We start from the raw sequence: 112,453 nt of genomic DNA on the forward strand, positions 1-112,453 counted from the left end.
TTAGAATACCGGCCTGTCACGCCGGGGGTCGCGGGTTCGAGTCCCGTCCGCTCCGCCACTAATTTGAAGGCCTTCCCGATTGGGAAGGCCTTTTTGCTATGGGTGGTTTTGTCCATAAGACCCACAGGTTTGCACACCAGAACGAACAGCAAAGCCCGGCTTCACGACCGGGCTTTTGTATTTTTAGCGCGTTAAACCACCAATATCTGGCTTTTCCCTGCCAAGTAAGAGTGCCAGATAGCCGATTATTTCCACCATTTTCGGGCTATATCAGAGTCTTATCAGTCTCATTTACAGCTATCTGAATGACTCTGAAGGTGGTCAAATCAGGCTTCTGCCGCCTGCTGGTTGCAGGGAAGTTCCATATTGACCACCCCTCTTCCATTTGCACGTCGATCTTGAAGCCCAGCAGCTTGGCTAGGTTGGGAATACCGAGATTAATCAGGTACCGTTCAAGCAAAGAGGCCTTCCCGACGGGAAGGCCTCTTTGCTTTATCTATCAACTGATTACCATCACTCGGTCTATTTATCAGTGCTTCTCTTTGTTGCCAATGCTCAGGCCGAGCTTGATGGAGAGGGCTGCCAGTAACAGCAGCATCATGATCAGGGAGAAGAAGTTGCTGCCAAGCTCCGGGTATTGCACCTTGAGCAGCGCGGAGTGACCGAAGACACCGATAAAGAAGCAGAGCAGGGTGCAGATGGGAGTGTTGCCCACCATGGGTTCATGGCGATAGTGCTGGAACAGCTGATAGGCCGCCAGCCAGAGGGCAATCAGCGGAAAGAAGGAGAAAGGTACGACCGAGTTGGTCAGCACGGCCAGAGAGGCATCGCCACAGATACCAATCAGCATGGCCATGGCGAGCGGTTTTTTCGGGATCATAAGCTGTTCAGTCATATCGTTCTCCATCCTGTGGTCATGGGTGAGGTTCACGGCGCTTCTGGTTTTGTACCTCGGCGCCCATGGCGATCATCCGCAGTTGGCGAATTGTTCGGTCGGAGAGTGCACGGCACTCTTCGCTGGTCATGTCGAGTGCATCGGCACCGGCACTGAAGACGATGGTGACCATGGCTTCTGCCTGGATGTAGGCATCTTCCCGTGGTGCTTCGGTGGTGGCTTCCAGATAATCGGTCAGCTCTGCGATAAAGTGCTGGATTTCGCGAGCCACCGCCTGACGAAAGGCTGCCGAGGTGCCGGAGCGTTCCCGCAGCAGCAGCCGGAAGATGTTGGGGTTGTTCTCGACAAACTCCATAAAGGTCTGCACCGAGGTGCTGATGACACTGCCACCACCGGCAATGCGCTGGCGTGCCTGGCGCATCAGTTGGCGCAGGGTAAGGCCTCCTTCGTCAACCAGGGTCAGGCCCAGTTCCTCCATATCGCGAAAGTGGCGATAGAAAGAGGTGGGCGCGATACCCGCTTCGCGAGCGACTTCCCGCAGGCTGAGATTGGAGAAACTCCGATTGGCGCACAGTTGGCTGAATGCAGCATCGATCAATGTACGCCGGGTTTTTTCTTTTTGTTGAGCGCGAATACCCACGAAATCAGTCACCTTCAGCTTAACGAGGACAAATGATAACCCGAAGGCGCCTCAGGATCAGGTTTGTATCCTATTTTTTTACCATTGACCGTGAGGAAATCACCATAGAAAATGGCTAACAGCTGTTCGCTGAAGGGATGCAATGAGATGGCCAGACCCCCCATTATTTTCACCAATACCCTGCTGTTCTCCCTCTCCGGGATAGTGGCGTTGATTGTCGTGCCCTGGTACGGCGTGAGCCACGGTTACGATCTCTGGCAGTGGGCCAGTTTCCTGTTGTTGTTCTGCCTTAGTGGTCTCTCCATCACCGCAGGCTATCACCGGCTCTGGTCGCACAAGGCCTACAAGGCGCACCCCGCTTTGCAGTGGTTGTTTGCCATCGGCGGTGCGTTGGCGCTGCAGAATTCGGCCCTGCACTGGTCGGCCGATCACCGCCGTCACCATCGTCATGTGGATGACAACGATAAAGACCCCTACAGCGCGGGGCGCGGCTTCTGGTATTCCCACATCGGCTGGATGCTGCGGGAGCATCAGGGAGATCGCTATGGCGATTACAATAATGTGCGTGACCTGCAGAACAACCCGGTGGTCGCGTTTCAGCACCGTCACTATCTGACGCTGGCGCTGGCGGCCAATCTGGGGCTGCCGCTGCTGCTCGGCCTATGGCACGGGGATATGCTCGGCATGTTGCTGTTGGCAGGCGTGCTGAGAATGGTGATGACTCACCACACCACCTTCTTCATCAATTCGCTGGCCCACATCTGGGGCAGTCAGCCCTATACCGACCGCAATACCGCTCGCGATAACGGCATCCTGGCTTTTTTCACCTTTGGCGAGGGGTACCACAACTTTCACCACCTGTTCGAGAATGACTACCGCAATGGCATTCACTGGTGGCAGTTCGATCCGACCAAGTGGTTGATCCGGCTCGCCTCCTGGTGCGGTCTGGCGGGAGATCTCAGATCTTCGCCGGAGGAGCGTATCGAACAAGCCCGGCTGCAGATGCAGCTGAAACGGGCACAAGCCAAGTTGCGCAAGCAGGAAGATCGCGAACTGTGGCAGGCGCTGCTGCAGGAGGAGTACGACAAGCTGAGCCAGCAGTTGCAACACTATTACGCTAGTCGCAAGCGGCTGCTGGAGCTGCGCAAGCGCAAGGCGCTGGCGCGCTATGACCGCCTCAAGCTGCAACTGGAGTACCGGGCCCTGCGTGACGGCTTTATCGCTGGTAAACGCAACTGGAGTCGCCTGCTGGCAGGCATTGCATGATGCCTTGCCGGGGTATCACACATACTAAAAGAGAAGACCGCCTGCTGGCGGTCTTCTCTTTGGTATGCATGTTTGAACGGGCTAGTTGGTTTGGCTCTGCTGTTGCTGCAACTGATCCAGTGCCTGCTGCTCCTGCTGGCTGAGACCCAGCTGTTCACAGGCCTGCTCAAAGCTGATCCCCAGATAGCGCATCATGATATCCAATAACGGGAGGGCTTAGTTGGCTTGGCTCTGCTGTTGCTGCAACTGATCCAGCGCCTGTTGCTCCTGCTGGCTAAGACCCAGCTGTTCGCAGGCCTGCTCAAAGCTGATTCCCGGATGGCGCATCATGATATCCAATAACGGGAGGGCTTAGTTGGCTTGGCTCTGCTGTTGCTGCAATTGATCCAGTGCCCGTTGCTCCTGCTGGCTGAGACCCAGTTGTTCGCAGGCCTGCTCAAAGCTGATCCCCAGATGGCACATCATGATATCGATGGCGGGCAGATAATTCTTCATAGCTTCTTCCATGGTGATCCTCCAGACCCGTCACTTATGCCCTGAACCACTCGGGGCGGCAATTAGACTTTAGGCTTAGTCTGTCCATTTGATCAGCACCCCTGCCACTGGGGTAGGGAATTTGTTACCCTGCACCATGATAAAAACGGTTGCCGTATGACTGCGAGCAACAGGTGAGGAGCAGGGCATGTTATTGAGTTTCTTGATCATCGCTTCAGGTTGGTGGCACATCCGTGCTGCCTACGGTTCAGACAGCCGCCAGTTCTATATCAGCAAGCCGCTGACCATGCTGCTTATCATTGCGTTGGCGTTCGGCTACCAGAGTTATGACCACGACGGTTCCCATGCCTGGATCCTGCTCGGCCTCTGCCTCTCGCTGGCGGGCGATGTGCTGCTGATGTTGCCAAGGGATCGCTTCATTCAGGGGTTGGCGGCATTTCTTGTCGCGCATCTCTGCTATATCGTCGGCTTTGCCCAGGGACCGCTGCTGCTCAATCTGGTGGATGGCTTGCTGCTGTTGCTGATTGCCGGCATGGTATTTGGCCTGCTGTGGGGCAAGCTGGGAGAGATGCGGATCCCGGTCTTTTGCTACATGCTGGTGATCATCGGCATGGCTTGGGTGGCCGCCGGTGCCTGGCACGCCTCTCTCACTGCCGGTTCGGCCGCCGCTTTGGTGGGGGCACTGATGTTCCTCTTCTCCGACAGCATGCTGGCGCTCGATCGCTTCCGCCGCCCCTTTCCCCACGCCCGCGCCTGGGTGATGAGTAGCTACTTTGCGGCGCAATTCCTGATTGCGGGGTCGCTGGCGGGATAACGCCATGCGGTTGAGTGCAGGCAACAGATAACGAAAAACGGGCGCTTGCCCGTTTTTCGTTTTATTCCCGGCGGTTTTTCACGCCTCTAGCGGTTCGGCATTCGCTGCCCGTGGGGCGGGGGATTTGAGTAACAACATCAGGCCGCTGGCGATCAGCAGGAAGATCCCCATGATGTAGAACACCTGGTTGTAGGCCATGATGGCCGCCTCCCGGTTGATGGTATTGGCCAGCATGGCGTGGGCTTGCTGCTGGGCAATCTCGGGGCCTGACCCCTGCGCCATCATGCTCTGGGCCAGCTGCAGCAGATAGGTTTGTCCCTCGATGCTGCTGGCGGCCAGAGTGCTGCCAATTTGCAGCACATGGGTGCGGGTATCGTTGTCGAGCAGGGTCGCGATGATGGCGATACCGAACGCGCCACCGAGGTTGCGCAGTACGTTGAGCAGGGTCGAGGAGGAGGGGATCTCGTCGTGGCTCAGGCTGGCGGTGGCGACCAGGGAGAGCGGCACCATGATGAAGGGCTGCCCCAGCGCCCGCACGATAAGCGACTGGATCAGCTGCGGCCCGGCGTAGTCGGCACTCATGTTGACGTTCATAAAGCAGCTGACGGCGAAGATAAGGAAGCCGAAGCTCACCAGATAGCGCGGGTCTATCTTGTGGGTCAGTTTGGGCACCAGCGGTAGCACCAGCAGTTGCGGCAGCCCCATCCACATCAGGACTTCGCCGATCTCCAGCGCGTTGTAGTTGTGGATCTGGGTCATGTAGAGCGGCAGCACATAGATGGAGCCCATCAACGCCATGCCGAGGATCAGATAGGCGAAGCAGGCCAGCGCGAAGCGCGGGTTGTGCAGCAACCGCAGATTGACCAGCGGGTGACGGCGGATCAGCTGGCTGATGACGAAGAACACCAGCGCCACTGCCGAGATGACCGCCAGTCGCACGATGAAACTTGAGCCGAACCAGTCTTCCCGATTGCCCTCTTCCAGTACCACCTCCAGCAGGCCGAGGCCAAGTGCCATGGTGACAATCCCGATGAGGTCTACCCGCTTGATCACGGCCCAGTCCACCGGTTTTTTATCCAGCCCGTGGGCCAGCATGGCCATCACCAGCAGTCCCGGCGGCACGTTGAGATAGAAGATGTAGTGCCACGACATCTGCTCGGTGAGCCAGCCGCCGAGGGTCGGACCGATGGCGGGGGCGAAGGTGGCACAGAGGCCAAACAGCGCCATGCCGGTGGCCCGCTTTTGTAGCGGCAACAGGGTGACGATGAGGGAGAAGGCCATCGGGATCAGCGCCCCGCCGGTGAAGCCCTGCAGCGCCCGGAAGACGATCATGCTGGTGAGGTTCCAGCTGAACGAGCAGAGCACGGAGGCGGCGATAAACGCACTGGTGGTCCAGAGTAGGTAGCGGCGCACGCTCAGCCCCCGGCTCAGCCAGCCGCTCAGGGGGATGGCGATCATCTCCGCCACCAGATAGGAGGTGGAGATCCAGGAGCTTTCGCTCAGGGTGGCCGACAGGGCCCCCTGAATATCCTTCAGGGAGGCATTGGTGATCTGGATATCGAGGATGGCCATGAAGGCGCCGATAAGCCCCCCCATGACCGCGATCCAGTTGCGACGTGGAATGGGTTCCATCAGTTGGCAGCCACCACGGGCTCAGGAGTGCGGGTATCCACGATCACTTCGGTGGAGAGACCCGGCAGCAGCTTGCCTGCTAGCGGGCCTGGCTCGGGGATGCGGATCTTCACCGGTACCCGCTGCACGATTTTGGTGAAGTTGCCGGTAGCATTCTCCGGTGGCAGCAGGGCGAACTTGGCACCGGTGGCCGGGGCCAGGCTGTCGATGATCCCCTCGACCGGTTGATCCGGGTAGGCATCGAGCACCACTTCGACCTTCTGGCCCGGCTGCATATGGGCGAGCTGGGTCTCCTTGAAGTTGGCCTCGACCCACACCTGCTGTAGCGGCACCAGGCTGGCGACCTGCATACCGGACTGGACGTAGAGCCCTTCCCGCAGGCTGCGCTTGCCGATGATGCCGTCGGCCGGTGCCCGCAGTTCGGTGTAGCCGAGCTCCAGCTTGGCCTGCTCCAGTTGTGCTTCGCTCAATGCCAGCTTGGCCAGATTCTGTTTGCGCTCGGCATCCAGTACCAGCAGTCGTTCACGTGCCGCCTGCAGGGCGGCTTGGGCCTCCCGGGCTTGCGCCTGATTGACCTGCAGGCCGGCACGCACCTCGTCCAGACTGTCTTGCGAGCTGTAGTGGCGCTGGTTGAGCTGACTGATCCGGTTGACCTGCTGGCTGGCGCGCAGCTGTTCGGCGTTGGCGGAGGCGAGCTTGGCCTCGGCCTGCTGGATCAGGCTCAGTTGTTGGGTGCGGGTGGCGGCCAGATTTTCGGCCGTCGCCTGATTGAGGCGCAGGTCGGCTTCGGCCTCCGCGACCCTGGTTTTGTATTCGCGATCATCGAGACGGGCTATTAGTTGGCCCGCTTTGACCGGCTGGTTGTCGGTGACCAGCACTTCGCGGATATAACCGGGCAGTTTGGAGCTGATCCCGGTCACTTCACTTTGCAGATAGGCGTTGTCGGTGCTTTCAAAATAGCGGCCGTGAAGATACCAGTAACCGGCGAACAGCAGACCGAGCAGCGCCAATATCATGGCTGCCAGCAGGGGAATTTTTTTGTGTTGACTCATTTTTGTGATTCCTGAACTTAAGGGGCGCAGGCTAACACTGGTCAACTGTTTCGATTAGTATTGGTTCACGAGATATACAGTTTCACTGGTGCAACAATGGACCTCAATGCCGCGTTAATTTTGGTTCGTATCGTCGACAAGGGCTCGTTTACGGGGGCCGCCCGCGAGTTGGGGATGACCAAGGCGATGGTCAGCCGCCGCATCGCCGAGCTGGAACAGCGGCTCGGTGTGCGTCTGCTCTATCGCTCCACTCGTCAGCTCACGTTGACCGAGGAGGGGGAGAAGTACTACCTGCACTGCAGCAAGGCGGTCGATGCCCTGACCGAAGCCGAGCTGATGCTGAGCGCCAGCCAGCAGGAGGTGACCGGTACCCTCAAACTGGCGGTGCCTATCGAGACGGGGCAACTGGTGGTCGGGCGCCTGGTCGCCAAGTTTTTGCAGGCCTATCCCGCCTTGCAGGTGGAGCTGGAGCTGACCAATCGAGTGGTGGACCCTATCAGCGAAGGGCTGGATGCGGTGGTGCGGATTGGCGACATGAGCGACTCCAATCTGGCTGCGCGCCGACTCTGGAGCACCGGAAGGTTGCTCTGTGCCAGCCCGGACTATCTGGCCCGCAGCCCGGTCATCGAGCGGCCGGAGGATCTGGCCAACCACGAGCGGGTGACGGTGAGCAGCGGGTTTCTCGCCTCTCACTGGTGCTTCGAGCTGGATGGTAGAGAGGTGCTGGTTGACCCCCCATCCCGTTTTCGGGTCAATAATATTACCTGTGCCCGGGAGGCTGCGAAGGCGGGGCTGGGGTTGGCCTCGTTACCCGCTATGCTCTGTCAGGATGAGCTGGCCAGCGGCGAGCTGGTGATCCTGCTGCCAGAGTGGCAGCAACCCAGGGTGCCCATATATCTGCTGTTTCCAGAGCGGCAACTGATGCCGCGCAAGTTGCGGGCATTCATCGATTTCATGATTGATAACGGCGCCGAGTTTGGCATCGACAAGTTGTTGTAAGGGGGAGCTATGGATAACTGGATCAATCTCTATCGCGCCTCACACACCCTGGAAGCGCACGCGTTGAAAGGGGCGCTGGAGGCAGAAGGGGTGCTGGTGCGCCTCAATGGCGAGGGGCTGTCGGGCGCCCTTGGCGAACTGCCGGTCGACATGTTGCAGGTGACCCTGATGGTGCGGGCCGAGGATCGCAGCAAGGCAGGACGGGTCATCGAGCGTTACCAGCAGCGTCAGGGTAACGGCTGGCTGTGCGGCCAGTGCGGGGAGGAGAACGGCGCCAACTTCGACGTTTGCTGGCGCTGTCATCACGATCCCCACGACAGCTGATCTTTCTTCCGCTAGCGCGGCGGGAACTCGATATCTTCTCCTGCGCTAGCATCGTGATAGGTCGCCAGATCCAGCTCGTTTTCGCTGCGGGCGATCAGCACCGACACCAGAATATCCCCCGATACGTTGACCGTGGTGCGCGCCATGTCGAGGATCCGGTCAATGCCTGCAATCAGTGCCACCCCTTCCAGCGGCAAGCCCACCGCCGTCAGGGTCAGGGTCAGCAGCATCAACCCGGTGCCCGGGGTGCCAGCGGTACCGATACTGGCCAGGGTAGCGATGCTGATGATGGTCAGGTAATCGACCATGTGCAGATCCACACCGAATGCCTGAGCCACGAACAGCGCAGTCACTCCCTGATAGAGGGCGGTGCCATCCATGTTGATGGTGGCGCCGATGGGCAGCACCTTGGCAGTGATGGCGGGGGAGACTCCCAGCCGCTTCTCGGCGCAGGCCAGACTGATGGGCAGGGTACTGCTGCTCGAGCTGCTGGTAAACGCAACCGCCTGGGCATCAACGATGCTCTTGAAGTAGTGCAAAGGATTGAGCCGTGCCAGCAGGAGCAGCAGGCCGCTGTAGACCCCGAGCACGTGCAGCAGACAGCCGAGGTAGACGGCGCCGATCACCTTGAGCAGCGGCAGCAGCAGGTCGAGGCCGTATTTGCCGGTCATCCAGGCCATCAGGGCGCAGACACCGTAAGGGGCGAGCGCCATCACCATCTGGGTCAGCTTGAACATCCCCTCGGCCAACGAGGTGAAGAAGAGGATGGCGGGGCGGCCACGGCGACCGCTGGCGTTGAGGGCGACCGCCAACGCCACTGCAAAGACGATCACTTGCAGGATCTTGCCATCCACCATCGCCTGTACCGGGTTGCTCGGCACCAGATGGCTCAGCACGCTGGCCAGGGTGGGTTGGGTTGCCACACCGAGTCGCTGATGGGGCCCCATGTCGGCACCCATGCCGGGCTCCAGCAGCCAGCCCATCATCAGGCCGATGCAGATGGCGATGGCGGTCGAGAAGAAGTAGAGACAAATCGCCTTGCTGCCGATGCGGTCGAGGGCCTTGCCCTTGAGCAGCGAGGTGAGGCCGGCGATGACCGAACAGAAAATGAGAGGCACCATCAGCATCTGGATGGTGTTGACGAACAAGACGCCAAGGGGCTTGAGCAGCAGGGCTTGCTCTTCAAAGCCGACGCCCAGAACCACCCCCGTCAGCATGCCGATCAGGGTCTTGAGCCAGAGTGGTCGGCGGGTCCAGATCTGCCAGGGCTTGAGAGCCTCTCCATGGAACAGCATGACGCCAATATCCTTATACATTGTCTGCGATGGCCAAAAAGGGGCGCCAGTGTAGCGATCCCTGACGCGGGTTGCCACATTATCGACAAAGCGGTGGCGGTGACCACTCCCCTGACCAGGTAATGCGCAATTTATTGGCCTATATCAAGATCCCTCCGGGCGGGGAGATATTTAATTGGCATTAAATATGTTCATTATTGAGGTGAGAGATGTCGCAATCGGTTCATGGTCACGAAGTGATGGAGATGATGCTGGCACAAGGGGGGCAATTTACCCGTGCCAGCCTGAAACAGGCGATGGCCGAGCGGTTCGGTGCCGAGGCCCGTTTTCATACCTGCAGCGCCAGCGAGATGGATGCGGAAGCGCTGATCGACTTTCTGGCCGCTCGCGGCAAATTCATCGACTCGGCTGAGGGTTTCCAGACCCGCGCCGACAAGATCTGCAACCACGGTTAATCCCGCTGCGAGCGCATCATGGCGCTCGCTCAATTCTTCGCCCTTTGCTATATTTCGCCCCCTCTCTTTTCCCTATTCAGGGCGTAGCCCGGGCGTTGTATGGATACTTTCTCTGCCGCAGTCATGCTGTTTCTGATCATGGACCCGCTGGGCAACCTGCCGGTCTTCCTCTCTATCCTGCGTCATATCGATCCCAAGCGGCGCCGCAAGGTGATGGTGCGCGAGCTGCTCTTCTCGCTGGCCATCATGATGCTGTTCCTGTTCGTCGGTCAGCAGATCCTCGGTTTCCTCAACCTGCGGCAGGAGGCGGTCAGCATTGCGGGGGGCATCATCCTGTTCCTGATCGCCATCAAGATGATCTTCCCGAGTGAGGGGGGCGTGACCGGGCTGGCGGCGGGCGAGGAGCCCTTCCTGGTGCCGATGGCGATCCCGATGATCGCCGGTCCTTCTATCCTGGCTTCTTTGATGCTGCTGGCCAATCAGGAGCCGACCCGGATGGTGGACTGGTCGCTGGCACTCTTTATGGCCTGGGCTGCCAGCGCGGTGATCCTGATGTTCTACGAGGTATTCAACAAGCTGCTGGGTGAGCGGGGACTCACTGCGGTGGAGCGGTTGATGGGTATGCTGTTGGTGATGATCTCGGTCCAGATGCTGCTGGACGGGGTACATCACTATCTGGCAGTGACCGGCCAAGGCTGAGCGGTTTACATCTTGAAGTGAATGAAACGGGGCTACGCAGAGCCCCGTTCTTTTCTTCCTGCCGAGAGGGCGTGTCGTCACTCGTGAGTGGTCGCTGCGGGTTCCAGTTTGCTCATTATGAGGGAGAGCAGCAATTCCCGCAGCCAGCGGTGGCCCGGATCCTCGCTGTGACGCTGATGCCAGATGAGCAGATGGGAGATGCTGTCCAACCCGATGGGCAGCGGCAGCTGCAACAGCGGATAGACCTGGGTAGCGTGGCGAGCGTAGAGCCTGGAGAGGGTCACTATCATGTCGGAGTGCATCCCCATCCGCAGCGCCGCCTCGAAGGAGGGCACGGTTGCCTCGATACGCCGGTAGAGATCCTGCTCTGCCAGCTTGTGATCCAGCATCCAGCGGTCCCGTCCCTCGCAGTAAGTCTGCACATGGGGATAACTGAGGTAGTGCTCCAGATTCCAGTTGGGCTCTCGCAGCGCGGGGTGGTGCTGCTGCACCAGACAGGTGAGGTCATCGACCGCCAGCACTCGCTGACAGATGCTGTCGGGCAGGGTATCGAGCCGATAATCGGAGCTGATGCAGTTCTCCCGCACCGCGAAGGCGATGTCCACCTGTCCCTGACTCATCTCGGTCAGACTGTTCTCGGTCCACTCCTCGTAACGCAAGCGGATCCTTGGTGCCTGCCGCTTCAGCTCGCTCAGGTAGAGCGGGGCAAACAGGGTAAAGGCGCTGTCCATGCTGGCGATGACGAACTCTCGCTCCGAGCTGGCGGGGTCGAACTCGGGCGGCTGGATCAGGTTATCCAGCGACAGCAGGATGGGTTGCAACTGCTGCTGCAGTGCAAGGGCACGGCCGGTGGGTTCCAGCCCGTAGGCAGATCGGATGAAGAGGGGATCATTGAAGGTATCGCGCAGACGGCCGAGGGCTTTACTGACCGCGGACTGGCTCAGATGAAGGCGGCGTGCCGCCTTGCTGCCGTTGCGCTCTTCCAGCAATACCTGCAGGATAATCAGCAAATTGAGGTCGATGCGACCCAGTTGTTCCAGCAGCATGATATGAATCCTCTTCAATTCTAAGATGAATTTATACCATTTGTTTTCATATCTTGGCGATCTTATCCTCGAATGGTCTCAGGTTCGCATGAACCACTGGTACAGGATGTAGCGGTTGAGGGGACATGTAGCACAATCAATATGGCGACCTCAGGGTCGCCCTATTTTTTGGCTATGATTTATTTGCTCACTTGCACCTGCCTTGATTTTGCCCAACAATCCCTGCGCTCTATTTTGATACAAGTAACAGATATCTCTTTGTGAGGGAGTATCCCTATGGGACTCGGTGGAATTCATATCTGGCATATGCTGATCCTCTTGCTGGTCGTTGTGCTGGTCTTCGGCAGCAAGCGTCTTGCCAGTGCAGGTGAGGATCTGGGGACCGCCATCAAAGATTTTCGCAAGGCGATGCGTGACGACGCAAATCATCCGAAATAAGCAGTAGGAGTAGAAAATGTCTGTAGACGAGAAAGTTGAACTGAACGAAACCTGTGACAGCTGCGGCTGTTTTGCCGAGATCGGCACCATCATCGGCGAAGGCGACGATGTGATGGAGCTGGTTATTGAAGCCGCGGCCGAGGCGGATGCCCGCGCCAAGCTGGCTGCCTATGAAGCACTGGCCAAACAGGTCACCGCCGAAGCTCAAGTGAGCAGCGAACTGACCCAGGGCGCCAACGGCGTGATCCTGAAAGCCCGCCTGCAATTCACCTGCACCGCCGAAAAACTGATTTTCGAAATGCGGGCCCGCTCTATCTGAGTTGTCTGATAACGCGGCAGGTTTGCCTGCCGTGTTGACCCTTCTGCTGTGGGTCGGCGTTCTATAGTTACTCTATCCCACAGACGTTTGCCCGGCGCGAGTCGGCCAACAGAAGGCGTAAATATCATGACGCAGCGATGGATCTCTGCCCCCAATCCCACCCTCTATCGTGATCCGTGCTGCCAACAGGCAGCAGGCGTGACCTCAGCACAGGGGCAGCCATCGTGATGCGACGCTGGATTTGGGCTCTGCTGGCCCTCTGCTGTTTTTCCCTGCTGGCGGCTGAGCTCAAGCCGGTGCGTTTGCCCCAACCCGGGGACCTCGAAAGCATTCTGCAAAAGCGCGAACTCAGGGCTCTGGTGGTCTATGAGCGCGGTTTCTATTTTCTCGATCGCGGCACCCAGTACGGCATTCTGGTCAATCAGCTGCAAGGATTCGAGCGCTGGCTGAACAACACCTATCTCGCTAAAGAGAAGGTCAAACTCAAGGTGGTCTACATCCCGGTGCGGCAGGACAAGCTGCTGGACTATCTGACCGAGGGGCGTGGGGATCTGGTGGCGGCGACCATGACGGTGACCCCGACCCGGCGTGAACAGGTGGCCTTCTCCCGGCCTCTCATCTCTTCCATCGAGGAGTGGGTGGTTAGCCAGAACAGCCTGCCCGCCTTCAGCCGCATTACCCAGCTCTCCGGCAGGCGGGTCTGGGTGCGGGCCAGCTCCAGCTACTACGAGAGCTTGCGCCAGCTCAACTGGTTGTTTCGCGAGTTGGGGCTGCCCCCCGTCTATATCGAGACGGTGCCCGAATATCTACAGGATGGCGATCTGCTGGAGATGGTGGCCGCCGGCATTATTCCCCTGACGGTGACCGACAGCTACAAGGGGCGGATCTGGCTGAGTGGCATGATCTCCGGTCTCAAGGCTCACAAGTTGATCCCCCTGCGCAGCAACGGCACCAGTGGCTGGGCGCTGCGCAAGAACAGCCCCGAGCTGCTGAAAGCGGTCAATGGCTATCTGGCGAGCGTCAGCCGCAACAGCCTCTACAGCGACATGACCCTGCGCCGCTTGCTGGTTCGCAGCGATCAGATGAGCAATATCCTGGCGCCGGATCCTATGGGGCGCCTCGCGACCATTCGCAAGGTGCTGGAGAAGTACGCCAATCAATACGATCTCGACTGGCTGATGCTGGCGGCGCTTGGCTACAAGGAGTCCGGCCTCAATCCCAAGGCGCGCTCGCCCAAGGGGGCCGTGGGCCTCATGCAGTTGCTGCCCAGTACGGGGCGGGAAGTCGGCATCAACGGCGCCAGACTCACCACGCTGGAGGGAAATGTGGAGGCCGCCTGCCGCTACATGCGGTTGATCCTCGATACCTACTTCAATGATCCCGAGCTGGATCGGCTCAACCGCCACCTGTTTGCCCTCGCCGCCTACAACGCTGGGCCGAACCGGGTGCAGGCGCTGCGAGGCAAGGCGGAGAAACTGGGACTCGATCCCAACGTCTGGTTCGGTAACGTGGATCAGCTGGTGGCCAACGAAGTCGGACAGGGGCCGATCAACTATGTCGGCACCATCTACAAGTACTACGTGGCCTATCGTTTCAGCCTGCCCCAGATCGAGGGCAAGGCTGCCGCTATCGAAGCGGCTCAGCCCTGAGCCGGTTGACCGGCAGGGTCGCCTGCACGGTCGGCAATTGCCAGCCACCGTCCCTGTGTTGCAAAAACCAGTGAGCAGGGCCGGTGGCCGGGATGAGATCTGGCTGGCTGAGCTGGCCCAGATAGCGCAACATCGGGGTATCATGCAGTTCCATCAGCAACTCCTTTTGAATATGTGAAGAGGCTCGCCAGCGTTATGACACCCGGCCATGACAGCAGGATGACACCATGATCCCCGGATCCTTTGCCCTGATCGACGATCCCCAGCTGGCGCTCAAGGTGCGTTGTCACTGGATCCGCCATGCCCGCGAGCGGATCCAGGCGCAGTACTACAGCTGGGAGGAGGACAGCAGCGGCAAGCTGCTGCTGAGCGAGCTGCTTCACGCCGCCCGGCGTGGCGTCAAGGTACAGCTGCTGGTGGATGATCTCTATGCCGGTGACAACCGCTTTCTGGAGATGGTGGCTCACTACCCGGGGATCGAGGTACGGCTGTTCAACCCCTTCTGGCTGCGGGGCTGGCGCCCGCTGGCACTGCTGCTGGAGGGACTGCTCAGCTTTCGCCGCATCAACCACCGGATGCATAACAAACTGCTGCTGGTGGATGGCAAGCTGGCGCTGATCGGCGGGCGCAACATAGGCGATCGCTACTTCGGTCTGGATCCGCAAGCCCCCTTCGTGGATCTCGATCTCGCCTGTCAGGGGGGACTGTGCCAGCAGATGGTGCAGGGGTTCGAGCAGTTCTGGCACAGCCGCTGGAGTCACTCCATCCGCCATCTGTTGCGCCGCGAGCTGCTGCCCGCCGAAATAGAGGTGGTCAACGACTTCCTGTTCACCATGACGGATCCGGCGGTAGCGACGGTCTACGATCTGCCCGCGGCGCTGTTTGACGAGCGCGATGTGCCGCTGCAATGGCATGAGGGGCGGGCCGAGGTGTGGTTCGACCGTCCCGGCAAGGGGCTTATCTCCCGTCCCACCACTGCCCGTCAGCTCTGGCGCCAGCTGGCCGACAATCCCGGCTCGCTGGGGTTGGTGACCCCTTACCTCATCCTGACCCGCGGGTTCCGGCACCGTCTGGCGCGGCTGCGCCAGCAGGGGATCGCCATCGACATTCTCACCAACTCGCTGGCCAGCACCGATGTGCCACTGGTCTATGGTGCCTATCAGCGTTATCTCGGCTGGTTGCTGCGCCAAGGGATCCGGGTCGCCGAGTTTGACCATGGCCACGGCAGCCTGCACGCCAAGTTGATCCTGCTGGGGGAGGAGCGGGCGCTGTTCGGCAGCCTCAACCTCGATCCTCGCTCACTCTTTCTCAATACCGAACTGATGCTGCATCTGCACTGCCCGCCGATCTGCGAGGCGCTGCGAACGTGGCTGGCTCGCTGGCAGGAGCAGGCCGGTGGATTGCCGCGCAAACCCGAGGGGTGGCCAAGGCGACTGATAGCCCGTCTGAGTGACTGGTTGCCCCTGCGCCGTTGGCTGTAAGGCAGCCATTTTTTGTGCGAGATCTCGCAAAGCCTTGTAAGCCATTGCTGATGCCCTTTGCGGGTGAATAACCATGCATGAATCTATCTTGCTGTTTTATAACAATTTAGTGGTGATGATAAGGCTGTTTTTTGTACTCTGATGTGAATGGAATTAGCATAAAAACGTTTTTTATTTTGTTTTTATGCGTAATATTTCAGTTGCAAGGACAAACACGGCGGCTTGTCTGCCGTGTGGACGAAGGTTGTAACGGGTAGCTGGCCGGTTGCATTGCTGCAATTGGCGCGCACTTAAGATGGGTCGCGAACTATCGGAAAGTGAAACAGAGACCTGGCGTGGCCGGACTCCAATATGGAACATGCTATTTGCGAGGGGGTGACATGGACATGTCACCCCACTTTTTTGGTTCTTTGGCGAGTCTCGAGCCAATGAACGTTGGCCGCCAGGGGGCTGGTAAATAGCCTGACACGATATGGACCACTCTCGACCGCATTGAATCTCGGCAGCCCAGGTGAATGTAAAAAGGCCCCCTTGCATTAGCGAGGGGGCCTTTTTATCGGCCAGCGATCAGGGAGATATCAGCCCTTGATGCGCTCGATGCGGCCACCCAGACCCTGCAGCTTCTGCTCGATGTTCTCGTAGCCACGGTCGATGTGGTAGATGCGGTCGACGATGGTGGAGCCTTCGGCCACGAAGCCGGCCAGCACCAGGCTGGCAGAGGCGCGCAGATCGGTCGCCATCACCTGAGCCCCCTTGAGCTGAGCAGTGTCGCGGCAGATGGCCACATTACCCTGCAACTCGATGTCTGCGCCCATCCGTACCAGCTCGGGAACGTGCATGAAGCGGTTCTCGAAGATGGTTTCGGTGATCATGCCGGTACCTTGTGCCACCGCGTTCAGTACGGTGAACTGTGCCTGCATGTCGGTCGGGAAGGCCGGGTAGGGGGCGGTCTTGATGGTGACCGGCTTGAGGGTGCGGCCAGTCATGTCGAGGGTGATCCAGTCTTCACCCTTCTCAATCAGTGCGCCAGCCTCTTCCAGCTTGACCAGTACCGCTTCCAGCAGGGTCGGGTCGGTCTTGCGGCAGGTGATCTTGCCGCCGGTGACCGCCGCGCCCACCAGGAAGGTTCCGGTTTCGATGCGGTCAGGCTGCACGCTGTAGTTGCCGCCGTGCAGGCGCTCGACACCATCGATGGTCAGGGTGTCGGTACCCGCCCCCTGGATCTTGGCACCCAGGGTATTGAGGAAGTTGGCCAGATCGACCACTTCCGGCTCGCGCGCGGCGTTTTCGATCACGGTGCGGCCATCAGCCAGGGTCGCAGCCATCATCAGGTTTTCGGTACCGGTCACGGAGACCATATCCATCAGGATGTGAGCGCCTTTCAGGCGGCCATCGACACGGGCCTTGATGTAACCATCTTCGATGGTGATCTTGGCACCCATCAGCTGCAGGCCGTGGACGTGCAGGTTGACCGGACGGGCACCGATGGCGCAACCGCCGGGCAGGGAGACATCAGCGGCGCCGAAACGGGAAGCCAGCGGGCCCAGCGCCAGAATGGAGGCGCGCATGGTCTTCACCAGCTCGTAGGGGGCGACGTGGTTGTTGACCGCACCGGTCAGCACGGTGACGTTGCCGTTGACTTTGGTGGTGGCGCCCAGCATCTCCAGCAGCTTGATGGTGGTGCCCACATCTTTCAGGCGCGGCACGTTGGAGAGGTGTACCTCTTCATCACAGAGCAGGGTTGCGAACAGGATCGGCAGCGCGGCGTTTTTGGCGCCGGAGATGGTCACTTCGCCGTTGAGAGTACAACGACCATCGATTTTGAATTTGTCCATTTTTTACTTCGTTACCAAATCAGGAGGGCAATAGGAATTTACGTTCGCGTTTCCACTCGGCGTCGGTGAACGCCTTGATGGAGAGGGCGTGAATGGCGTTGCTGGCGATCTTATCCATCAGCGGGGCATAGATGGCCTGCTGCTTCTTGACCCGGCTCATGCCGTCAAACATGTCACCGACGGCGATCACTTGGTAGTGACTACCGTCCCCTTTGACATGGACTTCGGACAATGGCAGAGCCTCAAGGAGTATCGCTTCAATTTCAGAGACTTGCATTATGCGTCCTCAGTTGTGAGCGGGGTTGACTGAAACAGCCCGGCCACCCCGTAGAGGTTGGCCAGGGTATAGAAATCACTGGAGGCGCCCACCAATTGCGGTGTGGCGCCTCGCGCTAATACGGCTTTGGCCCATTTGACCAGCAGGGCCAGCCCGGCGGAATCCAGCGTGGTCACGTCGCCGAGCTCGATCTGGTCTTCCTGCCACCAGTCAGCCCGCCGTTGCCACAGCTCAATCACCTGAGCCGCCTGCAGCTCGCCGCTCAGTCTCATGACTTGAGCACCAACGGCTTGGCATTGTGGGCGCGCAACTGGGCGATCACAGCATCGATGCCGTTCTGGCGGATCAAACCGCCCAGCTCGCTCTGTTTGGCGGAGAGCAGGCTGATCCCCTCTGCCACCATGTCGAAGGCTTTCCACTCGCCGGTCTTGTTGTTCTTGCGCAGCTTGAACTCGAGGAAGATGTCCGGCTTGCCGGCCTCTTTCACGCTGACGTTGACGGCGGTGATATTGCCGCTGGGGGCTTTGCCCGGCTCGACCTTGACGGTCTGCTTGTCAAAATGGGCCAGCGCATCGGCGTAGGAGCTCACCATGTACTCGGTGAACACCTCGACGAAGGCATTGCGCTGCGCTTCGGTGGTCTCTTTAATCTGGTTGCCAAGCACCTTGTAGGCGGCGAAGCGGTTGTCCACATAGGGCAGCAGCTCTTCGCGGATGATCACCCGCAGGTGATCCGGATTGCTTTTCACCTGGGCCTGATCGGCCTTCAGGCGGGCAAAGGTCTGCTTGGCCGCCTGATCCACCAGCGCGTTGGGGTCGGTGGCATCGACTGCGGCCTGGGCAGACAGGGAAAAGAGCATGCTGGTCATCAGACCCAGCAGCAGGGCGATTTTCTTGAACATGATTACTCCTTCTTGCTGTCTGATTTGCTGTCGGAGGATTGGCTGTAGAGGAACTTGCCAATCAGATCTTCCAGCACGATGGCGGATTTGGTGTCTTCAATCAGGTCGCCATCCTTGAGCATCTCGGTGCCCATCTCCTCATCGCTGAAGCCGGGGGCCAGACCGATGTACTGCTCGCCGAGCAGACCGGAGGTGAGGATGGAGAGGGAACTGGTATCGGCGAACTCGCCAGCGCTCTTTTGCATCATCAGGGTCACTTCGGGCACCTGGGTTTTCGGGTCCAGTACGATGTCGCTGACCCGGCCTACCACCACGCCGCCGACCTTGACCGGCGAACGGACTTTCAGGCCGCCGATATTATCGAAATGCGCGCGCAGGGTATAGGTTTCTCCTTCCGGTTTGAAGCTCAAACCGGCCACTTGCAGGGCCAGTGCCAGAATGGCACCGATGCCAGCCAGCATGAAGGTGCCGACCAGGAATTCTACTTTGCTGAACTTCATCTTTACCTTATCCAAACATGACTGCAGTGAGTATAAAATCCAGGCCGAGCACGGCGAGGGATGAGTGGACCACAGTTCGGGTCGTGGCCTGACTGATCCCGGCCGAGGTCGGCTTGGCATCATAGCCGTTAAAGAGCGCAATCCAGGTGACCACTAGGGCGAAAATCAGGCTCTTGATGGCGCCCTGCATGATGTCTTCATGCCAGTCGACGGAGGCCTGCATGGCAGACCAGAAGCCCCCTTCGTCCACGCCGAGCCAGTCCACACCGACCAGCTTGCCGCCGAAGATACCGATCAGGCTGAACATAAAGGCCAGCAGCGGCATGCTGATGACGCCAGCCCAGAAGCGGGGGGCAACCACCCGGCGCAGTGGGTCGACCGCCATCATCTCGAGGCTTGAAAGTTGCTCGGTGGCCTTCATCAGGCCGATTTCAGCGGTCAGGGCCGAACCGGCACGGCCGGCAAACAGCAGCGCAGTGACCACAGGACCCAGCTCCCGCAGCAGGGAGAGGGAGACCAGCGGCCCCAGGCTCTGCTCGGCGCCGAAATCCTTCAATACGTTGTAACCCTGCAGCGAGAGCACCATGCCGATGAACAGGCCGGAGACCAGAATGATGGCCACCGACTGTACGCCCACCACATACAACTGCTGGACAAGCAGCGGGAAGTGCTTGCGCGGCTCGGGTTTGCCCGCCAGCGCATGGAACAACATGATGGTGGCGCGACCGACGGAGCTGATAAACCGCACTCCGACCCGCCCCAGCTTGCTTATTTGACTTATCAACATCAGAGATCCTGTAGCAGATCGCCTGCCGGAAAATGAAACGGAACAGGACCATCGGGCAATCCTTTGAGGAACTGCTCGACTTCGGGATTGTGCTCCTCGCGCAGCTGATCCGGCGTACCGTGCGCCACCACCTTGCGATTGGCAATGATGTAGGCGTAATCGGCGATGCTCAGCACCTCTTTTACATCGTGGGTGACGATGACGGAGGTGATACCGAGGGCATCGTTCAGCTCCTTGATCAGCTTGACAAGCACCGCCATGGTGATGGGGTCCTGCCCGACGAACGGCTCGTCATACATGATGAGGTCGGGATCGAGCGCAATTGCCCGTGCCAGCGCCGCCCGGCGCGCCATGCCGCCGGAGAGCTCGGAGGGCATCAGTTTTGCTGCGCCGCGCAAGCCCACCGCCTGCAGCTTCATCATGACGATGGTGTGGATCAGCACCTCCGGCAGGCCGGAGTGTTCCCGCAGCGGGAAGGCCACGTTGTCGTAGACCGTCATGCCGGTAAACAGGGCGCCACTCTGGAACAGCATGCTCATCCGCTTGCGCACTTCATAGAGGCGCGAACGGGAGAGGGTGGGGATGTCTTCCCCGTCAAATAGAATGTGACCGGACTCCGGCTTGAGCTGGCCACCGATCAGCCGCAGCAGGGTGGTTTTACCGATGCCGCTCGGGCCCATGACGGCGGTTACCTTGCCACGAGGAATGGTCAGGTTGATCCCGTCATACAACAGCCGATCTCCGTGACTGAAGGTCAGATCGGAGATGGTGATCAGGTCATTGTTCAAACAATTGTCCATCCGGTGTAAATGAGGTGCGAATTTTATGGGGTAGTCTAGGTCTAAGCAACAGCAAGGAACAACTATTGAACAGGCTGCAAGCCCATTTGCACGACAGTTTTCTGTAACAAAGTGCGTCATTGAGAGCGGGACTTGCCATCCGATTCGCTTATCCGAGCAGACTTTTTTATAATCCCGCAGCTAATTTCGGCCCGGAGCTGTGTCTTTATGTCTGTAAAGCCTGAGAAAGTGTCTGAACTGTTCGATTTTCGTCGCAGTGCCCGCGCGGTGCTGGACACAGAAAAGCAAGCCATTGATGGACTCTATCAGTATCTGAACGACGCCTTCGACAAGGCGTGCGAAATGGTGCTGCGCTGCGGTGGCAAGATAGTGGTCACCGGCATGGGCAAATCGGGCCATATCGGCAGCAAGATCGCCGCCACCCTCGCCAGCACCGGCACACCGGCCTTCTTCCTTCATCCGGGGGAAGCGAGTCACGGTGATCTGGGGATGATCTCCAGCGGCGACCTTATCATCGCTATCTCCAACTCCGGCGAGAGCGACGAAATCCTGGCTCTGCTGCCGGTACTCAAGCGCCGCGGCATTCCGCTCATCTGTATGACCGGCAATCCCGCCTCCACCATGGCCAAAGAGGCCAACGTGCATCTGTGCATCAAGGTGGAGAAAGAGGCTTGCCCGCTGGGTCTGGCACCCACTTCCAGCACCACGGCAACCCTGGTGATGGGTGATGCCCTGGCGGTCGCCCTGCTGGAAGCGCGCGGTTTTACCGCCGATGACTTCGCCCTCTCTCACCCGGGCGGTTCCCTTGGCAAGCGTCTGTTGCTGCGGGTCGGCGACCTGATGCACAGTGGCGAGCTGTTGCCCCGGGTAGGGATAGATGCCACCATCAGCCAGGCGCTGCTGGAAGTGAGCCGCAAGGGGCTCGGTATGACGGCGGTGGTCGATGGCAATGGCCTGCTGGCCGGGCTCTTTACCGATGGCGATCTGCGCCGCATTCTTGACCAGCAGATCGATATCCATCACACCCCCATCAGCCGTGTGATGACGGCCAACTGTGTTACCGTAGGTCCAGAGATGATGGCTGCAGAAGCCGTCAAGCTGATGGAAACGAGAAAAATCAACGGATTACTGGTGGTGGATGGTGACAAGCGCCCGCTCGGCGCCTTCAACATGCACGACCTGCTGAAAGCCGGAGTAATTTGATGCAAAACGTACCGACCCTCTATGGTCCGGTGACGCGCAGCCAGTTTGAGAAGGCGGCGCAAATCCGCCTGCTGGTGTGCGATGTGGACGGGGTGCTCTCCAACGGCCTCATCTACATGGGAAACAACGGCGAAGAGCTGAAAACCTTCTGCACCCGCGATGGTGCGGGCATGCGAGCACTGCTCAATGCCGGGATCGAAATCGCCATCATCACCGGGCGCAACTCCCGTATCGTCAGCGATCGGATGAAAAGCCTGGGGGTGGCTCATGTGGTGCAGGGGGCTGATAAAAAGCTGCCTCACTTCGAAGCGCTGCTGGCCAAGCTGGGGCTGACTGCTGAACAGGCCGCCTATATGGGCGATGACACCATCGATCTGCCGGTGATGGCCGCTTGCGGCCTGGGTATCGCGGTGGCCGATGCCCATCCGCTGGTGCTGAGTCGTGCCGATATGGTGACCCGGCTTGGCGGTGGCATGGGTGCGGTGCGCGAGGTGTGTGACCTCATTTTGCAGGCGCAGGGCCACGACGATTATCAGCCCGAGGCTTCGGTATGAGCAGACAGACCCTGTTGTTTGCCCTGCTGTTTCTGGTTGCACTGGTTGCCTGGCAGCTGGGCAAGGTTGAGCTGGTGCCTGAGAGCGCCGTCAAAATCGAAAACTATCAGCCGGATTTTGTCGCCAAAGATCTGGTGACCACCCGTTTTGATATCAACGGCAAGCGCACCGAGCGGCTGGAGTCGACCTACGCCGAGTATTATCAAATCCTCGAGCAGGCCACCTTCGACAAGCCGGTGGTCTACATGTATGACGATCAGGGTGCCGCCGAGTGGAAGGTGACCGCCGAAACCGGCGTGCTCAACACCGGCGACAACGTCATCCTGCGGGACAAGGTGCATCTGGATGGTCTGCTGCCCACCTCTTTCATTTCCACACTGGATACCCCCTATCTGGAGCTGGATCTGGTGACACAGGATGTGCGCAGCAACCGGGAAGTGAACATTCTGGGTCGGGATTTCCAGACCCAAGGGGTTGGCCTCAAGGGCCATCTGGACCGCAAATATTTTGAGTTACTGGATCAAGGCCATGCCATCTATTTCAATGAAAAACGCTAATCTGGCCCTCGCAGCCCTGTTGTTGTGTGGTGCGGTGACCGCCAAAGAGTCCGACTTTGCCGAGAAGGTTTACGTCGATGCCGTCAAACAGGTGGCCGAGATGCAGGACAACCGCATCACCTTCGAAGAGGACGTGACCATCAATCAGGGCACCATCCGGATCAAGGCTGACAAGGTGGTAGTGACCCGTTCCGGCGAGAAAGGGGCCGAGGTGATGACTGCCTACGGCAAGCCCGCCACCTTCTTCCAGATCCTGGATAACGGCAAGCCGGTCAATGCCCACGGCAACACTATCCGCTACGAGCTGAAGAACCGTCTGGTGACCATCACCGGCAACGGTCAGCTCAAGCAGGAAGATAGCCAGGTCAATGGCGATCTGATCCGCTACGACATCGTCAAACAGAAGATGATCGCCGAGAGCAAGAGCCCGAGCCAGCGGGTCAAAACCGTATTCCTGCCGGATCAGGTAGAGAATTTCGACAAGCCCGCCGACCAGAAGAAGCAGGGAAAATAAGCCATGGCAGTGTTAAAAGCAGTGGGCCTGCAGAAGAGCTACAAGCGCCGCATGGTGGTGAGTGACGTCAGCCTTGAAGTGGGCACCGGCCAGATTGTCGGCCTGCTCGGCCCCAACGGGGCGGGCAAGACCACCTCCTTCTACATGATCGTGGGGCTGGTGCAGCGCGATGCCGGTCTCATCACCATCGACGATCAGGACATCAGCCTGCAGCCCATGCATGTGCGGGCGCGCAATGGCATCGGTTACCTGCCGCAGGAGGCCTCCATCTTCCGTCGCCTGTCAGTGTTCGACAACCTGATGGGCGTGATGCAGACCCGCAAGGGGTTGAGTCGCGAGGAGCGTGAGGACAAGGTTCAGCAACTGCTGGAAGAGTTCAATATCACCCACATTCGCGACAACCTGGGTCAGAGCCTCTCCGGCGGTGAGCGCCGTCGGGTAGAGATCGCCCGTGCGCTGGCGGCCGAGCCGCGTTTTATTCTGCTGGATGAACCCTTTGCAGGGGTTGACCCGATTTCTGTGATAGACATCAAGAAGATCATTCAGCATCTGAAAGATAGAGGCCTTGGCGTCTTGATTACCGACCACAACGTCAGAGAGACTCTGGACGTATGTGAGAAGGCCTATATCGTCAGCCACGGCAAGATGATTGCCGAAGGTGCACCGGCTGACATCCTTGCCGATGAGCAGGTCAAGCGCGTCTATTTGGGCGATCAATTCAGTCTATAGTAAGGGGGCATGCCTTCATTTCCTTTGACGAGTGCCTCGCTGAACATAAGGATATCCCGACGTAGATGAAGCCGACATTACAGTTGCGTCTCGGTCAGTCCCTGACCATGACGCCGCAATTACAACAAGCGATTCGTCTGCTCCAGCTCTCCACTCTGGAACTTCAGCAGGAAATTCAGCAAGCGCTCGAAAACAACCCTCTGCTGGAGCAGGAAGAGAGCGAGGCGCAAGAGACCAGTCCGGAAGCGCCGGTCGATGCCAGCCAGCTGGATTCCAGCGATGCCATGGCTCAGGAGCAGATGCCGGACGAGTTGCCGGTGGATACCACCTGGGACGAGGTTTACTCTGCCGGCACCGCCCAGAGCGCGGGCCCCATCCACGATGGGGAAGATAGCGTCTATCAGGGTGAAACCACCGAAAACCTGCAGGATTATCTGCTGTGGCAGATGCGGCTCACACCGTTCAGCGATGTGGATGCCGCCATCGCGCTCGCCATCATCGATGCCATCGACGAATCCGGTTATCTGACCGTTGCGATGGAGGATATCCAGGCTGCCGTCACCAGCGATGACGTAGAGGTGGAACTCGATGAGGTCGAGGCGGTACTCAAGCGGGTGCAGCACTTCGATCCGGTCGGCATTGCTGCCCGTTCTGTGCAGGAGTGTTTGCTCATCCAGCTGGATCAGTATGACCCGCAGACCCCCTGGCTCAACGAGGCCAAAGAGGTGATCCTCGAGCACATGGAGCTGCTCGGCAACCGGGATTACCGCACCCTCGCCCGCAAGACAAAACTCAAAGAGAGCGACCTCAAGGAGGTGCTGGATCTGATCCAGCTGCTGGAGCCACGTCCCGGCAACGGCATCATCCAGAGTGACTCTCAGTACGTGATCCCCGACGTCTCCGTGGTCAAGAAGGGCAGCAAGTGGGTGGTCGAGCTCAATCCCGACTCCGCCCCCCGCATCCGGGTCAACGAGACCTATGCCGCCATGGCCCGCAACGCCCGCAGCAGCACCGACACCCAGTTTATCCGCTCCCATTTGCAGGAAGCCAAGTGGTTCATCAAGAGCCTGGAAAGTCGCAATGACACCCTGCTGAAAGTGGCCAGTTGCATTGTCGAGCAGCAACAGGGCTTTTTCGAGTATGGTGAAGAGGCGATGAAGCCGATGGTGCTCAATGACATCGCCGAAGCGGTAGAGATGCATGAGTCGACCATCTCCCGGGTGACGACCCAGAAGTACATGCATACCCCCCGTGGTATCTTCGAATTGAAGTTTTTTTTCTCCAGCCATGTGAACACCGAAGGAGGAGGAGAGTGCTCATCGACCGCAATTCGCGCGCTCATCAAGAAGCTGGTCACGGCAGAGAATCCTGCCAAGCCGTTAAGTGATAGCAAGATCGCGGATTTGCTGGCCGAACAGGGTATTATGGTGGCGAGACGCACGATCGCTAAGTATCGCGAATCCTTGTTTATCCCACCTTCCAATCAGCGCAAACGCCTGGTTTAGGCAAACAAAAGGATGATGTTATGCAAATTAACCTGACCGGACACCATGTCGAGATCACCGAAGCTCTGCGTGATTATGTGAATAACAAATTTGCCAAACTCGAGCGTCACTTCGACCACATCAACAATGTTCATGTGGTGCTTAGCGTGGAAAAACTGAACCAGATAGCGGAAGCCAAATTGCACGTCAGCGGTGGCGAAGTGTTTGCCAACTCTGAACATGCCGATATGTATGCTGCGATAGACACCTTGCTCGACAAGCTGGACAGGCAGATCATCAAGCACAAAGATAAGTTAAATAAAAAATAACCATGCAACTTGAACACATACTGAGTCGGGACTGCACCAAGAGTGCAGTCCCTTGTACCAGCAAGAAACGCGCCCTCGAAATCATCAGCGAGCTGGCCGCCGAACGCCTTGGCACCTCCCGTCAGGCGCTGTTTGAATGCTTGCTGGCCCGCGAAAAAATGGGTAGTACCGGGATCGGTGCCGGTATTGCGATCCCCCACGGTCGCATTGACGATGAGTTCCCGCCAACCGCGATCCTGATGACTTTTGCCGACCCTATTCCTTTCGACTCCATCGACAATCAACCGGTTGACCTGCTGTTTGCCTTGCTGGTGCCGGAAAGCGAGTGCAAGCAGCATCTCAAGACCCTTTCTCTGATGGCTTCCAAGCTGGGTGACAAGGCGGTTTGCCGCCAGTTGCGTCAGGCAACCAGCGACGAAGAGCTCTATCAGATCATGACCTCGGCCTGACAGCAGGCCAAGGATGAGACACCCGTTTTGGCGTGAGGGAACAAGATGCAGTTAATCGTGGTAAGTGGGCGTTCGGGCTCCGGTAAAACGGTAGCCCTGCGAGTGCTGGAAGATCTGGGTTACTACTGTGTGGACAACCTGCCGGTCAATCTGCTGCCCCAGCTGATTGTGTCGGTGGAGAGCCAGTACGACAAGCTGGCGGTCAGTATCGATGTGCGCAACCTGCCGAGCGATCCGGAGAAACTGGAAAATCTGCTGGCTCAGGTGCGCAATGAGGGGCGGGTTGAGTTCTCCAGCTTCTTCTTCGACGCCGACAACGGCACCCTGCTCAAGCGCTATGGTGAGAGCCGCCGCTTGCACCCCCTCTCACGCAACAAGCTGTCGCTGGATGAGGCGATTCGGGAGGAGACCCACCTGCTGGCGCCCATCTCCTCGACCGCTGACCTGCGTATCGACACCACCACCCTCAGCATTCACGACCTGAGCGAGCTCATCAAGACCCGGGTGCTTGGGAAGAAAGAGAACGAGCTGGTGCTGGTGTTCGAGTCGTTCGGCTTCAAGTACGGCATTCCCAAGGATGCCGACTTCGTGTTCGATGCCCGCTTCCTGCCCAATCCGCACTGGATCCCCGAGCTCAAGCCGTTTACCGGCAAGGATGAGCCGGTCGCCAACTACCTCTCGGCACAAGCTGACGTGATGCTGTTTACCCAGCAGATCGAAAACATGCTGGTGACCTGGTTGCCCCATCTGGAGCGCAACAATCGCAGCTACCTCACGGTCGGCATCGGTTGCACCGGCGGTCAGCACCGCTCGGTCTTTATTGCAGAACGGCTGGCCAGTGCATTCCGTTTGCTTGGCAAGAACGTGCAGATCCGCCACCGCACTCTCGACAAGAGTGCCCCCCAATCTTGACGGACCAATAGGACGACCCGATGACTGTTTCCGCCTCGGTTGAAGTGAAAAACAAGCTGGGTATTCATGCCAGACCTGCCATGATGCTGTTCGAGTTGGTGCAGGGTTTCGATGCTCACGTGCTGCTGCGCAATGAAGATGGTGTGGAGGCCGATGCTGACAGCATCATCGGCCTGCTGATGCTGGATTCCGCGCAAGGGCGGCAGGTGGAAGTACAGGTTGAGGGCCCCGAAGAGGTCGAGGCCCTGGCCGCCGTGGTGGAGCTGTTCACCTCTGGCTTTAATGAGGAGTAGTCACTCCTCGTTCTTCTTCTATTCCTTTCACTTGTATTCGGTCGCGCTATTGCGGCATGACATGGCTGACTATGTAGTTCCATGGAGAAATGAGAGTTAGGCGCAGCCTAACAGGCTGCAGGCTGATGCAATAGACCTTTGCCGCGTTAGCTGGCCGATGAGACATTGCTGACTCCAGCCCGGTTCTGATAGCGCACATCCTCTTCAATGGTGACCACCACTTCCAGCGGCTTGCCGGAGCGTAACACCGATATGGTCAGCTTGGTGCCGGGGCGGCTCTCGGCGATCTTGTCCAAGGCGGCTCTGGGACCGCTGATGGCTTCGCCGTTGATCTTGAGCAGCACATCCCCTCGTTGCAGACCGCCTTTGGCTGCTGGACCGTAGGGATCCAGACTCTTCACTACCAGACCACGCAGATCGCCGAGATTCATCATCCGCGCGATTATCGGGTTGATCTCGACGCTGGATATCCCAAGGTAGCCGCGAATGACCCTGCCATTGGTGATCAGCTCATCCATGATCCGCTTCGCCAGCCGGTAGGGGATGGCAAAGCTGATGCCGTAGCTCTCCTGATTGCCGTTGAGGTGATAAGTGGCGGTGTTGATGCCCACCAGATCGCCACGGCCGTTGACCAGCGCGCCACCCGAGTTGCCCTCGTTGATGGCGGCATCGGTCTGCAGCAGATCCTGCCGGCCATTGCTGTCCGGCCCCATGCTGGAGAGACCGGTGCGGCCAGTCGCGCTGATGATGCCCTGGGTGATGGTCTGGCCGACGTTGTAGGGATTGCCGATGGCGAGTACTACATCGCCCACTTCTGGCAACCGCTCCGGATCTTGCGGGATTACCGGCAGGTTATCTGACTCGATATAGAGCACGGCAAGGTCGGTAAGCGGGTCTGTGCCGACCAGCTCGGCACTGAAAACCCGGCCATCCTGCAGGGCTACGATGATCTGGTCGGCGTCAGCGATGACGTGGTAGTTGGTCAGCACGTAGCCGCGCTGGGTCATGATGACGCCGGAGCCCAGTCCTTGTGGACGCAGTTCTCCCTGATTGCCCTGGTTAGGAGCAAAGCTGCGGGTGTAGATGTTGACGACGGCGGGGCCGGCCCGATGAGCGGCATAGGAAAAACTCAGTTCTCGGGCATTGGTGATGAGCCCCGGGAGTTGGGCGCCACCGCGAAAATTGGGAAACAGCAGCAACAGCAGCGCCGCGACGGTCAAACCGAAACCGACAGACTTGCCCAAGTAACTGACTAAAGGGGAAATTTTCATGTCATTCTCATCCGTACAGGCTGCGCGCAGAGAATAACACTATCGATGGATAAAAATCACCCGCGGCGAAGGCCGCGGGTGATAGAGAGGTTGTTGAACCATCAGGGGGTTAGCGGATCACCAGATAGAGCGAGGAGTCGCCGCGCTGGATATTGAGCGCCAGTACGTCAGGCTTGTTCTTGAGCGCCTTGCTCAGCTCGCCCAAGGTGTTGATGCGCAGACGGTTGACCCCGATGATGATGTCCCCCTTCTGCAGGCCGGAAGCGGCTGCCGGAGAACGGGGATCAATGTCGGCCACGGCGACGCCGGAGACCGGATCGGTAGTGGTGCTCAGCTTGGCCCCTTCCAGTGCCGGATGCAGCGCGCTGGCGCGCACTTCGCTGTCATCGGCCTGCTTCAGGGTCACTTTGGCCGTTTGTGACTTGCCATCGCGGATCAGTCCCAGCTCGACCTGCTTGCCAGCGCCCATGGTGGCGATCTTGGCACGTAGCTCGCCGAAGGAGCGAACCGGCTTGCCATCGATGCTGACGATGATATCGCCCGCCTTGATGCCCGCCTTGTCTGCGGCGGAGTCAGGCATGACCTGGTTGACGAAGGCGCCATCCTTCTTGTTGTAGCCGAAGGTCTTGGCGATGTCTGAGGTGAGTTCGGTACCGGTAATGCCCAGCTGACCGCGACGCACTTCACCGTACTTGACGATCTGCTCGGTCAGATCCCGCACCATGTTGGAGGGGATGGCAAAGCCGATGCCGATGTTGCCGCCGTTCGGGCCCAGAATCGCGGTGTTGATACCGATCAGCTCGCCACGCAGATTGAGCAGGGCACCGCCCGAGTTACCTGAGTTGATGGCCGCATCGGTCTGGATGAAGTTTTCCAGATTCTCGATGTTGAGGCCGCTGCGACCGAGCGCGCTGACGATACCTGAGGTAACGGTCTGACCCAGACCAAACGGGTTGCCGATTGCCAACGCATAGTCACCCACCCGCAGCTCGTCGGAGTCGGCGAACTTGATCTGCACAAGATCCTCGGCCTTGATTTGCAGCAGGGCGATGTCGGACTGCTTATCTTCACCGATCTTCTTGGCCGCATATTCACGACCATCCTTCAGAGTGACCTTGATCTCGTCCGCCTCGTGAACCACGTGGGCGTTGGTGATCACGTAACCCTTCTTGGCATCGACGATGACACCGGAGCCGAGTGCCTGGAACGGCTGCTCGCTCACCTGTTCATCGGGCATATTGGGACCGAAGAAGAAACGGAATTGTTCCGGCAGACGCTGGCGGGTGATCTTCTTGCCGGAGACAGAGATATTAACTACGGCAGGAGTGACCTGTTCGAGAACGGGGGCCAGACTTGGCATCTCCTGATTAGAGCCTAACAGGGAAGGCAGTGCGGCCTGAGCAGGGGCCGCAGACATGGCGATACCGACGCTGAGGGCTAGCACACTGAGCATGGAAAGAGGTTTACGCATATGAAAAACAGCTCCCAGAAAAAGTTGCATTGCAATCGTCAAGGTCAGACCACAGGGCTGGCCAATTAGTTCCGCGAGGAACTAATTTGGTTGTTTGAGCAGTCCGGAAGAGGCGCCGGCATAGTCGCGAGGCGGTACGCCCGGCTCATCTGCTTCTTTGCTTGGGGCTTCTTCTACCAATGATTCACGGAACAGCGGTTCCTGTGCCTTGGCCAGGAATTTGCTCTGCTCGGCCATGTGGCGATAGAGGGTCTGATACTGCTCGGCCAGTTGCTCCATCAGGGCGGCGCTGTCGGCGAAGTGGGTATTGATTTGGCCCTGATAGCTTTCAAGCTCCTTGTGGGCCTTTTTCAGTTCCTGTTCCAGACGGCCGGCATCGCGGCTGCGTACCGAAAAACGGCCGAGAACGATACCGATAATCAAGGCCGCGACAGCCAGCAGGATCCCAGTTAACAGACTCATAGATGCTCCTTGTTACAGCTAAAACAGAGTGGGTTTATGCGGTCGTCATAACCGCCATGCCTTGATGGCACTATACCGTGCGTCCTGAGGCCGTGATACCATTTTGTCCTCGATTCAGGGACTTGGAGAGGCGCTCAAGGATGACACCGCAGCAAAAATACCAGCAGGATCTGCTGCGCCCCGGCTTTGTGGCCGACCCCGCGCAGGGGATGGCCATTAGCAGGCTGGAGCGACTGTATCAGGATTTGCTACGGCACCCGACTCCGACCAGATCTCGAGGGTTGCTGGGTTGGCTGCAAAAGCCCAAGCAGCCGGAGCCCGTCCTCGGTATCTATATGTGGGGCGGAGTGGGCCGAGGCAAGACCTGGCTGATGGATACCTTTTTCGACAGCCTGCCGGGGACGCGCAAGATGCGCAGCCATTTCCACCGTTTCATGCACCGCATTCACGATGAATTGCAGGGGTTGAGCGGGCAGTCCGATCCCCTCAAACTGGTGGCCAGCAAGCTTGCCAGCGAGACAGACATCATCTGTTTCGACGAATTTTTTGTCTCCGACATCACCGATGCCATGTTGCTGGGCACGCTGTTTCAGGAGCTGTTTGGTCACGGTGTTGTGCTGGTCGCCACTTCAAATATTCCGCCGCAGGATCTTTATCGCAACGGGCTGCAGCGAGCCCGTTTTCTGCCAGCTATCGAGCTGATCGAGCGTCATTGCGAGGTACTTAACGTAGATGGCGGTATCGACTATCGCCTGCGTACGCTGGAACAAGCGGAGATTTATCACTGCCCGCTGGACTTGCAGGCAAAAGCCAATCTTGACCGCTATTTTCAGCAATTAACCGGTGGGCACACGGCTTGCGAGGGGACGTTCGAGGTCAATCATCGTCAGCTGACGTCGCTCGGAATGGGGGAAGGGGTGCTCTATATGGAATTTGAGCAACTTTGCTGTACTCCCCGCTCCCAGAACGACTATATCGAGCTGGCCAGACTGTTCCATACTGTTCTGCTGGCCAATGTGCAGCCAATGGGCACAGGCACGGATGACGCGGCTCGCCGCTTCATTGCCATGGTCGATGAGTTTTATGAACGGCACGTCAAGCTCATCATGTCGGCGGCGGTTCCCATGGCAGAACTCTACGGTGAAGGGCTGCTGAATTTCGAATTCCAACGCTGTCTTTCACGGCTTCAGGAAATGCAATCGCACGAATACCTTGCCAGAGTGCACCTTCCTTAGTCACAATACCGCGCCTGCCAGTCGGATGGGCATCTGCGGCAGGTAGGGCCGGGCGACATTTGCTGGTTTCATGGCAGTGAAATTAGCAGGTGATATTTAAGGCAACTTCACTTATAATCGCCCGGCCCACGTTACAGCTGTCGATAAGACAGCAACACTTTAAGCTTTACTTGTATTCGAAGGGGTACAGGTAGGCCATCGTTTGTTGTTTGTGGGAGAGCCCCCATAAACAATTGGGTCTGTAACAGGTAATTGGGTTTAACTTAATGAAAACTTTCGTTGCCAAGCCAGAAACCGTAAAACGTGACTGGTACATTGTGGACGCAGAAGGTAAAACTCTGGGTCGTATCGCAACCGAGATCGCTGCTCGTCTGCGTGGTAAGCACAAAGCTGAATACACTCCGCACGTTGACACCGGTGATTACATCATCGTTGTAAACGCTGAGAAGGTACGTGTTACCGGTAAGAAAACTACCGACAAAATGTACCACGCTCACTCCGGTTTCCCGGGTGGTATCAAGTCAATCAGCTTCGACAAGCTGATTCAGCGTAAACCGGAAATGGTAATCGAAGCTGCTGTTAAAGGCATGCTGCCGAAAGGTCCTCTGGGCCGTGCCATGTTCCGTAAACTGAAAGTTTACGCAGGCGCCGAGCACGCTCACGCTGCTCAGCAACCTCAAGTACTGGATATCTAATCGGGAACTGGCAACATGGCAGAAAATCAATACTACGGTACCGGCCGTCGCAAAAGCTCCACTGCTCGCGTATTTATCAAAGCGGGTAGCGGTAAGATCGTAATCAACCAGCGCTCCTTGGAGCAGTACTTCGGTCGTCCGACTGCCCGCATGGTAGTTCGTCAGCCGCTGGAACTGGTTGAGATGACCGAGAAACTGGATCTGTACATCACCGTTAACGGTGGTGGCATCTCCGGTCAAGCTGGTGCGATCCGCCACGGTATCACTCGTGCTCTGATGCAGTACGATGAAACCCTGCGTTCCGAACTGCGTAAAGCAGGCTTTGTTACTCGCGATGCCCGTAAGGTTGAGCGTAAGAAAGTCGGTCTGCACAAAGCTCGTAAGCGTCCGCAGTACTCCAAGCGTTAATTCGCTTTCGGTGCTCACTCTTTCGAGTGTCAAAAAAGCCTGGCAACCGCCAGGCTTTTTTTATTAGTAATATTACCGACATCAATGCTAACCACGCGTCACAAAAGACAAAAAATTGTTTCTTTATTGTTTTTATTGCTCACCGCTCTTTCTTGTCAAGTTGTTATCTTTTCTTTAAAATTTCCCCTGTTTTCTGTGGCAATTGTAAATCCAGCTTCCGCCGCTGTTGTCACGGGAAAAATGGGGAACAGGGACACTATAAGAATGTGCGGAGTCCACATGGGAGAGTTTTTGGATGAGCAATGCGCCAGTTGATACCGGTCGCCGCAGATTTCTTACCTGGTCAACGGTTGCCGTTGGTGGGGTAGGAGCTGCGTTTACCGCAGTGCCGTTTATAAAGTCATGGAATCCGAGTGCCAAGGCCAAAGCAGCCGGTGCACCGGTTGAAGTCGATATCAGCAAGTTGGAACCGGGTCAGCTCATCCGTGTCGAGTGGCGTGGCAAACCCGTCTGGGTGGTGAAACGCACCAAGCAGACGCTGGATGCCCTGGCAGCACATGATGACAAGTTGCGGGATCCCTCATCAGAAGAGCCGCAGCAGCCTGACTATGCCCATAACGGGTACAGATCGATCAAGCCCGAAATTTTTGTCGCGGTCGGTATCTGCACCCATCTCGGGTGTTCACCTTCTTATCTGCCTGACAGTTTTGGTGAGCAGGTGCAGGGGGTTGCGTCCGGCTTCTTCTGCCCGTGTCATGGCTCCAAGTTCGATATGGCTGGCCGTGTGTTCCAGGGGGTGCCTGCACCACTGAACCTGGTTATTCCGCCGTATCAATTCATTAACGACACCACCATTCTGGTCGGTGCCGATGGCAAGGAGGCCTGATCATGTTGAGCAAACTGATGGGCTGGATTGACGATCGCTTTCCGCTTACGGCCATGTACAACGACCACATGGCCAAGTATCCGGCTCCGAAGAACCTGAACTTCTGGTATTTCTTCGGTTCGCTGGCCATGTTGGTGCTGGTTAACCAGATCATCACCGGCATCTGGCTGACCATGAACTACAACCCCTCTGCGGAAGGTGCGTTTGCCTCCGTCGAGTACATCATGCGGGATGTGGAGTATGGCTGGCTGCTACGTTACATGCACTCTACCGGTGCCTCTGCCTTCTTCGTGGTGGTCTACCTGCACATGTTCCGAGGTATGATTTACGGCTCTTACCAGAAGCCGCGCGAGCTGCTGTGGATTTTCGGCATGCTGATCTTCCTGGTGCTGATGGCGGAAGCCTTTATGGGCTACTTGCTGCCCTGGGGACAGATGTCATTCTGGGGGGCCCAGGTCATCATTTCGCTGTTTGGTGCCATTCCGGTCATCGGTGACGATCTTACCCTGTGGATCCGTGGTGACTACGTTATCTCTGGTGCGACCCTGAACCGCTTCTTCGCGCTGCACGTCATCGCGTTGCCGCTGGTTTTGGTGATGCTGGTTGCGATGCATATCCTGGCGCTGCACGAAGTGGGCTCCAACAACCCGGATGGCATCGATATCAAGAAGCACAAGGACGAGAACGGCTGGCCGCTGGATGCGGTGGCATTCCATCCTTACTTCACCGTCAAGGATATGATCGGTGTCGCTGGCTTCCTGTTCTTCTTCTGCGCCATCATTTTCTTCAAGCCGGATATGTGGGGTTACTTCCTCGAGAAGCCGAACTTTGAAGTGGCCAACGGCCTGAAGACTCCGGCTCACATCGCGCCTGTGTGGTACTTCACCCCCTTCTACGCGATTCTGCGTGCGGTACCTGACAAGCTGCTTGGCGTCATCATGATGGGCCTCTCTATTGTGGTGTTGTTCCTGCTGCCCTGGCTGGATCGCTGCAAGGTGCGTTCAGTACGCTATCGCAGCAAGCTGCACAAGCTGAACATCGCCCAGTTTGTGGTCTGCTTCATCATTCTGGGGGTGCTGGGTGTACTGCCGTCGACGCCGACTCTGACGCTGGTTGCCCAGATCTGTACCTTGGGTTATTTCGGTTTCTTCGTGCTGTTGTTCTTCTACAGCAAAAACGAACGCACCAAGCCGCTGCCGGAGAGGGTGACATTTAAATGAAAAAAATAATATTTGCAGTGCTGACCCTGCTGCCCTCTCTGGTGTTTGCCGCTGGAGGTGCGGTTGCACTGGACAAGGCCAATTACGATCTGAGTGACAAGGCATCCCTGCAACGCGGAGCTGCCACCTTCATGAATTATTGTGCCGGCTGCCACTCTACCCAGTACCAACGCTACAACCGGGTTGCTGCCGATCTGGAGATCCCTGAGGATCTGATGAAGGAGAACCTCATTTTCACCGACGCCAAAGTGGGTGATCTGATGAAGAGTGCCATGTCCGAGAAGGATGCCGCCAAGTGGTTTGGTGCGCCGCCTCCCGACCTGACTCTGGTTGCCCGAGTACGTGGTGCGGACTGGATTTACACTTATCTGCGTTCTTTTTACGTGGATCCGACCCGTCCGTTTGGTGTGAATAACGTGGTGTTCCCGTCAGTGGGCATGCCCCATGTGCTGGAGCCGCTGCAGGGGACTCCCCGTGCCGAGTTCGCGACTCACATGGTCGATGGCGTCGAGACCCAGCAGGTTGTCAGCATCAAATCTGACGGCAACGGTGAAATGGATGACGAAGAGTATGATAAGACGGTACTGGATCTGGTAAACTTCTTGGTCTACTCGGCTGAACCGGTACAACAGGAGCGTGAACGCATGGGCTTCTGGGTGCTTGGCTTCATCGTGATCTTCTTCATCTTCACTGTGCTGTTGAAGAAGGAATTCTGGCGCGACGTTCACTAAGCGACCAGATCCGGGTAATATAATGCACGGCAATGAAGACCAAGATGCTTCATTGCCGTTTCTGCTTTTTTATGACGGGAGGGTTCAATGGCTGTAGCTGCCAATAAGCGTTCGGTAATGACGCTGTTTTCCGGTGCCAACGATATGTTCAGCCATCAGGTGCGTATTGTCCTGGCGGAGAAGGGTGTTAGTGTGGATATCTGTCAGGTTGACCCAGCCAATCTGCCGGATGAGCTGGCCGAGCTGAACCCGTACAACTCTGTACCGACCCTGGTTGATCGTGAGCTGGCGCTCTACACCTCGCGCATCATCATGGAGTATCTGGATGAGCGCTTCCCGCATCCGCCCCTGATGCCTGTTTACCCGGTTGCCCGCGGTAACAGCCGTCTGATGATGCACCGCATCGAGCTGGACTGGTACTCCCTGGCCGACAAGATCATGGCCGGTACCGATGCTGAAGCGGCACGCAACGAACTGCGTGACAACCTGCTGGCCATCGCGCCGATCTTCGGTGAAATGCCCTATTTCATGAGCGAAGAGTTCGGTCTGGTGGATTGCTACATGGCACCGCTGCTGTGGCGTCTGCCGAGCCTTGGCATCGACCTGACCGGTCGTGGCGCCAAAGAGCTGAAGGCCTACATGGTTCGTCTGTTCGAGCGTGAGTCCTTCCAGGCTTCCCTGACCGAAGCCGAACGCGAGATCCGTGCTGGCGTATGAGCATGGAACCGACAATGACACCGAGCCGCCCGTACTTGTTACGGGCGTTCTTTGACTGGTTGCTGGACAACGATCTGACCCCTCATCTGGTGGTCAACGTCAACATTCCCCATGTGATGGTGCCGATGCAGTTTGCTCAGGACGGGCAAATTGTACTGAATATCGCGCCCCGAGCCGTGATGCAATTTCACATGGATAACGAGGCTATCAGCTTCAGTGCCCGTTTTGGCGGGGTATCCCAGCAGGTCTATATCCCGATGGCGGCCGTGCTGGCTATCCATGCCCGGGAGAACGGCGTGGGCACCATGTTCCCGCCTGAGCCGGGTTACGATATCTGGCTGGAGCAGGCTGAAGCGCCGGTGGAGCCTGAGCCGGAACCACCGCGTCCAAGCGGTCGTCCGACCCTGAAGGTGATCAAATAAAAAACGCAGCCGATTGGCTGCGTTTTTTTATGTGCGGTCGGGCTTAGTTCTGGGCGAATTCGAAGGCCTTGATCACGCGCTTCACGCCGGTGACATGGCGGGCGATGTTGACTGCCTGCTCTCCCTCCTGGCGAGTCACCAGACCAATCAGGAACACCTCGCCGTTCTCGGTGACCACCTTGACCTTGGTGCTGTCGAAGTTCTTGGTGCCGAACATGTCGGCTTTCACCTTGGAGGTGATCCAGGAGTCATTGCTGCGGGTGGTGAAACTGGCAGGTTGGCCGATGCGCAATTCGTTGTAGACGTGGCGGACCCCTTCGATGCGACTGACAATTTTGCCCGCCTCAATCTTGTAAACGTCAGAAGGTGTCTGGCCGACCAGCAGGACGCGGCCATTGTTGCTGTAGACGCTGATCTTGCTGGCTGCGCTGAGGGGTTTGTTGTCGGCCAGCAGATTGGCCGCTTTCAGCTCGATGGTCTGGTCATCCCACTGCGCGCCCAGGGTTCGGCGATCGCCAGAGGCCTTGGCAGTCCCTGCGGCGCCGCCAACAACCAGGGCTGCGCAGCCTTGCAGCAGCAGGGTGCTAACCAGCAGACCGAGCAGGATAGTGTGCTTTTTCATGGTTTCAATCTTCCTGTTGCGGGAAAAGTGTCTGGTCGATGAGATCACACAGGCAGTGCAGGGTCAACAGGTTCACTTCCAGAATGCGAGGGCGACGGGCGGAGGGAACACGGATCTCCACATCGTTTGGGCCGAGCAGACCTGCCATTTCGCCACCGTCACCCCCGCTCAGCACCACTATGGTCATGTCGCGGGAGAGGGCAGCCTCGGCGGCCTTGATCAGGCTGCGGCTGTGGCCGGAGGTGGTGATGACCACCAGAATGTCGCCAGGCTGGCCCAGCGCGCGGATCTGCTTGGAGTAGACCTCTTCAAAACCGTGGTCGGTGGCGATGGCGCTGATGGTTGCCATGTCCGGGGTCAGGGCCATGCCGGGCAGGGAGGGGCGCTGGGTCTCGTAGCAGTTGACCAGCTCGGAGATAAACAGTTGCGCCAGTGCGGCAGAAGGACCGTTACCGCATGCCAGCACCTTGTGGCCATTGAGCAGGCAGATGGTGATCATCTGGGCTGCAGTATGGATGGCATCCGGCAACGCCTCGGCGGCGGCTATCTTGGTCTGGATGCTTTCGGTGTAGTTCTCTTTGATGCGGTCAGTCATAGGGTCCTCTTAAAATGCGTTCTGGATCCAGGCTGGCTGGTCGCCCTCGAACGCAATCACATCGAATCGGCAGGCCTGATTGGCCTCGTTGATGGCATGTTGCTTCAAATAGTGGCGCGCTGCCAGCATGATCTTGTGCTGTTTGCTGCGGGTGACCGAGCTGGCGGCCCCGCCATGGCTGCCGGTGGCCCGGTAGCGCACCTCAACAAACACCAGGGTCTGGCCCTGGTGCATGATGAGATCTATTTCACCGCCACGACAGCGGTAGTTGCGAGCTACCGGTTGCAGGCCCCGGGCCTGCAACCAGCGTTCAGCGACTTGTTCAAAGTGCTGTCCCTTGCTCGTTGGTGAGGGGAACAGGCTCGGCAACTGCTGGCGCATCCGTTTCCATAGTTCCTTCATTGGAGGGCTCCTCCAGTTGCTGAACGGCGTTCTCGTCGACCAGTTTGCCGTTCTGGTAAGTACCCCAGCTCAGCATCCGCACGATATTGCCCTGGGCATCCACGCTCAGCTGACCACTCATGCCGGCCTGCTGCATGCCGCCTACCTTGCGCATCTGCTGGAGGTTCTCAGCCAGGCTGACGGCATCGTAGCCCATGGCAAACAGACGCAGCAGGTCACCCTGGGTCTGCGGCCAGAGCAGGGCGATCTGCTCGCGCTGTTTCTCGTAGCCGCCCAGCAGCAGCGGCATATCGGCGATATGCATGCCGTTGAGCTCGGAGGCGACCTCGGTGGCGGCGCTGTCGTAGCCACGGGAGCTGGTGTAGATGGGCAGGCTGCCCATCGGATTGACCGAGACATCCACATAGGGCTTGATCATCCGGGTTTCCAGACTGTTGGCGACCACGTAAACGGCATCGATGCTGCGCGGTGTGGCATCAGAGAGTTGCACCACTTCACCTGCACGGGCGGTAGAGCGGCCGCTCAGGGCATTCTTGACCATCCCCTGCACTTCGTTGCGCGCACCGAAGGTGGCAACGACCGGCTTATCCTGGCTCAGGGTGGCCCAGCTCTGCTCGAACGCCTTGATACTGCTGTAACCGATCCGCCCCTGGGCGGCGATCAGCAGCGGTTTACGGTAGCCCTGGGTGTAAAGGTACTGGGCTGCCTGCGCGGCATCTGCGGCAGCAGAAAGGGAGAAGTAGTAGGTGGTGTCGTTGACGACCGGCTTGTCCAGCTCGTTGAGCGCCAGTACCGGCACGGTCGGATTGGCCTTGAGCAGCTCCTCGACCCGATCTTTCAGCAGCGGGCCGATGATCATGTCTGCCCCTTCCTGAATCGCCTGCTTATAAAGGTCGCCGGTCGACTTGCTCTGGGTGTCGTAGAAGTTCAGGGTGAATTGCCCCTGATTTTCCTTATAAGACATCAGCATACCATTACGGATGGCTGCGCCCTGCGGCTCCAGATTGCCGGAGAGGGGCAGCAGCACAGCGATCTGTTGCACCGAGGTGCTGGCAGTGGCCGCCAGATCGCCCAATCCTGCCGGCATATCTTTCTGGGCCGGATGGTTGGGGAAGTCACGCTTCCAGCCTGCCAGTTGGCGGGCCAGCAAGTTCGGCTGGGCGCCAAACTCGTTGACCAGTGCCGCCAGTCGTAGCCAGCCGGTGGTCACATCAGGGGCCGGAGCCTCTTCCAGCGCTTGCAGGGTGGAAGGGGTCATGCTTTTGAGCAACGACCAGATTTGCTGATGGTTGGTCGCCTGCTCGCTCTGATTGAGGTAGGGCTCCAGTGCAATCAATGACTTGGCTGCGCCAAACTTGTTATTGATGTCGAGCTGCAGCACTACGCGCTGGCGATACCAATCCTTCTGGGTATCGGCATCCAGCAGCACCTCAGGTTTGCCTTCCAGCAGGATCAGCGCCTGATTGGCGTGGCCTTGCGCCAGCAACAGATGGGCTTGCAGTAGTTGCAACTGCGCCTTCTGAACGGGATCCTTGGCCTGCTTCTGCAATTGCTGGAACAGCGCCGAGGCCGGTTTGGCCTGGCCCAGCGCCAGATAGCTGCGTGCCGCCAGCATCTGCCAGGTAAAGGCCTCGGCCGGCTTGGCGGGATCCACCTGCTCAAGATACCACTGGGCATTCTTGGTCAGATTGGAGAACGCAGAGGGCATGCCTGACTGCCCTGACGGTTGAGTGGGCTCCGACGCACAGGCGGCGAGCAGTACTGCCGCGAGTATGATGCCGAAGAGTCGTGATACACTTAGCTGCTTTGTAACCCGGTTCAAGTTCATTCCCCGACCAGTGTTGAAGTTCCCCATAGTGTAAACGGGCCAATATGGCGACACAATTGTCGGGGCACTCGGAGATCCCATGAGTGACATCCCAACCCTGTATATAGTCCCCACTCCGATCGGCAATCTGGCGGACATCACCCAGCGTGCATTGGACATTTTACGCAGTGTCGATCTGGTGGCCGCCGAAGATACCCGTCATACCGGTATCCTGCTCAGCCACTACCAAATCTCGGTGCCGACCTTCGCCCTGCACGATCACAACGAGCAGCAGAAAGCCGATGTGCTGATCGGCCGGATCAAAGAGGGCAAGAGTGTTGCGCTGGTCTCCGATGCCGGCACCCCGCTCATCAGCGACCCCGGTTATCACTTGGTCACCCGCTGTCGTGAAGCCGGGGTAAAGGTGGTGCCGCTGCCCGGTCCCTGTGCTGCCATCACCGCGCTAAGTGCGGCCGGTCTGCCCACCGATCGCTTTGCCTTTGAAGGCTTCCTGCCCGCCAAGAGCAAGGGGCGTGACGATCGCCTGCAAGCCGTTATTGAAGACACCCGCTCGCTGGTGTTTTACGAATCGCCGCGCCGTGTGCAGGATACAGTAGAAGCGATTGCTCGCATTCTCGGCGAGCGTCAGGTGGTGGTGTGCCGCGAGCTGACCAAGACCTTCGAGTCAATTCATGGTCTGCCTGCCTCTGAAATGCTGGCCTGGCTTGGTGAGGATGACAACCGTTGCCGCGGCGAGATCGTGCTGGTCGTGAGTGGTGCCTCCAAAGATGAAGAGGATCTGCCAGCCGAGGCGATCCGTACTCTGGGTCTGCTGGTGACTGAGCTGCCACTGAAAAAAGCGGCTGCCCTGACCGCCGAGGTCCACGGCGTGAAAAAGAATGCCCTCTACAAATATGGTCTCGAGCACTATTGAGCGGATGAAATAGGCTGGCAGACTGCTTTTTGACCTGTGCAATCCCCCGAACCGTCGAGCATTCAGCATGTAAACGGGGGGCAAAGCGCGATAAATGGCTGTAAACGGGAATTGCCGGTTTACCCCGTGCGTATCGCAAGGCTATAATCCGCGCCTCGGAGTTGGCTAGGCAATCGCTGCTTCGTCGTTGTGTCCCTCGGGACAGACGGGCGGAGGGGAGGAAAGTCCGGGCTTCACAGGGCAGGGTGCCAGGTAACGCCTGGGGGGCGTGAGCCTACGACCAGTGCAACAGAGAGCAGACCGCCGATGGCCCGCAAGGGATCAGGTAAGGGTGAAAGGGTGCGGTAAGAGCGCACCGCGCGACTGGCAACAGTTCGTGGCACGGTAAACTCCACCCGAAGCAAGACCAAATAGGCCCCTATTGGCGCGGCCCGCGTTGGGGGCGGGTAGGTTGCTTGAGCCAGCGAGCGATTGCTGGCCTAGAGGAATGATTGCTACCCGGGGCAACCCGGTACAGAACCCGGCTTACAGGCCGACTCCGACCTCATTCCGAAGAGCCCCGCGATTTATCGCGGGGCTCTTTTTTATGCATGAGAAAATATGGCTTCGTTGGCAAGATATTTTCGACCTTGTCATTTTGCATGAAAATATATGTTTTAAATCAATCGAATAGTTTTGTATTTGGCACGATGGCAGCGATAGATGGTGATAGAACCCAGGATGGTTGTTCGCACCCACATATTGTGTGTGTTCTCAGTTCATTCACTTATTTCAATTAATCACCAGAGTTTAACGCCAAATAACTTGTGGAAAATCAACCCACTCAATCCGCAGCATGCAATTGCTGCGTCAATATGTTCCCTCTGCCTCATCTCCTTGCTTGAAAAGCCCCCTGCACGTCCTTAAACTTCAAGGTGGGGAAAAGTGGATCAAAGTGGTTTTTAGAGGGGCAATCTGCCTGCTCACTCACCTTCAGGGACTGCAATTTGTTGCGTGGCGCTCATGCCATCAGCCTGGACAGTAAAGGGCGGCTGGCAATTCCGACCAAATTTCGTGATTGGCTGCGCGATGAAAGCGACGGCCAGCTGGTCTGCACCATCGATATTGCCCATCCCTGTCTGCTGCTTTATCCCCTGAATGAATGGGAAGAGGTCGAGCGCAAGCTCAAGACTCTCTCCAGCATGAATCCGCAAGAGCGCCGTTTGCAGCGCCTGCTGCTGGGACATGCAACTGAATGCGAGCTGGATGGCAATGGCCGTCTGCTGCTCAGTCAGCCACTGCGCAACCATGCGGGGCTGGACAAGAAAATTATGCTGGTGGGCCAGCTCAACAAGTTTGAGTTGTGGGATGAAGCCCGCTGGCAACAACAGGTCAATGACGACATCTTGGGTCTGCCCGGGGACGATTGGGCAAGCTCACCACGACTACAGGATTTCTCTTTATAAATGACCCAAGCCGCTGAACACATCACAGTGCTGCTGCACGAAGCCGTTGAAGGTCTGGCCATCAAGCCGGACGGTGTCTACGTCGACGGTACTTTTGGCCGTGGTGGTCATTCTCGTCTGATCCTGCAGCACCTTGGCCCGAATGGCCGCCTGATCGCCATCGACCGCGACCCGCAGGCGATCGCCGAAGCGGCCAAGATCCAGGATCCCCGCTTCGAAATCGTGCACGGCCCCTTCTCCGGCATCGCCTCCTATCTGGATGAGCGCGGTTTGCTGGGCAAGGTGGATGGCTTCCTGCTGGATCTGGGGGTCTCTTCACCCCAACTGGATGATGCCGAGCGCGGCTTCAGCTTTATGAAAGATGGTCCGCTCGATATGCGGATGGACCCCACTTCCGGCCAGAGCGCCGCCGAGTGGCTTGCCAAGGCCGATGTGGATGATATCGCCTGGGTGCTGAAGACCTTCGGTGAGGAGCGCTTTGCCAAGAAGATCGCCCGCGCCATCGTCCACGACCGGGTGACCGAGCCTTACGTGCGTACCCGTCAGCTGGCTGAGATGATTGCCCGGGTCAATCCGAGCAAGGAGAAGGGCAAGCATGCGGCAACCCGCAGTTTCCAGGCCATCCGCATCTATATCAACAGCGAGCTGGACGAGATCGAAACCGCGCTCAACGGTGCATTGGACGTGCTGGCACCACATGGCCGTCTGTCTGTGATCAGCTTCCACTCGCTGGAAGACCGGCTGGTGAAACACTTCATTCGCAAGCACGAGAAGGGGCCTGAAGTGCCCTACGGCATTCCCTTGACCGAGGCCCAGCTGGCTGGCGGTCGCAAATTGAAGTCGGTCGGCAAGGCGCTCAAGCCTTCTGATCATGAGGTCTCTGAAAACACCCGTTCGCGCAGCTCGGTGCTGCGGGTCGCCGAGCGGCTGGCGGAGTAAGCGATGAGCGAAGTACGTGTCCACCTAGCCAAGGAGATCGTTGCCGATCTCTGGCGGCACAAGCTGCAGATTTTTCTGTCGGTTGCCGTACTGGTGACCGCGTTTGCCGTGATCCTGGTGACCAACATGACCCGTGGCCTCACCGCCAAACAGAATGACCTAATGGCGGAAGAGGATCGCCTCAATATCGAATGGCGCCACCTCTTGCTGGAGCAGGGCACTCTGGCGGAACACTCCCGGGTCGCCACGCTGGCCATGGACAAGTTGCAAATGGGTCGCCCTCTGGTGACCACCGAGAAGGTAATTACTCTGCCATGAAACGGAAGGCTACAGCCAAAACCGCTAAAGCGAACGTTAAAGCGCCATCTATCTATCCGTGGCGCTTCCGCACGCTGGTCGTATTCATCGGCATCGCCTTTGTCGGGCTGATCCTCCGTCTGGCCTGGATCCAGGTGATCAATCCGGATCGTCTGCGTCAGGAGGGGGACATGCGCTCTCTGCGAACCACCTCCACCCAGGCGGTGCGCGGCATGATCACCGATCGCAATGGTGAACAGCTGGCTGTTTCCGTTCCGGTCGAGGCGGTCTGGGCCGATCCCAAGACTGTGCACGAGTCCGGCGCTATCCACAATGAGCGGGCTTGGATGGCGCTCTCAGCAGTCCTCAAAATCGATATCAATACTCTCAAGCAACGTATAGCCAACCCCAGCAAGCGCTTCGTCTATCTGCAGCGTCAGGTAACGCCCGCTGTCTCTGAATACATCAAGGGGCTCAAGCTGGGTGGTGTCTATCTGCGTCCCGAGTCGCGCCGCTTCTATCCGACTGGCGAAATCAGTGCCCACCTGGTGGGGGTAACCAACATCGATGGCAACGGGATCGAGGGGATCGAGCGCAGCTACAACGAGTGGCTGACGGCGACACCGGGCGAGATGCGGGTGCGCAAGGACCGGCAGGGCAGGGTCATCGAGCGTCTTGGTATCGTCAAAGAGGGCAAGAACGCCAACGATCTGCAGCTCAGCATCGATCAGCGGGTGCAAGCATTGGCCTACCGTGCCCTCAAGCGGGCAACCGACGAGAACAAGGCAACGTCCGGCTCCATGGTGATGCTGGATATCAAGACCGGCGAAGTGCTCGCCATGGTCAATACCCCCTCCTATAACCCGAACAACCGCGGCCAGTATCAGAGTTTCCGGGTACGCAACCGGGTGGTGACCGATACCTACGAGCCGGGCTCCACAGTCAAGCCGCTGATTTTGCTAAGTGCCTTGCAGGCGGGTGTCACCAGCTGGAAGGATTTCATTCCCGGTGGCCCGCTCTTTATTGGTGCCAAGCAGATCAAGGACGTCAGTATTCACAAGGCGACCAACCTTTACGATATCCTGCGCTACTCCTCCAACATCGGCATGTCGCGCATCGCGCTACGGATGCCGGCCCAAGAGATGATCAACACCCTCAGTATGTTCGGTTTCGGCATGGATACCGGCAGCGGACTGATGGGCGAGAGCGGTGGTATGTTGCCTCAGCGTCGGCGCTGGTCCGATATCGAGCGGGCGACCCTTTCATTTGGTTATGGTCTGCGGGTTACCCCGCTGCAACTGGCTTCCGCCTACGCCACCTTGGCCAACAAAGGCAAGCGAGTGCCCATCTCCATCGTCAAGGTGACCACGCCGCCCAAGGGTGAGCAGGTGATCGACCACAACAACGCCTCCGCCATGCTGCAGGCGCTGGAGTACGTGGTCGACAACGCTATTCCCAAAGCCAAGATCCCGGGTTATCGGGTCGGTGGCAAGAGTGGTACCGCCAAGGTCGCCGTTGCCGGAGGCTACGGCAAGGATTACATGGCCTGGTTTGCCGGTTTTGCCCCTGCCAGTAATCCCCGTTTCGTCATGGTGGTGGTGATTAACGAGCCAAAAGGCAGTGCTTACTATGGCGGTGCCGTGGCGACCCCGCCGTTTGCAGAGGCCATGGGCGGGGTACTGCAACTCTTCAACATTCGTCCTGACGCGGTGCCCACAGCGGTGCCCGCCAAACTTGCCCGTACGGAGGCTCCTCTTGTCCCGCGCACTTGATGCATTACTGCGCCCCTTCGGTATCCAGGCGCCGGCGCTCACTCTGACCGATATCCAGCTGGATAGTCGGCGGGTTGGCCCCGGCTCGCTCTTCGTGGCTATTTGCGGTCATCAGGTGGATGGCAGACGTTTCATCGAACAGGCGGTTGCTCAGGGAGCGACCGCTGTTGTGTTTGAGGAGGATGGTGAATTTATCCCACCATCGACTCCGGTTCCCTGTATCGGGATGCGGGATCTGCCCGCTCACCTCTCTGCTCTTGCGGGCTATTTCTACGATCAGCCAGCCCAAAAATTGGATCTGGTCGGGATCACCGGCACCAACGGCAAGAGCACTACCGCTTTGCTGGTCGCCAACTGGCGCACCCTGCTGGGTGGTAAGGCCGGGGTGATGGGCACCATCGGCAACGGCCTGTTTGGCCATCTGATCGAAGCGGAAAATACCACTGGCAGCGCCGTGCAGGTACAAGCCAATCTGGCTGCGCTGCAAGAGCAGGGGGCGGATCTGGTGGCGATGGAGGTCTCCAGCCATGGTCTGGTGCAGCACCGTGTCGCCGCGCTGCCCTTTTCCGCCGCTGTCTTTACCAACCTGAGCCGGGATCACCTCGACTACCACGGCACCATGGAAGCCTATGGCGCGGCCAAGGAGCAGCTGCTGCAGCTGGTCGACGAGTCGAATGCGGTGATTAACCGAGATGACGAATTGGGTGCCAAGTGGCTCGAAAAATACCCGGCAGCGGTGGCTTTCAGTGTGAATGGCCCGATTGAACACCATTTTGGCCGTCAATTAACGGCGCAGCAGCTCGATTTTCACCAGCAAGGTTTTCGCGCGCAGATTAACTCCAGCTGGGGGAATGGTGTATTATCCGCCCCCTTGCTCGGGCGCTTCAACGTCAGCAATGTGCTGGCGGCGATGGGCGTAATGCTGGTGCTCGGTTACGACTTCCATGAGCTACTGGCAACTGCCCCGAAATTGCAGCCAGTGACCGGTCGTATGGAGTGTTTCGGCGGTGGTGATACGCCGCTGGCGGTGGTCGATTACGCCCACACCCCTGATGCGCTGGAAAAGGCATTGCAGGCCCTGCGGGTGCACTGCACCGGCCAGCTTTGGTGTCTGATTGGCTGTGGTGGCGACCGCGATCGCGGCAAGCGTCCCATGATGGCCGCCATGGCCGAGCAGTATGCGGATCGCGTGATCCTGACCGACGACAATCCCCGTACCGAGGAGCCGGCCCGGATCATGGCCGACATGGTGGCGGGTCTTCGCGATCCTGCTGCGGTGCAGGTGGAGCACGACCGGGTCAAGGCGATTGCGCTGGCCATCGGTCAGGCGAGCAAGCAGGACATCATCCTGGTGGCCGGTAAGGGCCATGAGGATTATCAGATCATTGGAACCGACAAGCGGCACTACAGCGACCGGGAAACCGTCGCGGCCGCCTTGCACACATTATTGGAGTCATTCAAATGATGACCCTCAGGCTTGCCGAGCTGGCGCAGGTACTCGATGCCCGTCTGATTGGTGACGATGGCGAGATCACCGTTGTCAGTACCGACACCCGCACTTTGGGCGCGGGTGCCCTGTTCGTTGCCCTGCGCGGCGAGCGTTTCGATGCCCACGATTTTTGCGAGCAGGCTGTTCAGGCAGGGGCCTCTGCTCTGCTGGTCGAGCGTGAGCTGCCGCTGGCCATTCCCCAGCTGGTGGTGGCGGACAGCCTCAAGGGGCTGGGCCGACTCGGCAAGCTGGTGCGCGAGCGCATCAATCCGAAAGTGCTGGCCATTACCGGCAGCTGCGGCAAGACCACGGTGAAGGAGATGGCAACTGCCATCCTGCGCAACGAAGGGGAAGTGCTGGCCACCGCTGGCAACTTCAACAATGAGGTGGGCGTGCCGCTCACCCTGCTGCGCCTCGAGCCGCAACACCAGTTTGCGGTGATGGAGCTGGGAGCAAACCACAAGGGCGAAATCGCTTGGACTACCTCGCTGGCCAAGCCCGATGCCGCCATCATCAACAACGTCGCAGCTGCCCATCTTGAGGGCTTCGGCTCTCTTGAGGGGATCTACCACGCCAAGAGCGAAATTTTTGAGGGCTTGAGCGAAGGCGGCACCGCCATCGTCAACGCCGACAACGAATTCTGGCCGAAGTGGCGCGAGCGTGGCATTCGCTGCGCCTTCTCCATCGAGGATCAGAGCCAGCCGTTCCATGCTCGCGATGTGGTTCTCAACGCTCAGGGTTGTGCCGAGTTCGTCATGGTAACCCCGCAGGGTGAGGTGAGCCTGACTCTGGCGATCCCCGGCCGCCATAACGTGGCCAATGCGCTGGCTGCCGCCGCGGGCTGTCTGGCCCTCGGCGCATCCCTCGACTCCGTCAAGGTGGGGCTGGAGCAGATGGCACCGGTCAAGGGACGCTTCTGCGTCCAGCGCTGGGGCGGTCTGACTCTGGTGGATGATACCTACAATGCCAGCGTGGAGTCCGTGCTGGCGGGCATCGATGCCTTGACCGCCATGAGCGGCTTTAAGGTGCTGGTGTTTGGCGACATGCGGGAACTGGGTGAGGAGTCTGCCGAGCAACATGCCCGGGTTGGCCGTCATGCCCGCGAGTGCGGTCTGGATGCCGTGCTGACAGTAGGGGAACATAGTCGCTATACCGCAGATGCCGCGGCTGGCCGACATTTCGATAACAAGGCGTCGTTGTTTGAAGTGCTTGCGCAAATGATAAATACACATCAGGAAATTTCGATTCTGGTCAAGGGTGCCCGTGGCTCCCGCATGGAAGATATCGTCGAGATGGTCAAAGGCCATCAGGAGTCAGCCACATGCTAGTCTGGCTGGCCGAACTGCTCACCCCGCACTTCACCTTCTTCAACGTCTTCTCCTACCTGACGTTTCGCGCCATCCTGTCGATCATTACCGGTCTGGGAGTTGCGCTCTGGATGGGGCCGCGCCTCATTCGTCGCCTGCAGATCCTGAAGTTCGGTCAGGTGATCCGCAACGATGGTCCCGAGTCCCACCTCAGCAAGCGGGGCACTCCGACCATGGGTGGTCTGATGATCATTGCTGCGATTTTCACGTCTGTGCTGCTCTGGTGCCGCCTCGACAACCCCTATGTCTGGCTGGTGCTGTTTGTGCTGGGTGCCTATGGCGCCATCGGCTTTGCCGACGACTACCTTAAGGTGGTGCGCAAGAATACCGACGGCCTGATCGCCCGCTGGAAGTACTTCTGGCAATCCGCCGTTGCGCTGGGAGTGGCTGTATTCCTCTACGTCACGGCCACCCATGATGGTCAGACCCAGCTGGTGGTGCCCTTCCTCAAGGATGTGATGCCGCAACTTGGCCTGATGTTTATCCTGCTCACCTATTTCGTCATTGTTGGTACCTCCAACGCGGTCAACCTGACCGATGGTCTGGATGGCTTGGCCATCATGCCGACCGTGATGGTGGCGGGCGGCTTTGCGTTTATCGCCTGGGCAACCGGCAACGTCAACTTCGCCAGTTACCTGCATATTCCCTATGTTCCCTATACCTCCGAGCTGGTGATCGTCTGTACTGCCATCGTCGGGGCAGGTCTGGGCTTTCTCTGGTTCAACACCTATCCGGCACAGGTCTTCATGGGGGACGTCGGTTCCCTGGCATTGGGCGGCGCGCTCGGCACCATCGCCGTGCTGGTACGCCAGGAGTTCCTGCTGGTGATCATGGGCGGTGTCTTCGTGATGGAGACTGTCTCGGTGATCCTGCAGGTGGGGTCTTACAAGCTGCGCGGCGTGCGGATCTTCCGCATGGCGCCGATCCATCACCACTACGAGAAGAAGGGCTGGCCGGAGCCGCGCGTTATCGTGCGTTTCTGGATCATCACCCTCGTGCTGGTGCTGCTGGGTCTTGCCACCCTGAAGGTGAGGTAAGGCCATGGTCATCGTTATCGGACTCGGCAAAACCGGACTCTCCTGCGTCGACTACTTCCTCGGCCGTGGTGTCACCCCACTGGTGATGGACACTCGCGCCAACCCGCCCGGCAAGGATCAACTACCTGCCGAGGTGGAACTCATTTACGGGCTGGATGGTGAGCGACTCAAACAGGCGCATATGATCGTCGCGAGCCCGGGCATTGCCCTGGCTACCCCTGAATTGAAAGCGGCTGCCGAATGTGGTGTGCAGATCGTCGGCGATATCGAGTTGTTCGTTCGCGAGACCGAGACACCGGTCATCGCCATCACAGGTTCCAATGGCAAGAGCACTGTCACGACCCTGGTGGGTGAGATGATTGCCGAAGCCGGGCTCAAGGTGGGCGTGGGCGGCAATATCGGTACGCCTGCGCTGGAGCTGCTCAAGCAGCCGATGGATCTCTGCGTACTGGAGCTATCCAGCTTCCAGTTGGAGACCACTCACAGCCTGCGTGCTGCCGCCTCTGTGGTGCTGAACCTCTCTGAAGATCACATGGATCGCTATCAGGGTATGGCCGACTACCGTGCCGCCAAGATGGAGATCCATCAGCACTCCAAACACATTCTGGTCAATCGCGACGATCCCCAGACTTTGCCCGATGTGGGTCAGGTGTGGCAGAGCTTCGGTCTTGACTGCAATGGCTATGGCCGCTGCCTGCTGGATGGCCGCTACTGGTTGACCCTGCACGGCGAGCCGCTGCTGGCGGTGGACGAGATGAAGATCGTCGGTGCCCACAATCAGGCCAACGCGCTGGCCGCCATGGCGCTGTGCGATGCGGTCGGCATTCCCCGCGCTGCCCAGCTCACCGTGCTGCGCCGCTTTGAAGGCTTGCCCCACCGTGCCCGTTTCGTGCGCGAAGTGAACGGGGTGCGCTGGATCAACGACTCCAAAGCCACCAACGTGGGAGCTACGCTAGCTGCCGTTGCCGGTGTGCGCGAGTCGGTCAAGGGGCGCCTGTTGCTGCTGGCCGGTGGTCAGGGCAAGGGGCAGGATTTTGGCCCGATCCAGGTGCTGCTGGGCAACCAGATCGATCACATGTACTGCTTCGGTCAGGATGCCGAGGTGCTGCTGGCGCTGGGTGAGCAGACCGAACGGGTGGCCGACCTGGCCGCTGCGGTTGCCAAGGCGGCTGCCGATGCCAAGCCCGGTGACTGGGTGCTGCTGGCGCCAGCCTGTGCCAGCCTCGATCAGTTCAAGTCGTTCGAGGTGCGTGGCGATCGCTTTACCGAGATGGTGATGGCGCTATGAATGCCCTTCGCGCAGCCGCAGGTCTGTTCCAGCGCTGGCTATTGCCGGCGCGCCCTGCCGGCCTCTATGACCGGCAGTTGGTGTTGCTGGCGCTCTCCCTGATGGCGGTCGGGGTGGTGATCGTGGCATCAGCCTCGATCCCGGAGGGGATCTCCCTGGGGGATGATCCCTTCATGTTTGTGAAGCGTCACGCCATGTTTCTGGTGATGGCGCTCGGTATCTCCTGGTTTGTGTTGCAGGTGCCGATGGCGCGCTGGCAGGAGTACAACGGACCCATGCTGTTGCTGGCCATTCTGCTGCTGGTACTGGTGCTGGTGGTCGGGCGCAATGTCAACGGTGCGGTGCGCTGGCTGCCACTGGGCCCCTTCAACCTGCAGCCGGCCGAGTTTGGCAAGCTGGCCCTATTCGTCTATCTGGCCGGTTATCTGGTGCGGCGTCAGAACGAGGTGCGTGAAGCCTGGCTTGGCTTCCTGAAGCCCTTGGCAGTATTCGGGGTGTTGGCGATCCTGTTGCTGCTGCAACCGGATCTGGGGTCGACCGTGGTGATGTTCGTCACCTCGTTCGGCATGCTGTTTCTGGCTGGCGCCAAACTGTGGCAGTTCATGATCCTTATCGGTGGCGGTCTTGGTGGGGTGATCATGCTGATCATCGTCGAGCCATACCGGATGCGTCGGGTGACCTCTTTTATGGATCCCTGGGCCGATCCGTTTGGCAGTGGCTACCAGTTGACCCAGTCGCTGATGGCGTTTGGCCGTGGCAGCTGGTTTGGCGAAGGGCTCGGCAACTCCATCCAGAAGATGGAGTACCTGCCGGAAGCGCATACCGACTTCGTGTTTGCGATCCTCGGCGAAGAGCTGGGTTACGTTGGGGTACTGGGCGCCCTGTGTCTCATCTTTGCGTTGGCGATCAAGGCGTTGAAGCTGGGGCATCGCGCCCTGCAAGCCGACCGCCTCTATGATGGCTATCTGGCTATCGGTATCGGCATCTGGTTCAGTTTCCAGACTTTCGTCAACGTTGGCGCAGCCAGCGGCATGATGCCGACCAAGGGGTTGACCCTGCCGCTGGTCAGTTACGGCGGCTCGAGTCTCATCATCATGACAGTGGCGGTGAGCATGTTGATTCGAATCGATTTTGAGTTGCGTCAGGCGACTGCCCAGGCGCGGGTGCGGGAGGTTTAGTGAGCAAGACGCTGTTGGTGATGGCAGGTGGTACCGGGGGGCATGTCTTTCCCGGTCTGGCCGTGGCCGATCGACTGAGGGAGCAGGGCTGGACTGTCCACTGGCTGGGGACGGCGGACCGGATGGAGGCGGAGCTGGTGCCCGCCCATGGTTATCCCATCTCCTTCATCGATATTCAGGGGGTGCGTGGCAACGGCATCAAGCGACTGCTGATGGCGCCCTATCGCATCGTCAAATCAATCTTGCAGGCGCGTCAGGTGCTCAAGACTGTTCGCCCGGATGTGGTGCTCGGTATGGGGGGCTTTGCCTCCGGTCCGGGGGGAGTGGCTGCCTGGTTCTCCGGCATCCCGTTGCTGCTCCATGAGCAGAATGCTGCTGCAGGCATGACCAACAAGCTGCTGGCGCGTATTGCCAAGCGGGTGCTGATGGCATTTCCGGGCGCCTTCGCGCCGAGCCGCCGTACCGCCGTGGTAGGCAATCCGGTGCGTCCCGAAGTGGTCGCCCTGCCGGATCCGCAGCTTCGCAGCGAAGCCGAGCCGCTGCATCTGCTGATCGTCGGTGGCAGCCTGGGTGCCCGGGTGCTCAACCAGCAGGTACCCGCTGCGGTGGCGGCGGCTGGTGTGCCTATCGAGGTGCGTCACCAGTGTGGCAAGGGCAATGCCGAGACAGTGTCTGCTGCCTATGCCCAGCACGGCATCAATGCCGAGGTGAGTGAATTTATCAAGGATATGGCCGGCGCCTATGCCTGGGCCGATCTGGTTGTCTGCCGGGCGGGAGCCCTGACGGTATCCGAGGTGGCCGCCGCCGGGGTGGCAGCCATTTTCGTCCCGCTGCCCCATGCAGTGGATGATCACCAGACCCGTAACGCTCTGACTCTGGTCGACGGTGGTGCGGCCGAATTCCTGCCCCAGTCCGAGCTGACCACCACCTCGCTGGCGGCGCGCCTCTCCTGGCTGGCTGGCCGCAGGGAGACCCTGTTTAGCATGGCTCAGGCCGCCCGTCGCGTTGCCATTACCGATGCGGCCGAGCGGGTTGCTGATGAGTGCAAGCGGCTCGCCAGTGGGCAGAGTGGTAAAGATTAATGAGCAAGGTTGCAGTGGTGACTCCGTGCAGCCTTGTACCTGTATGTATTGATGCCGCTGTGCAGCCGAGCTTTGACGGTACATGGCCTGCGGCAGACTAAAGAGATGATTATGACCAAGGTTGAACTGGCAAAACTGCGTACTGTTATCCCCGAAATGCGCCGCGTGCGTCGCATCCATTTTATCGGTATCGGTGGTGCCGGTATGGGCGGGATCGCCGAAGTACTTGCCAACGAAGGGTATCAGGTAACGGGTTCTGATCTGGCTCGCAATGCGGTGACCGAGCGGCTTGAGGCTCTGGGCGCCCATATCTTTACTGGCCACAACGCCGAGCACGTCAACGGCGCCAGCGTGGTGGTGGTTTCTACTGCCATCAAGCAGGACAACCCGGAGTTGCTGGCTGCCCGCGAACTGCGGATCCCGGTAGTACGGCGTGCTGAGATGCTGGCCGAGCTGATGCGTTTCCGGCACGGTATCGCCATTGCCGGTACCCACGGCAAGACCACCACCACCAGTCTGGTGGCGAGCATCTATGCCGAAGCCGATCGCGACCCGACCTTCGTCATCGGTGGCCTGCTCAACAGTGCCGGCACCAATGCCCGCTTGGGAAGCAGCCGCTACCTGATTGCCGAAGCGGACGAGAGCGACGCCTCTTTCCTGCATCTGCAACCGATGGTCTCTATCGTGACCAACATCGAAGCGGATCACATGGACACCTACGGCGGTGACTTCTCCAGGCTGAAGGCCACCTTCATCGAGTTTCTGCACAATCTGCCCTTCTACGGACTGGCGGTGGTCTGCATCGATGATCCGGTGATCCGTGGCATGTTGCCGGAGATTGCCCGCCCGACCCTGACCTACGGTCTCTCTGAAGACGCTGACGTGCAGGTACTGGATTTTGTCCAGACCAACAACCACAGCCGCTTCCGGGTGCGCCGCAAAGAGGCGGGTGAACTGCAGGTCACCCTTAATTTGCCGGGCATTCACAACGCCTTGAACGCCGCCGCGGCGATTGCTGTCGCGACGGAAGACGGTGTCAGCGACGAGGCCATCATCTCTGCGCTGGCCAAGTTTGAAGGTGTCGGCCGTCGCTTCCAGCAGTATGGCGAGTTCGAAACTGGTCGTGGCAAGGCGATGCTGGTGGACGATTACGGCCACCACCCGAGCGAAGTGAAGGTCACTATCAATGCCGCCCGTGCCGGTTGGCCCGAGAAGCGTCTGGTGATGGTGTTCCAGCCGCACCGTTATACCCGCACCCGCGACCTCTACGAGGACTTCGCCGATGTGCTCTCCAAGGTAGACGTGCTGGTGATGCTGGAGGTTTATGCTGCCGGTGAGGAGCCGATCCCGGGCGCTGATGGACGGGCACTGTGCCGCTCCATTCGCTCGCGCGGCAACCTGGAACCCATCTTCGTCGCTACACCGGATGACGTGCCAGCCGTGCTGGCCGACCTGATTGGCGAGGGGGATTTGGTGCTGACTCAAGGCGCCGGGAACGTCGGGGCACTGGCCCGTCGTCTTGGCGAGATGAAATTGAGCATAGATAGCATGAAATCTGGTGCCTGAGGGCCCAATGAGTATTTTGACCGCCAAGCCGGGGCCTATATAATGGCGAACCGGTCTGTCAAAGGCCGGTTTAGCGCGTTACACGGGGATCGAACGGGTGGAGGCAAGGGCACAGGGGCGCACCAAGGGTGGCTTCATCGCAGGGGTGATGTTTTTCCTGCTGGTGATATGGGGCTGCTACCGGACGGCGCTGGATGTTAAAGATTGGCTGACGGATGCCAATCGGTTGCCCATGAGCGAATTGTTGCTGCAAGGGCAACATCAGTATCTGGAGACGGAGGAGCTGCGGTTAGCGGTACTGGATGGTGCCGAATTACGCAACTTCTTCGAGTTGGATGTCAATGAATTGCAGGCAAGGCTCAATGCCTTGCCATGGGTGGCCTCGGTATCGGTACGCAAGAAGTGGCCGAACAAGATCAAGGTCTACCTGACGGAACAGGACGTAGCGGCGCGCTGGAACGGCAACCGCTTCGTCAACACCAAGGGCAAGGTGTTCAGCGCCCCGGATCGGGTCAAGACGCCGCTGATGCAGTTGTCGGGGCCGGATGACCAGGCCGCCATGGTGTTGAAAGAGAGTCGGCAGTACGAGTCGCAACTGGCTGCCAAGGGATACAAGTTGCTGGGAGTGAATCTGACTCCCCGCCATGCCTGGGAGCTGACCCTGGATGGCAATATCAAGCTGTTTCTGGGTCGCAACGACATAGCGCTCAGGTTGCAGCGATTTATCGATGCCTTCCCGGTTATCGAACCCCGTTCGCAGGTTGCGTATGTGGATCTTCGATACGATACCGGTGTGGCAGTTGGCTGGAAGAAGAGCGAAGAGAAAGTGCATGACCAACACCGCAGATAGGAATTTGATTGTCGGACTGGATATCGGCACAACCAAGGTGGCGGTTCTGGTCGGGGAAGTATTGCCGGACGGTGAGCTGAACGTCATCGGTATGGGCAGTCACGCCTCCCGCGGGATGGAGAAGGGTGGGGTCAACGATCTCGACTCCGTGGTCAAGTCATTGCGCCGTGCGGTGGAAGAGGCCGAGATGATGGCCGACTGCCAGATCAGCTCGGTTTATCTGGGTTTGTCCGGCAAGCATATCGACTGCCGCAACGAGACCGGCATGGTGCCCATCTCCGATGAGGAGGTGACCCAGGAGGATGTGGACAACGTGATCCACACCGCCAAGTCGGTTCGCCTCTCCGACGAGCTGCGTGTGCTGCACGTGCTGCCCCAGGAGTTTGCGATCGACTATCAGGAAGGGATCAAGAATCCGGTCGGCCTCTCCGGCGTGCGGATGGCGGCCAAGGTTCACCTGATCACCTGCCACAACGACATGGCTCGCAACATCGAGAAGTGTGTGGAGAAGGTCGGTTTGCGCGTGGATCAACTGATCTTCTCCGCGCTGGCCTCCAGCTATGCCGTATTGACCGAAGACGAGAAAGAGCTGGGTGTCTGCGTGGTGGATATCGGTGGCGGTACCATGGATATGTCGCTGTTTACCGGCGGTGCCCTGCGCCACACCAAGGTGATCCCGTATGCTGGCAGCACTGTGACCAGCGACATCGCCTACGCCTTCGGCACGCCGCCGCTCGACGCGGAAGCGATCAAGGTGCGTTACGGTTGCGCCCTCGGTCGTCTGGTCAGCAAGGAAGACAATATTGAAGTACCCAGTGTCGGTGGTCGCCCGGCGCGCAGCCTGCAACGGCAGACACTGGCTGAAGTGATTGAGCCCCGTTACACCGAGTTGCTCTCCATGGTGAATGATGAGCTGGTGCGGGTACAAAGCGAGTTGAAAGCGCAGGGGGTCAAGCATCAGCTGGCAGCCGGTGTGGTCTTGACCGGCGGCGCTGCCCAGATTGAAGGTATTGTGGAGTGTGCAGAGCAGATCTTCCAGAGCCAGGTCCGGGTGGGAGAGCCCATGAACATACGTGGTTTGAGTGATTACGTGCAGGCACCGGTGTACTCGACTGCGGTCGGGTTGCTGCAATATGGCCGCACCCATCAAGCCACAGGTAGCAACAAAGAATATGCCGCCAAGGCAAGCGTCGGTGGCCTGGTCAAACGGGTTAGCAACTGGCTGCGTGGCGAGTTCTAAGAATTTTGCTGAGTCAGGCAAATAAAGCGGAGAGACAACATGTTTGAATTTATGGATAGCCACACTGACGAAGCCGTCATTAAAGTGATCGGTGTAGGTGGCGGCGGCGGTAACGCTGTCGAGCACATGGTTCGTCAAAATATTGAGGGTGTTGAGTTCATTACCGTCAACACCGATGCCCAGGCACTGCGTAACTCCAGCGCCAACACTACCCTGCAGATCGGCGGTGGCATCACCAAGGGTCTGGGTGCCGGCGCCAATCCGGAAGTGGGTCGTGATGCGGCCATGGAAGATCGCGAAGCACTGCGTGAGCTGCTGACCGGTTCCGACATGGTGTTCATCGCCGCCGGTATGGGTGGTGGTACCGGTACCGGTGCTGCGCCGATCGTGGCCGAAGTGGCCCGCGAGATGGGCATCCTGACCGTTGCTGTGGTGACCAAGCCGTTCTCCTTTGAAGGGAAGAAGCGGATGGGCTTCGCTGCGCACGGTATCGAAGAGCTCTCCAAAAATGTTGACTCCCTGATCACCATCCCCAACGACAAGTTGCTGAAGGTGCTGGGTCGCGGTATCTCCCTGCTGGATGCCTTCAAGGCGGCCAACGATGTACTGCTTGGCGCGGTACAGGGCATTGCCGAGCTGATCACCCGTCCGGGTTTGATCAACGTCGACTTCGCGGACGTGCGTACCGTGATGCGTGAAATGGGTACCGCCATGATGGGTACCGGTTCCGCCTCTGGTGATGACCGTGCCGAAGAAGCGGCCGAGAAAGCCATCTCCAGCCCGCTGCTGGAAGATGTGGATCTGGCCGGTGCCCGTGGCATCCTGGTCAACATCACCGCCGGTATGGACATGACCATCGAAGAGTTCGAAACCGTGGGTAACGCGGTCAAGGCCTTCGCTTCCGAGAACGCCACTGTAGTTGTGGGTACCGTAATCGATCCGGAAATGCACGACGAACTGCGTGTGACCGTGGTTGCTACCGGTATCGGTGCCGAGCGCAAGCCGGACATCACTTTGGTCAAGAGCAGCCAGGTGCAAGAGCGCCCGGTGCGTCAGCCGCTGGTTAGCGACATGATGCAAGGCCGCGTGATGGATGAAGCCCCGGCCAAGGTGGTCAACGCCGAGCCGCAAGCTCGTCGTGAACCGGATTACCTGGATATTCCGGCGTTCCTGCGCAAGCAAGCTGACTAAGCCTCTTATGGCCCTCGTTTGTTTGTTGTTCAAGGAATGTGCTAAGATGGCCTGCCAACGACCATCTGGTCCGGATTTTAAGCTGTTTAGGGTACACCCATGATTAGACAAAGAACCTTGAAAACGAGTGTACAGGCGACTGGTGTCGGCCTGCATTCGGGCCGGAAAGTCACCATGACGTTCCGTCCGGCGCCTGTGAACACAGGAATCGTTTACTTGCGTACCGACCTGAATCCTGTGGTGGAGCTGCCAGCCAATGCCGATCAGGTGCGCGATACCGTGCTCTGTACCGCTCTGGTCAACGAAGCCGGTGTCCGTGTCTCTACCATTGAGCACCTCTCCGCCGCGTTGGCCGGGATGGGGATCGACAACCTCTATGTCGAGGTTGACGCGCCCGAGATCCCGGTGATGGACGGCAGTGCGCATCCCTTTATCTACCTGCTGCAGGAAGTCGGGATCCGTGAGCAGAATGCTGCCAAGCAGTTTGTGCGGATCAAGAAGAGCATCCGGGTTGAAGACGGCGACAAGTGGGCGGAATTCCACCCCTATCGCAACGGCTTCAAGATGGATCTCGAGATCGATTTCCAGCATCCGGTCTTTGAAGGGCGCAATCAGCGTTGCGTACTGGACTTCTCCGGTGCCTCCTTCGTGAAAGAGATCAGCCGTGCCCGTACCTTTGGGTTCATGCGCGATATCGAGTACCTGCGTTCCCAGAACCTGGCGCTGGGCGGAAGCCTGGAAAACGCCGTGGTACTGGACGATTATCGAGTGCTGAACGAAGACGGTTTGCGTTATGAGGACGAGTTCGTCAAGCACAAGATGCTGGACGCGATCGGTGACCTCTATATGTGTAACCGCAGCATCATCGGTGAGTTCCGTGCCTACAAGACCGGACATGCCCTGAACAACAAGCTGCTGCGTGCCTTGCTGGCCGAGCAGGAGGCTTGGGAACTGGTGACCTTCGAGGGTGAGGGCGACAAAGCGCCTATCGCTTACTACGATAACGGTCTGGTTCTGGCCTGATAGCTGTGCAACGGAACGTCGGTCCTCTCTCCGCACCGACGTTCCGTCATTTGTTTACTCCATCCTTTAATACCGATTATCTCCCGGTTTTATTTCCCGTGCAGGCTCCTGGCCGCACCTGACCGAGCAGACTGATTTCTATGAGCATTACCCTGATCCTCCACGGCAAGCAGCGACGCAAGTTGCACCTGCCCAAACAACGTCTGGCATGGGTCGGCGGTATTGTTTTCTCCCTGTTGGCCCTTGGTGGTGGCTGGCTCTGGCAGAGTTGGCACCAGAAAATGGAGGCGCTGGAAGTAGCGCTGGCCATGGCCGAACAGCGCTCCGCCGAGCAGAGCGGTGATGAAGCGCGCGAACAGCTGGCCATGTTGGCTGCTCAGGTGGGCACCATGCAGGGGCAGCTGGGTCGTATCAATGCCCTTGGCGAGCGACTGACCGAACAGGCCGACCTCGATCCCGACGAGTTCAATTTCAAAGAGCTGCCCCCCATGGGCGGTCCCTCTTACGATGAAGATCTGGAAGTGAGCCTCAACGAGCTGCAGGCCTCGATGAAACACCTCAGCCAGCAGCTCAGCAGCCGCGAAGAGCAGCTGTCGGTACTTGAATCTTTCATCATGAATCACCATATCACCGATGCCGGTTTTATTTCCGGCACGCCAGTCAAACAGGAACGAGTTTGGGTCTCGTCCGGGTTTGGTGGACGGGTCGATCCGTTCAACGGGCGTGCCAAGATGCACAAAGGGGTCGATTTCCGTGGCAAACCCGGAACCCCGATTCTGGCCACCGGGCCCGGCATTGTCAGCTGGGCGGGCCGTCATCCGGAATTTGGCAATATGGTGGAGATTAATCACGGCAATGGCCTGGTCACCCGCTATGCCCACAACTCCAGGTTGCTGGTCGAGGTGGGCACCCTGGTTGATCAGGGTCAGAAGATTGCCTTGATGGGACGCACCGGTCGCGCGACCGGGGTCCACCTGCATTACGAAGTGTTGAAAGATGGTCGTCAGGTCAACCCCGCACGCTTTCTCAGTGCCAGACGGGGTTAGGTTTTTTTCTTCAGGTTCCAGTGACGGAACGCTTTTATAACCAGAAATAGTTGGTACCCATGATTAGCACACTGCTTACCAAGATTATCGGCAGCCGGAACGACAGAACGCTCAAGGCTTTGCGCAAAATTGTAAAACAGATCAATGCCATGGAGCCGCAGTTCGAGGCTCTTTCCGATGCCGAGTTGCAGGCCAAAACGGCTGAATATCGTCAGCGTATCGAGCAGGGTGAGACCCTGGAGCAGTTGCTGCCGGAAGCGTTCGCGACCGTGCGTGAAGCCTCCAAGCGGGTGTTCGGCATGCGTCACTTCGACGTGCAGCTGATCGGCGGCATGGTGCTGAACTCCAACCGTATCGCGGAAATGAAAACCGGTGAAGGTAAGACTCTTACGGCGACTTTGCCAGCTTATCTGAACGCCCTGAGCGGCCGTGGTGTGCACGTGGTAACGGTAAACGACTATTTGGCCAAGCGTGATGCGGAGGCTAACCGCCCGCTGTTCGCCTTCCTCGGCATGACCGTCGACTGCAACGTGCCCGGTATGGATGCGTCCCAGAAGCGTGACGCCTACGCCGCCGACATCACCTACGGTACCAACAACGAATTCGGTTTCGACTACCTGCGCGACAACATGGCATTCTCGCCGGAGCAGCGCGTACAGCGTCCGCTCAACTACGCGCTGGTGGATGAGGTGGACTCGGTGCTTATCGATGAAGCCCGGACTCCGCTCATCATCTCCGGCCCGGCCGAAGACAGCTCCGAGCTCTATATTCGCGTCAACAAGCTGATCCCGCTGCTGGTCAAGCAAGACAAGGAAGATACCGAAGAGTACACCGGTGACGGTCACTACACGGTGGACGAGAAGAACCGTCAGGCCCTGCTGACCGAAAACGGTCAGATCTTCGTGGAAGAGCTGCTCAAGAAAGAGGGGCTGCTGGACGAGAACGACTCCCTGTTCTCCGCCTCCAACATCAGCCTGCTGCACCACGTCAATGCGGGTCTGCGTGCTCACACCCTGTTCGAGCGCAACGTCGACTACATCGTCCAGAAAGACGAAATCGTCATCGTCGATGAGCACACCGGTCGTACCATGCCGGGTCGTCGCTGGTCTGATGGTCTGCATCAGGCCGTTGAAGCGAAGGAAGGGGTGAAGATCCAGAACGAGAACCAGACGCTGGCATCCATCACCTTCCAGAACTACTTCCGTCTCTACAACAAGCTGGCGGGCATGACCGGTACTGCGGATACCGAAGCCTTTGAATTCCAGCAGATTTATGGCCTGGATACCGTGGTTATCCCGACCAATAAGCCGATGGTGCGCAAGGACATGGGCGATCTGGTCTACCTGACCGCCAACGAGAAGTATGCCGCCATCATCGAAGATATCCGTCAGTGTGTGGCCAAGGGCCAGCCTGTACTGGTCGGTACCGTCTCTATCGAGAACTCCGAGCTGCTCTCCGGCATCCTGACCAAAGAGAAGATCCCGCACAAGGTGCTGAACGCCAAGTTCCACGCCATGGAAGCGGAGATCGTTGCCCAGGCCGGTCAGACAGGCGCGGTCACCATCGCCACCAACATGGCCGGTCGTGGTACCGACATCGTGTTGGGCGGTAACTGGCAGGCAGAGATTGCCAAGCTGGAGAACCCGACCAGCGAGCAGATTGCCGAGCTGAAAGCCGCCTGGCAGGTGCGTCACGATGCGGTGCTGGCCGCCGGTGGTCTGCACATTATCGGCACCGAGCGTCACGAATCCCGTCGTATCGATAACCAGCTGCGCGGCCGTTCCGGTCGTCAGGGTGACCCGGGCTCTTCCCGTTTCTACCTCTCCATGGAAGATACCCTGATGCGGATCTTCGCCTCCGATCGCGTGACCGGCATGATGAAGAAGCTGGGCATGGAAGAGGGCGAAGCCATCGAGCACCCGTGGGTCACCAAGGCGATCGAAAACGCCCAGCGCAAGGTGGAAGGTCGCAACTTCGACATCCGCAAGAGCTTGCTGGAGTTTGATGACGTTGCCAACGACCAGCGCAAGGTGGTCTACGAGCAGCGCAACGAGCTGCTGGATACCAACGACATCTCCGATACCATCCACGTTATCCGTGACGACGTCTACGGCGCGGTGATCGACGAATACATCCCGCCCCAGTCTCTGGAAGAGATGTGGGACGTGCCGGGTCTGGAAGCACGCCTGAAGGCGGACTTCGCGCTGGATCTGCCGCTGCAACAGTGGCTGGCAGAAGATGACAAGCTGTACGAAGAGAAGCTGCGTGAGCGCATTCTGGACGAAGCCACCAAGCTCTATGCCCACAAGGAGGAGCTGGTTGGCAAAGAGGTGCTGCGCAACTTCGAGAAAGCGGTGATGCTGCAAACCCTGGATGGCCTCTGGAAAGAGCATCTGGCGGCCATGGATCACCTGCGTCAGGGCATTCATCTGCGCGGTTACGCCCAGAAGAACCCCAAGCAGGAGTACAAGCGCGAATCCTTCGATCTGTTTACCCAGATGCTGGAAACCCTCAAGCGCGACGTGGTCAGCATCCTGAGCCGTGTTCAGGTGCAGGAGCGCGATGTGGAAGCGATGGAAGAGCAGCAGCGCCAGCAGGCGGAAGCCGCTCCCCGCACCTATACCCACGCCGCTGCCGAGAGCCAGCTGGCCGATGAACAGGCCGCAGGCGAAGAGGGTCACACCACCTTCGTACGTGACGAGCAGAAGGTCGGTCGCAACGATCCCTGCCCGTGCGGCTCCGGCAAGAAGTACAAGCACTGCCACGGCCAGTTGACCTGATCGACGCTATGCCATAACAGGCGGGCCAAGTGCCCGCCTTGTTATTGGTGGCAACAAGCGAACAGAGGTAATTGATGGAACAGAAAAAACGGATCTGGGTGGCGGTTGGCGTCATCGAGAATGAACGGGGCGATATCTTCATCGCCAGACGCTCCTCCGATCGTCATCAGGGGGATCGCTGGGAGTTTCCCGGTGGCAAGGTGGAGTCCGGTGAGGATCTGCTGACTGCGCTGGATCGGGAGCTGTGGGAAGAGATCGGTATTCGGGTTTTGGACTGTGCCCCCTTTATGGAACTGCAGCACGACTACCCCGAGAAGCAGGTATTGCTGGATATCTGGAAGGTGACCCGTTTCAGCGGTGAGCCGTTCGGCAAAGAGGGGCAGGAGTGTCTGTGGGTGCCGGTGGCCGAGCTGCACAACTACCACTTCCCCGATGCCAATGGCCCGATTGTAGCGCGGCTACAGGGTCTGCTGGCTTGAGCCGGTAGTAATCAACCAACATCAAAAAAGGGCCAATCGGCCCTTTTTTGATATTGCGGAGGTAGGTGATCTGGGGCTTATAGCCACTGATCGCCCTCTTCCGGTTCCGGCAGCAGATCTGGGTTGATCTCCCCCGGGATCCGCTTCTCTTCATCGGCCCATTCGCCGAGATCGATCAGCTGGCAGCGCTTGCTGCAGAAGGGGCGGAACGGGCTCTGCGGGCCCCATTCCACTTCACTCTGACAGGTCGGACACTTTACCTTGGTGACCATAAGCCCTCCTTAGCAGCAGGCGAGCTGGAACGGCACGTCGCCAATCGGCTGTTCTGCGGTGGGCAGAAAGCGCAGGGCGAAGCGGTTCTTGTGGCCGCTCAGAGTCGGGTAGCAGAACAGATTGCCCGGCAGCTTGATGCGGATCAGCTCGGCGCTCTCGGCGGTGTCCTGGAAGAAACCGTTGCTGGCAACCTGCTCACTGAAGCTGCCTGATTCACGCCACAGGCGCAGCAGGAGCGTGATGGCATTCATCAGCAGGTTAATATCGCTCAGCCAGCCCTGCATCTGCTGGTGACGGGTGATGGCCGGGGTGCCGAGCCAGTGGTGCAGCTGCGGCACATCGAAGGCACACAGACCACCCGGGATGGAGAAGCGCTGGCGGATGGAGCCGAGCAGACGATCCTCTTTCAGGCGGGCACCCGGGCGTGGCGAATTGAGCAGGTTGCGGGAGAGCTGGCTGCTCTCTTGCTGCATCAGTTTGATCTGCTCCAGATCGACATCGGGCAGGCTGGCCCAGTGGCTCAGACGCTGGCCGAGACGCTCCAGATCCTTGATGAGGTCGGCGCGCAGGTCACCACGCTCCAGCAACTCCTGCAGATCGAACAGCCCCTTGAAGAAGGCGATATGTGCCCAGGATTGTTCACTCTCCAGATTGTCGCGGATCTGGGAAAACAGGGACTCCAGACGAAGATAGGTCCGGCTTTTTTCATTGAGGGGGAAATCGTAAATCATGCCTAATCCTGGCCAGCCATAAACCGGCCTAGTGTACTCACACTTGGCGGCCTTGTTGAGAGGCAAATGCCAGATATGTCTCGTGCAGTGCCAAAATCCGCGTTTTTATCGCCATTTCGCTGCCATTGGCGTTCTCGATGACATCATCCGCCGCAGCTAGCCGTTCTTTCCGGCTGGCTTGTGCTGCGATGATGGCTCTGGCCTGCTCGGTGCTGACGCCATCACGACGGCAGGTGCGCTCAATCTGGGTCGCTTCGTCCACATCGATCACCAGCACCCGGTCGGCGAGGCCGGTGAGTTTGTTCTCCACCAGCAGCGGCACCACCAGCAGGCAGTAAGGAGAACTGGCTGCGGCACACTGGCGCAGCATTTCACTGCGAATCAGCGGATGGAGCAGTGCATTGAGCCACTCCTTGGCCTGCGGGTCGCTGAAGACCCGCTCGCGCAGGGTGCGACGGTCGAGTTGACCGCTCGGCTCAATCACATCCGGGCCAAAATGGTCGGCGATGGTGGCAAGGGCCGGGGTGCCCGGCTCTACGACCTCGCGGGCGATCACATCGGCATCCACCACCTCGATACCCAGTTCGGCAAACTGATTGGCGATGGTGGTCTTGCCACTGCCGATACCACCGGTAATAGCAACTACATACATGGGGGGCCTCTTGCTCAAAGCAGGGTAGAGAGATACCAGTTGGTGATGGTATCGCCCCACAGCAGGGCAATCCAGCCCGCGATGGCGAGGTAGGGGCCGAAGGGGATGGGCTTGCCCTGATGGTGTTTGTGCAAGGCGATCAGGCTGATGCCGATCACGGCGCCGACCAGGGATGAGAGCAGCAATATGATCGGCAGCGCCTGCCAGCCGAGCCAGGCACCCAGCGCTGCCAGCAGCTTGAAGTCGCCATAGCCCATCCCCTCCTTGCCGGTGAGCAGCTTGAAGGCCCAGTAGAGGCTCCAGAGCACCAGATAGCCGACCATGGCGCCAATCACGGCATCCGCCAGCGGTACGAAGCCACCTGCCAGATTGAACAGCAGACCGCCCCACAGCAGGGGCAGGGTGAGCTGATCTGGCAGCAACATCTTGTCGAGATCGATAAAGGTGAGGGCCACCAATACCCAAGTCAGCAGCAGGGCGGCCAGTGTGCCCCAGCCCGGCGTTATGACCATGGCAACGGCCACCGAGAGCAGGGCTGTTATCAGCTCTACCAGCGGATAGCGGGCCGAGATGGGCGCCTGACAGTCGCGGCAACGCCCCTTGAGCCAGAGCCAGCTCATCAGCGGAATGTTCTCGATGGCGGTAATGGGGTGACCACAGTGAGGACATGCGGAGCGCGGTACCATCAGGTTGTAGCGCTCTGGTGCGATGGCCTCTTCGTCGGGGGAGAAGTAGCTGCGATACTCGGCCTGCCACTCTCGCTCCAGCATGATGGGCAGGCGGTGGATCACTACGTTAAGGAAGCTGCCGATCATCAGGGAGAAGAGAAAAACCAGCGAAAAAAAGATCCATGGCAAGCCGTGAGCCAGCTCGAGAAGAAGTGTCATAACCAACCGTCAGTTATTGAATGAGTGAAGGGCATGGCTTTGGCTCCATGCCCTGATGAATCAACCCACCACGTCGCCAAGTTTGAAAATGGGCAGGTACATGGCGATAACCATGCCGCCGACCAGCACCCCGAGCACCACCATGATGAGGGGTTCCAGCAGGCTGGTAAGGCCATCGACCAGGTCGTCCACCTCTTGCTCGAAGATGGTGGCAACCTTGGAGAGCATATCATCAATGGCACCGGACTCCTCGCCGATCATCACCATCTGGATCACCATGTCCGGGAAGAGATCGACGGTGCGCATTGCCACGTTGATCTGCATACCGGCCACCACCTCGTTGCGAATGGCCATAACGGCGGTGCGATAGACATAGTTGCCGGAGGCACCGGCCGCCGAGATGAGTGCATCCACCAGCGGGATACCGGCCGAGAAAGTGGTTGAGAGTGTGCGGGCAAAGCGGGCCATGGCCGCCTTGTGCAGGATCATACCGACCACCGGGATGGTGAGCACAAACTTGTCGGTATTGTCCCTTACCTTCTGGGAGGCGCGCCAGGCGCGTACATAGAGGAAAATGGCGAGCGCAGCTCCGCCGAAGAAGACATACCACCAGTTCTGCATAAAGCGTGAGATACCGATGACAAACTGGGTGAACACCGGCAGCTCGGCGCCAAAGCTCTTGAAGATATCCTCGAACTGGGGGATGACGAACAGCAGCAGGATGGAAGTCACCACTATGGCCACCAGAATAACCATGGTGGGATAGAACATGGCCTTCTTGATCTTCGACTTGAGCGCTTCCGACTTTTCCCGATAGGTGGCGATACGGTCGTAGATGGTCTCCAGCGCACCGGATTGCTCCCCCGCCTCAACCAGATCGCAGTAGAGATCGTCAAAATGGCGGGGATGGCGGCGCAACGCCTCCGACATGGGGGTCCCGGTCTCAACATCGGAGGCGATCTCACCCATCAGCTCGCGCATGGCGGCTTTCTCGTGGCTGCGGGCGATGATCTGCAGGCTTTGCACCAGCGGTACGCCAGCGGAGAGCATGGTGGTGATCTGGCGGGAGATAATCGCGATATCCATCGGCTTGATCTTGGCGCCGCCCTTGGAGAAGAGCCCCTGGGATTTTTTGGCCACCTTGGTGACGTTTACCCCCTGCTTGCGCAGCTCCGCCTTGACGGTATTGATGCTGTCAGCCTGCAGCTCGCCGGAGACCTTCTGCCCCTTGCGATTGACCCCGTGCCAGCGGAAGGCGAAGACTTTTTTCGGGGTGTTGTTCTTTTTCGTTAGGGTTGCCATCTTTGCATCCTGCAATTGGGCGGATGGTCAGGGAGCCCCTGAACCATCTGACCTGATAAATATCCTCAAACGGCTTGGCACCATCTGGTCGCTTGCTGGTAGATCATCTTGCTCGCATCTTGGCGAGGTTTAATTGGTGGTGACCCGGTTGACCTCGGCCAGGCTGGTGACACCGAGCCGTGCCTTCTCCAGTCCCGAGGTGCGCAGGGTGCGCATGCCCTCTTTCTGGGCAATCGCCGCAATTTGCAGGGAGTTGGCCCCCTGCATGATCAATTTTGCGATATTTTCCGACATTAGCATGATTTCGTAGATGCCGACTCGCCCCTTGTAGCCACCGGAACACTCCTTGCAACCAACCGGTTTGAACAGTCGCAAGCCGGCTGCCAGCTGCTGCGGGGTAAAACCCAGCTCCAGCAGCTCGGCTTCCGGCACCACCTCCGGCGCCTTGCAGTGGTCACACAGCTTGCGGGCCAGCCGTTGGGCCATGATCAGGGTGACCGAAGAGGCGATATTGAAGGCGGGCACCCCCATGTTCATCATCCGGGTCAGGGTTTCGGCAGCCGAGTTGGTATGCAGGGTCGAGAGCACCAAGTGGCCGGTCTGGGCCGCCTTGATGGCGATCTCGGCGGTTTCGAGATCCCGTATCTCCCCCACCATCACCACATCCGGATCTTGCCGCAAGAAGGAGCGCAGGGCGCTGGCGAAGGTGAGCCCCGCCTTGGGGTTGACCTGCACCTGATTGACGCCCGGCAGGTTGATCTCCACCGGATCTTCGGCGGTGGAGATGTTTACCTCGGTGGTGTTGAGAATATTGAGGCCAGTATAGAGCGAGACCGTCTTGCCCGAGCCGGTGGGGCCGGTGACCAGTATCATCCCCTGCGGTTTCGAGAGGGCGCGCAGGTACTGTGCCTTCTGGCGGTCGTCAAAGCCAAGCTGCTCGATATTGAGGCGGGCCGCCGAGGAGTCGAGCAGACGGATAACGATCTTCTCCCCCCACATGGTGGGCAGGGTGTTGACCCGCATATCCATCGACTTGTTGCGCGACAGCTTCAATTTGATGCGGCCATCCTGCGGCAGCCGCCGCTCGGCGATATCGAGCCGCGCCATCACCTTGAGGCGGGCAGAGAAGCGGTTGGCCAGATTGACTGGCGGGGTAGCGATTTCGTGCAGAATCCCGTCGATGCGAAAGCGCACCCGATACTTGAATTCGTAAGGCTCGAAGTGCAGGTCGGAGGCGCCGCGCTTGATGGCATCCATCAGGATCTTGTTGATGTACTTGACGATGGGGGCATCGTCATCGGCGGTATTGACGCTCTCGTCGAGCCGGCTGCTCTCGTCGCTTACCTCGAGGTCGGAGATCTCGGCCTCGTCGATATCCTCCATGCCGAGGGCGTCGTTTTCGCTCTCCAGCAGCTTGCCGATGGCGGCGGTGAGCTTGTTCTCCTCCACCAGCAGCGCCTCGGTATGGAGCCCGAAGCTGAAGCCGAAGTCCTCAAGGGCCGACACATTGGTCGGATCCGACATGGCGATATAGAGGGTGTGGCCCTGGGTATAGATGGGCAGGACGTGGTGCTTCTCAATCAGTTTCTGATTGAGGTACTTCTGCGGGATCTCGGCCAAATCGAAGGCGGCAAGATCCAGCAGAGGTACCCCATACTCCAGCTCGCAAAAATCGGCGAGCGCTTTGCTGTCGAGGATGTCGTTTTCAATCAGAAAGGTCACAAAGGGTTTGCGCTGGGCCTTGGCCTGGCTCAGATAGCGCTGGGAATCCTCTTCACTGATCAGTGAAGAGGCGGCCAGGCTTAACGCCAGGCCGCTATTAGGGCTAGAGGTCATTAGTTATTAGCAGATACCAGCTGCTACGCATGTACCAACAGACCCGCTGGGGTTTGCAGCCCAGTTAATTTTTCCGGAAGCTACAGTTGGAACAAGAATGTAGGTTTCACCTTTAAGGCCGTTTACGGGGGCCGCCGAGGTGCCAACAGCTGTTGCGGTTATCGCATTGGTTGTGTCACTAACTGTAATGGTTGCAACATTTCCATTGGCTGCCGATACGTTCGCAGGTACCCCATTTGTACCCGCATCACAAGTACTCAGGGTTCCATCTGCTGCACCAGTTGTTTGGGCACAGATCTCAATTGCTGTTTTGTAAGCTCCGGTAGCAGATACCACTTCGGTAAAACGAGCTTTGGTTGTGTAGGTCTGATACGCCGGCAGCGCGACGGCGGCCAGAATGGCCACGATCGCGACCACGATCATCAATTCAATAAGGGTAAAGCCTGATTGTTTCTTCATTTTACTGTTCATGGAAAATATCCTTTTATCCTTGGTTCCTGGGAAGTGCCGGTGGAAAATCATCTGCACGTCAGTATCTTATCCGAGCTGTCAGGGGTGGCAACAGAGATTGTCCATTTTGTTAATCACACTTCTTTCATTTAGCAAAAACTTGATGCGTGTCATAAAAGAAGTGGCCTCCTATGACTCTTTCTGTGGCCGGATTAGGGTCCGTCTGTACACTCCTTTGCCGAGGGATCCTGCATAAAGAAAAGGCGCCTCTGGCGCCTTTTGCAAGTTGTTTGTCCGGTTATATCGAGTGTTTGCTCAAGCCTTTGGGGGGCGTCTCACGGTTGGATAAAGCGCATGGAGAGATCGAGTGCCCGTACATGCTTGGTGAGCGCCCCGACAGAGATAAAATCGACGCCGGTGGCGGCAAACTCGGCCAGAGTATCCAGCGTCACATTGCCGGAGACCTCCAGCTTGGCGCGGCCCTGATTGATGGCGACCGCTTCCCGCATCATGGTCACGTCGAAGTTGTCGAGCATCACGATATCGGCCTTTGCCGCCAGCGCCTGTTCCAGTTCTGCCAGTGATTCCACTTCCACCTCCACCGGTTTGCCCGGATTGAGCCGACGAGCCTCGCTAATTGCCTCGGCGATGCCGCCACAGGCGAGGATATGGTTCTCTTTGATGAGATAGGCGTCGTAGAGGCCGATGCGGTGATTCTTGCCGCCGCCGCAGGTAACCGCGTACTTCTGGGCGGTGCGCAGCCCGGGGATGGTCTTGCGGGTGTCGAGCAGTCGGCAGTCGGTGCCCTCCAGCTCTGCCACATAGCGAGCGGTGAGGGTGGCGACGCCTGAGAGGGTCTGGACAAAGTTCAGCGCATTGCGCTCGCCGGTCAGCAGCAGGCGGGCAGGGCCGTGGAGGCGGAACAGCTCCTGATTGGGGGAGAGCACCTCCCCATCCTGCACCTTCCACTCCACCTTCACGTCGCCGCCGAGTTGTACGAACACTTCATCCACCCATGGCTGGCCGCAGAACACACCGGCCTCACGGGTGATGACCCGGGCGCTGGCCATCCGATCCGCCGGGATCAGCTGGGCGGTGATATCGGCACTGGCGTCCGGTTGGTCCAGCGTGGTGAGGGCATCGCCCAGATCTTCGAGTAGTGCGGCGCGCACGGCGCGGCTGACATCCTGTTGAAACATGCCTTATTCCTGCAAGGGTCTGAGCAGCAGTTGCCGCTCCTTTTGAACCAGCTCCAGCCGACCGAGGGCGTTCATGCCAACCAGCACTTCGTCACCGTCTGCCGCCGGATTGATAAAGATGGCCAGATCGTACAAGGTCAATGGCCCCATCGCCAGCGTTTCGATGGTGCCGTTGCCGACCCGGATCTGCCCCGCAGCGGTATTGACCTGGCTGCTGCCATAAGCTGTCAGGCCGAGGCGCTCGGCAACCTGTTGCGGGATGGTGATGCGTGTAGCGCCGGTATCGAGCAGCAGTTGCACCGGTTGGCCGTTGATGGCACCCTCCAGACGATAGTGGCCACTCTGGTCGGCCCGCAGCAACAGCTCGCCGCTGGCGGTGACGCTCGGTTGGTTGCGGGAGTGAAAATAGAGGGTCAGCAGGCCCATCAAAGAGAGCCAGGCCAGTAACCACATCCAGCGTGCCGTGTGCTGCATACCCCATCCATATCGAGCGGAAGATGACTCAGCCTAACATACCATTTCCCGTTGATTCAGTGAGTTGGTGTCGGGTTGCCTATCAGGTATCTTCGTTTTTTCGCCATTTAGCAGCCAACTCGAGTAGCCGATGACTCAACTCCCTTCGCAACCTTGTTTCTCTATCGATGCCGCTGGCTGGTGCCAGCAGGCGCGCCGGGTGCCTTCTCCCCATCACAACGAACGGGCAGCGCCGGATGACATCTCCCTGCTGGTGGTTCATGGCATCAGCCTGCCGCCTGGGGAGTTTGGCGGTCCCTTTATCGACGATCTCTTTATGGGACGACTCGACCCGGAGGCTCACCCCTATTTTGCCGGTATCCATCAGCTGCGGGTCTCGGCTCATTGCCTGATCCGCCGTGATGGCGAGCTGGTGCAGTATGTGCCGTTCGGCGAGCGTGCCTGGCATGCGGGAGTATCGAGCTGGCTGGGAAGGGAGGCATGCAATGACTTCTCCATTGGCATCGAGCTGGAAGGGACTGACGAAACCCCCTATACCGAGGCTCAATACCGGGCATTGGCAGGGCTCACTCGAGCTATTTCGGAGCGCTATCCGGCCATCACCCACGAAAAAATTGTCGGCCATTGCGATATCGCGCCAGGGCGCAAGACGGATCCCGGAGCCAGTTTCCAGTGGGATTACTACCGGCAACTACTAAACAGCTAAAGTAAACATTCAAATTTAGTTTGGATTTTAAAATCAATGGCTTGCCTATCTGGCAGGCCATTTTTGTCTCTGGTTGCGCAAATGTTATTTGTGAGCGAAGTCAAGAATATTGGTCAGACCATTTTCTATGAGCTAAATCATGTTTCCCCTGCTTTACCTCTTAAGTGGCAGGGCTGATTCTTGACTCAGATCATCTTTTGAGTGGACTTTTCAAAAGGCCTCTGCTAATTTTCGCCCCATCCATAAAATTGGTAATACCAATTTAACAAAGTAGCCTCATGCCCTATCGCAAGATTACGCAACCCAAGTTGGCCGACTCCATTGTCGCCGAGCTGGAACAGATGATTCTGGAAGGCAGCCTGCAGCCGGGACAGAAATTGCCTCCCGAGCGGGAACTCGCCATCCAGTTTCAGGTATCGCGCCCCTCCCTGCGCGAAGCCATCCAGCGACTGGAAGCGCGCGGATTGCTTTATCGCCGTCAGGGCGGCGGCACTTATGTGCAGAATGCCCTGAGCAAGGGGATCGCCGATCCTCTGTTCGAACTGCTCAGTACCCACCCGGAAGCCCAGTATGACCTGCTGGAGTTTCGCCACGCGCTGGAAGGCATCTGTGCCTACTACGCGGCCTTGCGGGGAACCGGGTCTGATTTCGAGCGTATTCGTCAGGTGCAAACCACTATCGAAGAGGCGGGCCAGCTGGGCTCGCTGGTGGCCGAATCGGCAGCCGTCACCCAGTTCTATCTGGCGGTGGCCGAGGCGTCCCACAACGTGGTGCTGCTGCACCTGCTGCGGGCCATGAGCCCGATGCTCGAACAGAACATTCTGCAGAATAACGAGATTTTGAATCGCCGCCCGGGAGTGGTAGCCAAGATACGTCGCCATCGCGCGAATCTGATCGAGGCTATTCTTTCGGGGGCTCCGGAGCGGGCCAGAACAGCTTGTCATGAGCATCTGGCCTTTATCGAGGACACCTTGTTGGATATGCAGAGGGAAGACAGCCGGATCCAGCGATCCATGCGTCGGATCCGTCAGCAGGAAAACTAATCCCACAAGGCTTTATTGTCGAATGCTTGCGCCCTTCGCCGTGCAATGCCGTGCAATCACAACAACATAGGAACCAGCCATGTCTGATATCCTGAAGAACGATGTGGACCCGATAGAAACGCTGGAGTGGCTTGCCTCTCTGGAATCCCTGCTGCGTGAAGAGGGTCCGCAACGCGCTCAGTTCATCCTTGAACAGTTGGCCGAGAAAGCCCGCGCAAGCGGTGTGGACGTGGCTGCCAAGGCAAATCGCGATTACATCAACACCATCCCGTCCAGCGATGAGCCGGACTACCCGGGTGACCTGGAGATGGAACGCCGCATTCGCGCCATCATCCGCTGGAACGCCATGATGATCGTGCTGCGCGCGTCCAAGAAAGACCTGGACCTGGGTGGTCACATGTCTTCCTTCGCTTCTTCTGCGACCATCTATGATGTCTGCTTCAACCACTTCTTCCGTGCTCGCAACGAGAAGGATGGTGGCGATCTGGTCTACTTCCAGGGTCACATTTCCCCGGGCATCTATGCTCGCGCCTTTGCTGAGGGTCGTCTGACCGAAGAGCAGCTGGACAACTTCCGTCAGGAAGTGGACGGCAAGGGTCTGCCTTCCTATCCGCACCCGAAACTGATGCCGGACTTCTGGCAGTTCCCGACCGTCTCCATGGGTCTGGGCCCCATCGCCGCCATCTATCAGGCTCGCTTCCTGAAGTACCTGACCGACCGTGGCATCAAGGATTGCTCCGAGCAGACCGTTTACGCCTTCCTGGGTGACGGCGAGATGGACGAGCCGGAAGCCAAAGGTGCCCTGACTGTTGCCGTGCGTGAAAAGCTCGACAACCTGGTGTTTGTGGTTAACTGCAACCTGCAGCGTCTGGATGGTCCGGTTGTCGGTAACGGCAAGGTCATCAACGAGCTGGAAGGCCTGTTCGCTGGCGCCGGTTGGGACGTGACCAAGGTGATCTGGGGTCGCAAGTGGGATGAGTTGCTGCGCAAGGATACTTCTGGCAAGCTGATCCAGCTGATGAACGAGACCGTGGACGGTGACTACCAGACCATGAAGTCCCGCGACGGTGGCTACATCCGCGAGCACTTCTTCAACCGTTATCCGGAAACTGCCGCGCTGGTCAAAGACATGACCGACGAGGAGATCTTCGCTCTGAACCGCGGTGGTCACGATCCTCGCAAACTGTTCGCCGCATTCAACAAGGCGACCCAGACCAAGGGCAAGCCGACCGTTATTCTGGCCAAGACCATCAAGGGTTACGGCATGGGTGAAGCGGCTGAAGGCAAGAACATCGCTCACCAGGTCAAGAAGATGGAGCTGGACTCCGTGCGTCACCTGCGTGACCGCTTCAACCTGCCGGTGGCCGACGAGCAGCTGGCCGATCTGCCGTACCTGAAGATCGAAGAGGGCAGTGAAGAGCACAAGTACCTGCATGCTCGTCGTGCAGCCCTGAAAGGCTATCTGCCGACCCGTCTGCGCGAAAGCACCACCAAGCTGGAAATCCCGGCGCTGGATGCCTTCGGCCCGCTGTTGGGCGAGCAAGCGCGCGAAATCTCCACCACCATGGCGTTCGTGCGTTCCCTGAACGTGATGCTGAAAGACAAGTCCATCGGCAAGCGCATCGTGCCGATCCTCGCTGACGAAGCCCGTACCTTCGGTATGGAAGGTCTGTTCCGCCAGATCGGTATCTACAGCCCGCACGGTCAGCAGTACACCCCGCAAGACCGCGACATCGTCTCCTACTACAAGGAAGACAAGCAGGGTCAGGTTCTGCAAGACGGTATCAATGAGCTGGGCGCCATGTCCTCCTGGCTGGCTGCTGCGACCTCTTACAGCACCAACGATTGCCCGATGATCCCGTTCTACATCTACTACTCCATGTTCGGCTTCCAGCGGATCGGCGACATGGCGTGGGCAGCCGGTGACCAGCAAGCCCGTGGCTTCCTGCTGGGTGCAACCTCCGGTCGTACTACCCTGAACGGCGAAGGTCTGCAGCACGAAGATGGTCACAGCCACATCCTGGCGAACACCATCCCGAACTGCATCTCCTACGACCCGTCCTATGCCTATGAAGTGGCGGTGATAGTACAGGACGGCCTGCGCCGCATGTACGGTGAGAACCCGGAGAACGTGTTCTACTACATCACCACCCTGAACGAGAACTACGCCATGCCGGCCATGCCGGAAGGCGCCGAGGAAGGCATCCGCAAGGGTATCTACAAGCTGGAATCCGTCGCCGGTGCCAAGGCGAAAGTTCAGCTGCTGGGTTGTGGTTCCATCCTGGGGCACGTGCGCAAGGCTGCCCAGATCCTGGCCAGCGAGTACGGCATCGGTTCCGACGTGTTCAGCGTCACCTCCTTCAACGAGCTGGCCCGTGACGGTCAGGACGCGGATCGCTGGAACATGCTGCACCCGACCTCTGAAGCGCGTGTTCCCTACATCGCTCAGGTACTGGGTTCCGAAGCCACCATCGCTGCGACCGACTACATGAAGTCCTTCGCCGATCAGGTTCGCGCCTTCGTTCCGACCGAGAACTACCGCGTGCTGGGTACCGACGGCTACGGCCGTTCCGACAGCCGTGCCAACCTGCGTCGTCACTTCGAAGTGAACGAGTTCTACGTGGTGGTTGCTGCTCTGACCGAACTGGCCAAGCGCGGCGAGGTAGACAAGCAGGTTGTGGCCGACGCCATCGCCAAGTACGGCATCGATGCCGACAAGGTCAACCCGCTGTACGCGTAAGTGGATCAAGGGTCGCGCCGTCATGCGGCGTGACCCTGCCAGGATTTAAAACGGTTAACGCGAGATGTGCGTGGCGGCATCAGCCAGTCACGCGGATCGACGCAAGAGGATAAAGCACAATGTCCAAACAGATTATGGTGCCGGATATCGGCGCCGATGAAGTTGAAGTCACCGAGATCATGGTGGCCGTGGGTGACAAGGTCGAGCTGGACCAGTCCATCATCGCGGTAGAAGGCGACAAGGCCTCCATGGAAGTACCGGCCCCGTCTGCCGGTATCGTCAAAGAGATCCTGATCAAGGTAGGCGACAAGGTTGCCACCGGTTCCCAGATCATGATCTTCGAAGCCGAAGGCGCTGCCGCCCCTGCTGAAGTGGCTGCACCGGCTGCCGCTGCTCCTGCCGCTGCCGTGCGCAAAGATGTGCACGTGCCGGACATCGGTGACGACGAAGTGGACGTGACCGAGATCATGGTTGCCGTGGGCGACATGGTTGAAGCCGACCAGTCCATCATTGCCGTGGAAGGTGACAAGGCCTCCATGGAAGTGCCAGCGCCGTTTGCCGGTCGCGTGGTCGAGATCAAGGTTGCCGCTGGTGCCAAGGTCTCTACCGGTTCTCTGGTGATGGTATTTGAAGTGGCTGGCGCTGCGCCTGCTGCCGTTGCTGCTCCGGCTCAAGCTGCCGCGCCCGTGGCTGCTGCCCCGGTTGCCGCCGCTGCCAAAGAGGTCAATGTACCGGATATCGGTGGCGACGAAGTGGAAGTCACCGAGATCATGGTTGCCGTGGGTGACAAGGTTGAAGCTGACCAGTCCCTGATCGCCGTGGAAGGTGACAAGGCCTCCATGGAAGTGCCTGCGCCGTTCGCCGGTGTGGTCAAAGAGATCAAGGTGAAGGCGGGTGACAAGGTCTCCACCGGTTCCCTGATCATGGTATTCGAAGTGGCTGGCGCTGCTCCTGCCGCCGCGCCGGTTGCTCAAGCTGCCGCCCCGGTCGCTGCAGCCCCTGTTGCCGCTGCTCCGGCTCCGGTTGCTCAGGCTGCTGCCGCTGCGACCGATTTCGTTGCCAACGACGCTTATGTACACGCCTCTCCGGCGGTACGCCGTCTGGCGCGCGAGTTTGGCGTCAACCTGGCCAAGGTGAAGGCCTCCGGTCGCAAGGGCCGCATCGTCAAAGAAGACGTGCAAGCCTACGTGAAGGATGCCATCAAGCGTGCCGAGTCCGCTCCTGCCTCTGCCGGCGTAGCCGGTGGCAACGGTCTGGGCGTACTGCCGTGGCCGAAAGTAGACTTCAGCAAGTTCGGTGATGTGGAAGAGGTCGAGCTGACTCGGATCCAGAAGATCTCCGGTCCGAACCTGCACCGCAACTGGGTCATGATCCCTCATGTCACCCAGTTCGACGAAGCCGATACCACCGAGCTGGAAGCGTTCCGCAAAGAGCAGAACGCGATGCTCGAGAAGCAGAAGGCTGACGTGAAGATCACCCCGCTGGTGTTCATCCTGAAAGCCGCCGCCAAGGCGCTGGAAGCTCACCCGCGCTTCTGCAGCTCCCTGTCCGAAGATGGCAGCAAGCTGATCATGAAGAAGTACATCCACATCGGTGTGGCGGTAGATACCCCCAACGGTCTGGTTGTGCCCGTGGTGCGCGATGTTAACAAGAAGGGCATCATGGAGCTGTCTCGCGATCTGGCCGAGATCTCCAAGAAGGCCCGTGCCGGCAAGCTGACCGCTGCCGACATGCAGGGCGGTTGCTTCACCATCTCCAGCCTGGGTGGCATCGGCGGTACCAGCTTTACCCCGATCGTCAACGCGCCGGAAGTGGCCATCCTCGGTGTTTCCAAGTCCGAGATGAAGCCGAAGTGGAACGGCAAAGAGTTCGCGCCGCGCCTGATGCTGCCGCTGGCTCTGAGCTACGACCACCGCGTGATCGATGGTGCCGATGGGGCTCGCTTCATCACCACCATGAACAGCGTGCTGTCCGACATTCGTCGACTGGTCCTGTAAGTGAGAGGGCGGGCCCAGAGCCTGCCCTTTTTACTTCTCATTTCATTAACATGATCGTAAACTTGCCCCGTTTTTTTCACGGCTGCAGCCACCCGTTTCGGTATAAGACTGCGCTGTCCGGGGATATAAGAACGACAAAGAGGTCATGATGAGTAAAGAAATCAAAACCCAGGTCGTAGTACTGGGTGCTGGCCCTGCCGGTTATTCCGCTGCTTTCCGTGCAGCCGATCTGGGTCTGGATACTATTATCGTCGAGCGTTACTCCACCCTGGGTGGCGTCTGCCTGAACGTGGGCTGCATCCCCTCCAAGGCGCTGCTGCACGTTGCCAAAGTGATTGAAGAAGCCAAGGCGCTGGCCGAGCACGGCATTGTCTTCGGTGCCCCGCAGACCGACATCGACAAGATCCGTCTGTGGAAAGAGAAGGTTATCAACCAGCTGACCGGCGGTCTGGCTGGCATGGCCAAGATGCGTAAAGTTCAGGTTGTTAACGGCTTGGGTAAATTTACCGGCCCGAACACCCTGGAAGTTGAAGGTGCCGACGGCAAGACTACCGTGACCTTCGACAACGCCATCATCGCGGCCGGTTCCCGTCCGGTGAAGCTGCCGTTCATTCCCCACGATGACCCGCGCGTATGGGACTCTACCGATGCGCTGGAGCTGAAAACCGTTCCTGGCAAACTGCTGGTTATCGGTGGCGGCATCATCGGTCTGGAGATGGGTACCGTTTACTCCTCTCTGGGTTCCGAGATCGACGTGGTGGAATTTGCCGACCAGCTGGTTCCGGCTGCCGACAAAGACATCGTCAAGATCTATACCAAGCGTGTGGCCAAGAAATTCAACATCATGCTGGAGACCAAGGTCACCGCAGTTGAAGCGCGCGAAGACGGCCTGTACGTCTCCTACGAAGGCAAGCACGCCCCGGCCGAGCCGGTTCGTTACGACAACGTGCTGGTTGCCGTAGGCCGTGTGCCGAACGGCAAGATGCTGGATGCCGAGAAGGCAGGCGTTGCCGTGACCGAGCGCGGTTTCATCGAGGTGGACAAGCAGCTGCGTACCAACGTGGCCCACATCCACGCCATCGGTGACATCGTGGGTCAGCCGATGCTGGCACACAAAGGTGTTCACGAAGGTCACGTTGCCGCCGAAGTGATCGCCGGCAAGAAGCACTACTTCGACCCGAAAGTGATCCCGTCCATCGCCTATACCGAGCCAGAGATGGCATGGGTTGGTCTGACCGAGAAGGAAGCCAAGCAACAGGGTCTGAACTTCGAAGTCGCCACCTTCCCGTGGGCTGCTTCCGGCCGCGCCATTGCGTCCGACTGCTCCGACGGCATGACCAAGCTGATCTTCGACAAGGAGAGCGGCCGCGTCATCGGTGGTGCCATCGTGGGTACCAACGGCGGTGAACTGCTGGGTGAAATCGGTCTGGCCATCGAAATGGGTGCGGACGCCGAAGACATCGCGCTGACCATCCACGCTCACCCGACTCTGCACGAGTCCGTGGGTCTGGCTGCCGAAGTGTTCGAAGGCTCCATCACCGACCTGCCGAACGCCAAGGCCAAGAAGAAAAAGTAATCTTCTGCCAGCTTCATGAAAGAGCCGCTCGAATGAGCGGCTTTTTGTTTTTGGGATTTGGCGCAGAGGTTAGCAACGCCCCTTTTTGGCCTGACCGGGCGGGCAGAAGGTGCCATAGCCGCCACTGCTGCCATCCGAGACTCGAATGCGGGTGTCATCGACGCTCACATCCGCCCCGTGTACCCGCACCGGCCCGTTGCTGCAGGCGCTGAGCACTCCTCCCAGCAACACCATCACTATCAGTTTGCCCATAACTCCTCCTCATATTTCCCTGATTATGAGGCATTTCGAGAGCCGCATAACGGCGGTTGAATGGCCATGCGTCACCGTTTGCCGTGGCTATGACAGAGGGCGCCGCAGCGCCCTCTGGTGAGTCTTCATAAGTGGGATGCAGACTACAACCGGAAGTTGCCAACCAGCTTGTCCAGCTGACCGGAGAGCTGCTGCAGGCTGCGGCTCGATTCGGTCAGCTGGTGGGCGATATCGGCGGTCTCCATGGTGAGCTGGTTGATATCTTCCACGTTGCGGTTGATCTCGCCGACCACGCTGGACTGCTCCTCGGTGGCGGTGGCGACCTGGATATTCATGTCGTTGATCTGGGTGATGTGCGCGGTGATCTGTCCGAGGGCTGCGTTGGCCTCATCGGCCTGGCTCACTACCTCCAGACTCTGGTTGCGCCCCTGCGCCATGGCGCTGACCGCGCGGGCACTCTGCTCCTGCAAGCGGTTGATCATCCCCTGGATCTCGGCGGTCGAGGCGGCGGAGCGGTTGGCGAGGTTACGCACTTCATCTGCTACCACGGCGAAACCGCGACCCTGTTCACCGGCACGAGCGGCCTCGATAGCAGCGTTCAATGCCAGCAGGTTGGTCTGCTCCGAGATGCTGCGGATGGTTTCGAGGATGCTGCCGATGGAGTCGGTCTGGCTCGCCAGCGACTCGATAACCCCTGCCACCTGCTCAATCTCGCCGGAGAGGTCGACGATGCCGTGGCGCGCCTGCGCTACCACTACTGCCCCTGCATCGGCCTGATCGTTGGCCTGTCTGGCTACTTCGGCTGCCAGCGAAGCGTTACCGGCGATCTCGCTCACCGTGGCCCCCATTTCGTGGATAGCGGTGGCCACCTGCACGGTGCGATCGCGCTGGGCAGTACAGTTGTGCTGGGTCAGCTGCGCCTTGTTGGCCACCTCGTTGGCGGTGGCCGCGAGCTGGCGGGAGTTCTCCGCCACCTGCTCGATGGAGCCGTGGATCTTGGCGACGAAGTTGTTGAAGCCGGTGGCGACCTGACTCAGTTCGTCACGTCCTTCCACCTTGAGGCGCTGGGTGAGATCCCCATCGCCGCTGCCCAGCTCCTTGAACAGGCGGGCCAGCTCGTTGAGCGGGCGGCTGACCGAACCTGCCAGCAGCATCCCCATCAGCCCCATGACCAGCGCAATCACCAGCGAGATCATCAGGATCTCGTTGCGGGTCTGATCCAGCTCGGCATAGATCTCGGCTTCTGGCACCTGGGCCACCAGATACCAGTCGAGCAGCGGGATATAGCTACTGGCCAGTACCATGGGCTCGCCATTGACTTCGGCGTTGATAACGGCAAAGGGACGTTTGGCCAGCAGGCTGCCGGTATCACCGCTGGCAATGTTGCCAAGCGTGTCACGCTCGATGCGGTTGGCCTCGGGGTGCAGCTTCACCTTGCCGCTGCCATCGACCATAAAGACGATGCCGCTCTCTTCCAGCCGGAAGTTGGAGACCATGGTCACCATGGTGTCGAGGGATTTGGCAAAGCCGGCCAGCCCGCGCCCGTTGAGCTGCTGGAAGTTGACGAACAGCTTCACCTCGCCGTTGCTCTCGCGGAAGATGCTGAGGGTCATCTCCTTCTGGCTCTTGGTGTAGTCATAGAACCAGGCATCTTGCGTGGGGGTCAGGTTGCGCAGAAAGCCATCCTGGTTGTAGTAGGCGGCACTCTGGCGATCGGCGAAGGAGGCAGTCACCAGACCATACTGGTTGGCCACATCCTTGAGCTGGTTGATGAGGATTGGCTCCTGCTCTTTGGGCATGCCCCGATCCACCCAGTCGAGGATGAAGCGGTCGGTGGCCAGTTGGCGGGCGGCCTGGGCGATGCCGTGGAGATCCTGTTCAATCTCCTTGCTGATCCGCTGGGTCAGGTTGGGGAGCTCCTGCTCGAACATCCGGTTTTCGATCAGTTGCTGGGCCGAGCGTTGGCTGAAGTAGCCTACCAGCAGGCAGGAGACGACCACGGCCAGGGTGACCGTGGCCAGTATTTTCTGTTTAAGAGTGAGGGTTGCCAGCATAAAGGTGCTCAAAAGGTTGAGATTGACGACGCTCATATTAGCGGCAGCGCGGCGCTACCCATGAGGCTTGCAGCCCTTTATTTGCGGATTACGTTTGCGCTCACAGGGGCGGCGGCGTGCCCCTTCGCCATGCAGCACAGGCGGGATGCGGATTGACGGTTGCGCTAACTGCCGGGCCCCTTATAGTAGAGGCCATCCTTGGTGACTGACCCTCTGAATAATATGGAAAATATGATGCGCAGCTTAGGTGCGGGATGGACCCGTCTGCTTTTGGTGATGCTGGCGGCCTGCCCACTGCTGGCTGTGGCGGCACAGGGGGAGCGCCCGAAAATTGCGGTGGTGCTCAGCGGCGGCGGCGCCAAGGGATCGGCCCATATCGGCATCCTCAAGGTGCTGGAGCAGAAACGGATTCCGGTCGACATCATAGTCGGCACCAGCATGGGCTCTTATGTGGCGGGGATGTACGCCATGGGGCTCAGTGCCGAGGAGGTGGAGCGCACTACCCTGGCCATCGACTGGAACAAGGGCTATCAGGACAAGGTGGGCCGCGACGAGCTGTCGTTGCGTAAAAAGCAGCAGAACGAGCAGTATCAGCTGCGCACCGATATCGGGGTGAATGGCGACACCACCCAGCTGCCGGACGGTTTTTTCCAGGGCCAATCCATGGCCAGCCTGCTGCGGGGGGCCACCTCCAACCTGCCGGTACAGGAGAGCTTCGACGATCTCCCCATTCCCTACCGCGCCATGGCGACCGACATGGAGACGGTCACCCCCTTTGTGCTGGATCACGGCAGCCTGGCCAAGGCAATGCAGGCCTCCATGTCCATTCCCGGTGCCCTCAAGCCGGTGGAGTGGGAGGGGCACATCCTGGCGGACGGCGGCAGCGTCAACAACATGCCGGTGGATGTCGCCAAGGCAATGGGGGCCGACGTGGTGATCGCGGTGGATATCGGTGCCAAGCTGCGTACCCGTGAATCACTCAAGTCAGGGTTGGCGATGATCGACCAGCTCACCACCTACATGACCCAGGTGGGTACCGACAAGCAGAAGGCGCTGATGGGGCCGAAAGACATACTGATCGCTCCCGAGTTTGGCGATATGGGGATCGCCGACTTTGCCCGCATGCCGGAGGGGATCAAAATGGGTGAGGCGGCGGCGTACAAGGCGTCGCTGCAACTCGATAAGCTGTCGCTCACCAAGGCGCAGTACAACGCCTATCGCAACCAGAAGCTGAGCCGCCGTGCCGAGCGAAGTGGTCAACCCGCCTACTTCATCGACAAGGTGGAGATCATCAACAAGTCGCGCCTCTCCGACGAGACGGTGCACGCCATGCTGAAGGTTCGGCCGGACAAGATCCAGACCAACGAGAGTCTGGAGGCTGGCATTCGCCGCCTCTATGCGCTGGAGTCGTTTGACCGCATCACCTATGAAGTGGAGGAGCGCGATGGGGAGAACGTGCTGGTAGTGGATGCCAGCGAGAAGAACTGGGGGCCTGGTTACCTCAACTTCCAGTTCGGTTTCACCGATGACTTCGAGAATACCTCCAACTACAACGTCGGCATGTCCTACACCCTCACCAACGTCAACGAGTGGGGGGCCGAGTGGTTGACCGAGGCATCACTGGGCACGGCCAAACATATCAAGACCGACTTCTATACACCGCTGGAGCCCTCCCAGACCTTCTATGGCGAGGCGAGCCTGGCCTATGACCAGACCCAGAGAAGCCTCTTTAATCCGGATCCGGACGAACCGATATTTACCTATCTCGATACCGAGTACTCCTTCTTCAGCGCCGATCTGGCGGTCGGCTGGAATCGTCAGCCCTGGAGCCGCCTGTCTATGGGGCTGGAAGGGCAGACGGGCAGTATCGAGATCAAAAACTTCAAAGAGCTGCAAGGGGATGCCACGGCGTGGGGCCCCTATGTCCGCTTTGAACACGACAATCTGGATAGCCGCTATTTCCCCTATCAGGGGGTGAAGTGGGATATGAAACTGGGCCACTCCCACGTCAGTGTGGATGGACTCGAGTCGGCAGATGGCCGCAGTGAAGGCTGGAATTATCAACTCTCCATGATCAAGCCCTGGTCATGGGACAGGCACAGCCTCAACCTGATCCTCGAAGGGGGTGGCTCGGGCAGTGAAGAGGTGGTGCCACTGCATATTCAGGATCTGGGCGGGCTGTTCCGCCTCTCAGGTTTCCAGCGCTACCAGCTGAGCGGTCGCTACAGCCTGTTTGGTGGCCTGCGTTACATCTATCGGGTGGCAGACAATGACTTCGGTGCCCTCAAGATGCCGCTCTATCTGGGCGGATCTCTGGAGCAGGGCGGGGTCTGGAACAAGGGGGAGGATATCAGTCTGGAGAGCTCGTTTACCGCCGGGTCGCTTTATGTCGGGGTGGAGAGCTTCCTCGGCCCTGTGTTCCTCGGCTACGGCATGGCGGAGGGGGGCAATGACGTCTTCTATCTGCAATTGGGTAGTACGTTCGAATAATGCCGAAATGATGCCAATTTGTTAACTCTGATTGATGGCGTTCAATTAATTATCAAAAAATACCAGCATGTTTAATTGGTTACGATTTTGTGGTGAATAAGTAAACAGGGTTTGGATTTTAATTAGTCGTTAAAACTTATATAGTGGGGAGCACCCTACGGGGTGTCCCGCAAGGACGATCGCCGCGAGCGTGGGCGAACCCCAAAAAAAGACCAAAGAGGAATTAGTCGTGCTTGAAACATACCGTAAACACGTCGCAGAACGTGCCGCCGAAGGCGTGGTTGCCAAACCTCTGGATGCAGAGCAGGTCGCCGCCCTGGTTGAGCTGCTCAAGAACCCGCCCGCTGGCGAAGAAGACTTTCTGAAAGAGCTGTTGTCCTCCCGTATTCCCCCCGGTGTTGATGAAGCGGCCTATGTCAAAGCCGGTTTCCTCACCGCCGTCGCCAAGGGCGAAGCCCACTCTCCCATCCTGACTGCCGCCGAAGCTGTTGAGCTGCTGGGCACCATGCAGGGTGGTTACAACATTCAACCGCTGATCGACCTGCTGGATCACGCCACTCTGGCGCCGCTTGCCGCCAAGGGGCTCTCCCACACCCTGCTGATGTTTGACTCTTTCCACGACGTGGAAGAGAAGGCCAAGGCGGGCAATGTCCACGCCAAACAGGTGATGCAGTCCTGGGCTGATGCCGAGTGGTTCCTCTCCCGCCCAGAACTGGCCGAGAAGATCACTGTCACCGTGTTCAAGGTGACCGGCGAAACCAACACCGACGACCTCTCGCCGGCACCGGACGCCTGGTCCCGCCCGGACATTCCGCTGCACGCGCTGGCGATGCTGAAAAACGCTCGTCCCGGCATTACCCCGGACAAGGATGGCGCCGTCGGCCCCATCAAGACCATCGATGCCCTGAAAGAGAAAGGCTTCCCGCTGGCCTATGTGGGTGACGTGGTCGGTACCGGCTCTTCCCGTAAATCCGCCACCAACTCGGTGCTCTGGTTTATGGGCGACGACATTCCGTTCGTGCCGAACAAGCGCGCTGGCGGTGTCTGTCTGGGTGGCAAGATTGCCCCGATCTTCTTCAACACCATGGAAGATGCCGGCGCCCTGCCCATCGAAGTGGACGTCTCCAAGCAGGAAATGGGCGATGTGATCGACATCTACCCCTATGCCGGCAAGATCTGCAAACACGGCACCGAACAGGTGCTGGCGCAGTTTGAACTGAAAACCGACGTGCTGATCGACGAAGTGCGCGCCGGTGGCCGTATTCCGCTGATCATCGGTCGCGGACTCACTGACAAGGCCCGCGAAGCGCTGGGTCTGCCGTTCTCCACCGTATTCCGTCGCCCGCAGCCGGTGGCCGATACCGGTAAAGGCTTCACCCTGGCCCAGAAGATGGTGGGCAAGGCGTGCGGCGTGAAGGGCATTCGCCCAGGCACTTACTGCGAGCCCAAGATGACCACGGTCGGCTCTCAGGACACCACGGGCCCGATGACCCGCGACGAGCTCAAAGATCTGGCCTGTCTCGGCTTCTCCGCCGATCTGACCATGCAGTCCTTCTGCCACACCGCAGCTTATCCCAAGCCCATCGACGTACAGACCCACCACACCCTGCCGGACTTCATCATGAATCGCGGCGGTGTCTCTCTGCGTCCGGGTGACGGCGTCATCCACTCCTGGCTGAACCGCATGCTGCTGCCGGATACCGTGGGTACCGGTGGTGACTCCCACACCCGTTTCCCCATCGGTATCTCCTTCCCGGCGGGCTCCGGTCTGGTGGCCTTCGCCGCCGCCACCGGCGTGATGCCGCTGGATATGCCGGAGTCCGTGCTGGTGCGCTTCAAGGGCGAGCTGCAACCGGGCATCACCCTGCGTGATCTGGTCCATGCCATCCCCTATGCCGCCATCCAGAAAGGGCTGCTGACCGTCGAGAAAGCAGGCAAGAAGAACATCTTCTCCGGCCGCATCCTCGAGATCGAAGGCCTGCCGACCCTGAAGGTAGAGCAGGCGTTCGAACTGGCTGACGCCAGCGCCGAGCGCTCTGCCGCCGGTTGCACCATCAAGCTGGATAAAGAGCCGATCATCGAGTATCTGAAGTCCAACATCGTGATGCTGAAATGGATGCTCTCCGAAGGCTACGGTGACGTGCGCACCATCACCCGTCGCATCAAGGGGATGGAAGAGTGGCTGGCCAACCCGACCCTGATGGAAGCGGACAAGGATGCCGAGTACGCCGAAATCATCGAGATCGATCTGGCCACCATCAAGGAGCCAATCCTCTGTGCGCCGAACGATCCGGACGATGCCCGTCTGCTGAGCGACGTGGCTGGCGACAAGATCGACGAGGTGTTCATCGGTTCCTGCATGACCAACATCGGTCACTTCCGTGCCGCCGGCAAACTGCTCGAGAAGTATCAGGGCGAGCTGCCGACCCGCATGTGGATCGCACCACCCACCAAGATGGACAAGGATCAGCTGACCGAAGAGGGCTACTACGGCATCTTTGGTCGCGTCGGTGCCCGCATCGAGATCCCGGGCTGCTCCCTGTGCATGGGCAACCAGGCGCGGGTAGCGGAAGGAGCCTCGGTGGTCTCCACTTCCACCCGTAACTTCCCGAACCGTCTGGGTAAAGGTGCCAACGTCTATCTGGCCTCTGCGGAGCTGGCCGCCGTTGCCGCCATCCTCGGCAAGATCCCGACCGTGGCGGAGTACCTGCAGTACGCCAAGGCGCTCGATGCCACTGCGGCAGATACTTACCGCTACCTCAACTTCAACGAGATCGCCTCCTACACCAAGAAGGCCGATGCGGTGATCCTGCAGCAAGCCGTTTAACGGAGTTCTTGCGCGATTTGCGCAATAAGAAGCCAATAATGCCGCGTATTTACGCGGCATTATTTATTTGTGTGTTATTCACCGTCTTTTTTGAAGATTGTTTGCACGATCCTTGCTAGAGAGATCCAACCACCTGTTTGGTGGTTCGTTTTATAAACGCTTTGGGTTATGTTGTTCGGTTATGTGCGGTAATGATGAGGCATCGTTATCGAGGGGAAGTGGATATCTGTTCACTGGGTGCTTGCGTTGGCAGGCCTGACGAATTGCGGCGTGGTTCTTTATGTTTCTGTTCAGGATCGATCTCTCCCGAACCGGGTTACGCTTCGGCGGTGCCTTGCTGGTCTTTACCTTGCCGCTGCTGGTGGGAGCTTGGCTCATCCACAGCAATTATGTGCAGGAGCTGAAAGCGGAATCCAGCGCCTCGGCCCACAAGGCCAGAACCCTGATGGAGTCGATGCTGGATCATGCGGAGCAGGCCAATCGCTCCGTGCTGCCTCTGGTGAATGCTCCCTGTCGCGACAACCTGCTGGTGCTGCGCAAGAAGGTCGCCATCGAGCCCTTCCTGCGTTCGGTCAATCTGGTGCGAAACGGCATCATCAATTGCACTTCGCTGTTTGGTGAGGCCAATGATGCCGATGACGGCTCCATCTACACCGGCCGCAAGCTGTTGCTGATGCATGGCAACCGGGTGCGGCAAAATCACCCGCTGCTGGTGGTGCGCACCGAGCAGGGCAAGGATGCCGCCTTGAGCGCCATCGACAGTACCCAGCTCAGTTTCATGCTCTCCATGAGCGGAAAATCCAGTGCGCTTTATCTGCAGGTGGGGTCGGCCTGGCTCAATGAGTCTGGCCGCTATCTGAGCGAGGCGCCCACCCTCCATCGCGGGATCAGCCAGGCCCTCACCTCATCCCATTATCCTTTCACCATCCATGCCGGTTATGCCATGCCGGTCTACTGGAAGTCGCTGTGGGCCGCGCGGCATGTGGCGCTGTCGTGGCTGGCTGTTTCCTCGCTTTTGCTGGCTTGGCTGGTGTGGTGGGTACTGGGGCGTCCCGGCTCGCCAACAGATGAATTGCGACGGGCCCTGCGAGCCAGGGAGTTTGTTCCCTACCTGCAGCCGCTGATTGCCAGCCACGACGGCAAGATGATGGGCGCCGAGGTGCTGATGCGCTGGGAGCATGTCAATGAAGGGGTGATCCGGCCCGATCTCTTTATCCCGCAAGCGGAGGAGTCGGGACTGATCGTTCCCATGACCACCCATATCATGAAGCAGGTGGCGACACGGTTGAACCGCTCTCAGGAGCAGTTGCCCGATGGGTTTCATATCAGCTTCAACATCAGCGCCGCCCATTGCCACGATTTTGCCCTGCTGGCCGAGTGTCGCGCCTTCCTCGGGCATTTCCTCCCCGGCAAGGTGGTACTGGTGCTGGAGCTGACCGAGCGGGAGCTGTTGATGTCAGATCCCCAGACCCTCTCCCTGTTCCGCCAGCTGGACGAGATGGGGGTCAAACTCGCCATCGACGACTTTGGTACCGGCCACTCCAGCCTGGCTTACCTGCAACAGTTCCATGTGGATTACCTCAAGATCGACAAATCCTTTATCGCCCGCATCGGTACCGAGTCGCTCTCGGAACATATCGTGGACAACGTGATCGATCTGGCGACCCGGCTCGGTCTGGCGCTGGTGGCGGAAGGGGTGGAGAGCGAGCGTCAGGCTGACTACCTCAGGGCCAAAGGGGTCGATTATTTACAGGGATACCTGTTTGCCCGTCCCATGCCGCTGCGCCAGTTCTGCGAGGAGCTGCTGCCGGAAGAGGCACAAACCCGCCAGCCAGATGGGGTGCGAGGCATCCCGAATGCGACCTGATTTATCGGTGACAGACGGGCGGCCACGCTCCCGTCTGGCAGGGTAGGGGAGTGCTCTCTCCCTATCCCCCCTCGAGTGCAGGGGCTTGTTTTTCATGCCTTGCGGCTCGCTTTTCGGTAGAATCAGCGCTCATTTTGACGTCAGTAAAAGATGAGGCGCGGTATGACGGTTCAGTTCCAGGCATTTCACAGCATCAAGGCGATCGGTAATCGGGAGGTGCTGTTCAACTGGTCTAGAACCAATCCCCTCGGGGCGCTGGATCAGGTGTGGCGCCCGAAAACCCGCGACGAGTTGCAAATGCTGCTGCGGGAACTCCCCGAGCGCAAGCTGCGCCTTATCGGCTCCGGCCTCTCCTTCGAACCCATCCACAGCGTCTATGCCGAGGGCAGTCAGGCGCTGCTGGTGGACTTGCACCACCTGCGCGGCCAGCTGGCGAAAACGGCCGATACCGTGACATATCAGGCGGGGACGCCGCTCGATACCGTTTATGCCGAGCTGATCGCCATGGAGCGGATGCTGCCCGCATCCCCGGGCGTTATCGGCATTCAGACCCTGGGCGGCGCCCTCAGCACCGGCACCCACGGTCAGGGGCTGCACCAGTCTGCCCTCTGCGATGCGGTGGAGGCGATGACGGTGATGCTGGCCAATGGCGACATCATCCGGGTGGATCGCACCGACCCGCGCTTCGGGGCCTTCGTGATGGGGATGGGGATGCTCGGCATCCTGCTCGACGTCACCCTGCGCACTGTGCCCAATCGCATTATGCGCTGCACCAAGTTCACCACCGATTACCCCTTCCTCCTGGAGCACAACGAGCGGCTCAACCGTGAGCACGGCTTTGTGAAGAGCTGGTGGTTTGCCTGGACCGGCGAGAGCCACATCTGGCTGGTGGATCCCGCTTCCGATGAGGAGGTGGCCCGTTACCGCGCCGGCGGCAGCGAGCCGCTGCTGCTGGATGGCGATATCGACGCCCGCATGAATGCCACCATTGATGCCACTTTGCAGAAGATGGCGAAAGACACCAAGGATGAGGCACTGGCTGGCGAGCACTTCGAGACGGTGCGCCGCTTCAAGGATGCCTCCGATCTGGTGGGCAATGTCTACCAAATTCTCTGCAAGGGGATCCCGGCCCCCCAGATCAACTGCGAGGTGGCGGTGCCGCTTAATCGCATGAACGAGGCACTGGAGACCCTGCAAGCGTGGCAGCAGGCCAACCCGGGCGTGTTGCACTACCCCTTTATCCTGCGTTGCACCGGCCCCTCTGAGGCCTGGCTCAGCGCCGCTTATGGCCAGTCGGTCTGCTGGATCGGGTTTCTGGTCTATCTGGCGGCGGATGGCACCTTCGTCAACGGCTCCATGGAGCAGATGCGCGAGCTGCAACAACTGCTGGCGCCGCTTGGCGGCATTCCCCACTTCGGCAAGCATCTGGCGATGGACCTCTACGACTTCCCGGCCCTGTTGCCACGCTGGAACGATTTCGTGGCGTTGAAAGCCGAGCTCGACCCCCACGGCCGCTTTGAAAACCGCTGGCTCAGCGACCTGTTTGCCAACCGGTAAGGATCTGACATGACCGATATGCAAGATACCCGTATCCCAGTGACCCTGCTGACCGGCTTTCTCGGCAGCGGCAAGACCACCTTGCTCAACCACTGGGTCAAGCAGCCGGAGCTCGGTGAGTGCGCCGTGCTGATCAACGAGTTCGGCTCGGTGGGGCTGGATCACCATCTGGTGCAACAGGTGGATGAGCAGGTGATGCTGCTCGACTCCGGCTGCATCTGCTGCTCGGTGCAGGGCTCGTTGGTGGAGGCGTTGCAGGGGCTGTTTATGAAGGCCATCCAGCGCAAGATCAAGCCGTTCAAGCGGCTGATTATCGAGACCACCGGTCTGGCAGATCCGGCCCCCGTGCTCTTTACCCTGCGCGAAGAGGGCTTTATCGCCCAGCGCTACCGCTTCGATGGCACTGTCACCGTGGTGGATGCCGGTAATATCGAGCAGCAGTTGGCGGCCCAGTATGAGGCGGTGAAACAGGTGGCGCTGGCGGATCTGCTGGTGGTGAGCAAAGGCGATCTGGTGGATGACGAGCAGCTGGCACGGGTCGAAGCCCAGCTGGCGGCCCTCAATCCGGCGGCCCCCATCCAGCAGGTGACCAATGGCGAACTGTCGCCAGCAGTGCTGGAGAAGCTCGGCGCCTACAACGAAGCGGCCGGGCGCGATGTGCGCCAGCTGCTGGCTTGGCTGCGCACCGAATCTCCCAAGCAGGGGCTGGCGTCCCCCATGCAGCCGAAGATGCAACCGTTCGCCGCCAAGGTGGGCACAGCTACGCCCACCCACTTCGAGCACGGCAACATCGAGAGTTTCTCTTTGCGTATCGGTGAGCCGCTCAAGCCCTCCCGCCTGCTGGCTGCCATCGATGCGGTGCAGGCCCAATACGGCGATGCCCTGCTGCGCCTCAAGGGGATCTTGCAGCTGGAGGGGGAGAGCCAGCCGGTGGTGATCCACGGCGTCCACGGCCAGCTCTATCCGCTGCAGGCGCTGGGCGACTGGCCGGAGGGCAAGGCCCAGTCCCGACTGGTGTTTATCGTGAAAAGTCAGGACAAGGCCGGTATCGAGCAGCTCTTTATGGCGACCCTCAAGGCCCCCGAGCCCACTCTGGAAGAGCGGCTCAAAGCCATGCTGGGTCAGCCCGACAACTGATCTTGCGCGTTGCCGCTCTCCTGCACCGGGTCAGGACGGCGGCGGTTGAACAACACAAAGGCCACCGGCACAAAGTAGAACGAGAGCAGGGTCGCCAGTGCTGTGCCACCGGCGATGGCGATGGCAAAGGGGGGCCAGAAGCCGCCGCCCCCCAGCAATAGCGGGATGAAGCCGCCCACCGTGGTGATGGTGGTCGAGACGATGTGGCGGCTGCAACCGGCCACCAAATCGCGGATCTGCGGCAAATTGCCCTGCTGTGCCAGCGGGTCTGCCTTCAGCTCAGCCAGAATGACGATGGCGGCGTTGATGGCCAGCCCCATCAGCCCCAGCAGGGCGATGATCACCGTAAACCCGAAGGGGTACCCTAGCAGCCAGACCCACAGCAGCCCGAGCCCCGCCGACTGGATCGCCACCAAGGTGACGATGCCTGCCAGCCGGAACGAGTTGAAGCTGAGCACCAGCACGGCCACCAGCAGCACGGCGACCAGGCTGACATGGGCCATCAGATTACCCACCGATTCATCCCGCTTGGCGGCTTCCCCGCCAAACTCCAGTCGATAGCCCGGCGGCAACGCCAGCGCCTTGGCGGCCAGCCTCTCTTTGACCTGCTCCAACACGGTTTGCGGCAGTACGCCGACCGCCAGATAGGCCTCCAGCACATTGACCCGCTCCCCATCCCGACGGCTGATCTCCCCCCAGCTTGGCAGCAGCTCGGGAGTGGCCAGTGCCCGCAAGGTGAGATTGGCAGCCCCTTGCTGGCCGGTGCCGGTGAGCGATAGCGGCACATTGAGCAGCGCATCCGGATCCTGACGCAAGGGCTCGGCCAGTCGCACCCGAACCGGGATTGACTCGGTGCCTTCCAGCACAGTGCCGCCCAACCTGCCATCCAGTGCGCCCGCCAGCCGGGAGGCAACATCGGTCAGGCTCATGCCTGCCAGTCGGGCGGCCTCCTCATCGACCTGCAACCAGAGTTTGGGGGCCCCTGCCTGCAAGGTGGCGCGGGTCTGCACCACGGCCGGGGTATTGGCGAGCAGACTGCGCAGCTCCTCTCCCAGACGGTGCAGCTGTTCGAGGTCGGGGCCAAACAGCCGCAGTTCGACCGGGGCATTGAAAGGCGGCCCCTGTTCCAGCTTGCGCACTAGGATCTGCGCTTCGGGAAATTTTGCATCGAGCCGCTGCTGCAGTTGTGGAATGAGCCGCTCGGCAGCATCGGCATCCTGCAGGGTGATCATCCCCTGGGCGTAATCGGCCCGCCCCTGTTTTCTGGGCACCAGGTTGTAGTAGAAGCTGGGGGCGTTGTCGCCCACCACCCAGTCCTGACGAACCAGCTCGGGGAGGCTGGCCAGCTCGACGGAGATCCCCAGTGCCAGCTCGCGGGTGCGCGCCAGGCTCGCCTGTGGGGATAGGCTGGCCTCGATGTGGATCATGTCCCGGTCGGCAGGGGGAAAGAACTGTTCGGTGAGGCGGCCCGCCACCCAGAAACCGAGCAGGGGCAGCAAACTGACCAGCAGCAGGGTACGCCAGGGTTGAGCCAGCACCATGGCGATGCTCTGCTGGAAACGGGCGCTCACCCGGGGCAGGTGCAAGCCATCCTGATACCAGCGTCCCCCCTGGTCACTGCCAATCCAGCGGGCTGCAAGGCCAGCCACCAGGGTGTGGGCGATGAGGTAGGATCCCAGCAGCGAACAGATCACCGCCCAGGCGATGCCGCCGACAAACTCGCCCGCCGGGCCCGGCATCAGAATGATCGGCATAAAGGCGAGCATGGTGGTGAGGGTGGAGCCCAGCAGTGGCAGCCAGAGGTGGCCGATGGCTTCCAGTGCGGCGGCACTCATGGCCATGCCGTGGCGGCGCTGATACTGCACCCGATCCGCCATGACGATGGCGTTGTCCACCATGATCCCGAGCGCCACCACCAGACCGGTGACCGACATCTGGTGAATGGGCAGATTGATCAGGTTCATGCAGGCGAATGAGAACGCCACGGTAAGCGGCAGCGACAGGGCCACGATAATGGCGGCCTTGACTCCCAAGGTCACCAGCAGCACTGCCACTATGATGAGGAAGCCCTGCACAATGTTGATGAGCAGGGTGTCGAGCCGCTGATCGGTATAACGCTGCTGATCGAAGCTGGTGACGAGGCCGATATTATCCGGCAAGTCCTGTTGCAGCTGGGCCAGCATGGTATCGACCCGTGCCGACCAGAGGTCGATACGGTGATCCGGTGCCATGCGCAGACCGACCACCACGGCCCGCTCACCATTGGCAAAGGCCAGCTGGCTCTCCGGCTGGTGCAGGGTACGTCTTACCTCGGCCAGATCGCCAAGGCGCAGGGTCTGGCCCTGCTCGCCGGTACGCAGCGGGATCTGGCGGATCCGCTCCAGGGTATCGAGGGCACCGCGGATCTCTACCTGAAAGCGATTGTGGCTGCCCTGCAACTCCCCGGCGGCCACTTTGGCATCGGCACCACTCAGCGCCTGGGCAAGCTGTTCGCCACTCATGCCGCTGGCGCTGAGGGCGAGGGGATCGAAGCGCACCTCGATCTCCTCCTGGGGGGCGCCAGTTCGTTCGACATATTCGGTGCCCGGCAGCTGGCGAGCCCGGCGTTCCAGCTCGGCGCTGTAGCGGGCGAGGCGATCCAGCTGCGGCTGGCCCGGCCCGCGCCAGACCACATTGATCAGCCGGGTGAAGGGGTAGCCCTTCTCGTCATCCAGCTTGGGGGCACCAGCGCCGGCTGGCAGTCCGGCGGCAAGATCTGCCAGCCGGTCACGGACTCTGGACCAGACCGGCTCGACATCGCTGACCTCATCCTTGAGCTCCAGATTGATGATGGAGAGACCGGGGCGAGAGCTCGACTCGATCAGCTTGATCTCGCTCTGGGCCCGCAGCCGGTTCTCGATGGGCTCGCTCACCAGCGCCTCCACCCGCTCGGCGCTGGCCCCGGGGAAATGGGTAACCACGCTGGCAAAACGGCTGGTGAGCTGGGGATCTTCGGTTCTGGGCAGGGTCTGCAATGCCGCAAGGGCGGCGGTCAGCAGCAGTGCGACCGTCAACAGCAGCAGGCGACCATTCTCGATAAAGGGGCGGATCATGACTGTGGCTCCGGATGCACCGCCTGATGCTCCACGCTGGTTGTTACTGTGACCTGTTGGCCCGGCACCAGCTTATGCAGGCCATCGGTCACCAGCTGTTCTTGTCCATTCAGGGCCCCACTGATCCAGGCTCGCTCGCCATCTTGCTGCAGCAGGGTGACATCACGACTGACCACCCGGGGTGGCGTTTCGTCGTTGAGCAGATAGAGGGTCCAGCTGCCGCGCAATCCCTGGGTCAGTGCGGTGAGCGGCACCTCATAAGCGCGGGTGGGCTCGCGGGTCTGATGCAACAGGGTGATCAGTTGCCCCTCTGCCAGTTGTTCGCCGCCCCGGGTCAGCTGGAAGCGGGCGGTGCGGGTGTGGGTCTGCCCGTCCACTTGTACCCCCAGATTAAGCAGGCGCCCCTCCAGTGATTGCGCACCGCTTTGCAGGGGGTAGTGTTGGCCGACGATCAGGGACTCGGCCTGTTTCACCGGCACGCCGATATCGGCCTCCCACTGGCCGCTGCGGGTCAGGGAGAAGAGAGGCTGGCCTGCGGCCACCACAGCCCCCAATGCCTGCTCGCGGCTGACTACGATTCCGTTGAAGGGCGCGCGCAGCTGTGATTTCTCCTGTTTGACCCGGTTGGCTTCGAGGGCGGCGGCCAGCTGGTTGGCGCTTGCCTCCAGCATGTGGACTTTGCCTTGCTGTTCATCCAGCGCCTGACGGGAGCTGAACTGCTGCTGGCGCAGAGCGGTGAGTCGTTCGAGCGTCTGTCGGGCAAGGGTCAGCTCGGCCTCGTTCTGGGCTGCCCGGGCGGCCAGCTCTTTGGCTTCCACTGCCAGCAGCCGGGTATCCAGTGTGGCGAGCAGTTCGCCAGCCGCGACCGGCTCTCCGCGTCCCTTGTGCAGGGTAGCGATCCGCCCTGCCAGCTCGAAGCCTATCTGGCTGTGCTCGGGGGCGATCACCCGGCCATTGAAGCGGTGCAGCACCGGGTAGTGATCGCTGGCTTGCAGCGGCTGGGCGATCACCCGGGTCAGGGCGGGTGTTTCTTCTGACTCTGTGACCGGGCTGCAGCCACTCAGTAACAGCGCCAGCAGGATTAAGCAAAGTGTCATGACATCATCCTCTGGTTGACATAACATCAAATCACACCGGTGAGTCTAGTTTTTCGAGACTAGACTGTCCAGTTTGATTGTGGAGGAAAAATGAACATTTCACCCCGTAGTCAGCAGAAGCGGGCTGCGATCCTCGATGCTGCCGGGCGGCTCTTCTGTCAGCACGGTCTGCATCTGGTCAGCATGGACATGGTGGCCAGTGAAGCGGGCGTCTCCAAGCAGACGGTCTACAGCCATTTTGCCAACAAGGAGTCGCTGTTTGCCGAAGCGGTGGGCAGCAAGTGCGTCAGCAGCGAGCTGATGCCGGAGGTGTTGCTGCGTGGCAACAATGTGCGGGAGAGTCTGATTGCCTTTGGTCGCAGCTTTCGCAAGTTGATCCTGAGCGATGATGCCATCAATATCTTTCGCACCTGCATCAGCTGCAACGATGCCCAGCTGGCCACCCTTTTTTTCGAGGCGGGCCCGCTCTATGTGACCGAGATGCTGTCCAACTGGCTGGAGCAGCAGAAGCAGCAAGGCCTGCTTTGCCATCAAGACAGTGAACAGGCCGCCATGCAGCTGTTGCTGATGTGGCAGGGCAAGGAGCGAATGCTCCGTGAGCTGGGTCTGCCGTTGACCCAGAGCGCTGCCGAGCAGGATGCCTGGACCCTGAGTTGTGTCGATCTCTTCCTGACCGCCGCCGCTCCCCCGCAAAAATAATGGAGGTGGCAATGAGCCACACAGTGACAGATGCCCAGCGCAAGTGGCTGCCCCTGCTGGCGGCGGTCGGTTTCTTTATGCAGGCGCTGGATGGCACCATTCTCAACACCGCCCTGCCCAGCATGGCCGAGACCTTGGGAGAGAGCCCGCTGCAGATGCAGTCGGTGATCATTGCCTACATGTTGACGGTGGCGTTGCTGATCCCGGCTTCCGGCTGGCTGGCTGACAGGTTCGGCACCCGCCGCATCTATCTGGCCGCCATCTCGCTCTTTACCCTCGGCTCGCTCGCCTGCGCCGCCTCCAATTCGCTCTCCATGCTGGTGGCCGCCCGTGTGCTTCAGGGGATTGGCGGTGCGCTGCTGATGCCGGTGGGACGGTTGGCGGTGCTGCGGGTCTATGACAAGCACGAGCTGCTGCGGGTGATGTCGTTTGTCACCATCCCGGGGCTGCTCGGCCCGTTGATGGGGCCGGCGCTCGGTGGCTGGCTGGTGGAAGTGGCGAGCTGGCACTGGGTGTTTCTCATCAACCTGCCGGTGGGGCTGCTCGGCTTTATCGCCAGCTGGCACTTTATGCCGGAGCTGCGGCAGCAGACCGCCCGGTTCGACTGGCAGGGCTTTGTGATGTTCAGCGTCGGCATGGTGCTGGTGTCGGTCGGCTTGCAGGGGCTGGGGGAGCACAGCATCTCCACCGGTTGGGCGCTGTTTGCACTGATCTTCGGCTTGGCGGCGATGGCGAGCTACTGGCTCTATGCCGCCAATGCACCGCAGCCGCTCTTTAGCCTGAACCTGTTCAAGACCGCCACCTTTGCCATCGGCATCTGGGGCAACCTGTTTGCCCGCCTCGGCAGCGGCGCCATGCCCTTCCTCACTCCGCTGTTTCTGCAACTGGGGCTCGGTTTCTCGCCGAGCAAGGCGGGGATGACCATGATCCCTACAGTTATTGGCGCCATGCTGACCAAGACGCTGGTGAACAAGCTTATTCCGAAGGTGGGCTATCGCCGCATTCTGATCGGCAACACCCTGTTGCTGGGGGCGATGATCGCCAGCTTCTACTTTATCGACAACCAGCTCCCTTACGGGGTCTTGCTGGGCTGGCTGGCGATCTTCGGCGCCATCAACTCGCTGCAGTTCTCCGCCATGAACACTCTCACGCTGCAAGATCTCAGCCCGACCCTGGCCAGCAGTGGCAACGGTCTGCTCTCGGTGGTGATGCAGCTCTCCATGAGTTTGGGTGTGGCGATTGCCGCCAGCCTGCTCGGGCTCTTCTCGGCGGGTACCTCAGCGGCCAACGGCCAGTGGCTGGCCGGGTTCCATCTTACCTACCTCTGTGTCGGCCTGCTCTCCATGCTGGCGGCGCTGATCTTCGCCCAGCTGGCGCGCGATGGGGCTACGCCATCGGCGCGGGCAGATAGCTGACTTGGCAGGGGAGCTGCGCCAGCACTTCGGCCAGATGCTCGGTCGCCAGCAGAAAGGTCTGCTCCGGGTGGCCCGGAGTCCAGGTGAAGGCGGTGTGGTTGAGCAGTTGCGGATCCACCAGTAGCGGAATATCGGCACGGGGCAGGAAGGGGCAAACCGCCCCCGGCAGGCAGCCGATCTCCGCCTGCATCTCTTCGGCGGTGCAGATGGAGGGCTTGGCACCGAGTGCGGCCTTGACCGCCTTGTTGTCGAGCCGTCCGTCCCTGTGGGTCAGCAGCAGGGCGAAGCGGCCATCCTTGAACTTGAGAAACAGGGTCTTGCTGAACTCCGCCTGCCAGCCGAGGCGGGCCTTGACCTTTTCATCGGTGGCGTAGTCGAGGATGGGTTCATGCTCATAGCGCTGGTGGGGCAGTTCTGCCAGCAGTTGGCAGTTGAAATGGTGAATGGTATCGAGTGGCATGGGGTTCTCCTGTAGTGGGCGCTATCCTGCCAGCCTCGCAGGGTCAGGCCCAATGACACTTTCTTATCCGTGATAAGCAACCCTGTCTGTGCAAACAACAAGGGCGCCGTGAGGCGCCCTTGCGGATCAGTGATGCTGCAATTCGCACGCTTCCCAGTGAAAGGGAATGGGGCACAGCTGCTGGGAGGCCTTGTCATAGGCTTGCCACAGCTCGCCCATGGTGCGGCCATCGACGGGGTGGCGCAGTTTGGGGGCCAGCTCGGCCAGTGGCCAGAGCACGAAGGCGTTGGTGAGCACTTCACCACGCGGCAGCACCAGCGGGGTGTCGCAGACCAGATCGCCATAGAGCAGCAGATCGAGATCCAGGGTGCGCGGGGCGAACTTCTTGGCATCCGGCTCGCGGCCGTGGGCGAACTCCATGGCCCGCAGTCGCTGGCAGACGGTGGTCAGCGGCAGATCGGTCTCGGCAGCCGCCACCAGGTTGTAGAAGGGGCGGCCGTTGAAGCCGACTGCCTCGCTCTCGAATACCCGGGAGACCCGCAGCTCGCCAAACTCGGCGTGCAGGGCATCGAGCCCGGCGCGAATATGGCGCTCTCGCTCGATGTTGGAGCCGAGGCTGATATAGATGGTGGTCATCAGTTGCTGCTCGCAGTTGGTGTGCGATGGCGCAGGATCTCGACGCCGACCCCGGCGGCATTGGGCACGGCGCCCGGCTTGGTGAGGGTCACCTTGACCCACTGTACCCGCTCGTCGGCGAGCACCAGCATGGCAACCTGCTCGGCCATGGTCTCGACCAGCTCAACGACTTTGCCGGTGACATGCTCGCAAATCTTGTTGGAGAGGTCGGCATAATCCAGTGCCAGATTGATGTCGTCGGTTGCTGCCGCGGGGCGGTTATCGAACCCCATCTCGAGGTCAAAACGGAGCTTTTGGCGAATGCCCTTCTCCCACTCATATACACCTATGGTGGTCAAAACTTCGAGTCCGCGAATAAACACCTTGTCCATGACTGTACTTCTTCTTTACTCTTGATGGGCTGTGATGACAGCGCAGGGATGCTGGCCGGGCAACAGGCTTGCCGAGGCGCTCTGGGTGGGCATGGGCCCATGCCAGCGTATGTGGCCCGCATCATACCCCATTCATATCGTGGTAAAAACGACCAAGATGACGGCCCTGACGATTTTGATGATTATTCTGGCCTACCTGGGTGGTTCACTATCCAGTGCTGTGCTGGTCTCCCGCTGCACCGGTCTGCCCGACCCGCGGGATCATGGCTCCCACAATCCGGGGGCAACCAATGTGCTGCGCCTCGGTGGCCGGATGGCGGCGTTGGTGGTGCTGCTGCTCGATGTGCTCAAGGGCACTGTGCCCGTCTATCTCGCCTGGTATCTGCAGATCAAACCCGTCTACCTCGGCTTTATCGGGGTCGCCGCCTGCCTCGGCCATATGTACCCCATCTTCTTTCATTTTCGTGGTGGCAAGGGGGTGGCCACGGCACTGGGGACCATGATGCCCATCGGCTTTACCATGGGGGGCGCCGTGATTGGCACCTGGCTGCTGGTGCTGCTGGTGAGCGGCTACTCCTCGCTGGCCTCCATCATTACCGTGCTGCTGACGCCGCTCTTTACCTACCTGCTCAAACCCGAATATACCCTCCCTGTCTCGCTGCTATCCTGCCTCATCCTGATCCGCCATCACGAGAACATCTCCCGCCTGCTCAAGGGGGAAGAACCCAGAGTCTGGGGGCGAAAACGCGCGGCCTGTGCCGAGGAAGTGGCAGAAATGGACGATGTTGCGCAAAAAAGAGACGAACGAGACAAAAAGTGAAATTTCCCGTTGACCATCCGCCTTAAAATCCGTTTAATAGCGCCCACGCCCAGATAGCTCAGTCGGTAGAGCAGGGGATTGAAAATCCCCGTGTCGGCGGTTCGATTCCGTCTCTGGGCACCAAAATTTGGTGCCATGAAATAAAAATTTGTTCATGCACAATGGTTTAAAGTGTGCCGGCTTAGCTCAGTAGGTAGAGCAACTGACTTGTAATCAGTAGGTCACCAGTTCGATTCCGGTAGCCGGCACCATTTGCCCAGATAGCTCAGTCGGTAGAGCAGGGGATTGAAAATCCCCGTGTCGGCGGTTCGATTCCGTCTCTGGGCACCACGAATAATTCCTCCTTAGCTCAGTCGGTAGAGCGACGGACTGTTAATCCGCAGGTCGCTGGTTCGAGCCCAGCAGGAGGAGCCAAACCGAAAAGCCCTTGTCGCAAGACAAGGGCTTTTTTTCATTGGTTCAACACCGCTCTTTTACCATAACAACAATCACACACGCACAGAATGACGGCAGGATAGATATGGAAAATCAAGTAGTTATAGACTCAAAGGGGCGACTGGCCACCATCCGCGAGTGGCTTGAGCCCGTGCTGGTGCTGCTGATCCTGGGCAGCCTGTTTGGCTACCTCGGCAGCCAGATGGGCCTCTCCGCCATGGTCAACACCCTGTTCAATACCGCCCACCAGCTGCTGCTCAATACCGTGCTCTTTATCATGGGGATCACCGTACTTTCCGGCGCCCTCAGCCAGCTGCTGAGCGAATTCGGGGTGATCCGACTGCTGGAGGTGCTGCTGGCACCCCTGATGAAACCGGTGTTTCGTCTGCCCGGTCGCACCGCATTGGCGGCGCTGATGACCTTCTTCTCCGACAACCCGGCGGTGATCAGCCTCGCCAAGGACAGCCGCTTTCGCAAAGGCTTCACTCCATGGCAACTGGTGTCGCTCACTAACTTCGGAACCGCCTTCGGCATGGGGCTGATCGTGGTGACCTTTATGGCCACCTTGCAGCTGCCGGGCGGTGAATCCACTGCAAGCGCGGCGCTCATCGGGCTGCTCGGCGCTCTGGTAGGCTCGGTGGTCTCTACCCGATTGATGCAACGGATGATCCGCCCGCTGGTGGGCGAGGTGCTGGACGATGAGCCGATTGTTGCCAAGGGGCACAAGGTCGGGGTGACCAAAGAGGCGGCTCCCGGCTGGCTGCGGATCCTCAACTCTCTGCTCGATGGCGGCAAATCCGGTGTGGAGCTGGGGATGGCGGTGATCCCGGGTGTGCTCATCATCAGTACCTTCGTCATGCTGCTCACCTTCGGCCCCGGCGACAAGGGCTATACCGGCGAAGCCTTCCAGGGGGTAGCCCTGCTGCCGGTGCTGGCTGCCAAGGCTGGCTGGCTGTTTGACCTGCTGTTTGGCTTCCAGCAGCCGGAGCTGGTCGCTTTCCCCGCCACCTCGCTCGGTGCGGTCGGTGCCGCCATGTCGCTGGTGCCCCCCTTTATCGCCAAAGGGTGGATCACCGGTAACGAGGTCGCGGTGTTTACCGCCATGGGGATGTGCTGGAGTGGCTTCCTGAGCACCCACACCGCCATGCTGGATGCTCTCGGTTATCGCCACCTCACCTCCCGCGCCATCGTCGCCCACACCATCGGCGGCCTGTGCGCCGGGGTAGCCGCTCACCAGCTTTATATGCTGCTGGGCTGAGCAGGGTGAAAAGAGAGAGGGGCGCTGTGGCGCCCCTCTCTGTATCTATCGGTGACGAGTTGGCTCGTCCTTCGGTTTACTCAACATAGCCGAGCAGGCTCTGTGCGATCACCGCTTCCGGCATCATCTCCCGCAGCCCGGCGATCAGTTTTTCTCCCGCCTCATGCAGCGCAGCCAGCGGCATCTCGGTCAGGCTCTCCAGAATGAACCACATCTGGCCCGAATCGACACTGAGTCGGGTACGCACACCCTGCCGCCAGTTCCAGCGCCGACAGGTGACCCCCTTGTCATCCCGCCAGACCACCTCGCCGGGTTCCGGAGATTCGTGTGCGGGTTCGCCCCCCTTCATGGTATCGAACTGCTCGCTGCCATCGGCTACCACCAGTCGCGGTAGTCCCTCATAGGTGAGCAGGTTTTCGCCCCCCACCGGAATGGCGTAGCGGATACTGATGGCGTTGTAGAGATCGACTACGGGATCGATGGCGGGCAGGTTGCCATCGCGGGCGACCCGCTTTCTCAGAGCCTCGGCGGAACAGGGAGTCCGCTGCGGCTTGGCGCCAAATTTTCTGAACAGCTCGCCCCAGGCGGCGAGATGCGCCTCTGCCCACGGCACATCGGCGGTCAGCATGGCGGTGCAGGCTTCATCAAGGGCGCGCGCCCCCACGTTCGGGTCGACCACGGCGGCGGCCTGCACCGTGATGCTCAAAGCGCGAAAGCCGGGAGCCAGCTGGTTGACTTCGGGGGAGATATAGGGGGTGATCAGGGACATAGCGACTCCATAAACGAAAGAGGCTGGGAGAAGGCGGCTGCCAGCCAGCATAGCGGCAACGGCAAATCCGGTTTGAGAGCCATCATGCGCGAACATGTTAGATAAGAAAATTTACATTATCTTAATGCCCATAAGTTTAATGAATGAAAAATGACGTGATCAAGGGGATGGCGGGCATGTAGCGGTATATAGCGAAGAGGAGCCCTGCCGTCTCCGGTTTGCTGCGGTAATGCCCCTTTGCCGCCTGGAACTGCAGCGGCAGCCGCTGGCCGCCCGGCTCTCTTGTGATGACCTCAGTTGCAATGCCCAAGCACGAGGCGGTCACTCAAATTGCTAGGTTGTTCAATGAGTTGGCTATGGTTGGCGTTTTTTCATCGTTCTGGCCCCGCTTATGCATTCCTCTTGGCAACACCATCAAGGGTCGTTGTCGCGGAGAGATATCATGATCAGCAACCAGCTTCCCCTTGCCTCTATCGCCCTCAAGCTGGGCAGTCAGCTGCTCGGCAGCAGTGCCAAACCTGAGTCTGTGCAGCAAACAGTGCAGGAAGATCGCCTCGCCCCTACCGTCCAGAGCTTGTTCCAGCGGCTGGGAATCAAGGATGTCAATAGCGAGCAGAACCGCGCTGCCATCAACCACTTTATGGGGGAGCTGATGCAGACTCTGGGGCAGGAGAATGGCGGCCAATCCCTCCCTGCCGCCATCGATAGCGCCCGTAGCCAGTTGGCTAATGGTACCCAGAGCACCCGCCTCGATGCGCTGCAAAGCGAGCTCGATACCCTCAAGGATTCCCTCGGTGCCAGCAATCTCAACCTCGACCAGCTGCTCGGCGCCTTTAAACAGACCCTGCCCAATGGCAAGGGGGAGGGGGTGGGCAAACTGCTCAATGCCAGCGCCTGAACGGCGGTGAGCAATAAAAAACGGCAACCCAGGGTTGCCATTTTTTCAGATGACATCAGATGTGTATGGCAAATAAAATTATGCATTTTGCAGAGCTGGGGTGTTGATAAAATTAGTCTAGGTCGTGGGTCGGCTTTCCCTTCTTCCACTCATCCCACCATTTAAAGAGGGGGCGTTCATAGCGTTCAGATAAAACGTAGCTGGGTCGGCCATCATATACCGCTGGCCCCTTAACAATATAATGTGATTGTTCGAGAATTGTCGTTATTTCCTTCTCGTTCATTCCCATGCTGTCGAGTTTTTGCTCACTTATCCCTCTTCGTTTTAATGACTCTCTAATTCCCTTGGCCGTGCGCACATCATATTTCGGTCTGGCAAGTTCGGTATAGATTAGGCGCTGAGCTTCTGTCATTTTTTCTGCATCCCACCAACCAGTCAACTGGTCACGACGAACTAGCTCTGATAGCAGGGTAAAACGCATGTAATCTTTCACGTCATCTTTTTTCCACCACCAGAAAATGCCCGCCGCCATGGCGGTAGAACGGTTCTGACTCCTTAGCAACTCTGTCTTAATCGACGTTAATCTTGCCATCGCCAGATCAATGCACTTTTCTACATCTTTGATTTCTACCCTTGGCCATGCGGGAATTTCTATCTCCTTTTCTAAGGCCCCCACTAGTGGAATTAATGGTAGTTTATCCATCGTATTCTGGGTTAGCGTTATCTTGCTATAACCAGTATTGACAATTGCATAGTGGGGGGGGAGTGATAAATGTTGGCGCAAAAACTGTTGGCAGTTGCGTCGTCCTAGTTGATAGTCATGGTGGCGAAAATTTTGTGATAGAAAACCACCAAAACCACCCAACAAGCCACAGGCAATTGCATAGTCGTGCGCCTTGCCATTAACGTCTCTAATCGGAGCAATAAGATGACGACTGTAGATACTGTCATCCATAGCTGCAAAAGCCTCTTCCATCTTGCAGCGAGCCTGTGCCTTCATCATGGGAAACAACTTGGAGATCACGTTCGTCAGGAGACGATCCTTGGGTGACCAATCGGACCAAATATCTGGTTCAGGAAAGGGATCTATCATGATAACCGCACGATCGACGATTTCTCCGTTTTTTATCCGTGCCTCAAGGGGAGTGTTAATATCTTCGTTACGGGTATTGGGTTTGCCGGGTGTGCGCATTAGGCACCAGCGAGCCAGTTGAAATGGTTCATTGTCCAGTACTCCGCCATCCACACCGGTATATTTGAAATTGGGAATAATGCCATCAGGAATTGCTGGTTTTATCTGTTTATATTGTTCCTTCGCTTCTTCCCAACTATTACAAGGGTGACTTAACATTGGCCACGCTCTCGTTTTTACGCTGGTAGAGTCTTGATAGTTGTAATCGACAGCGGCTAAACCAATCGGAAAGGCGCCAGATAGAATTGCTGCATTAATATAACCAGGCCAATGCCCAGAAAAACTGGCTGCATCAGATATTTTTAATGGAAAAGCATATTCACAATCTGCCCAGCCTTGCTGTATCGGATGATTACCTGTATCTTTCAGAGCAAAATGCGTTCTGTCAGCATGCAGCATCATATTGTATCCATCATTTGTTTCATCTTTGTTATGTTTATTTTCTAAGTTATACTGCACGGTATTGAAAAGAATTTTGTAAGGAATGCCACGTAAATTGCTATGAGTGAAAAATAAATGTAGTTCATCGGCCAGATATGGTTTGGCTGGTGTAATGGTGTGAGCGTTCTTAAGTGCCTCATTGGCAATAAGTTGCAAACTGCTGCTATCAAGTAAGGAGTAAACTTTGCCATCCCCTTTAAGGTCATTTTGTGCAAGTAAGCCTTGTCCTTTGAGTGGATCAAAACGGAGCTGTTCTACCCAAGGGCGATAGAGGTTTTTTAGGGTATAATCTTTCTCCTGCACAAATCCAGCAGATAATGCTGGGATGGTAAGTGCCGCTGTGACGGCACCTGCGGAAGAGCCTGTCATCACTGAAATAACTACTTGATGATTCGGAACAGTTTTTTCCCCGTTTTCAAGGTCTATTCGTTTCTGTTTTTCCCACTCTTCCAATGCGGACAGTAGAAAATCCATCACTCCTGCCGAATAGGCACCTGCGGAGATGGCACCAGCCATAGTAAGACCGATATAAAAAGTGGGAGGTACTGTATCTTCACCTATCTTGATGTTGTTATCCTTTATAACTGCCATAGCTGTGCTCCTGAACAGACAGAGTTAAGAGACACGCCTCAGATATACAAAACTACATATAATGTAATCGGGGGACCGCGGTGCCGATGATGAGATATGAAGCCTAGATAGTGTGAAATCGTTTCACAACATGGAAAATGTGCGCTGAGCGACAGAACTGATAGATGCTAAAAAGTAACGGCAACCTCGGGTTGCCGTTTTGCTTTCAACTTTGGATCACAAGCCGGTTGGCTTAACCCACCCGCTTGGCCAGCCATGTTTCGGCGGCAGTCAGGGCTGCTTCTACCTGCTCCCGGGCAACGCCGCCTTTGGCGACCCGCTTGGCGAGGGTCGCTTCCAGCTCCAGATTGGGGTAGACGTCGAACTCGATCACCGGGCTGAAACGCTGGAATTCACCGATGGAGAGCTCCTCCAGCGGGCGGCCCACGCTGATGGCAAAGACCACGGTTTCACCGACGATATGGTGCGCTTCTCGGAACGGAATCCCTTTGGCCACCAGATAGTCCGCCAGCTCGGTGGCGTTGGCGTAGCCGCCCTGCGCTGCCGCCATGGTGCGCTCACCATTCACTTTCAGGTCGATCAGCACCAGCGCCGCCATATCGAGGCAGTCGTGCCAGGTATCGAGGGCATCAAACAGCCCCTCTTTGTCTTCCTGCATGTCCTTGTTGTAGGCCAGCGGCAGCGCCTTGAGGCTCATCAGCATGCCCATCTGGGCGCCCACCACCCGGCCGGTCTTGCCGCGGATCAGCTCCAGCGCATCGGGGTTTTTCTTCTGCGGCATCAGGGAGGAGCCGGAAGTGACCGCATCGGAGAGCTCGACAAAGCCCGCCTCGCCGGTGTTGTAGAAGATAAGGTCTTCGGCAAAACGCGACAGGTGGGTCATGGAGAGGGACGCCACGTGCATCAGCTCCACCACGTGATCCCGATCGGAGACCGAATCCAGACTGTTGCGGGTGGCGCCGGCAAAGCCCATGTCCAGCGCCAGCGCTTCGCGGTCGATGGCGTAGGCGGTGCCCGCCAGCGCGCCGCAGCCGAGCGGACTGGTGTCGAGGCGCTTGAGGGCATCCTGTAGCCGGGAGTAGTCCCGCTCCAGCATCTCCACATAGGCCAGCGCCCAGTGAGCGAAGGTGACCGGTTGGGCCCGCTGCAGGTGGGTGTAACCCGGCAGCACGGCGGTCTGATTGGCGCGAGCGGAGGCGACCAGCCCCTGCTGCAGGGCGGTGATGGAGCCGAGCAGCAGCTCGCCCTGCGCCTTGCACCAGAGTTTCAGGTCGGTGGCGACCTGATCGTTGCGCGAGCGGCCGGTGTGCAGTTTCTTGCCGAGATCGCCGACGGCGGCGATGAGCTGGCTCTCGACCCAGGAGTGGATATCTTCGGCATCCGAATGGAGGATCTGCCGGGGATCCTGCTGCACCGAGGCGAGCAGCACCTCCATCGCCTGTTGCAGTTTGCCCTGCTCATCGGCGGTCAACACGCCCACCTTGACCAACGCTTTGGCCCAGGCCATGGAGCCTTGAATATCCTGCTCTGCCAAGCGGTAATCGAACCGCAGCGAATCGTTGAACTGTTTGAACCGGCTATCGGCTCCCTGACTGAAGCGTCCACCCCAAAGTGCCATACTGCTCTCCTTGTATTACTGCGGCTGTTTTATGACAGCTTGATCAAGACCTGTCTTGAATCGTGATTCCGGTAGTCACAATCACAACAATTTTGCCGGGATGTTCACGCATCTTCTCGGCAACATGATTGCTATTCAGATATTTATCCAATGTTTCCAGGGTATGTAGATCCATAAAATCCTCAGTGACGCTTAACAAGAGCGAACCACCTTTGGACTTAACTTTGAAAGAGTGACTTTCTGGACTGAAATCATCCTGATGGAAGATATTTACCCCAACGAAGCTCCGTTTTAAATATTCACGAACCACTTCGATCTCTTTCTCTCTACTCATAAATCCCCCTCCGCATTAAAAAACTAGGGGGACCAGGCCCCCCTCTTTTTCATCAACCGTGGGTGTGATCGCCACCGATGGCCTGGTGCTGCTCCTTCATGGCGCGGATCCGGCTGGCCAGGGTGTAGAGACGGATGAAGCCTTCGGCATGGCTCTGGTCGTACACTTCGTCGGCGCCGAAGGTGGCGAAGTCTTCGGAGTAGAGGCTGTTCGGCGACTTCTTCTGCACCGCGGTGACCTGACCCTTGTACATCTTCAGCACCACCTCACCATCGAGATCTTCGGCAATGGCGTTGGCAGAGGCGACGATGGCCTTGCACAGCGGGGTGAACCAGCGACCGTCATAAACCAGGTGGGAGAACTCGGCACCCAGCTTTTCCCGCCAGGCGCGGGTCGGGCGATCCAGTACCAGCTCTTCCACGGCGCGCAGCGCGGCGACCATCACGGTACCGCCCGGGGTCTCGTAGCAGCCGCGGGACTTCATGCCCACCATCCGGTTTTCGGTGATGTCGATGCGGCCCACGCCGTGCTTGCCGGCACGCTCGTTCAGGGTCATCAGGATCTGGTGCGGGCTGAGCGGCTGGCCGTCAACGGCCACCACTTCACCCTGGGCCACGGTCAGCTTGACGTACTCCGGCTGATCCGGTGCCTGCTCGGCGGGCACGGTCCACTGCCAGACCGCTTCGGACGGCTCGTTCCAGGTGCTCTCCAGCTCGCCACCCTCGGTGGAGATGTGCCAGGCGTTGGCGTCGCGGCTGTAGATCTTCTTCAGGGTCGCCTTGCAGGGGATGTTGCGGGTCTCCAGGTAGGCCAGCAGATCTTCCCGGGAGCGCATGTCCCACAGACGCCAGGGGGCAATAACTTTCAGCTGGGGCGCCAGCGCGGCCACCGCACCTTCGAAACGCACCTGGTCGTTGCCCTTGCCGGTGCAACCGTGGGAGATGGCATCGGCCCCTTCCGCCAGCGCGGCCTCGACCATCGCCTTGGCGATCACCGGACGGGCCATGGAGGTACCCAGCAGGTAGGTGCCCTCATAGACAGCGCCGGTCTTCAGGGTCGGGTAGACGTACTCTTTGACGAACTCTTCCCGCAGATCCTTGACGATGCACTTGGTGGCGCCGGAGGCGATGGCTTTTTGCTCGATCCCTTCCAGATCGTCACGCTCCTGACCGACGTCGGCGACGAAGGCGATGATCTCCGCATCATAGTTTTCCTTCAGCCAGGGAATGATGGCCGAGGTATCCAGTCCGCCCGAGTAAGCCAGTACGATCTTGTTGATTCCGCTCATTTACTTCTCTCCATGATGATTCGATAAAAAGGTGTTATTTGGGGTCGGTTGCCGTTATTTGTGCCCAAGCAGGGTCAACAGTACGGCGTTCTGGATATGCATCCGGTTTTCTGCCTCGTCCATGATGAGGGAGCCAGGCCCGTCCATGACCTGAGAGGTGATCTCCAGCTCCCGGTGCGCCGGCTGGCAGTGCAGCACATGCTGGATGCCGGTGCGGTCGAGCAGGGCCTGATTGATCTGGTAAGGCATAAAGAGGTCTTTGACCTGCTCCATCGGGGTGTTGTCGCCCATGGAGACCCAGGTATCTGTGTAGGCCACGTCGAACCCTTCGATATCTGCCACGTCATCGCTGATGTGGATGGTCGCCCCCGACTTGGCCGCCAGCGCCTGCGCCTGCAGGAAGATCTGGGTATCCGGGCCGTGGCCTTTCGGGCAGATCAGGGTGACGTCGGTGCCCAGGGTCGCCCCCAGCAGCAGCAGAGAGTGGCTGACGTTGTTGCCATCACCGAGGTAGGCAAGCTTCACCTTCGACAGGTCGTCGTAGTGCTCGGCAATGGTCATAAAGTCGGCCAGCCCCTGACAGGGGTGGTAGAGGTTGCACAGGCTGTTCACTACTGGCACTGTGCCGTGCTCCGCCAGCTCGACCAGGGTCTGGTGATCGAACACCCGAGCGACGATGGCATCACACCAGCGGGACAGGTTGGCGGCGAAATCCTTCACCGACTCCCGCTTGCCCAGCGCGCCGTTCTGCTGATCCAGATAGACGCTGTGGCCGCCCAGTTTGGCGATGCCGATGTCGAAGGTGACCCGGGTGCGCAGGGAGGGTTTCTCGAACAGGGTGACCACGCTCTTGCCGGCCAGCGCCTGGCTGTACTTCTTTGGGTCGGCCTTGACCGCTTGGCCCAGCGCAATCAGCGCTTCAATCTGGGCTTTGTTCAGATCACTGTCTTTCAGAAGATGTTGCATCGGATGTTCCTTGTTCCGGTGGAGATCAAATAGCTACCTGGGTGCCGACCGCGCCGCCAGCCAGCAGCTTGAGCAGCTGATCCGGGTAGCGCCAGCTGGCGACACAGACCGGCTTGCCGAGGGTCTCGGCGGCGTGCAGGGCCGCTTCTACCTTGACCGCCATACCATCGCGGATCACCCCTTTCTCCATCAGATCCAGCGCGGTCAGCTTGTCGAGCTGGGGCACCAGCTTGCCCTTGCCATCGAGGATGCCGCTCACATCGGAGAGCATCACCAGATCGGCACCGAGCGCCTCGGCAATGGCGGTGGCCGCCTGATCCGCGTTGACGTTCATCAGCTGCCCCTCGGCAGTGATACCGATGGAGCTCACTACCGGCAAGAAGCCCTGACCGAGGATGCCTGCTACCAGCGCCGGGTTGCCCGGCTTGCACTCGCCGACCGCGCCGAGATCCGGGTCAAGCTGGGTCACCTGACAGAGGCCGCCATCTGCTAGACAGAGCCCCACAGCCGGAATGCCGGTGGCGATCGCCTTGGCCATCATCTGCTTGTTGGCGGTCCCTGCCAGCGCACCGGCAATAAAGGGGATCTGCTCGAACGGGGTTACCCGCAGGCCGTTCTTCTTGGTAGAGGTGAGACCCAGCCCCTTGAGCAGGTCATCCACCAGACAGCCACCGCCGTGCACCAGCACCAGCGGACGGTGCTGATCGTCGAGAAAAGTTTTGAGGGTGGCGAACAGGGCGGTCAGCGCCTCGTCGTTCTCGATAAGGGCACCGCCCAGCTTGATTACCAACGTCTGTTTGTCCATGTTCGAGATCCTTCCTAAGTCCTTAAATCAGGCCGGTGGCCGGTTCAAAACCAAATTTGATATTTATGCACTGCATGGCTTGCGAGGCGGCGCCCTTGAGCAGGTTGTCGATGGCCGAGACCACCACCAGCATGTTGCCCTGCTGTTGCCAGGCGATGTCGCAGTAAGGGGTGCCCGCTACGCCACGGATGGAGGGCATCTGGCCGGTGAGGCGCACCAGCGGCTTGCTTTCGTAAGCCTTGAGGAAGGCCTGATCCACCTGGGTGGGAGTCACGCCGTCCGCCAGCTGCACATAGATGGTGGCCAGGATGCCGCGCACATAGTTGCCGAGGTGGGGCTGGAACAGCACCTCCTTGCCGAGGTGGTGGCTGATCTCCGGCTGGTGTCTGTGATTGAAGGTGCCGTAGGGATTGAGGCTCACTTCGCAGAAGCTGGTGTTGATGGCTGCCTTGCGCCCGGCGCCGGAAACCCCGGAGACAGCGTTGATGATGGGCTGCCACCCCTTGGCAATCAGGCCATCTTGCTGCAGCGGCTTGAGGGCGCACAGCGATGCGGTCGGGTAGCAACCCGGCACCGCAATCAGCTGGGCGGTGGCGATGGCATCGGCGTTCCACTCGGCCAGGCCATAGACGGCCTGATCCAGCCACTGTTCGCTGTCGTGGGTGAAGCCGTAGAAGCTGTCGTAAAAGCCCTGATCCTTGACCCGGAAGGCGCCGGAGAGATCGAACACCGGCAGCCCCTTGGCGAGAAACTTGGGGGCAAGCGTGGCGCTCACCTCGTGGGCGGTGGCCAGCAGTACCAGATCGGCCTGGGTCAGGATCCGGGTCATGCCGTCGTCGTCCAGCGGCAGCAGCGGCTGATCGAGGGCGCCGACCCACTGGGGATGCAGGGAAGAGAAGCGCTTGTGGGCATCCTGACTGCCGGCGGAGACATAGAGGCCGAACAGCTTGAGTTGTGGGTGGTTCTGTACCAGTGCGGCCAGTTCGGCTCCCGCGTAGCCACTGGCACCGACGATAACGGTGTTAAGCATGTTGAATATTCCAAGTCAGAGTTCGAGATTCACAGCATGACGCTGCAGTGCACAAGGGTGTTCGAGCGCCCCTTTGCACAAGTGCGGAGGGGCAATTCAGGCGGGTGTGTGTCGTCGGTTATAGATCAGGTGACAGAACATTAACTTTCCCTTACAACTAGAAGCCTTTGTTGATGAGCCAGATATTCAGGTAAAATTACAGAATATTCATGCACTCACTTTGCATTTGTATTTTCTAACAGAAACATTCCGGGGACGCAAGGAGGAGCTGATGGCCAATCTGGATTTTTTTTCACTTTATAAGAATATTATTGCGATTCCCTCTATCAGCAGCACGGATCCCAAGTGGGATCAGAGCAATGAGGCGGTGATCCGGCTGCTGGCCGACTGGTTCGGTCAGCTCGGTTTTCAGTGCGAGGTGACGGCGCTCCCCGATCTGCCGGGCAAATTCAATCTGGTGGCGACGATGGGTCAGGGGGAGGGCGGTCTGCTGCTGGCGGGTCACACAGATACGGTGCCGTTCGATGAGGGGGGTTGGAGCAAGGATCCCTTCAAGGTGACCGAAGAGGGCAATCGTCTCTATGGCCTCGGCACCATCGACATGAAGGGCTTCTTCGC

Annotated in this window: 109 protein-coding genes, 4 tRNA genes and 1 other RNA gene (1 of these 114 cut by a window edge); 68 read left to right on the top strand and 46 right to left on the bottom strand. The window is 59.1% G+C overall.

The window, feature by feature from the left end; translation table 11 throughout:
* Positions 1-529: 529 nt before the first annotated feature.
* Both G5193_RS17400 and fabR read right to left on the bottom strand, forming a co-directional pair.
* Complete coding sequence (locus G5193_RS17400; protein ID WP_213389829.1) at positions 530-895, bottom strand: YijD family membrane protein; 366 nt, start codon at positions 893-895, stop codon at positions 530-532.
* Between the two features lie 19 nt (positions 896-914).
* The gene (fabR, locus tag G5193_RS17405; RefSeq protein WP_005339921.1) at positions 915-1,535 is read right to left on the bottom strand and encodes an HTH-type transcriptional repressor FabR; all 621 of its coding nucleotides are present in this window, start codon (positions 1,533-1,535) and stop codon (positions 915-917) included.
* A 147-nt stretch (positions 1,536-1,682) separates the two neighbouring features.
* Here fabR and G5193_RS17410 point away from each other — a divergent pair, with 147 nt between their 5' ends.
* Positions 1,683-2,801: a fatty acid desaturase gene (locus tag G5193_RS17410; protein ID WP_216959726.1), complete on the top strand. Its 1,119-nt coding sequence runs from the start codon at positions 1,683-1,685 to the stop codon at positions 2,799-2,801.
* A 351-nt stretch (positions 2,802-3,152) separates the two neighbouring features.
* Here the strand turns inward: G5193_RS17410 and G5193_RS17415 are convergent, their stop codons facing one another.
* Positions 3,153-3,308, bottom strand: a complete 156-nt coding sequence (locus tag G5193_RS17415; RefSeq protein WP_164537866.1) for a hypothetical protein — start codon at positions 3,306-3,308, stop codon at positions 3,153-3,155.
* A 175-nt stretch (positions 3,309-3,483) separates the two neighbouring features.
* On the opposite strand from G5193_RS17415, the gene G5193_RS17420 reads away from it, so the two are divergent.
* Positions 3,484-4,110 carry a lysoplasmalogenase gene (locus tag G5193_RS17420; protein WP_164537865.1) on the top strand — a complete coding sequence of 209 codons (627 nt, stop codon included), beginning with the start codon at positions 3,484-3,486 and terminating at the stop codon, positions 4,108-4,110.
* Positions 4,111-4,188: 78 nt separating this feature from the next.
* Here the strand turns inward: G5193_RS17420 and G5193_RS17425 are convergent, their stop codons facing one another.
* Together G5193_RS17425 and G5193_RS17430 are read right to left on the bottom strand one after the other, a co-directional pair.
* Positions 4,189-5,742 carry a DHA2 family efflux MFS transporter permease subunit gene (locus G5193_RS17425; RefSeq protein ID WP_319920123.1) on the bottom strand — a complete coding sequence of 518 codons (1,554 nt, stop codon included), beginning with the start codon at positions 5,740-5,742 and terminating at the stop codon, positions 4,189-4,191.
* Positions 5,742-6,794, bottom strand: coding sequence for an HlyD family secretion protein (locus tag G5193_RS17430; protein WP_219295563.1), 1,053 nt, complete (start codon positions 6,792-6,794; stop codon positions 5,742-5,744). The genes G5193_RS17425 and G5193_RS17430 overlap by 1 nt, the downstream gene beginning before the upstream one ends.
* A gap of 96 nt (positions 6,795-6,890) precedes the next feature.
* Here G5193_RS17430 and G5193_RS17435 point away from each other — a divergent pair, with 96 nt between their 5' ends.
* Complete coding sequence (locus G5193_RS17435) at positions 6,891-7,793, top strand: LysR family transcriptional regulator (RefSeq protein ID WP_005357631.1); 903 nt, start codon at positions 6,891-6,893, stop codon at positions 7,791-7,793.
* A 9-nt stretch (positions 7,794-7,802) separates the two neighbouring features.
* Positions 7,803-8,117 (top strand): DUF2007 domain-containing protein, encoded by a 315-nt coding sequence (locus G5193_RS17440; protein ID WP_005339933.1) that lies wholly within the window; start codon positions 7,803-7,805, stop codon positions 8,115-8,117.
* Between the two features lie 11 nt (positions 8,118-8,128).
* Here the strand turns inward: G5193_RS17440 and G5193_RS17445 are convergent, their stop codons facing one another.
* Positions 8,129-9,412, bottom strand: a complete 1,284-nt coding sequence (locus G5193_RS17445) for a dicarboxylate/amino acid:cation symporter (protein ID WP_219295564.1) — start codon at positions 9,410-9,412, stop codon at positions 8,129-8,131.
* Positions 9,413-9,621: 209 nt separating this feature from the next.
* On the opposite strand from G5193_RS17445, the gene G5193_RS17450 reads away from it, so the two are divergent.
* Positions 9,622-9,867 carry a YecH family metal-binding protein gene (locus G5193_RS17450; RefSeq protein ID WP_005357633.1) on the top strand — a complete coding sequence of 82 codons (246 nt, stop codon included), beginning with the start codon at positions 9,622-9,624 and terminating at the stop codon, positions 9,865-9,867.
* A gap of 99 nt (positions 9,868-9,966) precedes the next feature.
* Positions 9,967-10,566: a YhgN family NAAT transporter gene (locus G5193_RS17455; RefSeq protein WP_041234986.1), complete on the top strand. Its 600-nt coding sequence runs from the start codon at positions 9,967-9,969 to the stop codon at positions 10,564-10,566.
* Between the two features lie 77 nt (positions 10,567-10,643).
* Here G5193_RS17455 and G5193_RS17460 read toward each other — a convergent pair whose 3' ends face one another.
* Complete coding sequence (locus G5193_RS17460) at positions 10,644-11,612, bottom strand: LysR family transcriptional regulator (RefSeq protein ID WP_005348538.1); 969 nt, start codon at positions 11,610-11,612, stop codon at positions 10,644-10,646.
* A 276-nt stretch (positions 11,613-11,888) separates the two neighbouring features.
* Here G5193_RS17460 and tatA point away from each other — a divergent pair, with 276 nt between their 5' ends.
* The 3 genes from tatA to G5193_RS17475 all read left to right on the top strand — a co-directional run bounded on the left by tatA (position 11,889) and on the right by G5193_RS17475 (position 14,018).
* Positions 11,889-12,050 carry a twin-arginine translocase TatA/TatE family subunit gene (gene tatA, locus G5193_RS17465; RefSeq protein WP_005339944.1) on the top strand — a complete coding sequence of 54 codons (162 nt, stop codon included), beginning with the start codon at positions 11,889-11,891 and terminating at the stop codon, positions 12,048-12,050.
* Positions 12,051-12,066: 16 nt separating this feature from the next.
* Positions 12,067-12,369, top strand: a complete 303-nt coding sequence (locus G5193_RS17470; RefSeq protein WP_101531245.1) for a YfcZ/YiiS family protein — start codon at positions 12,067-12,069, stop codon at positions 12,367-12,369.
* 227 nt (positions 12,370-12,596) lie between these two features.
* The gene (locus G5193_RS17475) at positions 12,597-14,018 is read left to right on the top strand and encodes a transglycosylase SLT domain-containing protein (protein WP_421206646.1); all 1,422 of its coding nucleotides are present in this window, start codon (positions 12,597-12,599) and stop codon (positions 14,016-14,018) included.
* On the opposite strand, the gene G5193_RS17480 is transcribed toward G5193_RS17475, so the two are convergent.
* On the bottom strand, positions 13,996-14,172 hold the full coding sequence (locus tag G5193_RS17480; RefSeq protein ID WP_005339947.1) for a hypothetical protein: 177 nt from the start codon (positions 14,170-14,172) through the stop codon (positions 13,996-13,998). The two genes, G5193_RS17475 and G5193_RS17480, sit on opposite strands and share 23 nt — an antisense overlap.
* A gap of 73 nt (positions 14,173-14,245) precedes the next feature.
* On the opposite strand from G5193_RS17480, the gene G5193_RS17485 reads away from it, so the two are divergent.
* Positions 14,246-15,499, top strand: a complete 1,254-nt coding sequence (locus tag G5193_RS17485) for a phospholipase D-like domain-containing protein (protein WP_421206648.1) — start codon at positions 14,246-14,248, stop codon at positions 15,497-15,499.
* A gap of 578 nt (positions 15,500-16,077) precedes the next feature.
* Here G5193_RS17485 and murA read toward each other — a convergent pair.
* The 7 genes from murA to mlaF are packed head-to-tail and all read right to left on the bottom strand — an operon-like array spanning position 16,078 to position 20,599.
* Entirely contained in the window at positions 16,078-17,334 is a 1,257-nt protein-coding gene (murA, locus tag G5193_RS17490) for a UDP-N-acetylglucosamine 1-carboxyvinyltransferase (protein WP_421206650.1), read from the bottom strand.
* 19 nt (positions 17,335-17,353) lie between these two features.
* Positions 17,354-17,611: a BolA family iron metabolism protein IbaG gene (gene ibaG, locus G5193_RS17495; protein ID WP_005306001.1), complete on the bottom strand. Its 258-nt coding sequence runs from the start codon at positions 17,609-17,611 to the stop codon at positions 17,354-17,356.
* Entirely contained in the window at positions 17,611-17,883 is a 273-nt protein-coding gene (locus G5193_RS17500) for an STAS domain-containing protein (protein WP_421206652.1), read from the bottom strand. Before G5193_RS17500 ends, ibaG begins: the two co-directional genes overlap by 1 nt.
* Positions 17,880-18,512: an ABC transporter substrate-binding protein gene (locus tag G5193_RS17505; RefSeq protein WP_421206654.1), complete on the bottom strand. Its 633-nt coding sequence runs from the start codon at positions 18,510-18,512 to the stop codon at positions 17,880-17,882. The genes G5193_RS17500 and G5193_RS17505 overlap by 4 nt, the downstream gene beginning before the upstream one ends.
* A gap of 2 nt (positions 18,513-18,514) precedes the next feature.
* Positions 18,515-19,012: an outer membrane lipid asymmetry maintenance protein MlaD gene (mlaD, locus tag G5193_RS17510; protein ID WP_005336348.1), complete on the bottom strand. Its 498-nt coding sequence runs from the start codon at positions 19,010-19,012 to the stop codon at positions 18,515-18,517.
* Between the two features lie 7 nt (positions 19,013-19,019).
* Positions 19,020-19,799, bottom strand: a complete 780-nt coding sequence (gene mlaE, locus G5193_RS17515; RefSeq protein WP_005336345.1) for a lipid asymmetry maintenance ABC transporter permease subunit MlaE — start codon at positions 19,797-19,799, stop codon at positions 19,020-19,022.
* Positions 19,799-20,599, bottom strand: a complete 801-nt coding sequence (gene mlaF, locus G5193_RS17520; protein WP_421206656.1) for a phospholipid ABC transporter ATP-binding protein MlaF — start codon at positions 20,597-20,599, stop codon at positions 19,799-19,801. The genes mlaE and mlaF overlap by 1 nt, the downstream gene beginning before the upstream one ends.
* Before the next feature lie 207 nt (positions 20,600-20,806).
* On the opposite strand from mlaF, the gene G5193_RS17525 reads away from it, so the two are divergent.
* The 10 genes from G5193_RS17525 (at position 20,807) to npr (ending at position 27,623) form a co-directional block, all read left to right on the top strand.
* Positions 20,807-21,802: a KpsF/GutQ family sugar-phosphate isomerase gene (locus G5193_RS17525; protein ID WP_005356672.1), complete on the top strand. Its 996-nt coding sequence runs from the start codon at positions 20,807-20,809 to the stop codon at positions 21,800-21,802.
* Positions 21,802-22,356: a 3-deoxy-manno-octulosonate-8-phosphatase KdsC gene (gene kdsC, locus G5193_RS17530; protein ID WP_101530526.1), complete on the top strand. Its 555-nt coding sequence runs from the start codon at positions 21,802-21,804 to the stop codon at positions 22,354-22,356. The genes G5193_RS17525 and kdsC overlap by 1 nt, the downstream gene beginning before the upstream one ends.
* Positions 22,353-22,913, top strand: coding sequence for an LPS export ABC transporter periplasmic protein LptC (lptC, locus tag G5193_RS17535; protein ID WP_005336338.1), 561 nt, complete (start codon positions 22,353-22,355; stop codon positions 22,911-22,913). The genes kdsC and lptC overlap by 4 nt, the downstream gene beginning before the upstream one ends.
* Positions 22,900-23,427: a lipopolysaccharide transport periplasmic protein LptA gene (gene lptA, locus G5193_RS17540; protein WP_040068817.1), complete on the top strand. Its 528-nt coding sequence runs from the start codon at positions 22,900-22,902 to the stop codon at positions 23,425-23,427. Before lptC ends, lptA begins: the two co-directional genes overlap by 14 nt.
* Before the next feature lie 3 nt (positions 23,428-23,430).
* Positions 23,431-24,156, top strand: a complete 726-nt coding sequence (gene lptB, locus G5193_RS17545) for an LPS export ABC transporter ATP-binding protein (RefSeq protein WP_005336333.1) — start codon at positions 23,431-23,433, stop codon at positions 24,154-24,156.
* Between the two features lie 65 nt (positions 24,157-24,221).
* Positions 24,222-25,661: an RNA polymerase factor sigma-54 gene (locus G5193_RS17550; protein WP_201938916.1), complete on the top strand. Its 1,440-nt coding sequence runs from the start codon at positions 24,222-24,224 to the stop codon at positions 25,659-25,661.
* Between the two features lie 20 nt (positions 25,662-25,681).
* Complete coding sequence (gene hpf, locus G5193_RS17555) at positions 25,682-25,969, top strand: ribosome hibernation promoting factor (protein WP_005336323.1); 288 nt, start codon at positions 25,682-25,684, stop codon at positions 25,967-25,969.
* A 2-nt stretch (positions 25,970-25,971) separates the two neighbouring features.
* A complete protein-coding gene (gene ptsN, locus G5193_RS17560; RefSeq protein WP_005336322.1) occupies positions 25,972-26,418 on the top strand; it encodes a PTS IIA-like nitrogen regulatory protein PtsN in 447 nt (148 codons plus the stop codon).
* Positions 26,419-26,463: 45 nt separating this feature from the next.
* Positions 26,464-27,330 (top strand): RNase adapter RapZ, encoded by an 867-nt coding sequence (rapZ, locus tag G5193_RS17565; RefSeq protein WP_021231839.1) that lies wholly within the window; start codon positions 26,464-26,466, stop codon positions 27,328-27,330.
* Between the two features lie 20 nt (positions 27,331-27,350).
* A complete protein-coding gene (gene npr / locus G5193_RS17570; protein ID WP_005336318.1) occupies positions 27,351-27,623 on the top strand; it encodes a PTS phosphocarrier protein NPr in 273 nt (90 codons plus the stop codon).
* 146 nt (positions 27,624-27,769) lie between these two features.
* Here npr and degS read toward each other — a convergent pair whose 3' ends face one another.
* From degS to G5193_RS17585, 3 genes are all read right to left on the bottom strand, one after another.
* The gene (gene degS / locus G5193_RS17575) at positions 27,770-28,894 is read right to left on the bottom strand and encodes an outer membrane-stress sensor serine endopeptidase DegS (protein ID WP_421206659.1); all 1,125 of its coding nucleotides are present in this window, start codon (positions 28,892-28,894) and stop codon (positions 27,770-27,772) included.
* Positions 28,895-29,003: 109 nt separating this feature from the next.
* The gene (locus G5193_RS17580; protein ID WP_216952220.1) at positions 29,004-30,365 is read right to left on the bottom strand and encodes a Do family serine endopeptidase; all 1,362 of its coding nucleotides are present in this window, start codon (positions 30,363-30,365) and stop codon (positions 29,004-29,006) included.
* 81 nt (positions 30,366-30,446) lie between these two features.
* Complete coding sequence (locus G5193_RS17585) at positions 30,447-30,827, bottom strand: YhcB family protein (RefSeq protein WP_421206661.1); 381 nt, start codon at positions 30,825-30,827, stop codon at positions 30,447-30,449.
* 140 nt (positions 30,828-30,967) lie between these two features.
* Between G5193_RS17585 and zapE the strand changes: the two genes are divergently transcribed.
* From zapE to G5193_RS17625, 8 genes are all read left to right on the top strand, one after another.
* Positions 30,968-32,062: a cell division protein ZapE gene (gene zapE, locus G5193_RS17590; protein WP_421206663.1), complete on the top strand. Its 1,095-nt coding sequence runs from the start codon at positions 30,968-30,970 to the stop codon at positions 32,060-32,062.
* 266 nt (positions 32,063-32,328) lie between these two features.
* The gene (rplM, locus tag G5193_RS17595; protein ID WP_005341737.1) at positions 32,329-32,757 is read left to right on the top strand and encodes a 50S ribosomal protein L13; all 429 of its coding nucleotides are present in this window, start codon (positions 32,329-32,331) and stop codon (positions 32,755-32,757) included.
* A 15-nt stretch (positions 32,758-32,772) separates the two neighbouring features.
* Positions 32,773-33,165, top strand: coding sequence for a 30S ribosomal protein S9 (gene rpsI, locus G5193_RS17600; RefSeq protein WP_005336286.1), 393 nt, complete (start codon positions 32,773-32,775; stop codon positions 33,163-33,165).
* 295 nt (positions 33,166-33,460) lie between these two features.
* Positions 33,461-34,051, top strand: coding sequence for a ubiquinol-cytochrome c reductase iron-sulfur subunit (gene petA / locus G5193_RS17605; protein WP_216952217.1), 591 nt, complete (start codon positions 33,461-33,463; stop codon positions 34,049-34,051).
* A 2-nt stretch (positions 34,052-34,053) separates the two neighbouring features.
* Positions 34,054-35,271 (top strand): cytochrome b, encoded by a 1,218-nt coding sequence (locus G5193_RS17610; protein ID WP_005341735.1) that lies wholly within the window; start codon positions 34,054-34,056, stop codon positions 35,269-35,271.
* Positions 35,268-36,002: a cytochrome c1 gene (locus G5193_RS17615; protein WP_201938939.1), complete on the top strand. Its 735-nt coding sequence runs from the start codon at positions 35,268-35,270 to the stop codon at positions 36,000-36,002. Before G5193_RS17610 ends, G5193_RS17615 begins: the two co-directional genes overlap by 4 nt.
* A gap of 87 nt (positions 36,003-36,089) precedes the next feature.
* Positions 36,090-36,719, top strand: coding sequence for a stringent starvation protein SspA (sspA, locus tag G5193_RS17620; protein ID WP_005336279.1), 630 nt, complete (start codon positions 36,090-36,092; stop codon positions 36,717-36,719).
* On the top strand, positions 36,716-37,141 hold the full coding sequence (locus tag G5193_RS17625) for a ClpXP protease specificity-enhancing factor (protein ID WP_005336278.1): 426 nt from the start codon (positions 36,716-36,718) through the stop codon (positions 37,139-37,141). Before sspA ends, G5193_RS17625 begins: the two co-directional genes overlap by 4 nt.
* Positions 37,142-37,184: 43 nt before the next feature.
* On the opposite strand, the gene dolP is transcribed toward G5193_RS17625, so the two are convergent.
* From dolP to G5193_RS17645, 4 genes are read right to left on the bottom strand one after another with little or no spacing between them, the layout of a single operon-like run.
* Positions 37,185-37,763, bottom strand: coding sequence for a division/outer membrane stress-associated lipid-binding lipoprotein (dolP, locus tag G5193_RS17630; RefSeq protein ID WP_005336277.1), 579 nt, complete (start codon positions 37,761-37,763; stop codon positions 37,185-37,187).
* Positions 37,764-37,767: 4 nt separating this feature from the next.
* Entirely contained in the window at positions 37,768-38,358 is a 591-nt protein-coding gene (locus tag G5193_RS17635; RefSeq protein WP_118854505.1) for a D-sedoheptulose-7-phosphate isomerase, read from the bottom strand.
* Positions 38,359-38,367: 9 nt separating this feature from the next.
* Positions 38,368-38,739, bottom strand: a complete 372-nt coding sequence (locus tag G5193_RS17640; protein WP_005355127.1) for a YraN family protein — start codon at positions 38,737-38,739, stop codon at positions 38,368-38,370.
* The gene (locus G5193_RS17645) at positions 38,681-40,468 is read right to left on the bottom strand and encodes a penicillin-binding protein activator (protein WP_234888387.1); all 1,788 of its coding nucleotides are present in this window, start codon (positions 40,466-40,468) and stop codon (positions 38,681-38,683) included. Before G5193_RS17645 ends, G5193_RS17640 begins: the two co-directional genes overlap by 59 nt.
* Before the next feature lie 199 nt (positions 40,469-40,667).
* Here G5193_RS17645 and rsmI point away from each other — a divergent pair, with 199 nt between their 5' ends.
* From rsmI to mutT, 20 genes are all read left to right on the top strand, one after another.
* Positions 40,668-41,501, top strand: coding sequence for a 16S rRNA (cytidine(1402)-2'-O)-methyltransferase (gene rsmI / locus G5193_RS17650; protein ID WP_042079676.1), 834 nt, complete (start codon positions 40,668-40,670; stop codon positions 41,499-41,501).
* A gap of 157 nt (positions 41,502-41,658) precedes the next feature.
* An RNA gene (gene rnpB, locus G5193_RS17655) (RNase P RNA component class A) lies at positions 41,659-42,045 on the top strand.
* A gap of 442 nt (positions 42,046-42,487) precedes the next feature.
* Positions 42,488-42,946: a division/cell wall cluster transcriptional repressor MraZ gene (gene mraZ, locus G5193_RS17660; RefSeq protein ID WP_013723406.1), complete on the top strand. Its 459-nt coding sequence runs from the start codon at positions 42,488-42,490 to the stop codon at positions 42,944-42,946.
* Entirely contained in the window at positions 42,947-43,885 is a 939-nt protein-coding gene (gene rsmH / locus G5193_RS17665) for a 16S rRNA (cytosine(1402)-N(4))-methyltransferase RsmH (protein ID WP_421206666.1), read from the top strand. It abuts the gene before it with no gap.
* Between the two features lie 3 nt (positions 43,886-43,888).
* Positions 43,889-44,203, top strand: coding sequence for a cell division protein FtsL (gene ftsL / locus G5193_RS17670; protein WP_216952213.1), 315 nt, complete (start codon positions 43,889-43,891; stop codon positions 44,201-44,203).
* A complete protein-coding gene (locus tag G5193_RS17675) occupies positions 44,200-45,954 on the top strand; it encodes a penicillin-binding transpeptidase domain-containing protein (protein ID WP_216952212.1) in 1,755 nt (584 codons plus the stop codon). The genes ftsL and G5193_RS17675 overlap by 4 nt, the downstream gene beginning before the upstream one ends.
* Positions 45,938-47,419: a UDP-N-acetylmuramoyl-L-alanyl-D-glutamate--2,6-diaminopimelate ligase gene (gene murE / locus G5193_RS17680; RefSeq protein ID WP_216952211.1), complete on the top strand. Its 1,482-nt coding sequence runs from the start codon at positions 45,938-45,940 to the stop codon at positions 47,417-47,419. Before G5193_RS17675 ends, murE begins: the two co-directional genes overlap by 17 nt.
* Positions 47,416-48,771, top strand: a complete 1,356-nt coding sequence (locus G5193_RS17685) for a UDP-N-acetylmuramoyl-tripeptide--D-alanyl-D-alanine ligase (RefSeq protein WP_421206669.1) — start codon at positions 47,416-47,418, stop codon at positions 48,769-48,771. The genes murE and G5193_RS17685 overlap by 4 nt, the downstream gene beginning before the upstream one ends.
* Positions 48,765-49,847, top strand: coding sequence for a phospho-N-acetylmuramoyl-pentapeptide-transferase (mraY, locus tag G5193_RS17690; protein ID WP_421206671.1), 1,083 nt, complete (start codon positions 48,765-48,767; stop codon positions 49,845-49,847). Before G5193_RS17685 ends, mraY begins: the two co-directional genes overlap by 7 nt.
* A gap of 4 nt (positions 49,848-49,851) precedes the next feature.
* Positions 49,852-51,135: a UDP-N-acetylmuramoyl-L-alanine--D-glutamate ligase gene (gene murD / locus G5193_RS17695; RefSeq protein ID WP_421206673.1), complete on the top strand. Its 1,284-nt coding sequence runs from the start codon at positions 49,852-49,854 to the stop codon at positions 51,133-51,135.
* On the top strand, positions 51,132-52,313 hold the full coding sequence (ftsW, locus tag G5193_RS17700; protein ID WP_005341699.1) for a cell division protein FtsW: 1,182 nt from the start codon (positions 51,132-51,134) through the stop codon (positions 52,311-52,313). The genes murD and ftsW overlap by 4 nt, the downstream gene beginning before the upstream one ends.
* Positions 52,313-53,395, top strand: coding sequence for an undecaprenyldiphospho-muramoylpentapeptide beta-N-acetylglucosaminyltransferase (gene murG / locus G5193_RS17705; RefSeq protein ID WP_216952208.1), 1,083 nt, complete (start codon positions 52,313-52,315; stop codon positions 53,393-53,395). Before ftsW ends, murG begins: the two co-directional genes overlap by 1 nt.
* Before the next feature lie 111 nt (positions 53,396-53,506).
* Entirely contained in the window at positions 53,507-54,961 is a 1,455-nt protein-coding gene (gene murC / locus G5193_RS17710; RefSeq protein ID WP_216952207.1) for a UDP-N-acetylmuramate--L-alanine ligase, read from the top strand.
* 97 nt (positions 54,962-55,058) lie between these two features.
* Positions 55,059-55,811 carry a cell division protein FtsQ/DivIB gene (locus G5193_RS17715; protein ID WP_216952206.1) on the top strand — a complete coding sequence of 251 codons (753 nt, stop codon included), beginning with the start codon at positions 55,059-55,061 and terminating at the stop codon, positions 55,809-55,811.
* A complete protein-coding gene (gene ftsA / locus G5193_RS17720; RefSeq protein WP_005336148.1) occupies positions 55,792-57,051 on the top strand; it encodes a cell division protein FtsA in 1,260 nt (419 codons plus the stop codon). The genes G5193_RS17715 and ftsA overlap by 20 nt, the downstream gene beginning before the upstream one ends.
* A gap of 39 nt (positions 57,052-57,090) precedes the next feature.
* On the top strand, positions 57,091-58,242 hold the full coding sequence (ftsZ, locus tag G5193_RS17725; protein ID WP_005336147.1) for a cell division protein FtsZ: 1,152 nt from the start codon (positions 57,091-57,093) through the stop codon (positions 58,240-58,242).
* Between the two features lie 99 nt (positions 58,243-58,341).
* Positions 58,342-59,265, top strand: a complete 924-nt coding sequence (gene lpxC, locus G5193_RS17730) for a UDP-3-O-acyl-N-acetylglucosamine deacetylase (RefSeq protein ID WP_005336146.1) — start codon at positions 58,342-58,344, stop codon at positions 59,263-59,265.
* Between the two features lie 140 nt (positions 59,266-59,405).
* Positions 59,406-60,311: a peptidoglycan DD-metalloendopeptidase family protein gene (locus G5193_RS17735; RefSeq protein ID WP_421206675.1), complete on the top strand. Its 906-nt coding sequence runs from the start codon at positions 59,406-59,408 to the stop codon at positions 60,309-60,311.
* Between the two features lie 59 nt (positions 60,312-60,370).
* The gene (gene secA, locus G5193_RS17740) at positions 60,371-63,091 is read left to right on the top strand and encodes a preprotein translocase subunit SecA (RefSeq protein ID WP_267528810.1); all 2,721 of its coding nucleotides are present in this window, start codon (positions 60,371-60,373) and stop codon (positions 63,089-63,091) included.
* A 74-nt stretch (positions 63,092-63,165) separates the two neighbouring features.
* Entirely contained in the window at positions 63,166-63,570 is a 405-nt protein-coding gene (mutT, locus tag G5193_RS17745) for an 8-oxo-dGTP diphosphatase MutT (RefSeq protein ID WP_019444787.1), read from the top strand.
* A gap of 77 nt (positions 63,571-63,647) precedes the next feature.
* Here the strand turns inward: mutT and yacG are convergent, their stop codons facing one another.
* The 9 genes from yacG to G5193_RS17790 all read right to left on the bottom strand — a co-directional run bounded on the left by yacG (position 63,648) and on the right by G5193_RS17790 (position 71,374).
* Entirely contained in the window at positions 63,648-63,842 is a 195-nt protein-coding gene (gene yacG / locus G5193_RS17750; protein WP_005336142.1) for a DNA gyrase inhibitor YacG, read from the bottom strand.
* A 9-nt stretch (positions 63,843-63,851) separates the two neighbouring features.
* The gene (zapD, locus tag G5193_RS17755; RefSeq protein WP_005336141.1) at positions 63,852-64,574 is read right to left on the bottom strand and encodes a cell division protein ZapD; all 723 of its coding nucleotides are present in this window, start codon (positions 64,572-64,574) and stop codon (positions 63,852-63,854) included.
* A 37-nt stretch (positions 64,575-64,611) separates the two neighbouring features.
* On the bottom strand, positions 64,612-65,226 hold the full coding sequence (gene coaE / locus G5193_RS17760; protein ID WP_421206678.1) for a dephospho-CoA kinase: 615 nt from the start codon (positions 65,224-65,226) through the stop codon (positions 64,612-64,614).
* A gap of 14 nt (positions 65,227-65,240) precedes the next feature.
* On the bottom strand, positions 65,241-66,113 hold the full coding sequence (locus G5193_RS17765) for a prepilin peptidase (protein ID WP_227341826.1): 873 nt from the start codon (positions 66,111-66,113) through the stop codon (positions 65,241-65,243).
* A gap of 60 nt (positions 66,114-66,173) precedes the next feature.
* The gene (locus G5193_RS17770; RefSeq protein ID WP_227341827.1) at positions 66,174-67,415 is read right to left on the bottom strand and encodes a type II secretion system F family protein; all 1,242 of its coding nucleotides are present in this window, start codon (positions 67,413-67,415) and stop codon (positions 66,174-66,176) included.
* A 129-nt stretch (positions 67,416-67,544) separates the two neighbouring features.
* A complete protein-coding gene (gene tapB, locus G5193_RS17775) occupies positions 67,545-69,251 on the bottom strand; it encodes a PilB family type IVa pilus assembly ATPase TapB (RefSeq protein ID WP_216952199.1) in 1,707 nt (568 codons plus the stop codon).
* Between the two features lie 6 nt (positions 69,252-69,257).
* On the bottom strand, positions 69,258-69,722 hold the full coding sequence (gene tapA, locus G5193_RS17780) for a type IVa pilus major pilin TapA (RefSeq protein ID WP_421206680.1): 465 nt from the start codon (positions 69,720-69,722) through the stop codon (positions 69,258-69,260).
* A gap of 314 nt (positions 69,723-70,036) precedes the next feature.
* On the bottom strand, positions 70,037-70,900 hold the full coding sequence (gene nadC, locus G5193_RS17785) for a carboxylating nicotinate-nucleotide diphosphorylase (protein WP_421206682.1): 864 nt from the start codon (positions 70,898-70,900) through the stop codon (positions 70,037-70,039).
* Between the two features lie 3 nt (positions 70,901-70,903).
* The gene (locus tag G5193_RS17790) at positions 70,904-71,374 is read right to left on the bottom strand and encodes a retropepsin-like aspartic protease family protein (RefSeq protein WP_005336129.1); all 471 of its coding nucleotides are present in this window, start codon (positions 71,372-71,374) and stop codon (positions 70,904-70,906) included.
* A 130-nt stretch (positions 71,375-71,504) separates the two neighbouring features.
* On the opposite strand from G5193_RS17790, the gene ampD reads away from it, so the two are divergent.
* The 5 genes from ampD to lpdA all read left to right on the top strand — a co-directional run bounded on the left by ampD (position 71,505) and on the right by lpdA (position 79,436).
* Entirely contained in the window at positions 71,505-72,080 is a 576-nt protein-coding gene (gene ampD, locus G5193_RS17795; protein WP_374810653.1) for a 1,6-anhydro-N-acetylmuramyl-L-alanine amidase AmpD, read from the top strand.
* Between the two features lie 278 nt (positions 72,081-72,358).
* Entirely contained in the window at positions 72,359-73,123 is a 765-nt protein-coding gene (gene pdhR / locus G5193_RS17800) for a pyruvate dehydrogenase complex transcriptional repressor PdhR (RefSeq protein WP_005336127.1), read from the top strand.
* 79 nt (positions 73,124-73,202) lie between these two features.
* Complete coding sequence (aceE, locus tag G5193_RS17805; protein ID WP_270905385.1) at positions 73,203-75,863, top strand: pyruvate dehydrogenase (acetyl-transferring), homodimeric type; 2,661 nt, start codon at positions 73,203-73,205, stop codon at positions 75,861-75,863.
* A gap of 119 nt (positions 75,864-75,982) precedes the next feature.
* On the top strand, positions 75,983-77,860 hold the full coding sequence (gene aceF, locus G5193_RS17810; protein WP_421206685.1) for a pyruvate dehydrogenase complex dihydrolipoyllysine-residue acetyltransferase: 1,878 nt from the start codon (positions 75,983-75,985) through the stop codon (positions 77,858-77,860).
* A gap of 148 nt (positions 77,861-78,008) precedes the next feature.
* A complete protein-coding gene (gene lpdA / locus G5193_RS17815; RefSeq protein WP_005336123.1) occupies positions 78,009-79,436 on the top strand; it encodes a dihydrolipoyl dehydrogenase in 1,428 nt (475 codons plus the stop codon).
* 69 nt (positions 79,437-79,505) lie between these two features.
* Here the strand turns inward: lpdA and G5193_RS17820 are convergent, their stop codons facing one another.
* Together G5193_RS17820 and G5193_RS17825 are read right to left on the bottom strand one after the other, a co-directional pair.
* The gene (locus G5193_RS17820) at positions 79,506-79,688 is read right to left on the bottom strand and encodes a hypothetical protein (protein ID WP_128834316.1); all 183 of its coding nucleotides are present in this window, start codon (positions 79,686-79,688) and stop codon (positions 79,506-79,508) included.
* A gap of 143 nt (positions 79,689-79,831) precedes the next feature.
* Entirely contained in the window at positions 79,832-81,742 is a 1,911-nt protein-coding gene (locus G5193_RS17825; protein ID WP_128834314.1) for a methyl-accepting chemotaxis protein, read from the bottom strand.
* Positions 81,743-81,976: 234 nt separating this feature from the next.
* Between G5193_RS17825 and G5193_RS17830 the strand changes: the two genes are divergently transcribed.
* The 5 genes from G5193_RS17830 (at position 81,977) to G5193_RS17850 (ending at position 91,620) form a co-directional block, all read left to right on the top strand.
* The gene (locus tag G5193_RS17830) at positions 81,977-84,232 is read left to right on the top strand and encodes a patatin-like phospholipase family protein (RefSeq protein WP_407959346.1); all 2,256 of its coding nucleotides are present in this window, start codon (positions 81,977-81,979) and stop codon (positions 84,230-84,232) included.
* A gap of 229 nt (positions 84,233-84,461) precedes the next feature.
* Positions 84,462-87,059: a bifunctional aconitate hydratase 2/2-methylisocitrate dehydratase gene (acnB, locus tag G5193_RS17835; protein ID WP_421206688.1), complete on the top strand. Its 2,598-nt coding sequence runs from the start codon at positions 84,462-84,464 to the stop codon at positions 87,057-87,059.
* Between the two features lie 280 nt (positions 87,060-87,339).
* Entirely contained in the window at positions 87,340-88,926 is a 1,587-nt protein-coding gene (locus G5193_RS17840; protein WP_335836901.1) for an EAL domain-containing protein, read from the top strand.
* 162 nt (positions 88,927-89,088) lie between these two features.
* A complete protein-coding gene (locus G5193_RS17845; protein ID WP_421206690.1) occupies positions 89,089-90,483 on the top strand; it encodes a D-arabinono-1,4-lactone oxidase in 1,395 nt (464 codons plus the stop codon).
* 9 nt (positions 90,484-90,492) lie between these two features.
* Positions 90,493-91,620, top strand: coding sequence for a CobW family GTP-binding protein (locus tag G5193_RS17850; RefSeq protein ID WP_421206692.1), 1,128 nt, complete (start codon positions 90,493-90,495; stop codon positions 91,618-91,620).
* On the opposite strand, the gene G5193_RS17855 is transcribed toward G5193_RS17850, so the two are convergent.
* Positions 91,605-94,712 (bottom strand): efflux RND transporter permease subunit, encoded by a 3,108-nt coding sequence (locus G5193_RS17855; protein ID WP_421206694.1) that lies wholly within the window; start codon positions 94,710-94,712, stop codon positions 91,605-91,607. The two genes, G5193_RS17850 and G5193_RS17855, sit on opposite strands and share 16 nt — an antisense overlap.
* Positions 94,709-95,809, bottom strand: coding sequence for an efflux RND transporter periplasmic adaptor subunit (locus G5193_RS17860; protein WP_421206696.1), 1,101 nt, complete (start codon positions 95,807-95,809; stop codon positions 94,709-94,711). The genes G5193_RS17855 and G5193_RS17860 overlap by 4 nt, the downstream gene beginning before the upstream one ends.
* A gap of 90 nt (positions 95,810-95,899) precedes the next feature.
* On the opposite strand from G5193_RS17860, the gene G5193_RS17865 reads away from it, so the two are divergent.
* Together G5193_RS17865 and mdtD are read left to right on the top strand one after the other, a co-directional pair.
* On the top strand, positions 95,900-96,508 hold the full coding sequence (locus tag G5193_RS17865) for a TetR/AcrR family transcriptional regulator (protein WP_158113360.1): 609 nt from the start codon (positions 95,900-95,902) through the stop codon (positions 96,506-96,508).
* Positions 96,509-96,519: 11 nt separating this feature from the next.
* Positions 96,520-97,923 (top strand): multidrug transporter subunit MdtD, encoded by a 1,404-nt coding sequence (gene mdtD / locus G5193_RS17870; RefSeq protein WP_201995343.1) that lies wholly within the window; start codon positions 96,520-96,522, stop codon positions 97,921-97,923.
* Here the strand turns inward: mdtD and G5193_RS17875 are convergent.
* The 3 genes from G5193_RS17875 to folB all read right to left on the bottom strand — a co-directional run bounded on the left by G5193_RS17875 (position 97,895) and on the right by folB (position 99,390).
* Positions 97,895-98,383, bottom strand: coding sequence for a YbaK/EbsC family protein (locus G5193_RS17875; RefSeq protein ID WP_158113362.1), 489 nt, complete (start codon positions 98,381-98,383; stop codon positions 97,895-97,897). The two genes, mdtD and G5193_RS17875, sit on opposite strands and share 29 nt — an antisense overlap.
* Positions 98,384-98,509: 126 nt before the next feature.
* Entirely contained in the window at positions 98,510-99,019 is a 510-nt protein-coding gene (gene folK / locus G5193_RS17880; RefSeq protein WP_107684303.1) for a 2-amino-4-hydroxy-6-hydroxymethyldihydropteridine diphosphokinase, read from the bottom strand.
* Positions 99,019-99,390 carry a dihydroneopterin aldolase gene (gene folB / locus G5193_RS17885; protein ID WP_042053564.1) on the bottom strand — a complete coding sequence of 124 codons (372 nt, stop codon included), beginning with the start codon at positions 99,388-99,390 and terminating at the stop codon, positions 99,019-99,021. Before folB ends, folK begins: the two co-directional genes overlap by 1 nt.
* Before the next feature lie 157 nt (positions 99,391-99,547).
* Here folB and plsY point away from each other — a divergent pair, with 157 nt between their 5' ends.
* The 6 genes from plsY (at position 99,548) to G5193_RS17915 (ending at position 101,903) form a co-directional block, all read left to right on the top strand.
* Complete coding sequence (gene plsY / locus G5193_RS17890) at positions 99,548-100,210, top strand: glycerol-3-phosphate 1-O-acyltransferase PlsY (RefSeq protein WP_031227839.1); 663 nt, start codon at positions 99,548-99,550, stop codon at positions 100,208-100,210.
* 47 nt (positions 100,211-100,257) lie between these two features.
* Positions 100,258-100,333 (top strand) — tRNA-Phe (locus tag G5193_RS17895).
* A gap of 52 nt (positions 100,334-100,385) precedes the next feature.
* Positions 100,386-100,461, top strand: a tRNA-Thr gene (locus G5193_RS17900).
* Between the two features lie 3 nt (positions 100,462-100,464).
* Positions 100,465-100,540 (top strand) — tRNA-Phe (locus G5193_RS17905).
* Positions 100,541-100,548: 8 nt separating this feature from the next.
* Positions 100,549-100,624 (top strand) — tRNA-Asn (locus G5193_RS17910).
* 106 nt (positions 100,625-100,730) lie between these two features.
* On the top strand, positions 100,731-101,903 hold the full coding sequence (locus G5193_RS17915) for a nucleoside recognition domain-containing protein (RefSeq protein WP_421206698.1): 1,173 nt from the start codon (positions 100,731-100,733) through the stop codon (positions 101,901-101,903).
* 76 nt (positions 101,904-101,979) lie between these two features.
* Here G5193_RS17915 and G5193_RS17920 read toward each other — a convergent pair whose 3' ends face one another.
* A complete protein-coding gene (locus tag G5193_RS17920) occupies positions 101,980-102,672 on the bottom strand; it encodes a B3/4 domain-containing protein (RefSeq protein WP_158113363.1) in 693 nt (230 codons plus the stop codon).
* Between the two features lie 442 nt (positions 102,673-103,114).
* Here G5193_RS17920 and G5193_RS17925 point away from each other — a divergent pair, with 442 nt between their 5' ends.
* On the top strand, positions 103,115-103,570 hold the full coding sequence (locus G5193_RS17925; RefSeq protein ID WP_421206700.1) for a hypothetical protein: 456 nt from the start codon (positions 103,115-103,117) through the stop codon (positions 103,568-103,570).
* A gap of 112 nt (positions 103,571-103,682) precedes the next feature.
* Here the strand turns inward: G5193_RS17925 and G5193_RS17930 are convergent, their stop codons facing one another.
* From G5193_RS17930 to argC, 7 genes are all read right to left on the bottom strand, one after another.
* Entirely contained in the window at positions 103,683-105,794 is a 2,112-nt protein-coding gene (locus G5193_RS17930; protein WP_421206702.1) for a hypothetical protein, read from the bottom strand.
* 232 nt (positions 105,795-106,026) lie between these two features.
* Positions 106,027-107,412, bottom strand: a complete 1,386-nt coding sequence (argH, locus tag G5193_RS17935) for an argininosuccinate lyase (protein ID WP_421206704.1) — start codon at positions 107,410-107,412, stop codon at positions 106,027-106,029.
* A 43-nt stretch (positions 107,413-107,455) separates the two neighbouring features.
* Positions 107,456-107,746 (bottom strand): hypothetical protein, encoded by a 291-nt coding sequence (locus tag G5193_RS17940; protein ID WP_253627048.1) that lies wholly within the window; start codon positions 107,744-107,746, stop codon positions 107,456-107,458.
* 52 nt (positions 107,747-107,798) lie between these two features.
* A complete protein-coding gene (locus tag G5193_RS17945) occupies positions 107,799-109,034 on the bottom strand; it encodes an argininosuccinate synthase (RefSeq protein WP_421206706.1) in 1,236 nt (411 codons plus the stop codon).
* Positions 109,035-109,088: 54 nt separating this feature from the next.
* Positions 109,089-110,000, bottom strand: a complete 912-nt coding sequence (locus G5193_RS17950; RefSeq protein ID WP_421206708.1) for an ornithine carbamoyltransferase — start codon at positions 109,998-110,000, stop codon at positions 109,089-109,091.
* A 25-nt stretch (positions 110,001-110,025) separates the two neighbouring features.
* Positions 110,026-110,805 (bottom strand): acetylglutamate kinase, encoded by a 780-nt coding sequence (argB, locus tag G5193_RS17955; RefSeq protein ID WP_005336097.1) that lies wholly within the window; start codon positions 110,803-110,805, stop codon positions 110,026-110,028.
* Between the two features lie 22 nt (positions 110,806-110,827).
* On the bottom strand, positions 110,828-111,835 hold the full coding sequence (gene argC, locus G5193_RS17960; RefSeq protein ID WP_005336096.1) for an N-acetyl-gamma-glutamyl-phosphate reductase: 1,008 nt from the start codon (positions 111,833-111,835) through the stop codon (positions 110,828-110,830).
* A 271-nt stretch (positions 111,836-112,106) separates the two neighbouring features.
* On the opposite strand from argC, the gene argE reads away from it, so the two are divergent.
* On the top strand, positions 112,107-112,453 hold the 5' portion of the coding sequence (gene argE / locus G5193_RS17965) for an acetylornithine deacetylase (protein WP_227341843.1). 799 nt of this gene lie beyond the right edge of the window; 347 of the gene's 1,146 nt are visible here — the first part of the coding sequence; it begins with the start codon at positions 112,107-112,109; its stop codon lies off the right edge, out of view.

The sequence above is a fragment of the Aeromonas sp. 601027 genome (genome assembly GCF_049174455.1).
In the GTDB taxonomy this organism is placed as follows: domain Bacteria; phylum Pseudomonadota; class Gammaproteobacteria; order Enterobacterales; family Aeromonadaceae; genus Aeromonas; species Aeromonas veronii_A.

What these genes read in the sequence shown, in the direction of transcription:
- G5193_RS17400 (WP_213389829.1), bottom strand. Translation starts at nt 895, where the DNA reads ATGACTGAACAGCTTATGATCCCGAAAAAACCGCTCGCCATGGCCATG.
- G5193_RS17410 (WP_216959726.1), top strand. Translation starts at nt 1,683, where the DNA reads ATGGCCAGACCCCCCATTATTTTCACCAATACCCTGCTGTTCTCCCTC.
- G5193_RS17415 (WP_164537866.1), bottom strand. Translation starts at nt 3,308, where the DNA reads ATGGAAGAAGCTATGAAGAATTATCTGCCCGCCATCGATATCATGATG.
- G5193_RS17420 (WP_164537865.1), top strand. Translation starts at nt 3,484, where the DNA reads ATGTTATTGAGTTTCTTGATCATCGCTTCAGGTTGGTGGCACATCCGT.
- G5193_RS17425 (WP_319920123.1), bottom strand. Translation starts at nt 5,742, where the DNA reads ATGGAACCCATTCCACGTCGCAACTGGATCGCGGTCATGGGGGGGCTT.
- G5193_RS17430 (WP_219295563.1), bottom strand. Translation starts at nt 6,794, where the DNA reads ATGAGTCAACACAAAAAAATTCCCCTGCTGGCAGCCATGATATTGGCG.
- G5193_RS17435 (WP_005357631.1), top strand. Translation starts at nt 6,891, where the DNA reads ATGGACCTCAATGCCGCGTTAATTTTGGTTCGTATCGTCGACAAGGGC.
- G5193_RS17440 (WP_005339933.1), top strand. Translation starts at nt 7,803, where the DNA reads ATGGATAACTGGATCAATCTCTATCGCGCCTCACACACCCTGGAAGCG.
- G5193_RS17445 (WP_219295564.1), bottom strand. Translation starts at nt 9,412, where the DNA reads ATGCTGTTCCATGGAGAGGCTCTCAAGCCCTGGCAGATCTGGACCCGC.
- G5193_RS17450 (WP_005357633.1), top strand. Translation starts at nt 9,622, where the DNA reads ATGTCGCAATCGGTTCATGGTCACGAAGTGATGGAGATGATGCTGGCA.
- G5193_RS17455 (WP_041234986.1), top strand. Translation starts at nt 9,967, where the DNA reads ATGGATACTTTCTCTGCCGCAGTCATGCTGTTTCTGATCATGGACCCG.
- G5193_RS17460 (WP_005348538.1), bottom strand. Translation starts at nt 11,612, where the DNA reads ATGCTGCTGGAACAACTGGGTCGCATCGACCTCAATTTGCTGATTATC.
- tatA (WP_005339944.1), top strand. Translation starts at nt 11,889, where the DNA reads ATGGGACTCGGTGGAATTCATATCTGGCATATGCTGATCCTCTTGCTG.
- G5193_RS17470 (WP_101531245.1), top strand. Translation starts at nt 12,067, where the DNA reads ATGTCTGTAGACGAGAAAGTTGAACTGAACGAAACCTGTGACAGCTGC.
- G5193_RS17475 (WP_421206646.1), top strand. Translation starts at nt 12,597, where the DNA reads ATGCGACGCTGGATTTGGGCTCTGCTGGCCCTCTGCTGTTTTTCCCTG.
- G5193_RS17480 (WP_005339947.1), bottom strand. Translation starts at nt 14,172, where the DNA reads ATGGAACTGCATGATACCCCGATGTTGCGCTATCTGGGCCAGCTCAGC.
- G5193_RS17485 (WP_421206648.1), top strand. Translation starts at nt 14,246, where the DNA reads ATGATCCCCGGATCCTTTGCCCTGATCGACGATCCCCAGCTGGCGCTC.
- murA (WP_421206650.1), bottom strand. Translation starts at nt 17,334, where the DNA reads ATGGACAAATTCAAAATCGATGGTCGTTGTACTCTCAACGGCGAAGTG.
- ibaG (WP_005306001.1), bottom strand. Translation starts at nt 17,611, where the DNA reads ATGCAAGTCTCTGAAATTGAAGCGATACTCCTTGAGGCTCTGCCATTG.
- G5193_RS17500 (WP_421206652.1), bottom strand. Translation starts at nt 17,883, where the DNA reads ATGAGACTGAGCGGCGAGCTGCAGGCGGCTCAGGTGATTGAGCTGTGG.
- G5193_RS17505 (WP_421206654.1), bottom strand. Translation starts at nt 18,512, where the DNA reads ATGTTCAAGAAAATCGCCCTGCTGCTGGGTCTGATGACCAGCATGCTC.
- mlaD (WP_005336348.1), bottom strand. Translation starts at nt 19,012, where the DNA reads ATGAAGTTCAGCAAAGTAGAATTCCTGGTCGGCACCTTCATGCTGGCT.
- mlaE (WP_005336345.1), bottom strand. Translation starts at nt 19,799, where the DNA reads ATGTTGATAAGTCAAATAAGCAAGCTGGGGCGGGTCGGAGTGCGGTTT.
- mlaF (WP_421206656.1), bottom strand. Translation starts at nt 20,599, where the DNA reads ATGGACAATTGTTTGAACAATGACCTGATCACCATCTCCGATCTGACC.
- G5193_RS17525 (WP_005356672.1), top strand. Translation starts at nt 20,807, where the DNA reads ATGTCTGTAAAGCCTGAGAAAGTGTCTGAACTGTTCGATTTTCGTCGC.
- kdsC (WP_101530526.1), top strand. Translation starts at nt 21,802, where the DNA reads ATGCAAAACGTACCGACCCTCTATGGTCCGGTGACGCGCAGCCAGTTT.
- lptC (WP_005336338.1), top strand. Translation starts at nt 22,353, where the DNA reads ATGAGCAGACAGACCCTGTTGTTTGCCCTGCTGTTTCTGGTTGCACTG.
- lptA (WP_040068817.1), top strand. Translation starts at nt 22,900, where the DNA reads ATGAAAAACGCTAATCTGGCCCTCGCAGCCCTGTTGTTGTGTGGTGCG.
- lptB (WP_005336333.1), top strand. Translation starts at nt 23,431, where the DNA reads ATGGCAGTGTTAAAAGCAGTGGGCCTGCAGAAGAGCTACAAGCGCCGC.
- G5193_RS17550 (WP_201938916.1), top strand. Translation starts at nt 24,222, where the DNA reads ATGAAGCCGACATTACAGTTGCGTCTCGGTCAGTCCCTGACCATGACG.
- hpf (WP_005336323.1), top strand. Translation starts at nt 25,682, where the DNA reads ATGCAAATTAACCTGACCGGACACCATGTCGAGATCACCGAAGCTCTG.
- ptsN (WP_005336322.1), top strand. Translation starts at nt 25,972, where the DNA reads ATGCAACTTGAACACATACTGAGTCGGGACTGCACCAAGAGTGCAGTC.
- rapZ (WP_021231839.1), top strand. Translation starts at nt 26,464, where the DNA reads ATGCAGTTAATCGTGGTAAGTGGGCGTTCGGGCTCCGGTAAAACGGTA.
- npr (WP_005336318.1), top strand. Translation starts at nt 27,351, where the DNA reads ATGACTGTTTCCGCCTCGGTTGAAGTGAAAAACAAGCTGGGTATTCAT.
- degS (WP_421206659.1), bottom strand. Translation starts at nt 28,894, where the DNA reads ATGAAAATTTCCCCTTTAGTCAGTTACTTGGGCAAGTCTGTCGGTTTC.
- G5193_RS17580 (WP_216952220.1), bottom strand. Translation starts at nt 30,365, where the DNA reads ATGCGTAAACCTCTTTCCATGCTCAGTGTGCTAGCCCTCAGCGTCGGT.
- G5193_RS17585 (WP_421206661.1), bottom strand. Translation starts at nt 30,827, where the DNA reads ATGAGTCTGTTAACTGGGATCCTGCTGGCTGTCGCGGCCTTGATTATC.
- zapE (WP_421206663.1), top strand. Translation starts at nt 30,968, where the DNA reads ATGACACCGCAGCAAAAATACCAGCAGGATCTGCTGCGCCCCGGCTTT.
- rplM (WP_005341737.1), top strand. Translation starts at nt 32,329, where the DNA reads ATGAAAACTTTCGTTGCCAAGCCAGAAACCGTAAAACGTGACTGGTAC.
- rpsI (WP_005336286.1), top strand. Translation starts at nt 32,773, where the DNA reads ATGGCAGAAAATCAATACTACGGTACCGGCCGTCGCAAAAGCTCCACT.
- petA (WP_216952217.1), top strand. Translation starts at nt 33,461, where the DNA reads ATGAGCAATGCGCCAGTTGATACCGGTCGCCGCAGATTTCTTACCTGG.
- G5193_RS17610 (WP_005341735.1), top strand. Translation starts at nt 34,054, where the DNA reads ATGTTGAGCAAACTGATGGGCTGGATTGACGATCGCTTTCCGCTTACG.
- G5193_RS17615 (WP_201938939.1), top strand. Translation starts at nt 35,268, where the DNA reads ATGAAAAAAATAATATTTGCAGTGCTGACCCTGCTGCCCTCTCTGGTG.
- sspA (WP_005336279.1), top strand. Translation starts at nt 36,090, where the DNA reads ATGGCTGTAGCTGCCAATAAGCGTTCGGTAATGACGCTGTTTTCCGGT.
- G5193_RS17625 (WP_005336278.1), top strand. Translation starts at nt 36,716, where the DNA reads ATGAGCATGGAACCGACAATGACACCGAGCCGCCCGTACTTGTTACGG.
- dolP (WP_005336277.1), bottom strand. Translation starts at nt 37,763, where the DNA reads ATGAAAAAGCACACTATCCTGCTCGGTCTGCTGGTTAGCACCCTGCTG.
- G5193_RS17635 (WP_118854505.1), bottom strand. Translation starts at nt 38,358, where the DNA reads ATGACTGACCGCATCAAAGAGAACTACACCGAAAGCATCCAGACCAAG.
- G5193_RS17640 (WP_005355127.1), bottom strand. Translation starts at nt 38,739, where the DNA reads ATGCGCCAGCAGTTGCCGAGCCTGTTCCCCTCACCAACGAGCAAGGGA.
- G5193_RS17645 (WP_234888387.1), bottom strand. Translation starts at nt 40,468, where the DNA reads ATGCCCTCTGCGTTCTCCAATCTGACCAAGAATGCCCAGTGGTATCTT.
- rsmI (WP_042079676.1), top strand. Translation starts at nt 40,668, where the DNA reads ATGAGTGACATCCCAACCCTGTATATAGTCCCCACTCCGATCGGCAAT.
- rsmH (WP_421206666.1), top strand. Translation starts at nt 42,947, where the DNA reads ATGACCCAAGCCGCTGAACACATCACAGTGCTGCTGCACGAAGCCGTT.
- ftsL (WP_216952213.1), top strand. Translation starts at nt 43,889, where the DNA reads ATGAGCGAAGTACGTGTCCACCTAGCCAAGGAGATCGTTGCCGATCTC.
- G5193_RS17675 (WP_216952212.1), top strand. Translation starts at nt 44,200, where the DNA reads ATGAAACGGAAGGCTACAGCCAAAACCGCTAAAGCGAACGTTAAAGCG.
- G5193_RS17685 (WP_421206669.1), top strand. Translation starts at nt 47,416, where the DNA reads ATGATGACCCTCAGGCTTGCCGAGCTGGCGCAGGTACTCGATGCCCGT.
- mraY (WP_421206671.1), top strand. Translation starts at nt 48,765, where the DNA reads ATGCTAGTCTGGCTGGCCGAACTGCTCACCCCGCACTTCACCTTCTTC.
- murD (WP_421206673.1), top strand. Translation starts at nt 49,852, where the DNA reads ATGGTCATCGTTATCGGACTCGGCAAAACCGGACTCTCCTGCGTCGAC.
- ftsW (WP_005341699.1), top strand. Translation starts at nt 51,132, where the DNA reads ATGAATGCCCTTCGCGCAGCCGCAGGTCTGTTCCAGCGCTGGCTATTG.
- murC (WP_216952207.1), top strand. Translation starts at nt 53,507, where the DNA reads ATGACCAAGGTTGAACTGGCAAAACTGCGTACTGTTATCCCCGAAATG.
- ftsA (WP_005336148.1), top strand. Translation starts at nt 55,792, where the DNA reads ATGACCAACACCGCAGATAGGAATTTGATTGTCGGACTGGATATCGGC.
- ftsZ (WP_005336147.1), top strand. Translation starts at nt 57,091, where the DNA reads ATGTTTGAATTTATGGATAGCCACACTGACGAAGCCGTCATTAAAGTG.
- lpxC (WP_005336146.1), top strand. Translation starts at nt 58,342, where the DNA reads ATGATTAGACAAAGAACCTTGAAAACGAGTGTACAGGCGACTGGTGTC.
- G5193_RS17735 (WP_421206675.1), top strand. Translation starts at nt 59,406, where the DNA reads ATGAGCATTACCCTGATCCTCCACGGCAAGCAGCGACGCAAGTTGCAC.
- secA (WP_267528810.1), top strand. Translation starts at nt 60,371, where the DNA reads ATGATTAGCACACTGCTTACCAAGATTATCGGCAGCCGGAACGACAGA.
- mutT (WP_019444787.1), top strand. Translation starts at nt 63,166, where the DNA reads ATGGAACAGAAAAAACGGATCTGGGTGGCGGTTGGCGTCATCGAGAAT.
- yacG (WP_005336142.1), bottom strand. Translation starts at nt 63,842, where the DNA reads ATGGTCACCAAGGTAAAGTGTCCGACCTGTCAGAGTGAAGTGGAATGG.
- zapD (WP_005336141.1), bottom strand. Translation starts at nt 64,574, where the DNA reads ATGATTTACGATTTCCCCCTCAATGAAAAAAGCCGGACCTATCTTCGT.
- coaE (WP_421206678.1), bottom strand. Translation starts at nt 65,226, where the DNA reads ATGTATGTAGTTGCTATTACCGGTGGTATCGGCAGTGGCAAGACCACC.
- G5193_RS17765 (WP_227341826.1), bottom strand. Translation starts at nt 66,113, where the DNA reads ATGACACTTCTTCTCGAGCTGGCTCACGGCTTGCCATGGATCTTTTTT.
- G5193_RS17770 (WP_227341827.1), bottom strand. Translation starts at nt 67,415, where the DNA reads ATGGCAACCCTAACGAAAAAGAACAACACCCCGAAAAAAGTCTTCGCC.
- tapB (WP_216952199.1), bottom strand. Translation starts at nt 69,251, where the DNA reads ATGACCTCTAGCCCTAATAGCGGCCTGGCGTTAAGCCTGGCCGCCTCT.
- tapA (WP_421206680.1), bottom strand. Translation starts at nt 69,722, where the DNA reads ATGAACAGTAAAATGAAGAAACAATCAGGCTTTACCCTTATTGAATTG.
- nadC (WP_421206682.1), bottom strand. Translation starts at nt 70,900, where the DNA reads ATGTTTCAACAGGATGTCAGCCGCGCCGTGCGCGCCGCACTACTCGAA.
- G5193_RS17790 (WP_005336129.1), bottom strand. Translation starts at nt 71,374, where the DNA reads ATGCAGCACACGGCACGCTGGATGTGGTTACTGGCCTGGCTCTCTTTG.
- ampD (WP_374810653.1), top strand. Translation starts at nt 71,505, where the DNA reads ATGACTCAACTCCCTTCGCAACCTTGTTTCTCTATCGATGCCGCTGGC.
- pdhR (WP_005336127.1), top strand. Translation starts at nt 72,359, where the DNA reads ATGCCCTATCGCAAGATTACGCAACCCAAGTTGGCCGACTCCATTGTC.
- aceE (WP_270905385.1), top strand. Translation starts at nt 73,203, where the DNA reads ATGTCTGATATCCTGAAGAACGATGTGGACCCGATAGAAACGCTGGAG.
- aceF (WP_421206685.1), top strand. Translation starts at nt 75,983, where the DNA reads ATGTCCAAACAGATTATGGTGCCGGATATCGGCGCCGATGAAGTTGAA.
- lpdA (WP_005336123.1), top strand. Translation starts at nt 78,009, where the DNA reads ATGAGTAAAGAAATCAAAACCCAGGTCGTAGTACTGGGTGCTGGCCCT.
- G5193_RS17820 (WP_128834316.1), bottom strand. Translation starts at nt 79,688, where the DNA reads ATGGGCAAACTGATAGTGATGGTGTTGCTGGGAGGAGTGCTCAGCGCC.
- G5193_RS17825 (WP_128834314.1), bottom strand. Translation starts at nt 81,742, where the DNA reads ATGCTGGCAACCCTCACTCTTAAACAGAAAATACTGGCCACGGTCACC.
- G5193_RS17830 (WP_407959346.1), top strand. Translation starts at nt 81,977, where the DNA reads ATGCGCAGCTTAGGTGCGGGATGGACCCGTCTGCTTTTGGTGATGCTG.
- G5193_RS17840 (WP_335836901.1), top strand. Translation starts at nt 87,340, where the DNA reads ATGTTTCTGTTCAGGATCGATCTCTCCCGAACCGGGTTACGCTTCGGC.
- G5193_RS17845 (WP_421206690.1), top strand. Translation starts at nt 89,089, where the DNA reads ATGACGGTTCAGTTCCAGGCATTTCACAGCATCAAGGCGATCGGTAAT.
- G5193_RS17850 (WP_421206692.1), top strand. Translation starts at nt 90,493, where the DNA reads ATGACCGATATGCAAGATACCCGTATCCCAGTGACCCTGCTGACCGGC.
- G5193_RS17855 (WP_421206694.1), bottom strand. Translation starts at nt 94,712, where the DNA reads ATGATCCGCCCCTTTATCGAGAATGGTCGCCTGCTGCTGTTGACGGTC.
- G5193_RS17860 (WP_421206696.1), bottom strand. Translation starts at nt 95,809, where the DNA reads ATGACACTTTGCTTAATCCTGCTGGCGCTGTTACTGAGTGGCTGCAGC.
- G5193_RS17865 (WP_158113360.1), top strand. Translation starts at nt 95,900, where the DNA reads ATGAACATTTCACCCCGTAGTCAGCAGAAGCGGGCTGCGATCCTCGAT.
- mdtD (WP_201995343.1), top strand. Translation starts at nt 96,520, where the DNA reads ATGAGCCACACAGTGACAGATGCCCAGCGCAAGTGGCTGCCCCTGCTG.
- G5193_RS17875 (WP_158113362.1), bottom strand. Translation starts at nt 98,383, where the DNA reads ATGCCACTCGATACCATTCACCATTTCAACTGCCAACTGCTGGCAGAA.
- folK (WP_107684303.1), bottom strand. Translation starts at nt 99,019, where the DNA reads ATGACCACCATCTATATCAGCCTCGGCTCCAACATCGAGCGAGAGCGC.
- folB (WP_042053564.1), bottom strand. Translation starts at nt 99,390, where the DNA reads ATGGACAAGGTGTTTATTCGCGGACTCGAAGTTTTGACCACCATAGGT.
- plsY (WP_031227839.1), top strand. Translation starts at nt 99,548, where the DNA reads ATGACGGCCCTGACGATTTTGATGATTATTCTGGCCTACCTGGGTGGT.
- G5193_RS17915 (WP_421206698.1), top strand. Translation starts at nt 100,731, where the DNA reads ATGGAAAATCAAGTAGTTATAGACTCAAAGGGGCGACTGGCCACCATC.
- G5193_RS17920 (WP_158113363.1), bottom strand. Translation starts at nt 102,672, where the DNA reads ATGTCCCTGATCACCCCCTATATCTCCCCCGAAGTCAACCAGCTGGCT.
- G5193_RS17925 (WP_421206700.1), top strand. Translation starts at nt 103,115, where the DNA reads ATGATCAGCAACCAGCTTCCCCTTGCCTCTATCGCCCTCAAGCTGGGC.
- G5193_RS17930 (WP_421206702.1), bottom strand. Translation starts at nt 105,794, where the DNA reads ATGGCAGTTATAAAGGATAACAACATCAAGATAGGTGAAGATACAGTA.
- argH (WP_421206704.1), bottom strand. Translation starts at nt 107,412, where the DNA reads ATGGCACTTTGGGGTGGACGCTTCAGTCAGGGAGCCGATAGCCGGTTC.
- G5193_RS17940 (WP_253627048.1), bottom strand. Translation starts at nt 107,746, where the DNA reads ATGAGTAGAGAGAAAGAGATCGAAGTGGTTCGTGAATATTTAAAACGG.
- G5193_RS17945 (WP_421206706.1), bottom strand. Translation starts at nt 109,034, where the DNA reads ATGAGCGGAATCAACAAGATCGTACTGGCTTACTCGGGCGGACTGGAT.
- G5193_RS17950 (WP_421206708.1), bottom strand. Translation starts at nt 110,000, where the DNA reads ATGCAACATCTTCTGAAAGACAGTGATCTGAACAAAGCCCAGATTGAA.
- argB (WP_005336097.1), bottom strand. Translation starts at nt 110,805, where the DNA reads ATGGACAAACAGACGTTGGTAATCAAGCTGGGCGGTGCCCTTATCGAG.
- argC (WP_005336096.1), bottom strand. Translation starts at nt 111,835, where the DNA reads ATGCTTAACACCGTTATCGTCGGTGCCAGTGGCTACGCGGGAGCCGAA.